Origin of the sequence: Pseudorhodoplanes sp. (assembly GCF_050250235.1) — a bacterium.
Lineage (GTDB): Bacteria > Pseudomonadota > Alphaproteobacteria > Rhizobiales > Xanthobacteraceae > Pseudorhodoplanes.
Genome location: NZ_JBFWPA010000010.1, coordinates 1 through 105,182 on the forward strand (window position 1 = coordinate 1; position 105,182 = coordinate 105,182).

Annotated in this window: 106 protein-coding genes and 1 pseudogene; 60 read left to right on the forward strand and 47 right to left on the reverse strand. The window is 64.3% G+C overall.

Features of this window, described 5'->3' with window-relative positions; translation table 11 throughout:
* The first annotated feature begins 183 nt into the window (after positions 1-183).
* The 8 genes from AB7F49_RS06805 (at position 184) to AB7F49_RS06840 (ending at position 8,855) form a co-directional block, all read left to right on the forward strand.
* A complete protein-coding gene (locus tag AB7F49_RS06805) occupies positions 184-1,026 on the forward strand; it encodes an ABC transporter ATP-binding protein (RefSeq protein ID WP_428521077.1) in 843 nt (280 codons plus the stop codon).
* Between the two features lie 143 nt (positions 1,027-1,169).
* Complete coding sequence (locus AB7F49_RS06810) at positions 1,170-2,405, forward strand: phenylacetate--CoA ligase family protein (RefSeq protein WP_428521078.1); 1,236 nt, start codon at positions 1,170-1,172, stop codon at positions 2,403-2,405.
* A 167-nt stretch (positions 2,406-2,572) separates the two neighbouring features.
* Positions 2,573-3,781 carry a glycolate oxidase subunit GlcE gene (gene glcE / locus AB7F49_RS06815; protein WP_428521079.1) on the forward strand — a complete coding sequence of 403 codons (1,209 nt, stop codon included), beginning with the start codon at positions 2,573-2,575 and terminating at the stop codon, positions 3,779-3,781.
* Positions 3,782-3,784: 3 nt separating this feature from the next.
* Positions 3,785-5,143 (forward strand): glycolate oxidase subunit GlcF, encoded by a 1,359-nt coding sequence (gene glcF / locus AB7F49_RS06820; protein ID WP_428521080.1) that lies wholly within the window; start codon positions 3,785-3,787, stop codon positions 5,141-5,143.
* A gap of 34 nt (positions 5,144-5,177) precedes the next feature.
* Positions 5,178-5,504, forward strand: coding sequence for a hypothetical protein (locus tag AB7F49_RS06825; RefSeq protein WP_428521081.1), 327 nt, complete (start codon positions 5,178-5,180; stop codon positions 5,502-5,504).
* A gap of 409 nt (positions 5,505-5,913) precedes the next feature.
* Positions 5,914-6,981: a hypothetical protein gene (locus tag AB7F49_RS06830; RefSeq protein WP_428521082.1), complete on the forward strand. Its 1,068-nt coding sequence runs from the start codon at positions 5,914-5,916 to the stop codon at positions 6,979-6,981.
* Positions 6,982-7,295: 314 nt separating this feature from the next.
* A complete protein-coding gene (locus AB7F49_RS06835) occupies positions 7,296-8,267 on the forward strand; it encodes a TorF family putative porin (RefSeq protein ID WP_428521083.1) in 972 nt (323 codons plus the stop codon).
* Positions 8,268-8,348: 81 nt separating this feature from the next.
* Entirely contained in the window at positions 8,349-8,855 is a 507-nt protein-coding gene (locus AB7F49_RS06840) for an HPP family protein (RefSeq protein ID WP_428521084.1), read from the forward strand.
* 49 nt (positions 8,856-8,904) lie between these two features.
* On the opposite strand, the gene AB7F49_RS06845 is transcribed toward AB7F49_RS06840, so the two are convergent.
* The gene (locus tag AB7F49_RS06845; RefSeq protein ID WP_428521085.1) at positions 8,905-10,650 is read right to left on the reverse strand and encodes an ABC transporter ATP-binding protein/permease; all 1,746 of its coding nucleotides are present in this window, start codon (positions 10,648-10,650) and stop codon (positions 8,905-8,907) included.
* Positions 10,651-10,904: 254 nt separating this feature from the next.
* Here AB7F49_RS06845 and AB7F49_RS06850 point away from each other — a divergent pair, with 254 nt between their 5' ends.
* From AB7F49_RS06850 to AB7F49_RS06870, 5 genes are all read left to right on the forward strand, one after another.
* A complete protein-coding gene (locus AB7F49_RS06850) occupies positions 10,905-12,026 on the forward strand; it encodes a TRAP transporter substrate-binding protein (protein ID WP_428521086.1) in 1,122 nt (373 codons plus the stop codon).
* A gap of 120 nt (positions 12,027-12,146) precedes the next feature.
* A complete protein-coding gene (locus tag AB7F49_RS06855) occupies positions 12,147-12,755 on the forward strand; it encodes a TRAP transporter small permease subunit (protein WP_428521087.1) in 609 nt (202 codons plus the stop codon).
* Between the two features lie 2 nt (positions 12,756-12,757).
* On the forward strand, positions 12,758-14,107 hold the full coding sequence (locus tag AB7F49_RS06860; RefSeq protein WP_428521088.1) for a TRAP transporter large permease: 1,350 nt from the start codon (positions 12,758-12,760) through the stop codon (positions 14,105-14,107).
* Between the two features lie 31 nt (positions 14,108-14,138).
* Positions 14,139-15,515, forward strand: a complete 1,377-nt coding sequence (locus AB7F49_RS06865) for an amidase (RefSeq protein ID WP_428521089.1) — start codon at positions 14,139-14,141, stop codon at positions 15,513-15,515.
* The gene (locus AB7F49_RS06870; protein WP_428521090.1) at positions 15,512-15,679 is read left to right on the forward strand and encodes a hypothetical protein; all 168 of its coding nucleotides are present in this window, start codon (positions 15,512-15,514) and stop codon (positions 15,677-15,679) included. The genes AB7F49_RS06865 and AB7F49_RS06870 overlap by 4 nt, the downstream gene beginning before the upstream one ends.
* Positions 15,680-15,699: 20 nt before the next feature.
* Here AB7F49_RS06870 and AB7F49_RS06875 read toward each other — a convergent pair whose 3' ends face one another.
* Positions 15,700-16,572: a dienelactone hydrolase family protein gene (locus AB7F49_RS06875; RefSeq protein WP_428521091.1), complete on the reverse strand. Its 873-nt coding sequence runs from the start codon at positions 16,570-16,572 to the stop codon at positions 15,700-15,702.
* Positions 16,573-16,777: 205 nt separating this feature from the next.
* Here AB7F49_RS06875 and AB7F49_RS06880 point away from each other — a divergent pair, with 205 nt between their 5' ends.
* Genes AB7F49_RS06880 through AB7F49_RS06895 form a run of 4 tightly spaced genes read left to right on the forward strand, consistent with a single transcriptional unit; the run spans position 16,778 to position 21,597 of the window.
* Positions 16,778-17,863 carry a TRAP transporter substrate-binding protein gene (locus tag AB7F49_RS06880; RefSeq protein ID WP_428521092.1) on the forward strand — a complete coding sequence of 362 codons (1,086 nt, stop codon included), beginning with the start codon at positions 16,778-16,780 and terminating at the stop codon, positions 17,861-17,863.
* Positions 17,864-18,367, forward strand: a complete 504-nt coding sequence (locus tag AB7F49_RS06885) for a TRAP transporter small permease subunit (protein WP_428521093.1) — start codon at positions 17,864-17,866, stop codon at positions 18,365-18,367. It abuts the gene before it with no gap.
* The gene (locus tag AB7F49_RS06890) at positions 18,367-19,692 is read left to right on the forward strand and encodes a TRAP transporter large permease (protein WP_428521094.1); all 1,326 of its coding nucleotides are present in this window, start codon (positions 18,367-18,369) and stop codon (positions 19,690-19,692) included. The genes AB7F49_RS06885 and AB7F49_RS06890 overlap by 1 nt, the downstream gene beginning before the upstream one ends.
* A gap of 54 nt (positions 19,693-19,746) precedes the next feature.
* Positions 19,747-21,597 carry an NAD(P)-binding protein gene (locus AB7F49_RS06895; protein ID WP_428521095.1) on the forward strand — a complete coding sequence of 617 codons (1,851 nt, stop codon included), beginning with the start codon at positions 19,747-19,749 and terminating at the stop codon, positions 21,595-21,597.
* Positions 21,598-21,637: 40 nt separating this feature from the next.
* Here the strand turns inward: AB7F49_RS06895 and AB7F49_RS06900 are convergent, their stop codons facing one another.
* Entirely contained in the window at positions 21,638-22,570 is a 933-nt protein-coding gene (locus AB7F49_RS06900; protein WP_428521096.1) for a metal ABC transporter substrate-binding protein, read from the reverse strand.
* A 109-nt stretch (positions 22,571-22,679) separates the two neighbouring features.
* On the opposite strand from AB7F49_RS06900, the gene AB7F49_RS06905 reads away from it, so the two are divergent.
* Positions 22,680-23,096, forward strand: coding sequence for an META domain-containing protein (locus tag AB7F49_RS06905; RefSeq protein ID WP_428521097.1), 417 nt, complete (start codon positions 22,680-22,682; stop codon positions 23,094-23,096).
* 85 nt (positions 23,097-23,181) lie between these two features.
* Here the strand turns inward: AB7F49_RS06905 and AB7F49_RS06910 are convergent, their stop codons facing one another.
* The 4 genes from AB7F49_RS06910 to groES all read right to left on the reverse strand — a co-directional run bounded on the left by AB7F49_RS06910 (position 23,182) and on the right by groES (position 26,547).
* On the reverse strand, positions 23,182-23,535 hold the full coding sequence (locus AB7F49_RS06910; protein WP_428521098.1) for a hypothetical protein: 354 nt from the start codon (positions 23,533-23,535) through the stop codon (positions 23,182-23,184).
* A complete protein-coding gene (locus AB7F49_RS06915; RefSeq protein WP_428521099.1) occupies positions 23,493-24,350 on the reverse strand; it encodes a hypothetical protein in 858 nt (285 codons plus the stop codon). The genes AB7F49_RS06910 and AB7F49_RS06915 overlap by 43 nt, the downstream gene beginning before the upstream one ends.
* A gap of 134 nt (positions 24,351-24,484) precedes the next feature.
* Positions 24,485-26,113 (reverse strand): chaperonin GroEL, encoded by a 1,629-nt coding sequence (groL, locus tag AB7F49_RS06920; RefSeq protein WP_428521100.1) that lies wholly within the window; start codon positions 26,111-26,113, stop codon positions 24,485-24,487.
* A 137-nt stretch (positions 26,114-26,250) separates the two neighbouring features.
* On the reverse strand, positions 26,251-26,547 hold the full coding sequence (groES, locus tag AB7F49_RS06925; RefSeq protein ID WP_428521101.1) for a co-chaperone GroES: 297 nt from the start codon (positions 26,545-26,547) through the stop codon (positions 26,251-26,253).
* A gap of 343 nt (positions 26,548-26,890) precedes the next feature.
* Between groES and AB7F49_RS06930 the strand changes: the two genes are divergently transcribed.
* Together AB7F49_RS06930 and AB7F49_RS06935 are read left to right on the forward strand one after the other, a co-directional pair.
* Positions 26,891-27,385 carry a hypothetical protein gene (locus AB7F49_RS06930; protein WP_428521102.1) on the forward strand — a complete coding sequence of 165 codons (495 nt, stop codon included), beginning with the start codon at positions 26,891-26,893 and terminating at the stop codon, positions 27,383-27,385.
* Positions 27,386-27,418: 33 nt separating this feature from the next.
* Positions 27,419-28,609 carry an MFS transporter gene (locus tag AB7F49_RS06935; RefSeq protein ID WP_428521103.1) on the forward strand — a complete coding sequence of 397 codons (1,191 nt, stop codon included), beginning with the start codon at positions 27,419-27,421 and terminating at the stop codon, positions 28,607-28,609.
* A 19-nt stretch (positions 28,610-28,628) separates the two neighbouring features.
* Here the strand turns inward: AB7F49_RS06935 and AB7F49_RS06940 are convergent, their stop codons facing one another.
* From AB7F49_RS06940 to AB7F49_RS06960, 5 genes are all read right to left on the reverse strand, one after another.
* Positions 28,629-30,848, reverse strand: a complete 2,220-nt coding sequence (locus tag AB7F49_RS06940; protein ID WP_428521104.1) for a xanthine dehydrogenase family protein molybdopterin-binding subunit — start codon at positions 30,846-30,848, stop codon at positions 28,629-28,631.
* Positions 30,849-30,856: 8 nt separating this feature from the next.
* Positions 30,857-31,873, reverse strand: coding sequence for an FAD binding domain-containing protein (locus AB7F49_RS06945; RefSeq protein WP_428521105.1), 1,017 nt, complete (start codon positions 31,871-31,873; stop codon positions 30,857-30,859).
* Positions 31,870-32,481: a (2Fe-2S)-binding protein gene (locus AB7F49_RS06950; RefSeq protein ID WP_428521106.1), complete on the reverse strand. Its 612-nt coding sequence runs from the start codon at positions 32,479-32,481 to the stop codon at positions 31,870-31,872. The genes AB7F49_RS06945 and AB7F49_RS06950 overlap by 4 nt, the downstream gene beginning before the upstream one ends.
* A 236-nt stretch (positions 32,482-32,717) precedes the next feature.
* Complete coding sequence (locus AB7F49_RS06955) at positions 32,718-34,466, reverse strand: adenylate/guanylate cyclase domain-containing protein (protein ID WP_428521107.1); 1,749 nt, start codon at positions 34,464-34,466, stop codon at positions 32,718-32,720.
* 158 nt (positions 34,467-34,624) lie between these two features.
* Positions 34,625-35,341 (reverse strand): protein phosphatase CheZ, encoded by a 717-nt coding sequence (locus tag AB7F49_RS06960; RefSeq protein ID WP_428521108.1) that lies wholly within the window; start codon positions 35,339-35,341, stop codon positions 34,625-34,627.
* A gap of 260 nt (positions 35,342-35,601) precedes the next feature.
* On the opposite strand from AB7F49_RS06960, the gene AB7F49_RS06965 reads away from it, so the two are divergent.
* On the forward strand, positions 35,602-36,345 hold the full coding sequence (locus AB7F49_RS06965) for a L,D-transpeptidase (protein WP_428521109.1): 744 nt from the start codon (positions 35,602-35,604) through the stop codon (positions 36,343-36,345).
* Between the two features lie 140 nt (positions 36,346-36,485).
* Here AB7F49_RS06965 and AB7F49_RS06970 read toward each other — a convergent pair whose 3' ends face one another.
* The 3 genes from AB7F49_RS06970 to AB7F49_RS06980 all read right to left on the reverse strand — a co-directional run bounded on the left by AB7F49_RS06970 (position 36,486) and on the right by AB7F49_RS06980 (position 39,292).
* Positions 36,486-37,271 carry a DUF2076 domain-containing protein gene (locus AB7F49_RS06970; RefSeq protein WP_428521110.1) on the reverse strand — a complete coding sequence of 262 codons (786 nt, stop codon included), beginning with the start codon at positions 37,269-37,271 and terminating at the stop codon, positions 36,486-36,488.
* Between the two features lie 70 nt (positions 37,272-37,341).
* Positions 37,342-38,184: a ChbG/HpnK family deacetylase gene (locus tag AB7F49_RS06975; RefSeq protein WP_428521111.1), complete on the reverse strand. Its 843-nt coding sequence runs from the start codon at positions 38,182-38,184 to the stop codon at positions 37,342-37,344.
* 4 nt (positions 38,185-38,188) lie between these two features.
* Entirely contained in the window at positions 38,189-39,292 is a 1,104-nt protein-coding gene (locus AB7F49_RS06980; RefSeq protein ID WP_428521112.1) for a glycosyltransferase family 2 protein, read from the reverse strand.
* Between AB7F49_RS06980 and AB7F49_RS06985 the strand changes: the two genes are divergently transcribed.
* The 3 genes from AB7F49_RS06985 to AB7F49_RS06995 are packed head-to-tail and all read left to right on the forward strand — an operon-like array spanning position 39,249 to position 42,661.
* A complete protein-coding gene (locus tag AB7F49_RS06985; protein ID WP_428521178.1) occupies positions 39,249-39,854 on the forward strand; it encodes a GtrA family protein in 606 nt (201 codons plus the stop codon). The genes AB7F49_RS06980 and AB7F49_RS06985 overlap by 44 nt on opposite strands.
* A gap of 3 nt (positions 39,855-39,857) precedes the next feature.
* Complete coding sequence (locus AB7F49_RS06990) at positions 39,858-41,597, forward strand: CocE/NonD family hydrolase (protein WP_428521113.1); 1,740 nt, start codon at positions 39,858-39,860, stop codon at positions 41,595-41,597.
* A gap of 59 nt (positions 41,598-41,656) precedes the next feature.
* On the forward strand, positions 41,657-42,661 hold the full coding sequence (locus tag AB7F49_RS06995; RefSeq protein ID WP_428521114.1) for an SDR family oxidoreductase: 1,005 nt from the start codon (positions 41,657-41,659) through the stop codon (positions 42,659-42,661).
* 1 nt (position 42,662) lies between these two features.
* Here the strand turns inward: AB7F49_RS06995 and AB7F49_RS07000 are convergent, their stop codons facing one another.
* Positions 42,663-43,721: a class I SAM-dependent methyltransferase gene (locus AB7F49_RS07000; protein ID WP_428521115.1), complete on the reverse strand. Its 1,059-nt coding sequence runs from the start codon at positions 43,719-43,721 to the stop codon at positions 42,663-42,665.
* 137 nt (positions 43,722-43,858) lie between these two features.
* Between AB7F49_RS07000 and AB7F49_RS07005 the strand changes: the two genes are divergently transcribed.
* The gene (locus tag AB7F49_RS07005) at positions 43,859-44,893 is read left to right on the forward strand and encodes a GlxA family transcriptional regulator (protein ID WP_428521116.1); all 1,035 of its coding nucleotides are present in this window, start codon (positions 43,859-43,861) and stop codon (positions 44,891-44,893) included.
* Between the two features lie 12 nt (positions 44,894-44,905).
* Here AB7F49_RS07005 and hisG read toward each other — a convergent pair whose 3' ends face one another.
* Entirely contained in the window at positions 44,906-45,883 is a 978-nt protein-coding gene (gene hisG, locus AB7F49_RS07010; RefSeq protein WP_428521117.1) for an ATP phosphoribosyltransferase, read from the reverse strand.
* Positions 45,880-47,043, reverse strand: a complete 1,164-nt coding sequence (locus tag AB7F49_RS07015; protein WP_428521118.1) for an ATP phosphoribosyltransferase regulatory subunit — start codon at positions 47,041-47,043, stop codon at positions 45,880-45,882. The genes hisG and AB7F49_RS07015 overlap by 4 nt, the downstream gene beginning before the upstream one ends.
* 178 nt (positions 47,044-47,221) lie before the next feature.
* Here AB7F49_RS07015 and AB7F49_RS07020 point away from each other — a divergent pair, with 178 nt between their 5' ends.
* The 4 genes from AB7F49_RS07020 (at position 47,222) to AB7F49_RS07035 (ending at position 49,317) form a co-directional block, all read left to right on the forward strand.
* Entirely contained in the window at positions 47,222-47,692 is a 471-nt protein-coding gene (locus tag AB7F49_RS07020) for a nuclear transport factor 2 family protein (RefSeq protein ID WP_428521119.1), read from the forward strand.
* Complete coding sequence (locus tag AB7F49_RS07025; protein ID WP_428521120.1) at positions 47,689-48,243, forward strand: nuclear transport factor 2 family protein; 555 nt, start codon at positions 47,689-47,691, stop codon at positions 48,241-48,243. The genes AB7F49_RS07020 and AB7F49_RS07025 overlap by 4 nt, the downstream gene beginning before the upstream one ends.
* A gap of 91 nt (positions 48,244-48,334) precedes the next feature.
* Positions 48,335-48,802 (forward strand): nuclear transport factor 2 family protein, encoded by a 468-nt coding sequence (locus tag AB7F49_RS07030; RefSeq protein ID WP_428521121.1) that lies wholly within the window; start codon positions 48,335-48,337, stop codon positions 48,800-48,802.
* A complete protein-coding gene (locus AB7F49_RS07035; RefSeq protein ID WP_428521122.1) occupies positions 48,799-49,317 on the forward strand; it encodes a nuclear transport factor 2 family protein in 519 nt (172 codons plus the stop codon). Before AB7F49_RS07030 ends, AB7F49_RS07035 begins: the two co-directional genes overlap by 4 nt.
* A 227-nt stretch (positions 49,318-49,544) precedes the next feature.
* Here AB7F49_RS07035 and hisS read toward each other — a convergent pair whose 3' ends face one another.
* Positions 49,545-51,146: a histidine--tRNA ligase gene (hisS, locus tag AB7F49_RS07040; protein WP_428521123.1), complete on the reverse strand. Its 1,602-nt coding sequence runs from the start codon at positions 51,144-51,146 to the stop codon at positions 49,545-49,547.
* A 319-nt stretch (positions 51,147-51,465) separates the two neighbouring features.
* On the opposite strand from hisS, the gene AB7F49_RS07045 reads away from it, so the two are divergent.
* The 3 genes from AB7F49_RS07045 to AB7F49_RS07055 all read left to right on the forward strand — a co-directional run bounded on the left by AB7F49_RS07045 (position 51,466) and on the right by AB7F49_RS07055 (position 55,386).
* A complete protein-coding gene (locus tag AB7F49_RS07045; RefSeq protein WP_428521179.1) occupies positions 51,466-52,815 on the forward strand; it encodes an aspartate aminotransferase family protein in 1,350 nt (449 codons plus the stop codon).
* A 227-nt stretch (positions 52,816-53,042) separates the two neighbouring features.
* On the forward strand, positions 53,043-54,443 hold the full coding sequence (locus AB7F49_RS07050; RefSeq protein ID WP_428521124.1) for an EAL domain-containing protein: 1,401 nt from the start codon (positions 53,043-53,045) through the stop codon (positions 54,441-54,443).
* An 85-nt stretch (positions 54,444-54,528) separates the two neighbouring features.
* A complete protein-coding gene (locus AB7F49_RS07055) occupies positions 54,529-55,386 on the forward strand; it encodes a TIGR01459 family HAD-type hydrolase (RefSeq protein WP_428521125.1) in 858 nt (285 codons plus the stop codon).
* Between the two features lie 18 nt (positions 55,387-55,404).
* On the opposite strand, the gene AB7F49_RS07060 is transcribed toward AB7F49_RS07055, so the two are convergent.
* On the reverse strand, positions 55,405-55,806 hold the full coding sequence (locus tag AB7F49_RS07060; protein ID WP_428521126.1) for a response regulator: 402 nt from the start codon (positions 55,804-55,806) through the stop codon (positions 55,405-55,407).
* A 229-nt stretch (positions 55,807-56,035) separates the two neighbouring features.
* Here AB7F49_RS07060 and AB7F49_RS07065 point away from each other — a divergent pair, with 229 nt between their 5' ends.
* The 12 genes from AB7F49_RS07065 (at position 56,036) to mutL (ending at position 70,093) form a co-directional block, all read left to right on the forward strand.
* Positions 56,036-56,503 (forward strand): MaoC family dehydratase, encoded by a 468-nt coding sequence (locus AB7F49_RS07065; RefSeq protein ID WP_428521127.1) that lies wholly within the window; start codon positions 56,036-56,038, stop codon positions 56,501-56,503.
* 63 nt (positions 56,504-56,566) lie between these two features.
* Positions 56,567-57,547 carry a bifunctional riboflavin kinase/FAD synthetase gene (locus AB7F49_RS07070; protein WP_428521128.1) on the forward strand — a complete coding sequence of 327 codons (981 nt, stop codon included), beginning with the start codon at positions 56,567-56,569 and terminating at the stop codon, positions 57,545-57,547.
* 134 nt (positions 57,548-57,681) lie between these two features.
* The gene (ileS, locus tag AB7F49_RS07075) at positions 57,682-60,705 is read left to right on the forward strand and encodes an isoleucine--tRNA ligase (protein ID WP_428521129.1); all 3,024 of its coding nucleotides are present in this window, start codon (positions 57,682-57,684) and stop codon (positions 60,703-60,705) included.
* Positions 60,706-60,878: 173 nt separating this feature from the next.
* The gene (locus AB7F49_RS07080) at positions 60,879-61,163 is read left to right on the forward strand and encodes a GIY-YIG nuclease family protein (protein ID WP_428521130.1); all 285 of its coding nucleotides are present in this window, start codon (positions 60,879-60,881) and stop codon (positions 61,161-61,163) included.
* Between the two features lie 225 nt (positions 61,164-61,388).
* Entirely contained in the window at positions 61,389-61,919 is a 531-nt protein-coding gene (gene lspA, locus AB7F49_RS07085; RefSeq protein ID WP_428521131.1) for a signal peptidase II, read from the forward strand.
* A 72-nt stretch (positions 61,920-61,991) separates the two neighbouring features.
* The gene (locus tag AB7F49_RS07090) at positions 61,992-62,705 is read left to right on the forward strand and encodes a hypothetical protein (RefSeq protein WP_428521132.1); all 714 of its coding nucleotides are present in this window, start codon (positions 61,992-61,994) and stop codon (positions 62,703-62,705) included.
* 278 nt (positions 62,706-62,983) lie between these two features.
* Positions 62,984-64,360: a M16 family metallopeptidase gene (locus tag AB7F49_RS07095; protein WP_428521133.1), complete on the forward strand. Its 1,377-nt coding sequence runs from the start codon at positions 62,984-62,986 to the stop codon at positions 64,358-64,360.
* Positions 64,357-65,700, forward strand: coding sequence for a M16 family metallopeptidase (locus AB7F49_RS07100; protein ID WP_428521134.1), 1,344 nt, complete (start codon positions 64,357-64,359; stop codon positions 65,698-65,700). Before AB7F49_RS07095 ends, AB7F49_RS07100 begins: the two co-directional genes overlap by 4 nt.
* 30 nt (positions 65,701-65,730) lie before the next feature.
* Positions 65,731-67,065 (forward strand): glucose-6-phosphate isomerase, encoded by a 1,335-nt coding sequence (locus AB7F49_RS07105; protein WP_428521135.1) that lies wholly within the window; start codon positions 65,731-65,733, stop codon positions 67,063-67,065.
* Between the two features lie 104 nt (positions 67,066-67,169).
* A complete protein-coding gene (locus tag AB7F49_RS07110) occupies positions 67,170-67,772 on the forward strand; it encodes a class I SAM-dependent DNA methyltransferase (RefSeq protein ID WP_428521136.1) in 603 nt (200 codons plus the stop codon).
* 15 nt (positions 67,773-67,787) lie between these two features.
* Positions 67,788-68,207 carry an alternative ribosome rescue aminoacyl-tRNA hydrolase ArfB gene (gene arfB, locus AB7F49_RS07115; protein ID WP_428521137.1) on the forward strand — a complete coding sequence of 140 codons (420 nt, stop codon included), beginning with the start codon at positions 67,788-67,790 and terminating at the stop codon, positions 68,205-68,207.
* A 50-nt stretch (positions 68,208-68,257) separates the two neighbouring features.
* Entirely contained in the window at positions 68,258-70,093 is a 1,836-nt protein-coding gene (gene mutL / locus AB7F49_RS07120; RefSeq protein ID WP_428521138.1) for a DNA mismatch repair endonuclease MutL, read from the forward strand.
* 123 nt (positions 70,094-70,216) lie between these two features.
* On the opposite strand, the gene rsmD is transcribed toward mutL, so the two are convergent.
* The gene (gene rsmD, locus AB7F49_RS07125; protein ID WP_428521180.1) at positions 70,217-70,768 is read right to left on the reverse strand and encodes a 16S rRNA (guanine(966)-N(2))-methyltransferase RsmD; all 552 of its coding nucleotides are present in this window, start codon (positions 70,766-70,768) and stop codon (positions 70,217-70,219) included.
* Positions 70,768-71,721, reverse strand: a pseudogene (locus AB7F49_RS07130) (pseudouridine synthase); the annotation flags it as partial. The gene rsmD and the pseudogene AB7F49_RS07130, both read right to left, overlap by 1 nt.
* A 95-nt stretch (positions 71,722-71,816) precedes the next feature.
* On the opposite strand from AB7F49_RS07130, the gene AB7F49_RS07135 reads away from it, so the two are divergent.
* Positions 71,817-72,245, forward strand: a complete 429-nt coding sequence (locus tag AB7F49_RS07135) for a nucleoside deaminase (protein ID WP_428521139.1) — start codon at positions 71,817-71,819, stop codon at positions 72,243-72,245.
* Positions 72,246-72,247: 2 nt separating this feature from the next.
* On the opposite strand, the gene AB7F49_RS07140 is transcribed toward AB7F49_RS07135, so the two are convergent.
* From AB7F49_RS07140 to purD, 6 genes are read right to left on the reverse strand one after another with little or no spacing between them, the layout of a single operon-like run.
* Positions 72,248-73,075, reverse strand: a complete 828-nt coding sequence (locus tag AB7F49_RS07140; RefSeq protein ID WP_428521140.1) for a patatin-like phospholipase family protein — start codon at positions 73,073-73,075, stop codon at positions 72,248-72,250.
* Positions 73,072-74,157, reverse strand: coding sequence for a phosphotransferase family protein (locus AB7F49_RS07145; RefSeq protein WP_428521141.1), 1,086 nt, complete (start codon positions 74,155-74,157; stop codon positions 73,072-73,074). The genes AB7F49_RS07140 and AB7F49_RS07145 overlap by 4 nt, the downstream gene beginning before the upstream one ends.
* A 14-nt stretch (positions 74,158-74,171) precedes the next feature.
* Positions 74,172-75,074: an alpha/beta fold hydrolase gene (locus tag AB7F49_RS07150; RefSeq protein WP_428521142.1), complete on the reverse strand. Its 903-nt coding sequence runs from the start codon at positions 75,072-75,074 to the stop codon at positions 74,172-74,174.
* A complete protein-coding gene (locus AB7F49_RS07155; protein WP_428521143.1) occupies positions 75,071-75,499 on the reverse strand; it encodes a type II toxin-antitoxin system VapC family toxin in 429 nt (142 codons plus the stop codon). Before AB7F49_RS07155 ends, AB7F49_RS07150 begins: the two co-directional genes overlap by 4 nt.
* Positions 75,496-75,756 (reverse strand): type II toxin-antitoxin system VapB family antitoxin, encoded by a 261-nt coding sequence (locus tag AB7F49_RS07160; RefSeq protein WP_428521144.1) that lies wholly within the window; start codon positions 75,754-75,756, stop codon positions 75,496-75,498. The genes AB7F49_RS07155 and AB7F49_RS07160 overlap by 4 nt, the downstream gene beginning before the upstream one ends.
* A gap of 59 nt (positions 75,757-75,815) precedes the next feature.
* A complete protein-coding gene (purD, locus tag AB7F49_RS07165; protein ID WP_428521181.1) occupies positions 75,816-77,093 on the reverse strand; it encodes a phosphoribosylamine--glycine ligase in 1,278 nt (425 codons plus the stop codon).
* A 73-nt stretch (positions 77,094-77,166) separates the two neighbouring features.
* Here purD and xseA point away from each other — a divergent pair, with 73 nt between their 5' ends.
* The gene (gene xseA / locus AB7F49_RS07170; RefSeq protein WP_428521145.1) at positions 77,167-78,576 is read left to right on the forward strand and encodes an exodeoxyribonuclease VII large subunit; all 1,410 of its coding nucleotides are present in this window, start codon (positions 77,167-77,169) and stop codon (positions 78,574-78,576) included.
* A gap of 18 nt (positions 78,577-78,594) precedes the next feature.
* On the opposite strand, the gene AB7F49_RS07175 is transcribed toward xseA, so the two are convergent.
* Complete coding sequence (locus AB7F49_RS07175) at positions 78,595-79,419, reverse strand: dienelactone hydrolase family protein (protein ID WP_428521146.1); 825 nt, start codon at positions 79,417-79,419, stop codon at positions 78,595-78,597.
* Positions 79,420-79,578: 159 nt separating this feature from the next.
* Here AB7F49_RS07175 and AB7F49_RS07180 point away from each other — a divergent pair, with 159 nt between their 5' ends.
* Complete coding sequence (locus tag AB7F49_RS07180; RefSeq protein WP_428521182.1) at positions 79,579-79,791, forward strand: DUF2093 domain-containing protein; 213 nt, start codon at positions 79,579-79,581, stop codon at positions 79,789-79,791.
* Here AB7F49_RS07180 and lpxK read toward each other — a convergent pair.
* The 6 genes from lpxK to AB7F49_RS07210 are packed head-to-tail and all read right to left on the reverse strand — an operon-like array spanning position 79,788 to position 85,228.
* Positions 79,788-80,792, reverse strand: a complete 1,005-nt coding sequence (gene lpxK / locus AB7F49_RS07185) for a tetraacyldisaccharide 4'-kinase (RefSeq protein ID WP_428521147.1) — start codon at positions 80,790-80,792, stop codon at positions 79,788-79,790. The genes AB7F49_RS07180 and lpxK overlap by 4 nt on opposite strands.
* Positions 80,785-82,089 carry a 3-deoxy-D-manno-octulosonic acid transferase gene (locus AB7F49_RS07190; RefSeq protein ID WP_428521148.1) on the reverse strand — a complete coding sequence of 435 codons (1,305 nt, stop codon included), beginning with the start codon at positions 82,087-82,089 and terminating at the stop codon, positions 80,785-80,787. Before AB7F49_RS07190 ends, lpxK begins: the two co-directional genes overlap by 8 nt.
* Positions 82,082-82,795: a lysophospholipid acyltransferase family protein gene (locus tag AB7F49_RS07195; RefSeq protein WP_428521149.1), complete on the reverse strand. Its 714-nt coding sequence runs from the start codon at positions 82,793-82,795 to the stop codon at positions 82,082-82,084. The genes AB7F49_RS07190 and AB7F49_RS07195 overlap by 8 nt, the downstream gene beginning before the upstream one ends.
* An 18-nt stretch (positions 82,796-82,813) precedes the next feature.
* On the reverse strand, positions 82,814-83,065 hold the full coding sequence (locus AB7F49_RS07200) for a DUF4170 domain-containing protein (RefSeq protein ID WP_428521150.1): 252 nt from the start codon (positions 83,063-83,065) through the stop codon (positions 82,814-82,816).
* A gap of 17 nt (positions 83,066-83,082) precedes the next feature.
* Positions 83,083-83,889 carry a 3'(2'),5'-bisphosphate nucleotidase CysQ gene (locus AB7F49_RS07205; RefSeq protein WP_428521151.1) on the reverse strand — a complete coding sequence of 269 codons (807 nt, stop codon included), beginning with the start codon at positions 83,887-83,889 and terminating at the stop codon, positions 83,083-83,085.
* A complete protein-coding gene (locus tag AB7F49_RS07210) occupies positions 83,876-85,228 on the reverse strand; it encodes a TldD/PmbA family protein (protein WP_428521152.1) in 1,353 nt (450 codons plus the stop codon). The genes AB7F49_RS07205 and AB7F49_RS07210 overlap by 14 nt, the downstream gene beginning before the upstream one ends.
* A gap of 221 nt (positions 85,229-85,449) precedes the next feature.
* On the opposite strand from AB7F49_RS07210, the gene AB7F49_RS07215 reads away from it, so the two are divergent.
* On the forward strand, positions 85,450-86,013 hold the full coding sequence (locus tag AB7F49_RS07215; protein ID WP_428521153.1) for a DUF6101 family protein: 564 nt from the start codon (positions 85,450-85,452) through the stop codon (positions 86,011-86,013).
* A 3-nt stretch (positions 86,014-86,016) separates the two neighbouring features.
* Here AB7F49_RS07215 and ubiA read toward each other — a convergent pair whose 3' ends face one another.
* Both ubiA and AB7F49_RS07225 read right to left on the reverse strand, forming a co-directional pair.
* Positions 86,017-86,943: a 4-hydroxybenzoate octaprenyltransferase gene (ubiA, locus tag AB7F49_RS07220; RefSeq protein WP_428521154.1), complete on the reverse strand. Its 927-nt coding sequence runs from the start codon at positions 86,941-86,943 to the stop codon at positions 86,017-86,019.
* Positions 86,940-87,638, reverse strand: a complete 699-nt coding sequence (locus AB7F49_RS07225) for a hypothetical protein (RefSeq protein ID WP_428521155.1) — start codon at positions 87,636-87,638, stop codon at positions 86,940-86,942. Before AB7F49_RS07225 ends, ubiA begins: the two co-directional genes overlap by 4 nt.
* 145 nt (positions 87,639-87,783) lie before the next feature.
* On the opposite strand from AB7F49_RS07225, the gene AB7F49_RS07230 reads away from it, so the two are divergent.
* Positions 87,784-88,527 carry a 16S rRNA (uracil(1498)-N(3))-methyltransferase gene (locus tag AB7F49_RS07230; protein ID WP_428521156.1) on the forward strand — a complete coding sequence of 248 codons (744 nt, stop codon included), beginning with the start codon at positions 87,784-87,786 and terminating at the stop codon, positions 88,525-88,527.
* On the opposite strand, the gene AB7F49_RS07235 is transcribed toward AB7F49_RS07230, so the two are convergent.
* The 3 genes from AB7F49_RS07235 to AB7F49_RS07245 are packed head-to-tail and all read right to left on the reverse strand — an operon-like array spanning position 88,500 to position 90,657.
* Entirely contained in the window at positions 88,500-89,714 is a 1,215-nt protein-coding gene (locus AB7F49_RS07235; protein WP_428521157.1) for an MFS transporter, read from the reverse strand. The genes AB7F49_RS07230 and AB7F49_RS07235 overlap by 28 nt on opposite strands.
* Complete coding sequence (locus tag AB7F49_RS07240; RefSeq protein ID WP_428521158.1) at positions 89,711-90,199, reverse strand: MaoC family dehydratase; 489 nt, start codon at positions 90,197-90,199, stop codon at positions 89,711-89,713. Before AB7F49_RS07240 ends, AB7F49_RS07235 begins: the two co-directional genes overlap by 4 nt.
* Positions 90,196-90,657 (reverse strand): MaoC family dehydratase, encoded by a 462-nt coding sequence (locus tag AB7F49_RS07245; protein ID WP_428521159.1) that lies wholly within the window; start codon positions 90,655-90,657, stop codon positions 90,196-90,198. Before AB7F49_RS07245 ends, AB7F49_RS07240 begins: the two co-directional genes overlap by 4 nt.
* 146 nt (positions 90,658-90,803) lie before the next feature.
* On the opposite strand from AB7F49_RS07245, the gene AB7F49_RS07250 reads away from it, so the two are divergent.
* Positions 90,804-91,094, forward strand: coding sequence for a DUF4282 domain-containing protein (locus tag AB7F49_RS07250; protein ID WP_428521160.1), 291 nt, complete (start codon positions 90,804-90,806; stop codon positions 91,092-91,094).
* A 3-nt stretch (positions 91,095-91,097) separates the two neighbouring features.
* On the opposite strand, the gene ychF is transcribed toward AB7F49_RS07250, so the two are convergent.
* The 4 genes from ychF to AB7F49_RS07270 all read right to left on the reverse strand — a co-directional run bounded on the left by ychF (position 91,098) and on the right by AB7F49_RS07270 (position 94,039).
* Positions 91,098-92,195 carry a redox-regulated ATPase YchF gene (gene ychF, locus AB7F49_RS07255; protein ID WP_428521161.1) on the reverse strand — a complete coding sequence of 366 codons (1,098 nt, stop codon included), beginning with the start codon at positions 92,193-92,195 and terminating at the stop codon, positions 91,098-91,100.
* A 50-nt stretch (positions 92,196-92,245) separates the two neighbouring features.
* Entirely contained in the window at positions 92,246-92,836 is a 591-nt protein-coding gene (gene pth, locus AB7F49_RS07260; RefSeq protein WP_428521162.1) for an aminoacyl-tRNA hydrolase, read from the reverse strand.
* Between the two features lie 48 nt (positions 92,837-92,884).
* On the reverse strand, positions 92,885-93,598 hold the full coding sequence (locus AB7F49_RS07265) for a 50S ribosomal protein L25/general stress protein Ctc (RefSeq protein ID WP_428521163.1): 714 nt from the start codon (positions 93,596-93,598) through the stop codon (positions 92,885-92,887).
* Positions 93,599-93,730: 132 nt separating this feature from the next.
* A complete protein-coding gene (locus AB7F49_RS07270) occupies positions 93,731-94,039 on the reverse strand; it encodes an accessory factor UbiK family protein (RefSeq protein ID WP_428521164.1) in 309 nt (102 codons plus the stop codon).
* A gap of 86 nt (positions 94,040-94,125) precedes the next feature.
* Between AB7F49_RS07270 and lgt the strand changes: the two genes are divergently transcribed.
* The 9 genes from lgt to AB7F49_RS07315 all read left to right on the forward strand — a co-directional run bounded on the left by lgt (position 94,126) and on the right by AB7F49_RS07315 (position 101,597).
* Complete coding sequence (gene lgt, locus AB7F49_RS07275) at positions 94,126-94,956, forward strand: prolipoprotein diacylglyceryl transferase (protein ID WP_428521165.1); 831 nt, start codon at positions 94,126-94,128, stop codon at positions 94,954-94,956.
* The gene (locus AB7F49_RS07280; RefSeq protein ID WP_428521166.1) at positions 94,953-96,056 is read left to right on the forward strand and encodes a class I SAM-dependent methyltransferase; all 1,104 of its coding nucleotides are present in this window, start codon (positions 94,953-94,955) and stop codon (positions 96,054-96,056) included. Before lgt ends, AB7F49_RS07280 begins: the two co-directional genes overlap by 4 nt.
* Positions 96,053-96,856: a peptidoglycan editing factor PgeF gene (pgeF, locus tag AB7F49_RS07285; RefSeq protein ID WP_428521167.1), complete on the forward strand. Its 804-nt coding sequence runs from the start codon at positions 96,053-96,055 to the stop codon at positions 96,854-96,856. The genes AB7F49_RS07280 and pgeF overlap by 4 nt, the downstream gene beginning before the upstream one ends.
* A gap of 66 nt (positions 96,857-96,922) precedes the next feature.
* Positions 96,923-97,486, forward strand: a complete 564-nt coding sequence (locus AB7F49_RS07290) for a hypothetical protein (RefSeq protein ID WP_428521168.1) — start codon at positions 96,923-96,925, stop codon at positions 97,484-97,486.
* Between the two features lie 128 nt (positions 97,487-97,614).
* Entirely contained in the window at positions 97,615-98,565 is a 951-nt protein-coding gene (locus AB7F49_RS07295) for a ribose-phosphate pyrophosphokinase (protein ID WP_428521169.1), read from the forward strand.
* A 309-nt stretch (positions 98,566-98,874) separates the two neighbouring features.
* Positions 98,875-99,381, forward strand: coding sequence for a YbjN domain-containing protein (locus AB7F49_RS07300; protein WP_428521170.1), 507 nt, complete (start codon positions 98,875-98,877; stop codon positions 99,379-99,381).
* 141 nt (positions 99,382-99,522) lie between these two features.
* Positions 99,523-100,356 (forward strand): pyrroline-5-carboxylate reductase, encoded by an 834-nt coding sequence (proC, locus tag AB7F49_RS07305; protein ID WP_428521171.1) that lies wholly within the window; start codon positions 99,523-99,525, stop codon positions 100,354-100,356.
* A 62-nt stretch (positions 100,357-100,418) separates the two neighbouring features.
* Positions 100,419-101,084: a TetR/AcrR family transcriptional regulator gene (locus AB7F49_RS07310; RefSeq protein WP_428521172.1), complete on the forward strand. Its 666-nt coding sequence runs from the start codon at positions 100,419-100,421 to the stop codon at positions 101,082-101,084.
* Between the two features lie 309 nt (positions 101,085-101,393).
* Positions 101,394-101,597 (forward strand): hypothetical protein, encoded by a 204-nt coding sequence (locus tag AB7F49_RS07315; protein WP_428521173.1) that lies wholly within the window; start codon positions 101,394-101,396, stop codon positions 101,595-101,597.
* A 154-nt stretch (positions 101,598-101,751) separates the two neighbouring features.
* On the opposite strand, the gene AB7F49_RS07320 is transcribed toward AB7F49_RS07315, so the two are convergent.
* The 3 genes from AB7F49_RS07320 to AB7F49_RS07330 form a co-directional block, all read right to left on the reverse strand.
* On the reverse strand, positions 101,752-103,137 hold the full coding sequence (locus tag AB7F49_RS07320) for an ATP-binding protein (RefSeq protein ID WP_428521174.1): 1,386 nt from the start codon (positions 103,135-103,137) through the stop codon (positions 101,752-101,754).
* A gap of 130 nt (positions 103,138-103,267) precedes the next feature.
* Complete coding sequence (locus AB7F49_RS07325) at positions 103,268-103,975, reverse strand: response regulator (RefSeq protein WP_428521175.1); 708 nt, start codon at positions 103,973-103,975, stop codon at positions 103,268-103,270.
* Between the two features lie 19 nt (positions 103,976-103,994).
* A complete protein-coding gene (locus tag AB7F49_RS07330) occupies positions 103,995-104,534 on the reverse strand; it encodes a MarR family winged helix-turn-helix transcriptional regulator (RefSeq protein WP_428521176.1) in 540 nt (179 codons plus the stop codon).
* A 228-nt stretch (positions 104,535-104,762) separates the two neighbouring features.
* Here AB7F49_RS07330 and AB7F49_RS07335 point away from each other — a divergent pair.
* On the forward strand, positions 104,763-105,182 hold a 420-nt coding region (locus AB7F49_RS07335; protein WP_428521177.1), incomplete at its 3' end, for an aminotransferase class IV.

Here is a 105,182-nt window from a genome sequence, read left to right on the forward strand (position 1 = left end):
CCACACTTTCACCCTCCCCCTTGTGGGGTGGGTCGACTGCTTGCGCGGAAGCGCAAGCTGTCGGGGTGGGGGTAGAAGTTTCACTCGTCGCTATCATCGCCACCCCGGCTCGCTTCGCTCGCCGACCCTCCCCACAAGGGGGAGGGTAAAGAGAAGTTGCAGGGGAGAGTGAAGAGGGCGCTCATGTCAGTCGCTACGGCCACGCAGCAAACTGCACCCGCCACGGAAAAAATCCTCTCCGTCAATAATATCGAGGTGCTGTACGACCACGTCATCCTGGTCCTGAAAGGTGTTTCGCTCGACGTCGACAGGGGCGGCATCGTGGCGCTGCTCGGCGCCAATGGTGCCGGCAAGACCACGACACTGAAGGCGATCTCCAATTTGCTGCATTCCGAGCGTGGCGAGGTCACCAAGGGCTCGATCATGTTCGACGGCGCCGAGGTGCAGAAGCTTTCGCCGAACGAACTGGTCCGCCGCGGCTGCATCCAGGTCATGGAAGGCCGCCATTGCTTCGGTCATCTCACCATCGAGGAAAATCTCCTGACCGGCGCCTTCACGCGCAAGGACGGGCGTGCCGCCATCGCACGCGACCTCGAACTGGTCTACGGCTATTTCAAGCGGCTGGGCGAGCGCCGCACCGCGATGGCGGGCTATACCTCGGGCGGCGAGCAGCAGATGTGTGCGATCGGCCGTGCGCTGATGTCGCGGCCCAAGATGATCCTGCTCGACGAGCCGTCGATGGGACTCGCGCCGCAGATCGTGGAGGAAATCTTCGAGATCGTGAGGGATCTGAATGCCAAGGAGAACGTGTCCTTCCTGCTGGCCGAGCAGAACACCAACATGGCGCTGAAATACGCGCGCTACGGCTACATTCTCGAAAACGGCCGCGTGGTGATGGACGGCGACGCCAAGTCGCTGGCCGAGAATGAGGACGTCAAGGAATTCTACCTCGGCATCGCCGAGGGCAAGCGCAAGTCGTTCCGCGAGGGCAAGCATTACAAGCGCCGCAAGCGATGGCTGGCGTAGCCTCTTCTCCCTCCCCCTTGCGGGGGAGGGTCGGGGAGGGGGGTAACTTCAATTTCAGGAGTGGTTTGTCGGGCTCACCCCCCTCCCGGCTCACTCCGTTCGCCGGCCTCCCCCGCAAGGGGGGAGGCGAACGGAGTATGCAGATGCAACCCGACCACTACGACTCACTCGAAACCCGCGATCCGGCCCAACGCGAGCGTGAGACATGCGCGCAACTCTCCGAACAGATCGCGCGCGCAAAGTCCGCCCCTGGCTGGGCGCGTCACCTCGACGGCATCGATCCGAAATTCGTGACCTCGCGTTCGGCGCTCGCCGAACTGCCGCTCCTTCGCAAATCCGATCTGCCGCGCCTGCAGGCCGAGACCCCGCCCTTCGGCGGCTTCAACGTCACGCCGCCCGGCAAGGCGAAGCGCCTCCTGATGTCGCCCGGTCCGATCTTCGAGCCGGAAGGTCATGAGAGCGATTTCGCCGGCGTCGGGCGCGCGATGTTCGCCGCCGGCTTTCGCCAGGGGCACATTGTCCTCAACTGCTTCTCGTATCACCTGACGCCTGGCGCCTGGATGTTCGAGTCCGCCGCGGAGGCGCTCGGCTGCGCCGTCATTCCTGGTGGCGTCGGGAATACCGAGCAGCAGGTCGAGGCGATCGCCCGGCTTCGCCCCGATGGCTACACCGGAACGCCCGACTTCCTGAAAATCCTGCTCGACACCGCGCAGGCTTCCGGGAAGGACGCCTCATCCATCAAGCGCGGGCTCGTTTCGGGCGCCGCGCTGCCGGCCTCGCTGCGGCAGGAACTCTCGGCGCGCGGGGTCGAGGTGCTGCAATGCTACGCCATCGCCGAGACCGGCGTGATCGCCTACGAGACGCCGGCCCGCGAAGTCCTGGTCGTGAACGAGAACATCATCCTGGAAATCGTGCGGCCCGGTACCGGCGACCCGGTGCCCGAAGGCGAGGTTGGCGAGATGGTCGTGACCTCGTTCAACCCGGATTACCCGATGATCCGGCTGGCCACCGGCGATCTCTCGGCCGTGCTGCCGGGCCGTTCGCCTTGCGGGCGCACCAATGTGCGGATCAAGGGCTGGATGGGGCGCGCCGACCAGACCACCAAGGTGAAGGGCATGTTCGTGCGGCCCGAGCAGATCGCCGAGCTCGCCAGGCGGCATCCGGAGCTTGCCCGCATGCGGCTCGTGGTCACGCGCGAGGCCGAGCAGGACGCCATGACCCTGCATGCCGAAAGCACGGGGGCTGCGGCCGGCCTTGCCGATGCGGTCGCAGCTAGCTTGCAAACGGTCACCAAGCTGAAGGGCGCGGTGAAGCTCGTGCCGCCGGGCAGCCTGCCGAATGATGGCAAGATCATTGCCGATGAGCGGCCGGTCTCCTAGATCGGAAAGGGCACTTGCAGATCAGCAAATGCGGTCTGTTCCCTTTCCCCTTCGGGGATAGGGTTAGGGTGAGGGGGCTCAGATGCTATTGAGTCGGTATAACCCCGCACCCGCGCGCCGGCGCGCGCGACGTCTCCCAAAGGGAGAGGTGAAGGAAGAGTGCTTTCGTGACTGACACCCTGAAACCGCGAGACGCAAAGGACGTCGAGGACGCCGTCGTCTGGGCGCTGGGCGAGGGCAAGACTCTGGAAGTTGCCGGTCAGGGGAGCAAGCGCGTCATCGGGCGCCCGAGCCAGTCGGACCTTACGCTCGATCTGTCGGTGCTTTCCGGCATCACGCTGTACGAGCCTGAAGAGCTGGTGCTGTCGGCCCGTGCAGGCACGCCGATTGCGGAGATCGAGCGGCTGGTCGCCGACAATGGTCAGGAGCTTGCTTTCGAGCCTGCGGATTACGGACCTCTGCTCGGTGGCGCCCTCGGCGGCGGCACGATCGGCGGGGTGCTCTCCACGAATCTGTCGGGGCCGCGCCGCATCAAGTCGGGCGCCGCGCGCGACCATTTTCTTGGTGTGAGCGCGGTGTCCGGGCGCGGCGAGACCTTCAGGTCCGGGGGGCGCGTGGTGAAGAACGTCACCGGATACGACCTCTGCAAGCTGATGGCGGGGTCCTGGGGCACGCTCGGCGCAATGACCGAGGTAACGATCAAGACGCTGCCGCGTGCCGAGACCGAGGCCACGATCCTGTTGACAGGTCTCGACGACCGGCGCGCCGCGCAGGCCATGGCCGATGCCATGGGGTCGTCCTGCGACGTGTCGGGGGCGGCGCATCTGCCGGCCATGGTCGCCGGATCAGTCGCGCCGTCAGGCGGCGGGAAGGCCGCGACGGTGTTCCGGCTGGAGGGCGTTGCACCGTCGGTGGCGCACCGCGCCACGGTTCTGGCCGGGCTTCTGAAGTCCAATGGGGTTCCGGAGCAATGCGAAGCCGAGACGTCGCGCGCGCTTTGGCGTGCGATCCGCAACGTGGCGCCGTTTGCGAACGACAACCGCCCGGTCTGGCGGGTTTCCACCGCGCCGATGCAGGGCCCCGTGATTGCCGGCGCGGCGGCCGCGGCAGGCGGAACCTGCTACTTCGACTGGGCGGGCGGCCTGCTGTGGATAGCGCTGCCGCCATCCGATGACGCCGGCAGTTCCGTGATCCGGCCGGCGGTCGCGGGTTGCGGCGGCCACGCGACGCTGATCCGAGCGCCGGCCGCCATCCGCGCGGCGGTCGCGGTTTTCGAGCCGCAGGATGCCGGCGTCGCCGCCTTGACGCGGCGGGTCAAGGACAGCTTCGATCCGAAAGGCATTTTTAATCCGGGCCGGATGTGGGCTGGAATCTAGGCCATGCAGACCCGCTTCTCGCTCGCCCAGCTCGCCGATCCCGCCACAGCGGAATCCAACAAGATCCTGCGCGCCTGCGTGCATTGCGGTTTCTGCACCGCGACCTGCCCGACCTATGTGCTGCTCGGCGACGAACTCGATTCCCCGCGCGGGCGCATCTACCTGATCAAGGACATGCTGGAGCAGGAGCGGCCGGCCACCGCCGATGTGGTCAAGCATGTCGACCGCTGCCTGTCCTGCCTTGCCTGCATGACCACCTGCCCGTCGGGAGTGCACTACATGCACCTCGTCGATCATGCCCGGGCCCATGTCGAGAAGACCTACCGGCGGCCGTGGCGCGACCGGCTCGTGCGATCATTGCTCGCGGCCGTACTACCTTATCCGTCGCGGCTGCGCGCGGCGCTGCGCGCCGCTCCGCTGGCGCGGCCCTTTGCCGGCCTGCTGTCGGCGATCGGATTCGAGCCGCTCGCTGCGATGCTGCGGCTCCCGCCCGGCTCGCTGTCGCCTCCGCTCCCGCAGCGCCGCATCCATCCAGCCGATGGTCCGCGCAAGGGGCGGGTTGCGCTGCTCCAGGGCTGCGCCAATCGTGTGCTCGGCGCCCACGTGAACGCGGCCACGATCCGGCTCCTGAACCGGCTCGGTATCGAGGTGGTCACGCCGGAAGGCGAGGCCTGTTGCGGGGCGCTGGTCCACCATATGGGGGGGGAGCATCAGGCGCTGGCGCAGGCGAGGACCAATATCGACGTCTGGACGCAGGAGGCAGACGGGGAGGGGCTCGACGCGATCGTGATCAATGTCTCCGGCTGCGGGACCAATGTGAAAGACTACGGTTTCATGCTGCGGACCGACCCGGCCTATGCTGGGAAGGCTGCGCGGGTCTCGGCGCTGACAAGGGACATCAGCGAATATCTTGCCACGTTGCCGTTTCCCGCCCCCACTCGAATGGCGGGGCTGACCGTGGCCTATCACGCGGCCTGCTCGCTGCAGCATGGTCAGAGAATCGTCCGTCAGCCGAAGGAGCTGCTGGCCCGGCACGGCTTCATCGTGATGGACATTCCCGAAGGTCATCTCTGCTGCGGATCGGCAGGAACCTACAATATCTTGCAGAGCGAGATTGCACAGACGCTGCGGGACCGTAAGATTGCAAACATCGCTCAACTGATTCCCGACGTGATCGCCGCAGGCAATATCGGATGCATCACGCAGATCGCATCGGGCACGGCGATACCGGTGGTTCACCCGGTCGAGTTGATCGATTGGGCCACGGGAGGCCCGAAGCCGGCGGAATTGTCCGGCGGCGCGCAAGCGATGCCGGTCAAGGGGGACCTGGTGGCGGCAGCGAAGATGTCAGCACCAGCCTAGCGGCAGCCTAGCGCAACCTTTTCGGAGAGAAGTCATGGCGAAGAAGGCGAAGAAGGGGAAAAAGGCCAAGAAGGCCAAGAAGGGCAAGAAAGCCAAGAAGATGAGCATGCCCAAGAAAAAGAAGGGCGCAAAGAAGAGCGCGCCGAAAAAGGCCAAGAAGGCAAAGAAAGCAAAGAAAGCGAAAGCGAAGAAGGCGGCACCGAAAAAGACGGCTGCGCCGAAGAAGGCCAGGGCAAAGAGGCCTGCGCGAAAGGCCATGACGCCGGCGCCGATGCCCGAACCGGAAGCCGCTCCTGCGCCTTCGAGCGACATGGGTGGCTATCGGCCTTTCAGCGACTCCAACGACAACAGCGGCACCTGAGTGCGAGCCCGTTCCTGAGATTGGAACGGCCCGGTTTGCGATTCAACCCGGGCCGTTCGCTCTTTTGGTTCCTTACGCCGGTTTCGCCAGCCGTCCATCAGATACGACAGGACGCCGAAACCGCACTGTCTAGAGAGTCGGTCCAGGCAAAATCGACCGAGCCATTCAGAGCGCTGCGGCGATCGGCATCGCTGCGCGAATGTGGCTCAGCTGCAAGCCGTGATGTCTCCTCTTGCCGGTCAAAGGAAGCGCGCGCCGCTCAGCATTGCGGTCCACTTCGCCATGTGAAATCCGTGTCTGTCGCAAATCGGGCCGCATTGCATCGCGGCCTCCGGCTGAATAGCATCGCCCATCGGCGCGGCGGCGATGCCCGCCCCAAAGCATTCACCAAAATCGGGAGGTTCGGGCGATGGCGTATAATATCCTCATTCTGGGCGCGGCCTATGGCTCGCTGCTCGCCTCCAAGATGCTGTTCGGCGGCAACCGGATCCATCACGTCTGCCTGCCCGCGGAAGCAGACCTGATCAATGCGGAAGGGTTCATCGTCCGGCTGCCGGTCAGGGGCCGCAAGGATCCGGTCATCCTCGATTCGAGGAAGCTGCCCGGCAAGGTGACCGCCGGCGGCGCGGCCGGCGTCAATCCGGCGGACTACGACCTCGTCGGACTTGCGATGCAGGAGCCGCAATACCGTTCGCCGGGCGTGCGCGAATTGCTCGATGCGGTGGCGAAGTCGCGCGTGCCCTGCATGTCAATCATGAACATGCCGCCGCTGCCTTACATGAAGCGCATCCCCGGGCTGAATGCCGACAGCCTGAAGCCGGCCTATACCGATCCGAGCGTGTGGGACAATTTCGATCCCGGCAAGCTCAGCTTGTGCAGCCCCGATCCGCAGGCGATCCGCCCGCCGGACGAGAAGGCGAATGTGCTGCAGGTGACGCTGCCGACCAATTTCAAGGTCGCGAAGTTCGACGACGACAAAGACACCGCGATCCTGCGCAAGCTGGAAAGCGAGATCGATTCGATCCGCTTCGATCCGGGCGACGGAACCAAGATCGAATTGCCGGTGAAGCTGCGGGTCTACGACTCGCTGTTCGTGCCGCTGGCCAAATGGGCGATGCTGCTTGCCGGCAATTACCGCTGCGTGACGACGGACGGCATGCGTACCGCGCAGGAGGCGGTGCACAGCGACATCGAAACCTCGCGCGCGGTCTATAATTTCGTGAACGACCTGGTGGTGAAGCTCGGAGCCAATCCGAACGACCTCGTGCCGTTCGAGAAATACGCCGCCGCGGCGCAAAGCCTGTCGCGTCCGGCCTCCGCAGCCCGCGCGCTGAACAACGGCGCCCAGTTCATCGAGCGCGCGGACAAGCTGGTGCAATTGATCGCCAAGCAGAAGGGGTTGAGCCTGCCCGCCATCGATGCGCAGGTGGCCCTCGTCGACCAGCGGCTGGAGGCGAATCGCAAAAAGGCTGCATGAGCCTGCACGCGATTGTCTGAAAAGCCTTCCATGAGCGCCGGGAAACCGCTGGTTTCCCGGCGTTTTTCGTGACTTTCGTGCAACAGCTTAATGGATTGTGACATTGGGTTGTGAATCGAGGGCTGTTTGGATCGAAAAAGCTCAAAAAGGCAGCAGATGCGCAAACTTTCGCATTGGCGGCAACCTTTGTTCCGTGCCGAATGATTGCAACTGCAAGGTCAGAAGCAGGGGGTGGCATTTCGGGGTCTGGCGTTCTGGTTGAGTAAGGTCGTCAAGCTTCAGTCACCGAAAGTGTCGAATTGAAGGGGCTAAAGATGAAGAAATCCGTTTTGCCGGCACTTGTTGCCGCCGCAGTCGTGATCGGCGCGCCGGCAATCGCCGCCGACCTCGCACCGGTCTACAAGGCGGCACCACCGCCGGTTGCCTATAATCCCTGGGATGTGGCCGTCGGTGGCGGCCTGATGACCGATTACAACTTCCGCGGTATCAGCCAGTCCGATCGGACCGCAGCGGTTACCGCCTACTTCGAAGGCCGGTTCAACCCGACCAAGGATATCCAGTGGTACGCGGGCGCCGTCGGTACGAGCGTCAAGCTTGCGACCGATCCAGCCGCTGAAATCGATCTCTATGGCGGCGTGCGCATGACCTGGGACAAGTGGACGCTCGATCTCGGCGCCATGTATTACCTGTATCCGGGTGAACGTCAGGTCGACGGCGTGTGGATCACTGCTCCCCCCGCCGGCAACACCACCCTGACCCAGACCGATTTCTGGGAAATCTACGGCAAGCTGACCTGGGCGCCGACCGACAACTGGACCTTTGGTGTCGCCGGTTATTATGCCGACAGCTGGTTGAACACGGGCGCGGACGGGACCTACGGTGCGTTGACCCTAAAGTATACCGGCACCGCGCTGCCGTCCGGCTGGAACTGGTACGTGTCCGGCGAACTGGGCCATTACTGGCTCGGCACCACCGATCTGCTCTTCACCACGACCAACGTGGTGGTCTACAGCGACCTGACCGGTACAACCGGCGCCGAGCTGCCGAGCTACACCACCTGGAACGCAGGTATCGGCTTCACCTACAAGGCGCTGACCCTCGATCTGCGCTACTACGACACCGACCTGAGCGAGGCGGAGTGCAACATCCTGACCGGCGACCCGAGCGCAGCCCTGACCGCTCCGGTCTTCGTCAACAACACGGCGACGGTTGGTGCATCGAACTGGTGCGGCCAAGCCTTCATCGGCAAGCTGACCTTCGACACAACGCTGTCCGCGATCAAGTAGGCACGCGTCAACTCTCCAGACTGCAGGAGCGGCGTCCCCCGGGGCGCCGCTCTTGATTTTTGCGGGTCCGCCCGGCAGACCATGCCGACTGGCATTGTCGTTGCAGTTTCAGACGCCATGCGGATTGACCGGCAATTCGGAATGATGGTGGCGGGCGCCGCCGGCGGCAGCCTCGCCATCGGCCTGATGTACGTGCTCTCCCTGCAAACCGAATTCCCGCTGGCGGCGATTCCGTTCGCTACCTCGATCGTGCTTGTGACCGGCAGCCCCGAAGCCCTGCCGGCGCGGCCACGCGCGCTGGTCGGAGGTCATGTCCTGTCGGCGGTTGTCGGCGTACTCGCGGTCAAGATTGCCGGTCCGCAGGCCTGGGTCGCGGCGCTCGCGGTCGGTCTTGCGATGCTGGCGATGCTGGCGACCGACAGCTTTCATCCACCTGCCGGCATCAATCCGCTGATCATCGTGATGAACAGCATGTCGTGGGGCTTTGTGCTGGTGCCGGTCGCGGCCGGTGCGCTGCTGTTGCTGGCCTATACGTTCCTGTGGACCAATATCGTGCGCCGCACCCGATGGCCGGAACGCTGGTGGTAGCGCCGCGTCATCTTCCGTGAGAATCGGACCGCAGTTTTCCGGAACGGCCTCATTCCGCGGCGGCGGTGCGTTTCACCTCGATCAGGCTGTGCGTGCCATCGGCGTCTGGCGCCAGGGTGACATGGCGGCCGTGCAGCCCGGTCAGCGTCGAACGATGGCCGATCGATACGATTGTCGTGCCTTTCAGCCGTTCATGCAGTAGCCCGTAAAGACTTGCCTCGGATGGCTCGTCCAGTGACGCGGTCGCCTCGTCCAGGAACAGATAGTCCGGGGCCTGCAGCAGCGCGCGGGCGACGCCAAGTCGTTGTTGCTCGCCGAGCGACAGAATGCGATTCCAGTGCGCTTGCTCATGCAGGCGTCCGATCAGTTCTGTCAGGCCGACCGCGCGCAGGGTCTCGGAAAGGGTGGCGTCGTCGAAGGCGTCGGCGGCCGGATAGGACATCGCGTTGGCGAGCGTGGTCTCGGGAAAATAAGGCCGCTGCGGCAGCACCATCACCCGTGCGCCGGAAGGGATCACGACGCGGCCCTTTCCGAACGGCCACAGTCCGGCCAGCGCCCGAAACAGCGTCGATTTTCCGGCGCCCGATGGGCCGCTCACCAGCACGTGCTCGCGCGGATGGAATTCCGCCGCTGCGGGAGTGACCAGCGGCTTGCCGTCCGGCCGGTCGACCGACAGCCCCTCAATGCGGATCGCGCGCGCATCCGGGTCCTGCCCAATGGCGATGCTCGATGCGGCCGCCAGCGCCTGCGCCTGGTCGAGCGCCCGATTGAAGCCCGTCAGGCGGTCGACCACGGCGGCCCATTCGGCGATGCTGCGGTAGAAGGTAACGAAGAAGGACAGCGATTCCTGCACGCTGCTGAAGGCGCTTGCGGTCTGGGTCAGGGTGCCGAGTGGCACCGCGCCGGAAAAATAGGCCGGGCTCACGATGATGTAGGGAAGAATGACGGCCGCCTGCGAATGGCTTTGCTGGACGAAAATGACCTTCTTTTGCCGCGACATCAATTCCATGAAGTTCTTCGCGACGCGGGTGAAGCGTTCGCCGAGTCCGCTCTTCTCGGCCTCCTCACCGCGCAGCAATGCGATCTGCTCGGCATGCTCGCGAACCCGGATCAGGTTGAACCGGAAGTCGGCCTCGTATCGCTGCTGGCGGAAGTTGATGGCCGCGAGCGGCCAGCCGATCCAATGCGCGAGCAGCGTACCAAGGACGGAATAGATCAGTGCGGCCCACACCAGGTAGCCGGGAATCGTGACCGGCGAGCCGAACACGGTGATCGGCGCCGATTCAGACAGGGCCCACAGTATCGCGAAGAATGACAAAAGCGTAACGATTGCGCCGAGCAGCCGGACCACGATGAACAGCGACTTTTCAATGAACTGGTTGATATCGTCGGCGATGCGCTGGTCCGGATTGTCTGCTGCATCGCCGAAGAGCTGCATGCGGTAATGCGCGGCATTCGAAAGCCAGCGGTCGACATAGACCCGCGTCATCCAGGTCCGCCACCGGATCTGGAGCCATTGGTTCAGGTAGAGTTGGTAGACCGCGAGCACCACAAAGATCGCGGCCAGGGCGCAGAAAATGGTGATTTCGGTGACGAATTGGTCCCAGTTCCGATCCTGCAAGGCATTGAAAAATCGGGCGTTCCACTGATTGATGAGGACGTTGACCGCGACGATCGACAATTCGATTCCGATCACGGCCGCCAGCAGGATCAGGCCGGCGCGCCGGTCCTCTGAGCGAAAATAAGGCAGCGACAGCCGGAACACCTCGCCGAACAGCCGGGCCAGTTCCTTCACACTTTCACCCCTCAAAAACCGTGCCCGACCAACACGGTCACGTTGCGACGAAAACAGGCGACGGAAAAGTCACGTTCCTAAGCGATGAGGTCCGGCCGCCAGCCGAATGAGGTGCGCGTATTCGGAAGGCTTGTGCAAACCGCGCAACCCGGCCAAACTAAGACAGACTCGCTGGAATATCATATACCCTCCAGTGGTTAGTCACGAAAACCGGCGTTCAAAGCCGGGCATAAACGGTCGCTAGGGAGGACCTCATGACCAAGAAAGTTGAAAAGACGTCGCGCCGCAAATTCCTGTTCGCCGCCGGCGCCGCGGGTACGGCACTGGTCGCGATGCCGCAAGTGTCGCGCGCCCAGACCTCGACGCTGAAGCTGCAGACATCATGGCCTGCCACCGACATCTTCACCGAGATGTGCCAGCAATATATCGATCGCGTGAATGCCATGGCGGGTGGCCGGCTGAAGATCGACCTTCTCCACGGCGGCGCCGTGGTGCATCCCTTCCAGGTGCTGGATGGCGTGCATGGCGGCCAGATCGATGCGGCCCATACGGTCACAGTGTACTGGTATGGCAAGCACAAGGCGGCCTCGCTGTTCGGCACCGGCCCGGTCTTCGGCTTCAACGCCAACGAAGGTCTCGGCTGGATCTACAACGGTGGCGGCAAGGAACTGTTCGAAGAACTGCAAACCAAGATCATGAAGCTCAACGTCAAGAGCTTCTTCGCGATGCCGATGCCGACCCAGCCGCTCGGCTGGTTCAAGAAGCCGGTCACCAATGCCAATGATCTGAAAGGTCTGAAATATCGTACCGTGGGCCTTGCCGCCGATCTGTTCCAGTCCATGGGCACATCGGTTGCACAGCTTCCCGGCGGCGAAATCGTTCCCGCCATGGAGCGCGGCGTGATCGACGCGTTCGAATTCAACAACCCGACCTCGGACCGGCGTTTCGGCTCGCAGAACGTGGCGAAGAACTACATGCTGGGCAGCCATCATCAGGCCACCGAGTATTTCGAGATCATGTTCAATCGGACCAAGTTCGACGCGCTTCCGAAGGAACAGCAAGCGATCCTGCAATATGCCGCCGAAGCGGCATCTTCCGCCAACGAGTGGAAGGCGATGGATCAGTATTCCCGCGACCTGCAGGAGCTCATTGACAAGGACAAGGTCAGCGTCATGCGTACGCCGCAGAGCGTATTCGACGCCCAGATCAAGGCCTGGGACGGGCTGATCGCAACGCTCGGCAACGATCCCTTCATGAAGAAGGTCATGGACTCCCAGAAGGCCTGGGTGCGCCGGGTCGTCTACTACAACATGCTCAACGCGACCGATTACAAGGGTGCCTTCAACCACCACTTCCCGGGCGTGTTGAAGTCCTGATCGGGCCAGTACCCGCGTTATGATTCCGGGCGGCACAAGTCTGTGCCGCCCGGATTATTCGGGCTTGCGAAAGCGCGACGGCAATCCCGATTTCATGCGGCAAGCGCGCACCGATCGACCATGAACCGATTTCTGTTCTTCATCGACTCTCTCAGCATGTGGGTTGGCAAGGCGTTCGGCTGGCTGATCCTGGTGCTGACGCTGGGAGTCAGCTACGAAGTTTTCGTGCGCTACGTGCTGCGCGCCCCGACCACCTGGGCCTTCGACATCAGCTATATCACGTATGGCGCCATGTTCCTGATGGCGGGTGCGTATACGCTGTCCCGCAACGGACATGTCCGCGCCGACGTGCTCTATCGCTTCTGGAAGCCGCGAACCCAGGCTTCGATGGATCTCCTGCTCTACATCATTTTCTTCCTTCCGGCCGTGGCGGCATGGATCTATGCGGGCTGGAACTATGCCGAGATGTCGATCCGCTTCCGTGAGGTCAGCATCTTCAGTCCGGCCGGCGTGCCGATTTTTCCCTTGAAGACCCTGGTGCCGGTCACCGGCGTGCTGCTGCTGCTGCAGGGCATTGCCGAAATCATTCGCTGCATCATCTGCATCCGGCTGGGCGCCTGGCCGCAGCGGCTGCATGACGTCGAAGAAACGGAAAGCCTGATACTGCAGGAGCAGCGCATCCACGCTTCCGAGCAGAATCCGGCCGCGGTGGATGCGAAGGGGAATTGATCATGACTGACCCTCAGGTCGGCATGTTGATGCTGGGGCTGTTCATCTTCATCATCATGTTGGGCTTCCCGATCGCTTTCACCCTGATCGCGATGGGAGTTGGCTTCGGATATTACGCCTATTTCACGCCCGGCCAGGATATCGTTCAGAACCGCGTCTTCACGCTGATGGTGCAGAAGACCTTTGAGGTCATGTCGAGCGATGTGCTGACGGCGGTCCCGTTATTTCTCTTCATGGGCTACGTCGTCGAGCGCGCCAACATCCTCGACCGGCTGTTCCACTCCCTGCAGATATCCATGAAGCACGTGCCGGGAGCGCTTGCCGTTGCGACGTTGCTGACATGCGCGATGTTTGCGACCGCGACCGGCATCGTCGGCGCGGTGGTCACTCTGATGGGCCTGCTGGCGTTTCCGGTGATGTTGCGTGCCGGTTATGACGTGAAGCTGTCGGCCGGTGTGGTATGCGCCGGCGGCTGTCTCGGCATCCTGATTCCGCCGAGCATTCTGCTCATCGTCTACGCCGCGACCGCGGGCGTATCCGCAGTCAAGCTGTATGCCGCAGCCTTTTTCCCAGGCTTCATGCTGGCGGGCCTCTATGTCTTCTACGTGATCGCGCGCGCGATGATCAATCCGGCATTGTGCCCGAAACTGCCGGCGGAAGAGACCGACGTGCCGCTGGGGAAGGTGCTCTGGGCGCTGGCGACATCGTTCCTGCCGCTGGCGCTGCTGATCGTATCGGTGCTTGGTGCGATTCTGCTCGGCCTGGCAACACCCTCGGAAGCGGCCGGCGCCGGGGCGCTGGCAAGCATCATTCTCGCCATGGCCTATGGCGCATTCAATTTCACGATGCTGCGGGACTCGGTCTATCTGACCGCACGGGCCACCGCGATGGTGTGCTATCTTTTCATTGGCTCATGGACGTTTTCCGCAGTGTTTGCCGTGCTGGGCGGACAGAAGGTCGTGGAGAATTTCTTCCTGGGGCTCGATCTGTCGTCGACCGGCTTCCTGCTGCTGACGCAGGCGATCATCTTCCTGCTCGGCTGGCCGCTGGAATGGACCGAAATCATCATCATCTTCGTTCCGATCTTCCTGCCGCTGCTGCCGCATTTCAACGTCGACCCGATTTTCTTCGGCATTCTGGTCGCGCTGAATACCCAAACGGCGTTCAATACGCCGCCGGTTGCGATGGCCGCCTTCTATCTGAAGGGCGTGGCGCCTCCCTGGGTCAAGCTGACCGATATCTTCAGCGGCTCGCTGCCGTTCGTCGCAATGGTGTTCATGACGATGGTCCTCGTCTATGTGTTCCCAGGGATCGCGCTGTGGCTCCCGGACTACCTCTACACCCCGCGATGACCCGCAAGCTCCGTTTCGAGGATCGCGTCGCATGAGCTTGTACGCACTCGGGCTGTGCGAGGCGGCTGATGACATCCGCCAGGGCCGCATCAGTTCAGCCGAACTGGTAGGTGCGTGCATCGACCGCGTGGCTGAGATCGATACCGAGGTGCAGGCCTGGGCGTTTCTCGACCGGGATCACGCGCTGGCGCAGGCGCGGGCGCTCGACGACCATCGCGCCCATGGCAGGCCGCTTGGTCCGCTGCATGGCGTCCCGATCGGCATCAAGGACATTTTCGACACCGGCGACATGCCGACTGAACTTGGTTCTCCGATATGGGCCGGACGAACGCCCCGCCGCGATGCTGCCGCCGTTGCAAGGCTCAGGGAGGCGGGCGCGGTGATCATGGGCAAGACCGTCACCACGGAATATGCGTATTTTCACGCCGGCAAGACCAGAAATCCACACGATCCGCAACGTACGCCCGGCGGCTCGTCCAGCGGATCGGCGGCGGCGGTCGCCGCGCTGATGGTGCCCGGCGCGATCGGATCGCAGACCAACGGGTCGGTCATCCGTCCGGCGGCGTTTTGCGGCGTGGTCGGGTTCAAGCCGACGCACGGACTGGTTTCGCGCAGCGGTGCGCTGGAATTGTCGCGCAGCTTCGATCATGTCGGTGTATTTGCGCGCAGTGTCGAGGATGCCGCTTTGCTCGCGGAAGTCATGGTGGGTTTCGATATCGAGGATCCCGACACGCGCCCCGTTGCCCGGCCACCCTTCGCAACGGTTGCGGCGAGCGAGCCACCGTTGCCGCCGCGATTCGCTTTTGTCCGGTCCCCGGTCTGGGATCAGGCGGAGCCGGTCATGCGTGACGCTTTCGCCGAACTGGTCGATGCGCTGGGCGAGAGCGTGGTCGAGGTCGAGCTCGGCGAGTCATTTGGCAAGGTCATCGACTTGCATCGCCTGGTCATGGAGGTGGAGATGGCGCACAATCTGCGCCGCGACTATGAATCGGGCGGCGAGCAGCTCAGCCCGCAATTGCGCCAGTTGATCGAGCGTGGCCGCGCCCATTCGGGCGTTGACTATTGCGCGGGACTTGCCGGAATGCGGACATTCAACGATGCACTGGATTTCGTGTTCGACGAATACGATGCGATTCTGACACCGTCCGCGCCGGGCGAGGCGCCGGCGATCGCGACCACCGGAAACCCGGCCTTTTGCACCACATGGACGTATCTCGGTACGCCGTCGATCTCGCTTCCACTCATGCGGTCGGAAGCGGGCCTGCCGCTCGGCGTTCAACTGGTCGCGCGGCGCGGCAATGATGCCCGCCTCTTGCGTACCGCGCGCTGGCTTGTCAGAACACTGGCTGGCGGAAAACCCCGCGCCAAGGCAGGGACCAGCTCGAAACGGAAGGGGCGCCAGCGATGACGAACATTGTCACAGGCCTGATCGGCATCGGTCTCTGGGTGGCTTTCATCGGCTTCATCCTGGTGTGGCTTAAGGCCTTGCCGCTGATCATCATCTGCTGCGTGGTCTTCGCGCTGCTGGTGCACGATTTCGTCCGGACCGTTCGCCACGGCTATTCCGGCTGATCATTCAGCCGCCACGGCAGTCAGGCCGGCGGCGGCGCGCCGAGCTTCTCCTTGAAGAACGCGATGGTGCGCTGCCAGGCCAGATCGGCGGCCGCCTTGTTGTAGCGCGCGGCGCCGGTGTCGTTGTTGAAGGCGTGCTGCGTGCCCGGATAGGTATGGATCACGTAGCTCTTGTTGTTGGCTTTGAGCGCCGCCTCGTAGTCGGCGATGCCGGCATTCACGCCGCCGTCGTTCTCGGCATAATGCAGCAGCAGCGCGGCCCTGATATTCGGCACCTGCGTCGCGGGCACCTGGCGGCCGTAATAGGCGACGCCGGCATCGAGTTCGGGACTTGCTGCTGCGAGACGGTTGACCATCAGTCCGCCGAAACAGAACCCGACCGCGCCGACCTTGCCGGTCGATAGCGGATATTTCTTCAGGAACTCCACCGCCGCGACCAGCGCGACCACGGCGTCGTCCTGGTTCAGCTTCGGGTGCAGGTTGCGCGCATCGTCCTCGTTCGGCGGCGTTCCGCCGACCAGCGAGAGCAGGTCGATCGCATAGGCAAGGAAGCCGTCCAGCGCGAGCCGGCGCGCGACATCCTCCAGATGCGGGTTGAGCCCGCGGTTTTCGTGAATGACCAGCACCGCAGGCCGCCTGGCGTTGCCCTTCAGGCGGGTGAGATAGCCACTGATCTTTCCTTTGGGCGACTCGAAGACGACACGTTCGGACACAAGGCGCGGGTCGTCCGAGGGCACAATGGCGGCCCTGGCGTAATCGTTCTGCAGCAGCGGCAGGACCGCTGCGGCTGCTGCGGTGGAACCCGCGAGCTGTGTCAGCTTGTCGAGAAAGCTGCGGCGATTCATTTCACCATGTGTAAAGCGGTCGTAGAGATCGATGATGCGCTGATCCATCGGCTTTTTTCCCCGGGCTACGGTGTTTCAACCCCGCAAACACCCTTGGCATCCGCGGAAATCCGATTGCGCGACGGTCAGTCGCACGCCTAATATTTGCTCAATTGACGGCCGTGAAATGCGGGTTGGCGGAAATGCTGCGTAATCGGGCTGGCCTGCTATTTGCTTAAAAATGACGCTTCAAAACGGATAGCGGGAGAGTGTCATGCGACGTCGGGATTTCACGAAAATTGCTCTGGCGGGGGCCGCTGCGACGGTGGCGGCGCCCGCGGTCGTACGCGCGCAGACCACCTTCAACTGGAAGATGACCAGCTTCTACGGGCCCAATGCGGCCTTCTACTCGACCGGGCCGGGCGGCGCGAAGGACCTCGCCAAGCGGATCGAGGACATGTCCAACGGGCGCATCAAGATCCAGTTCTACGGCGCCGGCGAACTTATTCCGGCGGCGGAAGGCTTCGATGCCGTCTCATCCGGCACCGTCGAGATGAACTATGCCAATTCCTATTTCTGGACCGGCAAGAGCTTCGCAGCGCAATATTTCACCGCGGTTCCCTTCGGGCTCAACTTCCAGGGCTATAATGGCTGGATGTTCGACGGCGGCGGCCTCCAGCTCTGGCGCGAGGTCTATGACCGCTTCAATCTCGTCCCGTTCGTGTGCGGCAATACCGGCGTGCAGATGACCGGCTGGTTCCGCAAGCCGATCGAGAAGCCCGAAGACCTGCAGGGTCTCAAGATGCGCATCCCCGGTCTCGCCGGGCGCGTCTACAAGGAACTCGGTGTCGACTCGCGCCTGATCGCGCCGGGCGAAATCTTCCCTTCGCTTGAACGCGGCGTGATCGACGCGGCGGAATTCGTCGGCCCCTATCTCGATCGCCAGCTCGGTCTGCAGAAGGTCGCGAAATATTACTACACCACCGGTTGGCACGAGATGGCGACCGCAAGTGAACTCACCATCAACAAGGCCAAATGGAATTCGCTGCCGCCGGACCTCAAGGCGATCGTCGAGAATGCCTGTCTGGCCTGCAACACCATCAGCGAGGCCTGGTGCCAGAAGAACAACGCCGAGGCGATGGAGGATCTGGTCAAGAACCAGGGCGTCATCGCGCAGCCGCTGCCGGATTCGGTCGTAAAGGCGCTCAAGGGTGCAACTGACAAGGTGCTGGCCGAGGCGGTCGCAAAAGATCCCGTCACCAAAAAGGTCCATGATTCCTATATGGCCTACAAGGTGAAGTACGACGCCTGGGCCGACCTCAGCGAGACCGTCTACCACACCAAGATACGGAAGGCCTGATTGCTCGCTGCCGAAAAGCTGGCCGGCGGGATCGACGTTTTCACCGATCTCGTCGGCCGCGCCACGTCGTGGCTTGCGCTCGCTATCGCGCTCGTAATGGGCGCGAATGTTCTGCTGCGCTATGCGTTCTCCATCGGATTCATCTGGGCGCAGGAGCTGGAATGGCACATCTTCGTGCCGATCTGCCTGTTCGGCATGTCCTATGCGCTGCTGCACAAGGAGCATGTGCGGGTTGACGTGCTGTTTCAGTATTTTTCTCCGCGCAACAAGCACGCCGTCGAGATTGTCTCGGCCTTCATTGCGATGGCATTTTGCCTGATCGTGATCTGGCTTTCGGTTCCGTATGTGTATCAGTCCTGGTCGATCGGCGAGGGCACCGCCAATCCCGGCGGTATCGACCATCGATACATCGTGAAATCGCTGATCCCGATCGGCTTTGCCATCATGTTCCTGCAATCGCTCTCGGAGGCGATCAAGAGCTACGCCGCGATGCGGAAGGCCTGATGCCGTACGTCGAAATCCTTGCCATCTGCATGCTGGCGTCGTTCTTCGTGCTGCTGATGGCCGGCATTCCGGTTGCGCTGACGCTTGCGACCACTGGACTTTTCTTCGGATATCTCGGCTTCGGCAGTCTGCTCTTCAATCTGCTGCCCGGACGCATTTTCGGGGTTGTGACCAATCAGACGCTGCTCGCCATCCCGCTTTTCGTCTTCATGGGGATGATGCTGGAGCGATCGAAGCTCGCCGAAGACCTGATGGACGTGATCGGCCATCTCGCAGGCTCGCTGCGCGGCGGGCTTGGCATCGGCATCGTGCTGGTCGGCGTGCTGCTCGGCGCCACCACCGGGATCGTCGGCGCGACCGTGGTGACGCTCGGCCTGCTCACGCTGCCCGGCATGATCCGGCGCGGTTACGATCCGGGGCTTGCCAGCGGCGTGATCTGCGCGTCCGGCACGCTCGGCCAGATCATTCCGCCGAGCCTGATCCTCATCCTGCTGGCGGACATCCTGAACCTTTCGGTCGGCACGCTGTTCGCGGCGGCGATGGTCCCCGGACTGATGCTCGCGGCCATCTACGTCATCTACATTCTCGTGCTGGGCATCGTGCGCCCCGACAGCGTGCCGGCGTTCTCCGAGGAAGAACGTGCATCGATCTCTCGCACCGAGTTGATGCAGAAGCTGTTCAAGGTGGTGGCACCGCCGGTCGGCCTCGTGGCCGCGGTATTGGGCTCGATCATTGCCGGGATCGCGGCGCCGTCGGAAGCCGCCTCCATGGGCGCGCTCGGCTCGATCGTGGTGGCGGCAATCGGCGGGCGGCTTTCCTGGAAAGTACTGCGGGAGACCGCGCAGGCTACCACCAAGATCACAGCGATGATGATGTTCATCCTGATCTGCGCGCAGGCGTTTGCGCTCTCCTTCCGCGGATTGCAGGGCGAGAAGATCGTTCACGACCTGTTTGCGTTCCTGCCGGGCGGCATCAATTCCGACATCTGGTTCCTGATGCTGATCATCTTCGTGCTCGGCTTCTTCATCGAATGGATCGAGATTTCCTACATCGCGGTGCCGCTGTTCCTGCCGGTCTTCCTGCAGGCCAATGTCGACATGGTGTGGCTCGCGATCCTGATCTGCGTGAACCTGCAGACCTCGTTCCTGACGCCGCCCTTCGGATGGGCGCTGTTCTTCCTGCGCGGGGTTGCGCCTCCCGAGGTGAGCACCGGCGACATCTACCGCGGTGTGCTTCCCTTTATCGCGATGCAGGCCGTCGCGTTGGTGCTGGTGTTCATGTACCCCGGTGTTGCGACCTGGCTACCCCGGGCAATCGGCTGGTGAACCTTCACAGAGGTGCTGTAGTCTCCGCGCGGCGATGAACGGAGTCCACGAGCGATGACGGAGATCACCCGTCGCGATTTTCTCGACGGATGTGCGCTTGCGGTCGCGGCCGGACTGACGCCGCTGGCGCAGCTTGCCAGCGCACAGCGCGCAGGAGACCCGCCCGAGCGGGCCGGGATGCGCGGGCATCATGCCGGCGCATTCGAGGCGGCGCATGCCATGCGCGATGGCGAGGTGCCGGATTTCACGGCCCGGCCGATCGAGGAGGACTACGATCTCGTCGTGGTCGGCGCGGGCATCAGCGGACTTGCTGCTGCGCATTTCTATCGCAAGGCGCAACCGGACGCACGTATCCTGATCCTCGACAATCACGACGATTTCGGCGGTCATGCCAAGCGCAACGCGTTCAACGTCGACGGCCGGCTGATCCTCGGCTATGGCGGCAGCGAATCGCTGCAATCGCCGAAAGCGCTGTGGAGTCCGGTCGCGACCGGTTTGCTGAAGGATATGGACGTTGATATTGCGAGTTTCGACAAGGCGTTCGAGCGCAATCTTTATCCCTCGCTTGGGCTGTCGCGCGGCGTATTCTTTCCCCGCGAATCCTTCGGCCGTGACGTTCTGGTCGGCGGCGATCCGACCCACACCGCTGCCGACGATCTTGGGCCGGGCCTGCTGAATGCCAGGCCGGTCGCGGACTTCATCGCAGGCTTTCCGCTCAGCGCCGCGGACAGAGCGAAGGTGCTTGCGCTCTACGACGCGAAGCGCGATCCGCTTGCCGGCAAGAGCCGCGTCGAAAAGGAAAATATCCTCCAGAAGACCAGCTACCGCGATTACCTGATCAAGCTTTGCGGCCTGAGCGAACAGGCCGCCAACTGCTTTCATGGCCGCTCGCTCGATTTCATGGCGCTCGCAAGCGACATGATTTCCGCCGGAAGCGCGCATGAGATGGGGTTGCCCGGCTTCGACGGGCTGGGCCTTCCGGACGACGACAATCCCGAGCGCGAGGAGCCCTATATCCACCATTTCCCGGACGGCAACGCGTCGCTCGCGCGGCTGCTTGTGCGGACGCTCATCCCGGGTATCGCGCCCGGCAAGACCATGGACGACGTCGTGCTCGCGCCGTTCCGCTACGATCGCCTTGACCTCGCCGAAAACCGGGTCCGGATCCGGCTGGAAGCGACCTGCGTCAACGTGAATGACCGCAAGGGCGGCGTCGATCTTGCCTATATGCGGTACGGCAATGTGCACCGCGTGAGCGCTCGTCGAGCGATTCTGGCCTGCTTCAACTCGGCGATTCCCTACATGATGCCCGGTCTGCCCGAAGAGCAACGCAATGCGCTGCTGCACAACGTCAAGGCGCCGCTGGTCTATACCAAGGTCCTGGTGCGAAACTGGCAGCCCTGGGTGAATCTCGGCGTGCACGAAATCTCCGGACCGATGTCGTTTCATTGCCGGCTCAAACTCGATTATCCGGTGAGCATCGGCGGCTATCACCATCCGCGTCGGCCCGCGGAACCGATCGGACTGCACCTCGTGCACGTCCCGAACGAGAGCAATTCCGGCATGGAGGCGCGCGACATGTTCCGCATCGGGCGCATGAAGCTTCTGGAGATGACCTTCGCCGATTTCGAGACGCCAATCCGCGACGAACTCGATCGCATGCTGGGCCCCGGAGGCTTTTCGAGCGCGCGCGACATCGCCGCGATCACCGTCAACCGCTGGGCGCATGGCTATGCCTATGGCGGCAATTCCCTGTTCGACCCCGTCGACATCGCCGATATCAAGGAGCGCGCGCGCAAGCCTCACGGCCGGGTCGCCATCGCCAATTCCGATGCCGGCTGGAGCGCCTATGCCCATACCGCCATCGACGAGGCAAGGCGCGCGGTGGATGAGGTTCTGCAGTAGGCCGCATCGCGCCCACCCCGCTGGCGCCGGGGTGATTGCGCTACTTTTCCTCGTAGGCCGATACCAGCGCGTTCACATTAGCGTCGAACAGCGAGATATAGTCGTCGGTGTTGGGCAACATGCCGATGCTGCCGGCGAGTTGCACCACCTTTGCACCGCTTCGCTGCGCCAGCATGTTGGAATGCCGCTCGGGCTGGTTGGCCTCGGCGAGGATGAAGCGTATTTTCTTGTCCTTGATCAGCTTCGTGAGTTGCCCAATGCGGCCAAGCTTCGGCGGCGCGCCGTCGCGCTCGGTGATGAAGTCGACGATGTTCAGGTTGAATCTTCGCGCGAAATAATCCCAGTCATCATGGAAGGCGATGAGCGGCTCGCCCTTGAGCGGTTCAAGCCGCGACGTCCATTCACCGAGCTTCTGATCGAGTCGCGACAGGAACGCCGTGCGATTCTGCTCGTAATAGCGCTTGTTGTCCGGATCGACCTCGGAGAATGTCTTGACGATCGCCGCGGTGATGGCGTCGGCGGTCTTCGGATCGAGCCAGAAATGCAGCGTAGCGGCGCCGCGCTGCGAGCGGCGGTTGCGGGCAGCGAAGCCCGCGCTCACGAGCGTTGGATCGGTGGCCGCGACCGCCGCGGAGGCGTCGACATGACCATTCTCGCCGCGCTCAATGCCGGTTCGGCCGTTTTTCTGCGCCGATCGCATCAGCAGCTTGTCGAACCAGCCGTCGATTGCGGGTCCCGCACGGACCACGACGCGGGCGCCTTTCAACACGGAGGTCTGCTGAAGCCGCGGCGCATAGCGTTCGGGCCGCTCGCCGGGAGGCACCAGGCTTGTCACGATCACGCGCTCGGCCCCCACCACCTTTGCGAGCACGCGCAGATCCCCCGTCGTCGTCACGACGCGCAAGCGGTCCTGCGCGGAGGCTGTGGATACGAATGCGATTATGGCCGCGAGGGCGAGAATCAGTCGTGTCATTTCATTGTCCGTCTGGGTGCGGCATTATAGGTTGTCTGCGCCCGCCAATCCACGCCTTGCCAAAATTTCATCTGAAGGCCGTCTGGCCGTTCTGTCGCCGGAGGTAAGCATGTCCGTCGCGCGCTTTCGTAGCCTCGCAGTAGCATTGACGTTGGCCGGCATGGCGAACCTCCCTCTGTGCGACGCCGCCACAGCCCGGCAGGCGTTTCCCTACGGGTCTGAATTGCGGCTCGAGGCGAAGCCGATGAGGGGCTCCAAACGCGTCCCCTGGCTGCAATTCGCCGAGAACGGCAAGGTGGAGATCGATTTGTGGTGCGCGACCGGGCAGGGCCACGCGGTCGTAGTGGATCGCACCATTACGATCGTTCCGACCGCGCTGCGCAACAACCAGTGCGCGCCGGAACAGCTTGAGGCAGACAAGGCGTTCCTGAGCAAGCTGATGCAGGTCACGGCGTGGCGGTGGGACGGCCACCTGCTGTTGCTCGAGGGCCCGGAAATGCTGCGCTGGCGCCCGGCATCCAATTGAGGCGCATTGCCACTCCTGGATCGCCCGGCGGGCGGCTTGCGGGATCGCCCTGCGGGCGGCTTGCGGCGTTTCTGAACCGTGGAAACTATTTCGTCCAGATTTCCTTGTCCGCGTCCCAGAAATCACCCTTCATTTCCCTGGCGAGCGCGGCCTGGAGATTCTCGCTCCCGGCCGGTTCGGACGCGTCCTCGCCACTATTGTTGGACGCAATCGACAGGCGCGGACCCGTCCCGTCGTCCTGAATTTCGCTCTCGCTCTGGCCAATCCGGATGACCAGCGTGTCCCTCGCGCCGGGCTTCTCGGCGCTGACCACGAACGGAATGCCGATCACTTCGGTCAGGCCAAGGCCCGGGATGGTGACGTCCGGCCGCTTCACGGTGACGGCAAGCTCGCCGGTTACGTCATCCCATTCGATGTCGCCGGGTTTGGCGGACAGCACCTTGGCCGCGGCCGTGGCGATCGCCTTGCCGAGTTTGTCGCGGTCGAGCTTTCCGGAGGCATCACGGAATCCCCCGGACGGAATGCGGATCGCGCGTCCGAGGTCGATGCCGCCGCTTGTCCATCCGGCACGAGCGACCCCGGCAGCGCCTTCGCCTTGGCGATCGTTTCGGCCGCGCGCTCCGGATCGACGTCGACCTGGACGTCGACCGTACCCCGCCGCAATGCCTCGCAGCTCGGCGCGATGCTGTATCCCTGGACCTTTACGTTTTCGGCACGCAATGCTTTCAAAAAGTCGATCAGTCCGGTACGCGCCACCCGAATCCCGAGGGTACCGGGTGTGACCTCGCGGAAATCCGCGGGCGTCTCGACGATGGCTTCTTCCACTGCCGTCTGTTCCTCAAATTCCTTGGCGCTCATGTCGGCAAGGTCATCCGAGGATGACTTCAGGATGCGGTCACCCAGCTTCACGGTGCCTTCGAAGCTGTAGCTGTTGCCGGTCGCCGAACGGACGAGGTCGACGGCCACCGGCAGCCTGCCTTCCTGGGTCTGGCCCGAGCCGATCAGCCGATTGCCCTGCGGCTTCAGCGTCACCACGAAACGGTCGCGCAGCGGCGAGCCGGGAGAGGGGGCGTGGCAAAGGTCGAGTTCGGCAGACACGACCTTGCCCCCCTGCCGCGTCTCCTTCAGGAAGGCATCGGTTTCGATATCGCCCAGCAATCCGTAGACACCGTTGAAATATCGGACGGTCGTCTGCGCGGCGGCGGAAGAGCCGCTGCAGGCCAACGCCAGAACCGCAACCGACAGCAAGCGCATCAATATCTCCCGCGAGCGCAAATCACTGAATGTTATCATGACGCGCAAGTGGGCGCAGAAAAAAGGCGCGGCTCGCGCCGCGCCTTGGTTTCGTGCGGAATCCGGTTCCGCAATCGGTCAGTCGCTGAGCGGGTTCAGAAGCCCATACCGCCGCCGCCGCCCGGCATCGGGGGCGCCGGCTCCTTCGGCAATTCGGCGACCATCGCCTCGGTGGTGATCAGCAGGCCCGCGACCGACGCCGCATCCTGCAGCGCCGTGCGCACCACCTTGACCGGATCGATGATGCCCTTCTCGACGAGGTCGACATAGTCCTCGTTCTGCGCATCGAAGCCGAAGGTCTCGGACTTGTTTTCCATGATCTTGCCGACCACGATGGAGCCTTCGACGCCGGCATTCTCGGCGATTTGACGGATCGGAGCTTCCAGCGCCTTCAGCACGATATTGATGCCGGCCTGGATATCCGAATTCTCGTTGTGAAGCTTGCCGATCGCCTTCTTGGCGCGAAGCAGCGCGGTGCCGCCGCCGGGCACAATGCCTTCCTCGACTGCCGCGCGCGTGGCGTTGAGCGCGTCTTCGACGCGATCCTTCTTCTCCTTCACCTCGATCTCGGTCGCACCGCCGACGCGGATGATCGCAACGCCGCCGGCGAGCTTGGCCAGCCGCTCCTGCAGCTTCTCCTTGTCGTAGTCGGAAGTGGTTTCCTCGATCTGCGCCTTGATCTGGGCGACGCGCGCCTCGATGTCGGCTTTCTTGCCGGCGCCTTTGACGATCGTGGTTTTCTCCTTCTCCATGATCACCTTCTTGGCGCGGCCCAGCATGTTGAGGGTCACGCTTTCCAGCTTCATGCCGAGATCGTCGGAGATCAGCTGGCCGCCGGTGAGGATCGCGATGTCTTCCAGCATCGCCTTGCGACGGTCGCCGAAGCCCGGAGCCTTCACCGCTGCAACCTTCAGGCCGCCACGAAGGCGGTTCACGACGAGGGTCGCGAGCGCTTCACCCTCGACATCCTCTGCGATGATGACCAGCGGACGGCCCGACTGCACCACCGATTCCAGCAGGGGCAGCATCGCCTGCAGGCCGGACAGCTTCTTCTCGTGGAGGAGAATATAGGCGTCCTCCAGTTCTGCGATCATCTTGTCGGCATTGGTGACGAAATAGGGCGACAGGTAACCGCGGTCGAACTGCATGCCCTCGACGATCTCGACCTCGGTGTCGAGCGCCTTGGCTTCCTCGACCGTGATCACGCCCTCGTTGCCGACCTTCTGCATGGCCTGCGCGATCATCTTGCCGATCGCCATATCACCATTGGACGATATGGTTCCGACCTGGGCGACCTCGGCGGAGGAGGCCACCGGCTTGGCGCGTTTCTCGATGTCCTTCACCACGGCGGCAACCGCGAGGTCGACACCACGCTTGAGGTCCATCGGGTTCATGCCGGCCGCGACCGATTTCGCGCCTTCGCGAATGATGGATTGGGCCAGCACGGTAGCCGTCGTGGTGCCGTCGCCCGCCCGGTCGTTGGTCTTGCTGGCAACTTCGCGCACCATCTGCGCGCCCATATTCTCGAACTTGTCCTCAAGCTCGATTTCCTTGGCCACCGTCACGCCGTCCTTGGTGATGCGCGGGGCGCCGAACGACTTGTCGAGTACGACGTTGCGGCCCTTCGGGCCGAGCGTCACCTTCACCGCGTTGGCGAGAATATCGACGCCGCGCAGCATGCGGTCGCGAGCGTCTGTGGAAAATTTTACGTCCTTGGCAGACATGTTGCTTGCTCCAGTCTGTGGATATCCGGAACCTCATCCTGAGGAGCGCCGGAGGCGCGTCTCGAAGGATAAAGGCCATGAATGGGCCTCGCCCTGCGGACGGCCGCTTCGCGGCCTCCTCAGGACGAGGGCCAAAATCAGCCGACCACACCCATGATGTCGGACTCCTTCATGATCAGGAGTTCCTCGCCTTCGAGCTTCACCTCGGTGCCCGACCACTTGCCGAACAGCACGCGGTCGCCGGCCTTCACGTCGATCGGGATGAGCTTGCCGCTCTCGTCACGTCCGCCGGGGCCGACGGCGATCACTTCGCCTTCCTGCGGCTTTTCCTTGGCGGTGTCAGGAATGATGATGCCGCCCTTGGTCTTTTCATCGGCCTGGATGCGGCGCACGACCACACGGTCATGCAGAGGGCGGAATTTGGTCTTTGCCATGTTTTCCTCGCGGGCGGTTGCGCTGCGGCGCTGAAAATTGCTGACTTTGCAGCTACTTGGCACTCGCCTGAAAAGAGTGCCAACGGCCAGCGTGATAGGAGGCGAAAGCCCCCGCTGTCAAGCGCCAAGGCAGCGGCAGTCTGGTCGCGGACACGCATGTCCAAAAACATGCGCTGCGGAGGTCGGTTAAGTCCGGGTTTACGCAAAGCGATCATCTTCGTATCAAGTCTGATAAGATGTTGCGGGGTCGTACGGCGAACCAAACGCTTGCGCCGGAGCGATCTTGACAGCACAGTGACAAAGCGAGGGGGGCCTGGTACCCCGCAAAAATCGAGGTCGAGCCATGTTGTCCGTACGGCTTCGCATGCCGATCCGGTCCGTTTCGGGGCTTGCTGCCGTGCTGGCAGTGGCAGCCTGCGCGGGTCAGGGAACATCACCGACAGCCACGACGCCGCTGGCGGCGGAGATTCCCCCGGCCATCAAGCCGCAGGAAATTACCGGCCGTTGGGGCCTCGCCGCCTTCCACAATCCGCAGGACCTCAAGCGCACCGAAGCCGCGGCCCGCAATGGTTGCCGGCAGCCCTACAATATCGGCATGGGGCCAAGCGGCGGCGTGATCATGCACATGCCCGACAAGGCACAGCCGGAGGAATTGCGGCTGAAGGGCGCGCCCGGCAACAAGACCTATATCGGCCCGGCCGGAGAGCCGGCCGGTGGCATGCAGGATCGGGAAATCACGTCGTTCGACGGCCGCACGATGACGGTGCGCTTCCTCGACCCGGAAGTCTCCGGCCGCTATGGTACGCAAGTCTACGTGCGGTGCGCGCCGCGGGCGTGAGCGTGAATCCGGGGGCCGCAGCTTCCGAACCATGTGACACTCCGTAAGCTCATTCTCGGTCCTTGGCGCGCCGTACTGGTCCTCGGCGTTACGCAGATTCTTGCCTGGGGCATCCTGTTCTATCCGCCGGTCCTGATGATGCCGTTGATCGCCGCCGAACGCGGCTGGTCGCTGTCCTTCGCGATGGCCGGGTTCTCGCTTGCGCTTTTGGTCGCCGGATTCGTCGCCCCGACAATCGGCGGTCTCATCGATCGCCATGGCGGCCACGTCGTGATGGCGGTCGGATCGCTGATCGGAGCCTGCGGCATCGCATTGCTGCCCTTTGCCGCGCATCCCGCTGCCTATCTTGCGGTATGGACTATTCTCGGGATCGCGATCGCCGGCAATCTCTACGACCCGGCCTTCGCTACACTCGGGCGCATTTTCGGCACGGCCGCGCGAAAGCCGATCACTTACCTTACGCTCGCCGGCGGTTTTGCGTCGACGGTCAGCTGGCCGGCGACCCAGGTCTCGCTCACCTTCACCGACTGGCGGGGAACTTACCTCTTCTTCGCAGCAATTCTGCTTCTCGTCGCGGCGCCCCTGCATGCCTTCGCGCTGCCGCGGACCAGAGCCGATCCGCCTCCTGCGGTCGAAGGCACTGTGACGATCGTGCCGGCCGTCGTGCCTGCGCGCGGGATGATCTTCTTTCTGGTCGCCGCAGCGTTTGCGACCTATGCCTTCATCCCGTCGGGGCTCGCCGCGCATCTGATCGCGATGTTCGGCCGCGCCGGGATTGATCCGGCCGTTGCTGTCACCATCGGCGCCCTGTTCGGCCCGTCGCAAGTGGCGGCCCGGGTCTGCGAACTGGCATTCGGCGGGCGCGCCCATCCGCTCAATCTCGCCCGGTTTTCGGTCGCGCTGATGCTTTCGGGTTTTGCGCTGCTCGCGCTGTTCGGCTTCACGCTGCCGGCGGCGATTGCGTTTGCGATCCTGTTCGGGGCGGCGAACGGTCTGCTCACCATCGCGCGGGGCGCGGTGCCGCTCGCGCTGTTCGGGGCCGATGGATATGGTCGCGTTCTGGGCCGGATCGCAAAGCCGTATCAGGTCACGCAGGCAATCGCGCCGCTTGCCCTCGCTTTCGTGGTCGAGCGTGGCGGCGACGCGCCAGCTTTGGCGGTGACTGCCGCATTCGGTGTGGTGTCATTGATCTGTCTCGCCGCGATCCGGCGGCCGAAATCCTGATCGCACCGGCGACAGCCGTTCACGCCTGCAATTTATCCAGTGTGATCGGCAATTCGCGCACGCGCCTGCCGGTCGCGTGATGGACCGCGTTGGCCACCGCTGCCGCAACGCCGACGATGCCGATCTCGCCCAGTCCCTTGAGGCCAAGCGGATTGCTGTCGTCTGGTTCGTCCACGAAGATGACCTTGATGTCGTGAATGTCGGCATGCACCGGCACGGCGTATTCGGCGAGGTTGGCGTTCATGATGCGGCCGATCCGGTGATCGACGTGGGTTTCCTCATGCAACGCCATGCCGATTCCCCAGACCACGCTGCCGAGGATCTGATTGCCTCCGGTCTTGGGGTTCAGGATGCGCCCCGCCGCAACCGCGCAGACGGCGCGGGTGACGCGTATGACGCCCAGTTGCTCGTCGATCTTGACCTCGACGAAATGCGCCGCGTGGGTGTTGTTCGCGCGGGAATGGTCGCCGCTCGGCTCGGTGGTTTTCTCCCGCTCGATGCGGTCCACCGCGCCCCGCCGCATCGCATCGGCGATCGACACGCTGCGCGCTGCGTCGCGCCTGCTGACCAGCTTGCCGTCGGCGAGCGTCACGTCGTCAGCCGCGGCATCTGCGAGCGGCGAGTTCGGCATCTGCTTGGCCATGCGCAGCAATTCATCGCGGATCGCGGAGGCGGTGGTCACGATGCCGTTCGACACCGAGGTCGCGATCCATGATCCGCCTTCGACCGGCGATTGCGGCAGGATGGAATCGCCGAGCTTGATGCTGATGTTCTCGATGGGCAGCCCGAGCATGTCGGCCGCGACCTGCGCCATGATGGTGTAGGTGCCGGTGCCGATGTCGGAGGTCGCGCACGCGACCTCGGCATGGCCGTTGGCGGTGAGCGCAATGCGCACCGTGATCGGAACCTGCAGCGCCTCCCAGATGCCGGTCGCCATGCCCCAGCCGACCAGATCGCTTCCGTCGCGCATCGCGCGCGGCTGCGGATTGCGCTTGCTCCAGCCGAACGCCTCGGCGCCCTGGCGGTAGCATTCACGCAGCGCCTTGCTGCCGAACGGCTTGTCCTCGTTCTGGTCGCGGTCCGAATAGCATCGCAGGCGAAGCTCCATCGGGTCGAGCTTGAGCTGGATCGCCAGCTCGTCCATCGCGGATTCGAGCGCGAAAAGCGCGGTGGTGGCGCTGGGCGCGCGCATGTCCGAGGAGGTCGGAAGATCAAGCCTGGCGAGACGGTGTGCGTACTTGGCATTGGGCGACTTGTAGAGCAGCCCGGACCAGCCGGTCTCCTGCCGGTGGAACTCCTCGTATTGCGAGGTGATGGTCACAGCGTCATGTGCAATCGCGTCCAGCGTTCCACCGGCAGTGGCGCCGATCGCGATCCTCTGGACCATCGCCGGCCGGTGGCCGAGTGCGTATGTCTGCGGACGCGTCAGGACGAGGCGCACCGAGCGCTGCAGTGCCTTCGCCGCCAGCACTGCGAGCACCACCTGGAATTGCGGACGCAGCCCCGAACCGAAGCCGCCGCCCATGAACGGCGACATCACGCGCACGTCCTCGGGCTTCATGTTGAAGACGCCGCACAGATATTTCTGGACGTTCTGCACCCCTTGCGTCTTGTCATACACCGTGAGCCTGCCGCCCGGCTCGAACAGGACCGTCGAGGCATAGAGCTCCATCGGGTTGTGATGCTCGATCGGCGTGTAATATTCCGCCTCATGGCGGATAGCGGCCGCGGCCAGCGCTTCGTCCGGCTTGCCCCGGGTTTTCGGCGGAGCCATGGGGCCTTCCTTCGTCTTGACCGGCTCTGCGCTGTCGCGCTCCCGAAAGATGTCCGTGACGAACTTTTCGGTGGCGTATTCGACTTTCACCAGTGACGCCGCATGGCGCGCGATCTCCGATGTTTCGGCCACGACCAGCGCGACCGGCTGGCCGTTGAACATAATCTTGCTGTCGTAGAGCGGCCGGTAGGGCGATCCGTCTTCCGGTGCCACGTCGTCCTTGTAGGCCGCATCCTGGTCCGCCATGGCCGGGCGATTTTCGTGCGTCAGCACGGCGAGTACGCCTTCGATCGCTTTTGCGGCGCTGTCATCGATGCGGGTGATGCGGCCCTTGGTGACCGTCGATGTGACCAGGCTCGCATGCGCCAGGCCGGGCGTATTGAACTCTGCGGCATATTTCGCAGCGCCGGTGACCTTGGCGATGCCGTCGACGCGGGATGTTGCTGTGCCGATATAGGGTGCCATGGCCATGCTCACGCGATCTTCTTGCTGGACTGTGACTGTGGGGTTCCGCGCGCCGCCTGCGACAGCGCGCGGATGATGGTGCGGCGCGCCAGCTCGATCTTGAAGGTGTTGCCGCCGAAGCCTTTCGCCTCGCGCAGCACGATATCGGCCGCTTGCGCGAACGTGGCCTCGTTTGCCGGCTTGCCGCGCAGCGCGGCTTCCGCCTCCGGCTTCCGCCACGGCTTGTGAGCGACGCCGCCGAGCGCGAACCGCGCCTCCCGAATGCTGCCGCCCTCCAGTTCGAGGCCGGCCGCGACGGAGACGAGCGCGAAAGCGTAGGACAACCGGTCGCGGATCTTCAGATAGGTATAGTTGGACGCGAATCCGCGCGCCGGGAGTTCGATCGCGGTTATCAGCTCATCGGCGGCGAGGTTGGTTTCACGCTGCGGCGTGTCGCCCGGCAGGCGGTGAAAGTCCAAGAGCGCAATTTTGCGTTCGCCACGCGGGCCGGCCACGTGGATGTCCGCCTCCAGCACAGCGAGCGCCACGCACATGTCCGACGGATGCACCGCGATACAGGCGTCGCTGGTTCCGAGGATCGCGTTCATGCGGTTGAGCCCGCCGATGGCCGAGCAGCCTGCGCCCGGGTCGCGTTTGTTGCAGGGCGTCGCGATGTCATAAAAATAGGCGCACCGTGTGCGCTGAAGCGGATTGCCGCCCACCGTGGCCATGTTGCGCAGCTGCTGCGATGCGCCGGCGAGCAGCGCGCTCGACAGCATCGGATAGCGCCGCTCCACCACCGGGTGATAGGAGAGGTCGGAGTTGCGCACCAGCGCGCCGATGCGCAAGCCGCCCTCTGCTGTTTCCTCGACCTTGTCGAGTGGAAGCCTCGTCACGTCGATCAGCTTTGTCGGCTTTTCAACGTCCATCTTCATCAGGTCGACAAGGTTGGTTCCGCCGGCAACGAATTTGGCGCCGGGGGCTGCGGCGATCTGCGCCACCGCATCGGCGACGTTTTTCGCGCGCGCATATTCGAAGCCGATCATGACTGCCCCATCGCCTGCTGGATGGCCGCAACAATGTTGGGATAGGCGCCGCAGCGGCAGATGTTGCCGCTCATCAATTCGCGAATCTGCTCGGGTGTCCTGGCCTTGCCTTCGGCGATCAGCCCGGCCGCCGAACAGATCTGGCCGGGTGTGCAATAACCGCACTGAAATGCATCGTGATCGATGAAGGCCTGCTGCAGGGGATGCAACGTGCCATCCTTGGCCAGACCCTCCACCGTGGTGATGCTGGTGCCGTCCTGCATGACCGCAAGCGTCAGGCACGAGACCACGCGGCGACCATCGATCAGGACGGTGCAGGCCCCGCATTGGCCCTGATCGCATCCCTTCTTCGATCCGGTCAGATCGAGTTGCTCGCGCAGGACATCAAGCAGCGTCGATCGCGGATCGAGGCTGAGCGCGTGGGAGGTCCCGTTGACGGTGAACTTCACGGGAACGCCGGATGAGGAGGCTTTTTCCGCCGCGGTCCGAGCCGGGGCCGCGCCGGGCGGCAGTGTGAGGGCGATCGGGACAGCTGCCCCGGATGCGACGACCTCGCGGCGGGTCGGATGATGGGCACGAGCCGTCGCCCGTGACGTGTCCTGTGGCATCGAGAACTCCAAGCGAGACAAGTGCTGCGGTCGATCAGACCCGGGATTCGCGGGCTGCCGCGCGTACAGTCAAAACGATGGAACTAGAATAGTTTCAGAGAAAAAAGACGAAACGCTTTTATTCGCGCAAATGTTTCTACGTTGCTGCAAATGTCTTCCCGTTGCTGCAAATACTCCGGGAATTCTCGCAAGAATATTGGGCAGCGGGTCCTCGGCAGGCCCTGACGCCCCGCCCGTCATTTGCGCAGTTCCGGCACCTCATTCAGCGCGTAGAACGCAACCGGCTCGAGCCGTCCTTTCACCGGCGCATGGTGCAGCGTTTCGCCTGGGAGCGCGATGCCTGCGGCCTGCGCCGCGGCCTGCGACAGGATCAGCGCGCAATTGTGGTCCTTGGTCAGTCCCTCGAGCCGCGCGGTCGTGTTTACCGTGTCACCGATGGCGGTAACGATCTGCGAACGCGGGGGACCCATCGCGCCAACGATGGCCTCGCCGAAATGGATGCCGATGCCGATCCGTAACGGCTCTTTCAGATCGGCCTTGAGCCGCGCATTCACCTTGTCGAGACGCAAAAGCATCTGCTGTGCGCCGCGCAGCGCCTGCATCGCGCTCGCCTTCGGATCGGCACTGTCGAGGCCGTAGATCGCCATCAATCCATCGCCGGTGAAGTTCGAATAGTGACCGCCGGTGCCTGCCAGCGCCTTGCTCATTTCGTCGAAGAACTGATTGAGGATGAACAGCACATCATACGGCATGCGAGCTTCGCCGAGGGTGGTGGAGCCGCGCAGGTCGATGAACACGACCGTGACCTGGCGCTCGCTGCCTTCCATGCCGGCACGCATGAGCCCATGCGCGGCGCTGGCATCGGCGGTCAGCAGCGGCACCACGGAAATGTCGGCCATCGGGCGGAGCTGGCAGGCGAGCCGCACGCCTTCCGAGGCGCCGATGCGCGACAATGCCGCGGCTTCCAGCCCGACCGGCTCCGGCAAGGTGGCAAGTCCGTTGACGACGCGGATGCGGCAGGTCGTGCATCGGGCGCGGCCGCCGCAGACCGAAGCGTGCGGCACGCCATTGGCACGCAGCGTTTCGAGCACGGTCGCGCCCGGGAGGATTCGCAAGCTGCGCCCGCTCACGTGATTGAGCCGGGGACGCCGATGGATACGGTGAAAAAAGCCGCGAATGAATCGCGCTGCGAATGGCAGGACAACGAGTCCCGCATAGCAGGCCAGCGAGATTTCGACGACACGCCAGCCCCGCGCGCCAACCTGGGCCGAGAAATTGGCTTCGCGGATCACGGTCTGGATGAAGTCGGGGTCCTGGGCCTCCCGCAGGATCTGGTTGCCGCCGGCGACGTAACCGGCAAGCGCAAGGGCTGGAATCAGGATGGCCATCGTACCGAATGCCGGCAGCCATTGCGCATACCATTGCCTGGTGCGCAGCCAGAAATGCAGGCCGATGCAGCCATGAATCCACACGGTCAGGACCGCGGCGAATTGCAGCGTCACCAGCCATGGCGCACCGAGCCATGGCGCGCTGAGCCAGTGCGCGGCAAGCACCGAAAGGTAGCTGTTTTCGGTCCCGAAGAACTGGTCGGACACCCTGGTCCCGACCACGTGAATGATAATCAGCGGCGGTATCGCGAGCCCGAGCACGAGCTGCGCGACTTCCCACATGGGCATGCGCAGATAGCGGCGGATATAGATCGACCACAACGCGTTGAGGACGTGAAACGCAAAGGCTGCGATGAGCAGCATCGTCCCCGCACCGGTCAACCAGAAGCCCATCAGCAGGTGAAACGCCTCCTCCGCCAGCGGCACGGAAACGATCAGGAAAATATGGCTGGTGAAATGGCAGAGCACGAATGTCATCAGCACAAGCCCGCTGATGAGGCGCGCATAGGAGCGAAACAGACGCCCCAGCCCGGCAAGGCGCGGGACGAGGGCGCCGTCTTGCGCCACGACGGGATCGGATAATGACGGAGCGGACATGCGTAAGGACGCCGGATCGGAAACAGGGGTCGTCTATACCACCCGCCGCGTCACTTGTGTTGACTTGTGGCAGGGACGCGCCGGATCGGGAGATTGCGTTGCGTGGCCGGCCATCGGCGGCAAGGTCGGCCGCTCGCAAAGGAAGGCGGGGCCGGTGGCTAATGGAACAGCTTGTCGATTTCTTCCTGGGTCGAATGCCCGCAATCGCCGTCGAGCTTCGGCCCGTTGAGCAGGCCATCAAGATTGCCGGCCGCAGATTGCGCGGCTTCCACATTGAAGCGTTCGATCACGCTCCAGATTTCCATCATGCGCGCGAGATGCTCCTCGACCAGCTTGAGCATGTCCGCGACCTTGGTGATGCGCTGCCCGGTAAGGTCGTGGAAGTTGCAGGCTTCGAAAATCGAGGTGACCTGGTCCTGGATGTCCTGCGCCAGCCCCTGCTCATGGCCGCCCTTCAGCAGGCCCGCGAGTGCATGCGCATTCTGGTCGATCTCCTCGGCAGCTTTCAGGATGCGATCGGTGGCGCCCGAGGTGTCGTCGAACACCGCCTCCAGCTCCTTGGTCACGCGGGCGACGCGCGCGGAATCGAAGCCCTGATCCTGAAGCGACACGATCTCGGAACGGGTCTGCTTGATGGCGCCGCCGATCACGTCGAGTTCGATCTTGAGCCGGCGCACTTCCTGCGAGGGGCCGTCGCCGCTCGCACGCGGCTCGCGGCCGCCCGGCATGCGCTGCTCCATGAGCGCGCGCAGGGCGCGCAGTTCGGCGATCACGTCGGATGGGAATATCGGTCCGTCGGGCGCGAGCGCGTCGTGCGGCTCGGGCTCGGCATGCATCGATTCCTCGATCCGGAAAATCTTGCGCTGCGCGGGCATGCTTGTCCCCCGCCGATATCGATAACAGGGCAGGGCTTAATGGGCGGTTTCATGTGCGGTCAGCAAAGCGTTAACCACGACGCTTCACTCAAAATAAACGCTAACTGCAGGTAAAGGCCGATCCATCGTGGTTAGCGCGGCGTTGTCGCGCGGCTGTTTACCATTCGCATCGATTTTTCCCGTGTAGTCGCTCGCATCTGCGGCGTCGCGTATTGGCGCCGATGTCGAAGTCCGATGTCGAACAAGTGCGAGTAGCGTCGATGAAGCGTTCTGGTCTTTTCCTTGCCGCAGCCTTGTCCGCTCTGGCCGGTGCTGCGCTCATTCCAACGCCGGTCCATGCGCAAGGTCAGCCGAATATGGGCGGCGGGTTCATCGAGTTTCTGTTCAGCGGCGGCCAGGCCGGCGCGCAGCCCCATTCCCGCCGGCAGCCGGCCTATCCCGGTGCCGCGGTGCAGGGCGATCGGGTGCCCGGATATTTTCAGCCCGGAATGTATCAGGATCCGAACGGCACACCGCCCCTGGTCTATCGCGGGCCGGATCAGGGCATGCAGCGCGCCTTCGATCCACGTTTCGCCAAGCAGGTCGTGCAATATTCCGGCAAGGAAAAGCCGGGCACAATCGTCGTCGATACGCCGCAGCGCTTCCTCTATCTGGTTCAGGATAACGGCACCGCGCTGCGTTATGGCATTGGCGTCGGACGTCCGGGCTTCACCTGGGCCGGCGTGAAGTCGGTCACGCGCAAGGCGGAATGGCCGGACTGGGTGCCCCCGAAGGAAATGCTCGCCCGCCGTCCGGAACTGCCGCGTCACATGGCTGGCGGCCCAGACAACCCCCTCGGCGCGCGCGCCCTCTATCTCGGTTCCTCGCTCTATCGCATCCACGGCTCCAATGAGCCCTGGACCATCGGCCAGGCGGTGTCTTCGGGCTGCATCCGCATGCGCAATGAGGATGTGACCGATCTCTATGAGCGCGTGAAAGTCGGCACCAGGGTTGTTGTGATCTGATCGCGAATGCGGCGATCAGCGGGCCGTGCCTTCGCCTGTCGTGAGGGCCCCCAGCCTGCGGACAGGCGTTGGCCGGCCCGGCCATCGGAAGGCCCGCCTGAAAGAGCGGGCCTTCTGCTTCGTGGGATGCGGCTTGCGTTTCAGAGGAAATCGGTATCGTAGTCCAGGTCGAAACCGTCTTCTTCCGGCAGCATGGCGCCTTCGTCGATCGGCTCGTGCGCGGGCTGATACGCATTCGCCCGTTCGCTCTCGCCGGACCGCCCGACGCTGTCGATGCCGGCCTGCTGCGCGAGATTGCCGTCGCCAGAGGCTGCATCGCCCCAGGGATTGGATGAAGCGCCGGAGGCCTCCTTGCCCGAAACGTCGCCGAGTCCTTGCGTTCCAAGTCCTTGCGCTTCGAGTCCCTGTGCTTTGGCCTGATCGCCGCCGAACGCGCCCTTCAACGAGTTCATCAGCATGGAGCCACCAATCACACCGACGGCTGCCGCTGCCGCTGTCCCGAGGAACGAGCCGCCGCCGCTGCGCGCGGGCTCGGCCGCTTGCGGGGAAGCGCCGCCCTGCGGCTGATAGGGATCACGCCCGCGCTGGAAACCCGGCGGCACGCCCATCGGCCGCTCGCCGCCGACAGGCGGGACCGAACTGCGCGTGTTGTTGCCGCCGAACAGCGTGTCGCGCATGGACTCGAGAAAGCCTCCGCTCTCCTGCTGCGGCGCGTCGACGGATTGCAGTTCGGTGATGCGTTCGTTGGCCTGACGCAACGCCTCTTCCTGCAAGAGCACGGTCTGCACCAGCGCGTAGGTCGCGTTCGGCGCCCTGCGCAGGCCGGCCTGTATGACCTGCTCGGCGTCCGGTTCGCGCGGGTTGCGTTCGAGAGTCGCAAGCCGTTCGAACAGATTTTCGACCAGTCTGCGTTCCTGCGGTGTCATGAAGTCCTCCTCCGGTCCCGCATCGGCGGGCGCGCAAGATGTAGGAAGCCGGCGGGCCGCCGGGGAGATGTCACGACAACGTGACGCGCTGCGCCTTTAGCAGGTCCGGGAACTCGTCGGACGCGAAGAAGGCGTATTCCCGCTCGCGCAAATTCGTGAGCGGGTCCAGCGCCTTGAGCGTGTCGTCGACGAATCCGGGATGGCACATGACGACACTCCCCGCCGGAAGTTCGTTCAGGAAGCCCGGGAAGAGTGCGGCAAAATCCGGATCGGAGCCGAAATCGTAGGCGCCGGCAAAAGCAGGGTTGACCGCGATGCCGGCTGCGGCCGCGCGCTTGCGAAAGCCCTTGCTCATCATGTCGAGCAGCATGCCCTTGCGATCGGAGACGCGCGCTGCCAGCGGTGTGACCCGCCCGCACTGCCGCATCCACGCGCCAGGCAGCATTTCGCGCATCACCGACAGCGCTGCGTCGCGGATCTGTGGAAAGATCTGCACGTGCTGATGGCCGTCCACATAGTCCGGCAGACATCCGAACAGCGTGGAGAATGCGGCGACCTGCGTCCGCAATTCATGAGCGACGCGGTCGCGGTCGAGACGCGCGACCAGCGCGCTGCCGAGCGTGGCCGGTAGCGTCAGGAAGGCATCGTTCCTCAGCGGGGAATACGCCTCGCTCAGCGGACGGAACGGCGCGGTGAGCGTGAAGTGCAGTCCGATCTGCAGATGCGGCGCGGCGCGTTTCAGTCCGGCAAGCGCCGCGGCTTCGGATGCCGTTAGGGACGGCGCCACCACCATTGCCGAGGTGGCATTCAGGCGTTTGCGGGCGACGAGATCGCGGATCGCTTCGCTTACGGCGGGCGAGATGCCGTAATCGTCCGCGCACAGGACGATGCGCCGCAGCGGTTGAGTCGACATTCGCTCAGGCGGCCGCGCCGGGCCGGCGATCCTGATCGGTTCGCTGGCTCGTTTCCTGGCTGGTTTCCTGGCTGGTTTCCTGGCTGGTTTCTTCGCCGGCTTCGCTGCGGGTCTGATGTTCGGCGACGAAATAGACCGGGCGCGCCTTCTGCTCCGACAGGATCTTGCCGACATATTCCCCGAGCACGCCGATCATGATGAGTTGCACGCCGCCCAGAACCATCAGTCCGACCACGACCGACGGATAGCCCGGCACCGATTTGCCGTAGACCAGTGTCTCGTACAGGATCGTCATTCCGAAGATCAGGGCGCCCGTCGCCATCACCACGCCGAGCAAGCTTGCTACCCGAAGCGGCGCGACCGAAAATGATGTCAATCCCTCGATCGACAGCCCGATCAGCGAACCGAAATTCCAGCTGGTGCGGCCATGAGCGCGCTCGGCCGGTTCGTAGTCGACGCGCAATTGCCGGAACCCGATCCAGCTCGCGAGTCCCTTGAAGAAACGGTTCCGCTCGGGCAATTGTCGCAGCGCGTTGGCCGCGCGTGGCGAGAGCAAGCGGAAGTCCCCGGCATCTTCCGGAATCTTGTAGCGCGAGCGGAAGTTGATCAGCGCGTAGAAGGTCTTCACGCCGGCCCGCCGCAGCATCGATTCCTGATCGCGATGCGCCTTGGCGGTATAGATCACGTCATAGCCGTCATCGAGCCAGTGCCCGACCAGCCGCTCGATCAGAGTGGGGGGATGCTGTCCGTCGCCGTCCATGAACAAGAGTGCGCCGTTGCGTGCGTGCTGCAGCCCCGCCATCAGTGCTGCTTCCTTGCCAAAATTGCGTGACAGCGACAGCGCCTGCACATCGAGACCGATGGCGGGCAGGGCGCTTGCGACGGCATAGGTATTGTCTCGCGAACCGTCGTCGACATAGACGACCTCGATCTTCAGGCCGCGCTTCTCGCGCAGGGATTGGGCGGTTTCGCACAGCCGCGCATGAAAGGCCGGCAGGTTGTCGGCCTCATTGAAGCAGGGCACCACGATCGACAGGCTTGGCGATTCCCCGCGCTTGCGCGAAGTGGCGGCTGCTGTATTCCGGTCTGGTCTGTCTCTTGTCGGCATGTCGCGCCTGTTCAGGCCTGCATGGCGGGTCCCGGCTTTATACCGCAAGCGGCCGGCCTTGCATGAGCTTTTGTTCAGAAAACGCCGTTCTTTCAGAAAGTTAACGCCGACAATGCCGGATTTTCAGAATGCCCGGAGCCTGCCGCGGCGCTTCATGGCGGCTTTGAGACGCCAGGCTCTGATGGTGAAGGCCATGAGCTTCGCCTCGATCGGTTTGGTGAATACGCTGGTCGACCTCGGCTTGTTCCTGCTGGCGCTCAAATACCTGACCACTTCGCTCGTGGTTGCCAACATTCTGGCCTGGTCCATCGCCGTGACCGGCTCCTACGTGATGAATTCCTTTATTACCTTCGCCGCCGAGTCCGGACGGCGTCTCACCGCGATGGCGTATCTGGCGTTCATCGCCTCTCAGGGAGTGGGGTTGATCGCGGCGACCACCACTCTGGTGCTGGCTGCGCTTGTGGTTCCGGTTCTCTATGCGAAACTGCTGGCGATCGGTGTGAGCTTCCTCGTCAATTTTTCGATTTCCCATTTGTTGGTGTTCCGCAAGCCAAAGGTCTGAGGCATGTCCATTGCAGGAACCGAACCCGGCGAGCGTCAGCTCAACGGCCCGCAAACCACCGGCCGCACCTATCGCAACCTCTCCGCGCCAGAGCATGCGATGGCCCGCGACAACAATATTGCGGTTCCGATGCGCGACGGCGTCACGCTGCTCGCCGACGTGCATCGGCCTGCCGAGCCCGGCCGCTACCCGGTGCTGATCGCGGCCTCGCCCTATCCGCGCCAGCTCCAGGATTTGGGTGCGCCGGCCGGTTTCATCGAGGCGGGCGCCAGCGATTTCTTCGTGCCGCGCGGCTACGTGCATCTGATCGTCAACCTGCGTGGCACCGGCGGCTCGGGTGGCACCTTTGGCCTGTTCGACGCGCAGGAACGGCGCGACATGCATGACCTCGTCGAATGGGCGGCGGCACAGCCCTGGTGCGATGGCAATGTCGGCATGATCGGCATCAGCTATTTCGCGATGACCCAGCTTGAAGCCGCTGTCGAACGGCCGCCGCATCTGAAGGCGATCTTCCCGGTCGCGGTCACGGCGGACCTGTATGAAGCGGTGAGCCACCACGGCCTGTTTTCGAGCTCGTTCATCACGCCGTTCGTGTCCGTGCTCGGGATGACATCGCAACTGTCCGACCGCTTCCTGCGCAGCGAACTGGTCGAGGCGGTGCGTACGGTCCTGCATGTGCCTGCGATCCACCGCAAGTTCGCCACCATGAATGGCGAAGCCTCGATCACCGCGCTCAGGCTTCTCATGAAGCTGCATCACGATCCGCATCCGTGGGACGATTACTGGCGCGCGGTCGCGGTGGAACGGCCGGTGCGCGATGCATGGTGGGAGGAGCGCAATCTGATGCCGCTGCTCCATCGGATCGAGATCCCGGTCTATCTCGGCTGCGACTGGCAGAATGTGCCCCTGCATCTGCCGTCGACCTTTCCGGCCTTCAACGCGCTGAAGAACAGCAATCATGTCCGCGTTGCGATGCTCGGGGATTTCGGCCTGACCTGGCCATGGGAAAGCCTGCATGTCGAGGCGCTGGCCTGGTACGACCATTGGCTGAAGGGCAAGGACACCGGAATTCTGGAAGGTCCCCGCATTCGCTATGTCCTGCCGGGGGCGACGGGATTTCACGCGGCCGATGCATGGCCTTTGCCCGGCGTGACCTATCGCGACTACGCGTTGCGCGCCGATGGCGGCCTCGCCGCCGACGAGGGCACAACCGGTACGCGGACGATGATGACGCTTGGTAGCGGTCTTAATCGTGCGCATCCGAGCGAGACCGATCCGCCGGCCATGCTGACATGGAACAGCGAACCGCTGGAACGAGATCTCGACATGACGGGTCCGGTCGAGCTTGCGCTGGACGCGACAGCGACCGCCATCGACACCGCCTTCATCGTGACGCTTCAGGATGTCGATCCGTCCGGGAATGCGACGGACATCACGGCCGGCTACCTGCGCGCCAGCCTGCGCGAAGTGGATGAGGCGGCGAGCAGGCCCGGCGCGCCGGTCTTGCCCTGCCGTAGCTTTGAAGCGGTGCCGGTCGGGCAGCTGGTTCGCTATCGCATTCCCATGGTAGACAATGCGCGACGCTTCAAGTCCGGACACTGCATCCGGCTTGTTCTCACCGGCGACGACCAGAACCCGGAAGCGCCGTCCATCATGGGTTTCCGCCATGCGTCGGCGGGAACAAGCTGTCTGTCCACGATCATGTCGTCGTCGCGCCTGCTGCTTCCGGTGCTCAACGGTTGAGGGGAACTTTGCTGGCCTCGCCTCCGTTGGTGCTCGACGTCTCACACGCGAGGACACCCATGGCAGACGCAGCGACCAAGGATCGCTTCGCGCTGGCCGCCGAAAAGACCGCGGCTGCCGAACGCGCAATCCAGGACAATATCGACCGCAAGGACAAATCGAAGCCGAAGCAGGACAACGAGCGCGGCGCCATGCAGGCCGGCGCGCGCCGCTATCCCGAACCACCGCTGCCGGCGCAGCATTTGAAAAAGCCGGGCAACGAGTCCGATCTCGAACTCGCGCCGATGTACGACGCGCCGCATTACAAGGGGTCGGACAAGCTGAAGGACAAGGTCGCGTTGATCACCGGCGGCGATTCCGGGATCGGCCGCGCCGTGGCCGTATTGTATGCGCGCGAAGGTGCCGACGTAGCGGTCGCCTATCTTTCCGAACACGCGGATGCACAAGAGACCAAACGGGCGGTAGAGAAGGAAGGCCGCCGCTGCATTGTCATTTCAGGCGATGTTGCCGATCCGGATTTCTGCAGGGAAGCGGTGAAGCGCACGGTGAAGGAACTCGGCGCGCTCGATATTCTGGTCAACAACGCGGCGTTCCAGGAACACGTGCAGGACTTCCTCGATCTCACGCCCGAGCATTTCGACCGCACCCTGAAGACCAATCTCTACGGCTATTTCCACATGGCGCAGGCGGCGGTGCCGCACATGAAGGAGGGCTCTTCGATCGTGATGACCGGCTCCGTCACCGGCCTTCTCGGCAACGACAAGCTGCTCGATTATTCGATGACCAAGGGCGGCATCCATGCCTTCGTGCGCTCGCTTGCAACGCATCTCGTCGGAAAAGGCATCCGCGTCAATGCGGTCGCGCCCGGTCCGGTCTGGACGCCGCTCAATCCGGCCGACCGCGACGCCAAGGGCGTATCGAAATTCGGTGCCGACACGCCCATGAAGCGGCCGGCGCAACCGGAAGAGATTGCGCCGGCCTTCGTGTTTCTCGCCGCCCCGAGCTGCTCGAGCTATATCACCGGCGAGATATTGCCGATCATCGGAGGCTATTCGGGGGGCTGAATTAAAGCCTCGCTTCGATCACCAGATTGAACGCCGTTTGCATCGCCGTCCGGACCTGGCCGAAGCCTGCCTGACGCAGCACGCCGTAAAGCTGCTTCGGTCCGGCCTGCGCGCCCAGCACATGCGTGCCGTTCTCGGAAATCGCATGCGCGCAGCACATGGTGGTTGAGGCGGCGTAATAGAGCCGGCCGACCGGATTGATGTTCTCCTCGACCTTGTCGCTGGCGAATGGCTCGATCAGCATCACAGTGCCGTCCGGCGCGAGTGAGGTCGCCGCGTGCCGCATCGCATCGTTCGGGTGGCCCATGTCATGGAGACTGTCGAAGAAGCAGATCAGGTCGTAGCCGTGCGCCGGATAGGTATCCGCCTTGGCGATCTTGAAGCTGACACGATCGGCGACACTGGCCTCCTGCGCGACCTGACGCGCCGCCGCGATCGAGCCCTCATGTGCGTCGAAGCCGAAAAACCGACTGTTCGGAAATGCCTTCGCCATCAGCGTGGTGGAGTGCCCATGCCCGCAACCGATATCGGCAACCGTGATGCCGGCCCTGAGCCTTTCGACCACGCCATCGAGCGCCGGCAGCCATTGCTGCACCAGGCTGCCGGCATAGGCATTGCGGAAGAACGCCGCGGACCCGCAAAACAGCCGGCCGTCATGCTCGCCCCAGCTTACGCCGCGGCCGGTCTTCATTGCGTCGAGCGACTTGTCCTCGTCCGCCCACATCGAGGCCACGCATTGCCAAGCATTCGGCAGATAGACCGGGCTCGTGTCGTCGGCGAGAATCGCAGCCTGTTCCGGCGTTAGCTCGTAGGTGCCGGATGCGACGTGATAATCCACATAGCCGCCCGCCACCTGCGCGTTCAGCCATTCGCGCACATAGCGCTCGGCGCAGCCGGACCGCTTCGCCACCTCGTGCGATGACAGCGGGCCCGCGCCGGCCATCGCTCTGTAAAGCCCGAGCTTGTCGCCGAGGCTGACCATCACCCCGCCATAGCCGGCCGACAGGTCGCCGAACAGGCGCCCGACGAGGGATTCGAGTTTCTGCTGATCGATATTCATGCCCGTTTTCCTTGAATTTGTCCGGCGCCCGCTGCGACGGAATTGCGCGGACTTCTGCCGCGCGGACAAACCGGTCGCGAGTGCGTAACCGGCCAGGACCGGTTCATTTGTGCCAGCGGGCGGTGTAAAGGGCCTGCATGCCGACAGAGCCCCGTCCGCTCCATGTCAGTCTTGTCGCCGTTCCTGAAGCGGCGATGTCGACGCTCGTCGGCATCTACGACGTGCTGAATGCGTTCGGGCTGCTGGCCAGGACCGATCCGGCAATTCCGGACACCCCGCCCTTCGCCGTCGATATCGTCGGCACCGCGCCGGGCGAGATATCGCTTGCCAGCGGTTTACCGTTGCGCGTCGGGCGAGCCGCCGCCGATATCGCGGCGACCGACATCGTGCTGGTGCCATCCGTCGTGCTCGGTCCGCAAGGCTGGAAGCAGGGCCGCTATCCCGATCTCGTCGACTTTGCCGCTCGCATGCACCGGCAGGGCGCAATCCTCTGCTCGGCCTGTTCCGGCATTTTCCTGCTTGCGGAGACCGGGCTGTTCGACGGCCATCGCGCCACCGTGCACTGGGGCTATGCGCGAGAGTTTGAGAAGACCTACCCGCTCATCCATTCGGAACCCGAGCGTGTACTGGTGGCGGCGGGCGAGCGCCAGAGCCTCATCAGCTCCGGCGCGTCCACAAGCTGGCACGACCTCGTACTATACCTGATCGTGCGCTTTGTCGGTGCGCCTGCGGCACAGGCCGCCGCGCGCTTCTTCGCGCTGCAATGGCATCAGGACGGACTTGCACCCTATATCGTGTTTGAAGGCCGCAAGGATCATGGCGACGCGGCTATTGCGGAAGCGCAGACCTGGCTTGCCTCGCACTTTTCCGTGGTGAGCCCGGTCGAGGAGATGGTCCGCCGCTCCGGCCTCGCGGAACGCACCTTCAAGCGGCGCTTCACCGATGTCACCGGGCTCTCCCCGATTGAATACGTGCAGCGCCTTCGGATCGAGGATGCCAAGCGCAGGCTGGAACGCACCGATGCGCCGGTCGACGAGATCGGCTGGCGCGCGGGTTACGAGGATGCGGCCTTCTTCCGCCGCCTGTTCAAGCGGTTGACCGGATTGTCGCCGGGCGCCTATCGCAAGCGTTTCCGGGTGCCGCAATTCGCCCGCGGCGGCGAGAACCAATAGTCTCGCGGCGCGCTACAGCTGCACCCCCGTCTTCAATCTCTCGAACAGCGGATTGTCCTGCGTGAAGACATAATCGATGTCCGAGACCGAAATCGCATCGGCGCCTTTTCCGCGCAGGAAATCGGCAAGCGCGAACACCTGATCCGGCGGGCAATGCAGCGTCAGCATGCCGGACGAGGTCGGGCCGCCGAACGGCGTGACGATGCCGAATGTCTCGCGGGCAACCGCAAGCAGCGCGTCGTCGCAGCCCTTGAAACGGGTGCGCATTTCGCGGAAGGCCTGGGCGCGGGCCTGGCTTGCGAGCCGGTCGAGAATCCGGCGGGCCGTGTCGAGCGTGCCATTCTTCCAGTCGGCGCCGCGGGCGGCGACCAGATTTGCCTGGGAGCGCAGCATCACGCCGTCTTCGATCACCTTCAGCGCGTTGGCCGTGAGCGTGTTGCCGGTGGTGGTGATGTCGACGATCAACTCGGCGGTGCCGGCGGCGGGCGCACCTTCGGTGGCGCCGAGGCTTTCGACGATCCGGTAGTCGCCGATGCCGTGCTGTCCGAAGAAGCCGCGGGTCAGGTTCACATACTTGGTTGCGACCCGCATCTTGCGGTTATGCTTGAGCCGGAACGCGGTCGCGACATCGTCGAGATCGGACATGCTGCGCACGTCGATCCACGCCTGCGGCACCGCCACCACCACATTGGCGTAGCCGAATCCGAGTCCCTCGAGCAGGATCACGCGCGCATCCGCATCCGGGATCATCTCGCGGACCAGATCCTCGCCGGTGACGCCAAGATGCGCCGCGCCCTGCGCGAGTTGCGCAGTGATCTCCGACGCCGACAGATAGGCGATCTCGACGCCATCCATTCCGGCGATGGTGCCGCGATAGTCGCGCGCTCCGCGCGGCTTGATGAGTTTCAGGCCTGCCCGCGCGAAATAGCCTTCCGCATTCTCCTGCAGCCGTCCCTTGGCCGGGACTGCGATGATCACGGGAGCCGTCATGATGCACCTCCCGCAATAGAATCGGAAAGCCGCTCGATCCAGACCGAGAATCCGACCGCGGGAATGGGCGAAGGCGATCCAAGCCGCGTCAGCAGATCGTCGTAGCGACCTCCCGCGACCAGCGGCTCGTCGCTGCCGCCGTCCCGCAATTCGAACACGAAACCGGTATAGTAATCCATGCCGCGTCCGAAGGCGCAGGAGAACGCCACGCGCCGCGCGTCGATATTGCGCTTGCGGAATTCCGCGCTGCGCGCTTCGAAATGATCGAGCGCGGCGTCGAGCGACAGCCCACCTTCCGCCGCGAGCCTTCGCATGGCGGTTGCGGCGTCGTCGAGCGTGCCGCTGATGTTGAGGAATCGAACTACGAGATCGTGGGTTTCGCGGGGCAGGGCGGCGGCGGCGCCAAGCGTCGATTGCTCCAGAAATCGATCGGCGATTTCGCCAACCGAACGGCCGCCGACCGCGCTGATGCCCGCAATCGACAGAAGGTCGGTGACCAGCGCACGGGCGGCCTTCGGGTCGGAGCCGGCGAGTGCTGCCAGCACGCCCTGATAATCCGCCTTGCCGTTGGGTGCGTGCAGCGTCAGGCGCTCCAGGTCCTGCGCTAGCGACGCCTTGCGGTTGAAGTCCTTGATCAGCCGCCGCTTCCAGGCCGGCGCCAGATCGAGCGCGGATACCAAAGCCGTGAACAGCGCGACATCCCCGGTCATGATCGAAGGCGCGTTGCGCCCGAAATGCGCGGTCGCCGCGAGCCCGAGCGCCAGCGTCTCGGCGTCAGCGGCGGCCTTGTCGGTGCGGCCGAACGATTCGATGCCTGCCTGCAAGAACTCGCCCGGGAGCGTGCCGCGATCGCGGAACACCGGCCCGAGATAGCAATAGCCCTGCGGCCGCCCGGCGGCCGGAGAGTGGAGATAGTCGCGCGACACGGGAATCGTGAAATCCGGGCGCAGGCACAGCTCCTCGCCGGCGCGGCCTGCGGTCAGGAACATGCGTGCGCGGATATCCTCGCCCGACAGGTCGAGAAAGGGCTCCGCCGGCTGAAGGATGGCCGGATGAGCCCGCGAATAGCCCGCAGCTTCATAGGTCGAAACCAGGTTTCGGGCCGAGACAAGGGTCTCCGCGTAGGGCTCGGGAACGGTCACGGTCGGCGGGTTGGTCATGGCCGCGGGCCTTTAGCACGGATGGTTTGAGGTTTCGACGACGGTCCGCCGCCGGGCTTAACGGCGGAATCGGCCCGACGGGGTTAAGGAATGGCAAGCGTCTCATACCGGAAAGTTCTGAGGCATCAGAAAAAATAAAGATGTGATGGCTATCCTGGCCGGCCAGGGACCAAAGCGCATGGCCGCAGTCGTCAGCCGCAGCATCGTGCAAGCCTTTTTCGAAGCCTACTCCGCGCGCGATGCCGCAGCGGTGGGCATGTTGCTGGCCGACGACGTGGAATGGACCATGGCCGGTCCGGTGGACGTGTTTCCCTTTTGCGGGGTTCGGCGTGGCCGGGACGCCGTGCTGGACTCTATCTTCCGGATCAAGCCCGGCATGCTCAGCGTCACGCGTACGGAGGTCGACCGGATTCTCATCGATGGCGAAAGCGCGGGTGCGTTCAGCCGGATCACCGCCGTGCACGCGAAATCCGGGCGCACCCTGTCCTATCACTGTGCCCATTTCCTTGTGTTCCGCGACAGCAGGCTCATCGCTTTCGAGGTGGTGACAGACACATTCGGCATCGCCGAGCAGGTGCTTGGGCATCGCATCGATGCATTCCGGACGCCGGAACAGCATGACAATGACGACACGCTGGTGATGCTGTGATCGCGGACACCGAAACGCTCGCGGTGGCGCGTCATGCCGCCGGCCGCGCTATTCCGGATTGGGTCGCAGATTTTTTCGAGGCCTATTTGGCACGCGATGCCGGGTGGCTGGAGCGCATCCTGCATGACGACATCGACTGGCTGCTCGCCGGGCCGGCCGATCAATTCGACCATTACGGCCGTCGCCGGGACAAGGAGAGCGTGATCGAACTGATCACGAAGATCATCCCCTGTTACTATTATCCGACCGGCTTCGTCTTCGAACACCTGATTGTGGAAGGCGATGCGGCCGCCGGGCAGGTCGCGGCGCATGGCCGTCTGCGCGCGCGCCAGCGTGACACCGGGCGCTCGCTCAATTTCCGCTTCGCGAACTTCCTGCGCTTCGAGAGCGGAAAGCTGGTATCGTTCCGCGGCATCCCGGACACCTTCGACGCAGTCGAGCAGATGGTCGGTCACGCCGTTGATGTGACGCGTGCAATCAAGACGTTGTCGGCATTCCCGGGCGACCTGGTGGCGGACGCCGAGGCGCTGCATCCGCGCGCGCCGGATTAACGAGGCGTTAACGGGTTGCCGAGGGGTGCGCCCGCTCCTCACCAAAAATAAGGAATTGCAATTCATTCTGCACGATCGTCCGGAGACGATCATGGGTGAAGCCGTAACCCCCGCCACCGTGCACGCCTTCTACCAGGCGCTGGCCTCGCGCGACCCGGTTCGGCTCGCGCCGTATCTCGCCGACGACGTGGAATGGCACATGGCCGGTCCGGTGGACCTGTTCGTGTTCTGTGGCTACCGGCGCGGCAAGGCGGCAGTCGTCGACTACATTGGACGGCTGGTGCCCTCGATGTTCTCGGTCAGGCGCTTCGAGCCGGCAGAAGTCGTGATCGACGGCGACACCGCGGCGCTCCTGAACAACGTCACTTCCGTGCAGAAGGGAACCGGGCGGATCCTGACCTATCAGACCGCAGTCTTCGTGGTGTTTCGCGACGGCAAGGTCGTATCGCTGAAGGGCGTGTCGGACACCTTCGACATGGCCGAGCAGGTGGTCGGTCATCGGATCGATCCGTATCGCGAGCCGCGTCTGGCCGCGCAACGGGACGTGATCGCGTTATGAGCGCCGTTGTCAGCGCCGCAGCATTCCCGGACCGGCTGCACGGCCGCGACGTGCCGCCATGGCTTGTCGCCTTCTATCGTGCCTATCTCAAGCGCGACGCCGGCCTGCTCGATGCGATCCTCGACGACAATGTCGAATGGCTGCTGGCGGGTCCGGCGGAGCAGTTCGATCTCTATGGCTGCCGGCAGGGCAAGGCGGCCGCGATCGAACTGGTCACCCGCATCATGCCGTGCTTCTTCCACATGACCGATTTCGAGATCGAGCATCTCGTGGTGCAGGGCGAGCGCGTCGCAGCCTACGGCCATGTGCGGGCGCGGCAGCGCGACACCGGCCGCTCACTGTGCTTCCGCGGCGCGCATTTCCTGCGCTTCCGCGATGGCAGGCTGGTGGCGTTCCGCAGCATCGCCGACACGTTCGACGTGGCCGAGCAGGTGGTCGGCCATCCGATCGACGTGAACCGGCGGATCGAGACGGCTTCGCTGGTGCCGGAAGAGGATGAATTGCTGAGCTTGTGACGCCGGTTGTTTCCGCTTACTCGGTGCGCTCCCTTTCCCCTGCGGGGAGGGTTCGGGAGGGGGGTAAGCTGCATAGTTATAAGTGCAGTTTACCCCCCTCCCGCCTGCCTTCGGCAGGCGACCTCCCCCGAGACAAGTCGGGCTTGCCCGACTTGTGTACGATTAGTTTAGAACGCAGCCGCGCGAGCGCGGCTGGGTGGGGGAGGTGATCCGAGCAAGTGGCGACGCTACGCCGTCCGCGTCCTGACCCCATGCCGCGCCAGGATCTCCTGCACGGTCTTGACGAGATCGTCGCGCGGCACCTTGCGCTGCGCGTCGGCCTGCTTCTGCAGATATTCGTCGCGGCCCTTTTCCAGTTTCGACAGTTGCGCGCCGGCAACGAGGTCCTTCACCACCACCCGTTCGCCCGCAGGATCGTTTTTTTCGTCCGAGCCCTGGATCACCACGCAGGGCGCGTTGCGCTTGTCGGAATATTTCATCTGCGGATTGAACTTTCCTGAACCGAGATACAACTCGGCGCGGATATTCGCTGCGCGAAGCTCCGCGACCATGCGCTGATAATCTGCGATTCGATCCTGGTCGAAAACCGTGACGACCACGGGGCCGAAACTTGGCTGTGCATCGCTCTTGTTCACAAGCGCGAGAGCGGCCGCGAGACGCGATACCCCGATCGAAAATCCGGTGGCCGGGACCGGCTCGCCGCGGAAGCGCGAGACCAGGCCGTCGTAACGCCCGCCGCCGCCGACCGAGCCGAAGCGCACCGGGCGACCCTTTTCGTCTTTCGTTTCGATGAGGAGTTCTACTTCGTAGACCGGGCCGGTGTAGTATTCGAGGCCACGGATTACCGAGGGTGCTATCGAAAGACGGCGAGTTCGATATCCAGCAGACGCAGCAATCGTTGAAATTTCTTCGAGTTCGTCCAAGCCTTGCTCGAATAGGCTTGAATTCGAAAACCATCCGCGGAATTTTTGGATGGTTGCTTCATTGGTTATTCCAAGTCCGCGGCCTGCGGTTGTTTCGACCGCAGTGCAATCGAGCCATGTCCACTCATCAAGAGACTTTTCGTTGGAGCTGACATCGGCTGTCGCAAGAAGGAAGGTCTCCAGCTCGTTGATTTGGTCGGTCGAGAGATTGGCACCTTTGGTGAAGTCACCTTTGCCCTCTTCGCCGCCGTCCCAACGACCTTTGCCGAGAAGCGCGCGGACGCCCACAATTCCAAGGCGATCAAGTTTGTCGATCGCACGCTGCACGATCAGACGTGTCCCTGTGTCCTGAACTCCGATAGCTTCGATGATGCCGTCAAGGACCTTTCTATTATTGACTCTCACCACATAGCTGCCGCGCGGGATGCCGAGCGCCTCCATTGTATCCGCCGCCATCATGCAAATTTCCGCATCGGCGGCCATCGATGCAGACCCCACCGTATCCGCATCGAACTGCATGAACTGGCGATACCGTCCCGGTCCCGGCTTCTCGTTGCGGAACACCCAGCCTTCGCGATAGCTGCGATAGGGCTTCGGCAGCGCGTCGAAATTCTCCGCAACATAGCGCGCGAGCGGCGCGGTCAGGTCGTAGCGCAGGCTCAGCCACTGCTCGTCGTCGTCCTGAAACGAGAACACGCCCTCGTTCGGGCGGTCCTGATCGGGCAGGAACTTGCCGAGCGCGTCGGTATATTCGATCGCGGGCGTCTCCACCGGGTCGAAGCCGTAGAGCTCGTAGACGGCGCGGATTTTCTCCAGCATCGCGCGGGTGGAGGCGATCTCGGACGGGGTCCGGTCCACGAGGCCGCGCGGCAGCCGCGCCTTCAGTTTGCTCGGTTTGTCGGTCATGAAGCGTCAACTTTGCAGATTACGGTCTGCGCGTATGCAGATTGCGATCTGAAACGATGCAGATGGTCCGCGGCTAGTAACAGCGGCAAGCCGATGCGGCAACCACGGTCGCTTTCCCTCCCCCCGCGAAGCGGTGGGGAGGGTCGGTTCGCGTCGCACAGCGAGGCGAACCGGGGTGGGGGGCTTCTCGTAGATTCGGCAAAAACGCCCCCCCACCCCCGACCCCTCCCCACCACTCGCTTCGCTCATGGGGGAGGGGAGAAGAGGCGCCGGCATGAAAAATGAGCTAAAGGAATCGCAATCCAAGAAAGGCCCCGCCATGAGCACCCAGTCCGCCCGCAAGCCCGCCGCCACCGCCGTCCCGAACGACCTCGAAGCGTTCTGGATGCCGTTCACCGCCAACCGCGCCTTCAAGAAGCGCCCGCGCATGGTGTCGCGCGCCAAGGACATGCATTACTTCACCCCGGAGGGGAAAGCCGTGCTCGACGGCGCCGCCGGGCTCTGGTGCACCAATGCCGGGCATAACCGCGAGCCGATCGTCGCCGCCATCCAGGCGCAGGCCGCGGAAATGGATTTCGCGCCGCCGTTCCAGTACGCGAATCCGAAATCGTTCGAACTGGCGAGCCGGATCGCGGCGATGGCGCCGGGCGACCTCGACCACGTGTTCTTCTGCAATTCGGGCTCGGAAGCGGTCGACACCGCGATGAAGATCGCGCTCGCCTACTGGAATGTGCGCGGTCAGGGCCAGCGCGCGCGCTTCATCGGGCGCGAGCGCGGCTATCACGGCGTCGGCTTCGGCGGCATGTCGGTCGGCGGCATCGGCAACAATCGCAAGGCGTTCGGCACGATGCTCGCGGGCGTCGATCATCTGCCGCACACCTATAACCGCGAACATCAGGCGTTCTCCAAGGGCGAGCCGGAATGGGGCGCGCATCTGGCGGATGAACTGGAGCGTCTGGTCGCTCTGAACGGCGACAACACCATCGCCGCGGTGTTCGTCGAGCCGATGGCGGGGTCGACCGCGGTGCTCCCGGCACCGAAGGGCTATCTGCAAAGACTGCGCGCGATCTGCGACAAGTATGGAATTCTGCTGGTGTTCGACGAGGTCATCACCGGCTTCGGCCGGCTCGGACACGCCTTCGCCGCCGAACGCTACGGCGTGGTGCCGGACATGATCACCTTCGCCAAGGGCGTGACCTCGGGTTCGGTGCCGATGGGCGGCGTGCTGGTGAGGAAGGGGATTCACGAGGCCTTCATGCACGGGCCCGAGCACGCGATCGAATTCTTCCACGGCTACACCTATTCCGCCCATCCGCTTGCGGTCGCGGCCGGTCTTGCCGCGCTCGATCTCTATCGCGACGAAGGCCTGTTCGAGCGCGCCAGGAAGATTGAGCCCACATGGTACGACGCCTGCATGTCGCTCAAGGGCCTGCCCAACGTGCTCGATATCCGCTGCGTCGGCATCACGGTCGGCATCGATCTGGCGTCGAAGCCGGACGGCGTGGGAAAACGCGGCTTCGAGGCAATGGACCGCGGCTTCCACGAGGAGGGGCTGATGCTGCGCGCTGTGGGGGATTCGCTCGCGATGTCGCCGCCGCTGATTGTGAGCGAAAGCCAGATTGGCGAAATTTTCGAGAAGGTAGCGCGCGCGATCAAGGCGGTGGCGTAACGTCATTGCCACGGTGACGCGGTCCGGGTTCCGGAGCCTGACGACAGGCTGGCGCTTGCACACACAAGGCAGGCGATCCGCATTGTTCCGCGGCGGAACCGGATACACCTGATCGATCCAGCAGATTTGTGCGCCCGGATTGCTTGCGCTTCGCGTGGCGCTCGTGGACATTATGGCCGGGGAGGGCGAATCGGCTCGGCGGCCGGATGCGCCCTGACAGGGCTTCCATGGCGCGGCTGACAGCCATCTTCATCGCAATCTGCGTGATCCTGATCGCAGCATCGATCGGCGCTATCGGCTATCTGGTATTTCGCCTGTCGGGCACCGAATCGGCGGTCATTGCGCTTGCCGTCATGACCGCGCTCGCGCTGTACAACACGGTCTCCGCAAGGCTGCGCGATCGGGACGATCTGGGTGAAAAGATCGCGGATCTGTCTCGCGGCACCGCCGATCTCGCTCGCCAGGTCGGCGAAATCGGGCGCAAGGTGAGTGCGCTCGAGACTCAGGAGGCGGCACGCCGTTCGCGGATGCCGAACGACGCGCTTGCAGCCGAGATCGGCGAGCTCGGCGCTCTGGTCAAGGAACTCGCCGAGGCCGTCGCCGCCCAGGACACCCGCTTTGAACAGTTCAGACAGACACCGGTAATTGCCGCGCCCGCGACCAGCCGCCCAGCGCCCCCGCCGCTTGCCGAGGCAAGGAGCGTCGCCCGCGCCGAACCGGCCAAGGCGAAGGAAGCGGAGCCGCAACCTTTAAGCGATTCCGCAAGCGACCTCGTTGCCACCGGCCCGCTGAAGGGCAAGACCGCTGAGGACATCACAGCTACGATCGCAGGCGCGATCGAAGGCGGACGCATCGATCTCTATCTGCAGCCGGTGGTGACCTTGCCGCAACGCAAGGTCCGCTATTACGAGGCGATGACCCGGCTGCGCACCGATGATGGCACGCTGATCCTGCCGAGCGATTTTCTGGTCCATGCCGAGAAGGCCGGGCTGATCGCCAAGATCGACAACATGCAGTTGTTCCGCTGCGTGCAGGTGCTGCGCAGATTGCTGCTCAAGAACCGCGAGATCGGATTGTTCTGCAATGTCTCGGTCGCGACACTGAACGACGCCGATATCTTCCGCCAGTTTTTCGACTTCTTGGAAGCCAACCGCGCGCTCAGTTCGTCCCTGATGCTGGAATTCACCCAGAGCGCACTGGTGAATATGGGTCCGATCGAGCAGGAGAGCCTGGCCGGCCTGATCGCACTCGGGTACCGGTTCTCCATGGATCACGTGACCGATCTGCGGATCGGCCCCCGCGATCTGTCCGAACTGGGTGTGCGGTTCGTCAAGGTGCCGGCACAGCTCCTGCTCAGCAAGGCCGGGTCCGCTGCCGACATCCATGCCGCCGACCTGTCCGACCTGCTCGGGCGGCATGGCATCAGCCTAATCGCCGAGCGCATCGAGACCGAGGCGGTGGTGGTGGACCTGCTGGATTACGACGTGCGCTTCGGTCAGGGCTTTCTGTTCTCGCCGCCACGCCCGGTGCGAGCCGACGCGCTGCATGGCGTGACGTCAGTGTCCGCCGTTGCCGATCGCCCGGCCGCCGAAGCGACACTTGGCGCCGCGGCGCGCGCCGCGATCTAGTCGCGAAAATCCGCTCCACGGGTGGGTGACGCGGCCGACACGGCGCGCTAAACCCTGCCGCTCTCCCAACCATCAGGCTGCTCCCTTGACCATCTTCACCGACCATTTCTCGGCGCTTGCGCCCGACTACGACGTGGTGCTCTCCGACGTCTGGGGCGTCGTGCATAACGGCGTCGCCGCCTTTCCCGAAGCCTGCGACGCGCTGACGCGCTTTCGCGAAGCCGGTGGCGTTGTGGTGCTGATCACCAACGCGCCGCGGCCGAATGGCGTGGTTGCGACGCAGGTTGCCCATTTCGGGGCGCCGCGCTCGATCTACGATGCGATCGTCAGTTCCGGCGACGTGACCCGTAACGAGATCGGCAACCGTCCCGGTCAATCGATCTTCCATATCGGCCCCAAGCGCGATCTGGCGATCTTCGAGGGGCTTGGTGTGACCTTCGCGCCGGTGGAGCGCGCGGATTACGTGGTCTGCTCCGGCTTGTTCAACGAGGAGACCGAAACACCGGACCATTATCGGGACCTGCTCGGACAGATGCTCTCGCGTGGTCTGTTCATGGTCTGCGGCAATCCCGATGTTGTGGTCGAGCGCGGCGAGCAGTTGCTCTATTGCGCCGGCGCGATCGCCGATCTTTACGCTCGCCTCGGCGGCGAGGTGCTGTATGCCGGCAAGCCCTATGCGCCGATCTATGATCTCGCGCTGAAGCTTGCGCAGGATGCGCGCGGCAGGCATGTCGCCCGCAAGCGTGTCCTCGCGATTGGCGATTCGGTGCGCACCGACTTCAAGGGCGCCGCTTCCTACGGGATCGACTGCCTGTTCGTCACCGCGGGAATTCACTCGGCGGAATTCGGCGGCCGCGATGATCCCGATCCGGATGCGGTCGAACGCGTGCTGATCGCGGCTGGCGGCAAGCCACGGGCGATCGCACGGAAGCTGAAATGGTGATGCGGGAACGACGCCGGACTACGCGGCGCAGGTCGGCTCATCGACAAAGATCGCGTCGATCTTGCTTTTCAGCGTTGCCGCGTTGAACGGCTTGACGATGTAATTGCTGACGCCGGCCATTTTCGCCGCAACCACATTCTCGGTTTTCGACTCGGCGGTGATCATGATGAATGGCACCTGGGCCAGCCGCGGGTCGGCGCGCATTTCCTTGAGCAGTTCGAAGCCGGTCATCGGCTCCATGTTCCAGTCGGAAATGACGAGCCCGTAGCTCCTTTCACTCAGCCGCTTCAATGCGGCGGTGCCGTCCGAGGCGTCATCGATATTGGAAAAGCCGACCTGCCGCAGCAGGTTGCGGATAATGCGGACCATCGTATTGTAGTCGTCGACGACCAGAACGGGCATCGATAGATCGACAGACATCGTCTCAAGCTCCGTCATCGCGGCCGACCAGCGCCAACCGCACCGGTGAGCATTCTGCCCAAGGTAGGCGGAGGGTACACCCGCCGCCTTGAACATCCGTTAAGCCCGCAATATTTGCGGGCGGCGCCACATTTGCCCAAACGCTTTGCTGAAGTGTCGAAAGGCTGATTGCATCCTTCGCACGCCTGCAGCAGTTTACGCTTGGTTAACCGAGCCGCCAAAGAGAGCGATGAACACAGCTCCCGCCAAAGCCGCCGTCGATCCGCGCATGGTTCGCACCCTGTGCTTCGAGGATCTGCATCTCGGCATGCGTGAGACGCTGATGAAATCGGTGATGGAAACCGACGTCGTCGGCTTTGCCAATGTGTCGGGCGACGAGAACCCGATTCACCTGTGCGACACCTATGCACAGGGCACCCGCTTCGGCCAGCGCATCGCGCACGGGCTCTATACCGCGAGCCTGATTTCGGCGGTGCTCGGCACGCGGCTCCCCGGAGCTGGCGCAGTGTACCGCTCGCAGACCCTCAACTTCCATGCGCCGGTCAAGATCGGCGATGTGGTCACCGTGATCGTCGAGGTGATCGAGCTGGTGCCGGAGGGACGCAAGGTACGGCTGCATTGCGAGGCGCTGGTCGATAACATGGTCGTGCTGGACGGTGAGGCGATCGTGTCGGTGCCGGCGCGGCCGAAATCGTAACGTCTTGACTTGATGCGGACTTGGGCCGACACGGGGCGGCCAGTCAGAACGCCGCCGATCCCCATGCTCAAATCCGAACCCAAGCCGTTTGTTGTCGCCCGCGACAGCGGGCCCGAAATCGCGAAGCTGCGCGGCGCCGTGGTCGCGATCGGCAATTTCGACGGCGTGCATCGCGGTCATCGTTCGGTGATCGACTTTGCCATGAAACGTGCGGCGGCGGCGGGCAAGCTGTCGGCCGTGCTGACGCTCGAGCCGCATCCGCGGAGCTATTTCAGGCCCGACGAGAAGCTGTTTCGCCTTACCGACGAGCGGCAGAAGCTGCGTCTCCTCGCCTCAACGGGGCTGGACGGTGCCGTGGTGCAGACCTTCAACGCAAGTCTGGCCGGCCTGCCGGCGGAGCAATTCGTCTCCGAAATCCTGGTCGGGCGGCTTGGTGTCAGCGGGGTGGCGATCGGCTTCGATTTCCATTTCGGGCAGGGCCGCGGTGGCTCGCCGGCGTTCCTGACCGAAGCGGGTGCGCGGTATGGCTTTCCGGTCGATGTTGCGCCGAAGCTGGAAGACGAGGGCCGTCCGGTGTCGTCGGGCACCATCCGCGCAGCGCTCGAAGCCGGCCGCGTGGTGGAGGCGGCGGAACTGCTCGGCTACCCCTGGTTCGCGACCGGCGAGGTGATCCATGGCGAAAAGCGCGGTCGCGGACTTGGTTTCCCCACGGCCAACCTGCGCCTCGATCCGTCCTGTGCGCTCAAGCACGGGATTTATGCCGTCAGGGTCGGCATCGGGGATGCCCGTTACGATGGAGTCGCGAGCTTCGGCCGGCGGCCGACCTTCGACAATGGAGCGCCGCTTCTGGAGGTGTTCCTGTTCGATTTTTCCGGCGATCTGTACGGCCAGACAATGGATGTCGCGCTGATCGGCTGGATCAGGCCGGAGGAGAAATTCGGCTCGATCGAGGCACTGATGGCGCAGATGAGCCTCGATTCGACGCGGGCGCGCGACGCGCTCGCCCGCAATCCGTTCGCCTTTCCACCGCTCGGCAAGATTTGACCACGCCCCCGGCGGATCGCTGCTTTTCGCGCTGCGATACGCCTGATACACAGCCCGGCACATGATTTGGCGCGCGATCGGACGCAAATCCGGTTTCCACTCTTGCTGATCGCGCGCTAGAGGCCAATCCTGACATGACGAATCCCGAACGCGACTATTCCGAGACCCTGTTCCTGCCGCGCACGGAATTTCCGATGCGCGCCGGCCTGCCCGAGCGCGAGCCCGTTCTGCTCAAGCGCTGGAAGGACGAACACCTGTACGGCAAGCTGCGTGAGGCAGCGAAGGGCAGGGCGAAATTCATCCTGCATGACGGGCCGCCCTACGCCAACGGCAACATCCATATCGGCACCGCGCTCAACAAGATCCTGAAGGACGTGGTGACCCGCAGCCAGCAGATGCTCGGCTTCGATTCGAACTACGTGCCTGGCTGGGACTGCCACGGCCTGCCGATCGAGTGGAAGGTTGAGGAAGAGAACTATCGCTCGCAGAACAGGCTGAAGCCCAATCTCTCCGATCCGGCGGCCATGATCGCGTTTCGGCAGGAATGCCGGGCCTATGCTGAGCACTGGCTGAATGTGCAGCGTCAGGAGTTCATGCGGCTCGGTGTCGAGGGCGACTGGGACCACCCCTACACCACGATGAGCTTCGCGGCGGAAGCACAGATCGCGCGCGAGATCATGAAGTTCGCGCAAAACGGCACGCTGTATCGGGGAAGCAAGCCGGTGATGTGGAGTGTGGTGGAAAAGACCGCGCTCGCCGAGGCCGAGGTCGAGTACGAGGATTACACGAGCGACACGGTGTGGGTGAAGTTTCCGGTGCGGTTCGCGCGCGGCAGGCGGCATGCGGCGCTCGAGAAAAAATACAAGGGCGCATCGGTGGTGATCTGGACCACCACGCCCTGGACGCTGCCGGGCAACCGCGCCATCAGCTATTCGCCGAAGGTCGCCTACGGTCTATACAAGGTCACCGACGCCGCACCCGACAATTGGGCCAGGTTCGGCGACCTGTTGATCCTTTCCGAAAATCTTGCAGGCGATGTGTTCAAGCAGGCGCGCGTCACCGCCTACGACAAGGTCGCCGACGTTCCGGCGCAAGACCTTGCCGATCTCGGCTGTGCGCATCCGCTGCGGTCGCTCGGCTACGACTTCACCGTGCCGCTCCTCTCCGGCGATCATGTCACCGACGATACCGGTACCGGCTTCGTGCACACGGCACCCGGACATGGCCGCGAGGATTTCGAGGTCTGGACCGCCAGCGCGCGCGAACTGGAGGCGGACAATATCAACACCGCGATCCCCTATACCGTCGACGAGAACGGCGCCTTCACTGCTCATGCGCCGGGTTTCACCGGCAAGCGTGTCATCAACGACAAGGGCGAGAAGGGCGACGCCAACGACGCCGTGATCAAGGCACTGGTCGAGGCCGGCACCCTCATCGCGCGCGGCCGGCTGAAGCATCAATATCCGCATTCGTGGCGCTCGAAGAGGCCGGTGATCTATCGCAATACGCCGCAATGGTTCATCGCGATGGACAAGGATATCGCGGACGCTCCGGGCCAGCCCGGAGCTATGAATATCGCGGGGAAGGGCGACACGCTCCGCGCCCGCGCGATGGAGGCCATCGCCGTCACGCAATGGATACCGGCCGCGGGCCAGAACCGCATCACCGGCATGATCGAGAGCAAGCCGGACTGGGTGATCTCGCGCCAGCGCGCCTGGGGCGTCCCGATCGCGGTGTTCGTCAAGGAGAAGGCCGACGGCTCGGTCGAGATCCTGAACGATCCCGCCGTGAACGAGCGCATCGCTGACGCCTTCGAGCAGGAAGGGGCGGACGCGTGGTATGCGGAAGGCGCTGCGGCGCGCTTCCTCGGCGATCGCGCCAAGGAGGGCTGGCAGAAGGTCGACGACATTCTCGACGTGTGGTTCGATTCCGGATCGACCCATGCCTTCGTGCTGGAAGACGAAAAGAATTTCCCGCAATTCGCCGGCATCCGCCGCAAGGTTCACGGCGGCGAGGATCAGGTGATGTATCTTGAAGGCTCGGACCAGCATCGCGGCTGGTTCCAGTCCTCGCTGCTGGAAAGCTGCGGCACCCGCGGAATTGCGCCGTTCGACATGGTGCTGACCCACGGCTTCACCATGGACGAGCACGGCCGCAAGATGTCGAAATCGCTCGGCAACACGATCGAGCCGCAAAAGGTGATCGCACAATCGGGTGCCGATATCCTTCGGCTGTGGGTCTGCGCCGCCGACTATGCCGACGATCAGCGCATCGGTCCGGAAATCCTGAAGACCAATGTCGAGACCTATCGCAAGCTGCGCAACACGATCCGCTGGATGCTGGGCTCGCTCGCGCATTTCAGCGACGAGGATCGCGTCGCGGTTGAAAAAATGCCGGAGCTGGAGCGGCTGATGCTGCACCGGCTGGCCGAACTCGACGGTGCGGTGAAGGAGGCCTACCGCGCCTTCGACTACAAGCGCATCTTCGCGATGCTGAATGCCTTCATGACGTCCGACCTGTCGGCATTCTATTTCGACATCCGCAAGGATGCGCTCTATTGCGATCCGATCTCGTCGCAAAAACGCAAGGCGGCGCTGACCGTGATCGACCACCTGTTCCGCTGCACGGTGACCTGGCTCGCGCCGATGCTGTGCTTCACCGCGGAGGAGGCGTGGCTGTCGCGCTACGGTGACGACGCGGCGTCGGTCCATCTGCAGCTTTTCCCGGACGTGCCGACGGAATGGCGCGACGACAGGCTTGCGGAGAAATGGCGCAAGATCCGTAGTGTGCGACGCGTGGTTACCGGCGCGCTCGAACTGGAACGCGCGGGCAAGCGCATCGGCTCGTCGCTCGAAGCGGCTCCCATTGTCTATGTGTCGGACCTCGATCTGTTCAACGCCATCGTCGATGCCGATCTCGCCGAAATCTGCATCACCTCGAACGCGACACTTGCCGAAGGCGAGGGGCCGACGGAGGCGTTCCGGCTCGATGACGTGCGTGGCGTCTCTGTTGTTCCCGCACGCGCACACGGCAAGAAATGCGCGCGGTCGTGGAAGATCACCGAAAGCGTCGGCGAGGACCCGCAATATCCCGACGTGACACCGCGCGACGCGCAGGCTTTGCGTGAATGGGATACGCTGCGCAAGGCCGCGGAGTAGCTCGTCGCGCGCTAGCAATTGGCGGTCGTCCCCGCGCAAGCGGGGACCCATACGCCGTGATCTCGCCGAATTGCGACCCTTTTGAATTTGAACGTGGCAAAAGCCACGCTACCCTCACACGTCGGTGGTTATGGGTCCCCGCCTGCGCGGGGACGACTGTGTTGTGTGCTTCGATGCCCTACCATGTCTATATTCTTGCGAGCCGCCGATACGGTACGCTTTATATCGGCATCACCAACAATTTGCAGAAACGTCTTGAACAGCATCGCCTCGGGGTCGGCTCGCAGTTCGTGCGCGAATACAAGGTGCATCGTCTGGTTCACGTCGAGACCTTCGACGATCCCGAATACGCAATCCAGCGCGAGAAGCGGCTGAAGAAGTGGAAGCGCGACTGGAAGATCAGATTGATCGAAGAGCACAATCCGGACTGGGCAGATCGCACCCATCTGCTGACTTAACTTTTTTGGTCGTCCTCGCGCAGGCGGGGACTCATACGCCGTGAACTCTCGATTCGATCGTCAAGTCACAAGCCCTAACTGAAAGATTGGTGGCTATCGGTCCCCGCCTGAGCGGGGACGACCGCTTGTTGAAGTTGCTTCCCAGAACCCAGATTGCGCAACCGGCCAAGTTGCAAACTTGCCACCCCGCGGCTATGCCTCCCGCCTTCGCGGGGACGACTGCCAGTGTTATCCGGACAAAGGATCTCCTCCTATCTCACCGGCCCGTTCACCCGCGATGGCGTGGCCGCTGCGCTTCTCACCGCGCTCGCCGATCAGGCGCTGAAGCTCTGGCTGCTCTACAGCTTCGAACTCGGCAAACTCGGCCGGGTGGTGATCCTGCCGTTTTTCGACCTGGTGCTGGTCTGGAACCGGGGCATCAGCTACGGCTGGTTGTCGCAGGACACCGCATTCGGGATGTGGATGCTGCTCGGTTTCAAGGCGATCGTCGTGATCGTGCTCTGGGCCTGGCTGTCTAAGGCCGAGAACCGCCTGACCGCGGTTTCGCTCGGCCTGATCATTGGCGGGGCCGTCGGAAACGCCATCGACCGGGTGGCCCACGGCGCCGTGGTGGATTTCGCCCTCCTGCACATCACCACCGAGACCTGGGCCTTTAACTGGTACGTCTTTAATCTGGCGGATGTGGCCATCGTTGCCGGGGTGGCCGGTTTGCTGTATGAAACCTTGCTGGGCGGCCGCGCCGCAAAAGCGCCCTGATTTTTCGAGAGTTTCGGCTCGGGGACGAAGAGGGTTCGGGGCTGACGGGGGTCCATCTTGCGGGGACACGTTTTGCGAACTGCGATCGAAGTCTTCGACATCGGCCTGGCCAGGTGGCGCCGGGGCCTTGTGGCCCTGCTTGCAGCCATCGCGCTGGCAGGGGCCGTATCCGTCTCCGTTCCGTCGGCTGCCATTGCCGACGATGAGGAGGACGAAGAGAGCATCGAGACGAAATTCTTCAAGGCGTTGTTCGGCATCAACGACAAGGACAACATCAATTATCGCGAGCGCCCGCCGCTGGTCGTGCCGCCGAATCTGGGGCGTCTGCCTGCACCCGAGGCCAACGCGGTGGTGAATACCCCGTCCTGGCCGAAGGATCCGGAGCTCGTTGAGCGCAAGAAGCGGGCGCAGGCCCGGAAGAACCAGCCGCGGCGCAGTTCCGAGGAGGACGACCGCCCGCTCAGCCCGGCCGAGCTTGAGGTCGGTCGCAAGGCAGGTGCCGGCAGGATTGCGATGCCGACCGGTCCGCAGGACGCCGAATCGGACGGTCAGCGCCCGCTGCGTTCGGATGAACTGGGCTACAAGGGCGGGCTGCTCAACAGCCTGTTCAAGGACAAGAGCAAGCCGGAAGTCGCGACTTTCTCCGGCGAGCCCACGCGCAGCGAGCTGACCCAGCCGCCGGCCGGTTACCGGACGCCATCGTCAAGCCATCCTTACGGCCTTACGCCGCGGAAGGAGCAGGCAAAGCCTTTCGACTACATTAACAAGCGCGGCACCGGCGACTAGCGATCCGCCGACAGGATCGGTGGCCCGATTGTGGCAGGCACCGTGATGCCGCAAGCATTCGGGCTCCCGGATGCCCGATTCAAGCGCTCTGTCTGTGCCGTACGCTTTGGAATGCCCGAGGCACGATGCCTTTCCGTTCGGAAGGACGGGGGCCAGCGTGTCCGAAAATTAATCGTTTGCGCACCTGGAGCCACTTTCCATTTTCCCTGGGTCAGCCCAGATTGATCCAAAGACTGGCCGTGCGCCGCGTCGGTGTGCGGGTCCTCGTGAGAATGTTCATGGTCAGCCGACATCGCAGGTCCGTTGTTTCGTTCGCGGCCGCCGCCGCAATGCTTGTCCTTCCGGCCATCTCGGCCCGAGCCTCATCCGGTCCCGAGATTTCCCATTTCAAGCTCGCCAATGGCATGGAAGTCGTGGTCATTCCCGATCGCCGTACTCCGGTGGTGACCCACATGGTCTGGTACCGGGTCGGTGCCGCGGACGAGCCGCCGGGCAAGTCCGGCATAGCCCACTTTCTCGAACATCTGATGTTCAAGGGTACCGAAAAGAATCCGGCGGGCCGATTTTCGAAAGTGCTTGCGACCATCGGCGGGCAGGAAAACGCATTCACCTCGAGCGACTATACCGGCTATTTCCAGCGCGTGACCCGCGACCGGCTGCGAATGTTGATGGAGTTCGAAGCCGACCGCATGACCGGGCTCAAGCTCACCGACGAGGCGGTGCTGCCCGAGCGCAATGTGGTGCTCGAAGAACAGAACAGCCGCGTCGCCAATTCTCCGTCCGCGAAGCTTGGCGAAGAAGTGCAGGCCGCGCTCTTCCTCAACCATCCCTATGGCCGGCCGGTGATCGGCTGGCGCCATGAGATCGAAAAGCTCGACCGCAAGGACGCGCTTGATTTCTACAACCGCTTTTACACCCCCAACAACGCAATCCTGGTCGTGGCCGGCGACGTCGCCGCCGATGAGGTGAAGGCGCTTGCGGAGGAGACCTACGGCAAGGTCGCTCCGCGCGCCGAGATCGGTCCGCGCAAACGGCCGCAAGAGCCGGAGCAGCGTTCGGTCCGCACCGTGACTTTCGCCGATCCGCGCGTGACATTGCCCAGCCTGCAACGCAGCTATCTCGTGCCGTCGGCTGCAACCGCCAAGACCGGCGAATCCGAAGCCCTCGAAGTGCTGTCGCAGATCCTCGGCAGCGGCACCAACAGCCGCCTTTATGCGAAGCTCGTGATCGAGAAGCCGATGGCGACCTCGATCGGCGCCTGGTACCAGAGTTCTGCCCTCGATCAGACCAGGTTCGGCGTCTACGGCACCCCGCGCACGGGCATCACGCTCAAGGATCTGGAAGACGGGATCGACTCCGTGATCGCCGAGATCGCCGAGAAGGGCGTAACCAACGACGAACTGGAGCGCGCCAAGATCAAGCTCGTGGCCGACGTGGTCTATGCGCAGGACAGCCAGGCGACCATGGCGCGCTGGTATGGCGGGGCGCTCACCACCGGTCTCACCGTCGAACATCTGAAAACCTGGCCGGACCGCGTGCAGAAGGTCACATCGGATCAGGTGCGTGACGCCGCCAAGACATGGCTTGACAAGCGCCGGTCGGTGACCGGCTATCTCGTCAAGGAGCACGCCAAGCCGCAGGAGCGCCGTTCATGATCCGCTACCATCGCATCTTTGGTCTTGCTTCGGCGGCTCTCGCCGCCGCGCTGCTGATGGCGCCTTCCGCTCAGGCGATGACCAAGATCGAACGGGTGGTCAGCCCGGGCGGCATCGAGGCCTGGCTCGTGCGCGAGCCGTCGGTTCCGCTGATCGCGCTGGAATTCTCCTTCAAGGGCGGCGCCAACCAGGACCCGGCCGGGAGGCCGGGTGTGGCCTATATGACGGCTGCCGCGCTTGACGAAGGCGCGGGCGATCTGGACTCCAAGGCGTTCCAGGCGCGCGCCGAACGCAACGCGGTCGAGATGTCGTTTCGTGCCAGTCGCGACGAGGTGCGCGGTTCGCTCAAGGTGCTGAGCAACCGGCGCGACGAAGGCTTCGAATTGCTGCGGCTGGCGCTGAACGCGCCGCGCTTCGACCCGGAACCGATCGAGCGCATCCGCGCGCAGATGTTGACTGCGCTGAAGCGTGAAACCACAAGCCCGAACGTCATCGGTTCGCGGCTGTGGTGGAGCGCGGCGTTCCCGAACCATCCCTACAGCCTGCCGACCAATGGCACGCTCGAGTCGGTACCGGCGATCACGCGCGACGATATCACCGGTTATGTCGGACGGGTGCTGGCGCGCGACAACCTGAAAGTCGGGGTGGTGGGCGATATCGACGCCGAAAGCCTCGGCAAGCTGCTCGACCAGGTATTCGGATCGCTGCCTGCAAAAGCGGATCTTCGCGACGTCCCGAAGATTCGGCCTGACGTGCTCGGCAAGCGGCTTGAAGTTCAGCTCGACGTGCCGCAGACCGTGGTCGCGTTCGGCGGGCTCGGCATTGCCCGCAAGGATCCGGATTTCATCCCTGCCTTCATCGTCAACCACATTCTGGGCGGCGGCTCGTTCTCGTCGCGGCTCTACAGCGAGGTTCGCGAGAAGCGCGGGCTCGCCTATTCGGTCTATTCCTATCTGCTGCCGCTCGACGCCGCCTCGCTGTTCATGGGCGGCACCCAGACCCGCGCCGACAAGGCCGACGAGGCCGTCGGACTGATCGAGAAGGAGATCAAGCGGCTGGCCGAGGATGGGCCGACCTTCGATGAGCTGGAGCGGTCGAAATCCTATATTCAGGGTTCCTATGCGCTGAACTTCGACACCTCGACGAAGATTGCGTCGCAGCTCGTGCAGCTTCAGGTCGATGACCTCGGCATCGATTATTGGGAACGGCGCAATGGCCTGATCGATGCCGTCACCCTCGCGGACGTGAAGCGTGTCGCCAACCGCCTGCTCAATGGCGGGGTGCTGTTCACCTTGGTCGGGCGCACACAGCCTGCCACAACCGCAAAGCAGGGCGGCTGATTTTGCTCCCCGCCCGCGACCGAAGGCGCTATGGCTGACGCCATGGCGCTCTCCCAGTCGATTGACCTCGTCCGTGCGGCGGCGATCGGTCCGCAAGGCCTTTCAGACTCTGCCCTGAACCGGGCGCTTTCCCGCAGCGAGACCGCGCTGGAAGCCCTGCGCGCCCTTCATGCCGATGGCGGGCTGCGGCTCCTGCATCTGCCGGCCGAGCGCGACGACATCGCCGCCGTGCAGGCCGCGGCGAGGGGCCTGACGGCGGGGGCAACCGACATCGTGTTCCTGGGCACCGGCGGATCGAGCCTCGGCGGCCAGACGCTGGCCCAGCTTGCAGGCTATTCCGTGCCGGGCATCGGCGCGCTGCGCCCGGGGCCGCGCATCCATTTCATGGACAATCTCGATCCGGTGAGCTTCGGCGCGCTCTTGAAAGCGCTTCCGCTTGCCACCTCGCGGTTCGTGTCGATTTCCAAGTCGGGTGGCACCGGCGAGACCCTGATGCAGACCGCCGCCGCGCTCGCGGCCTGCAAGGAGGCTGGACTGCAGGAGAGTATCGCAGGACTGTTCTTCGGTCTCAGCGAACCGGCCAAGCCCGGCAAGCGCAACGGCCTGCGCGATCTGCTGGAACCCGAGGGCGTCTCCTTCCTCGATCACGATACCGGTGTCGGTGGCCGGTTCTCCGCGCTGACCAATGTCGGCCTCCTGCCGGCGGCGATCCTCGGCCTTGATATCGTGGCGCTGCGCGAGGGGGCCGCCGCGGCGCTCGCGCCTGTGCTCGCCGGCAAGCCTGCCGCCGAGGTGCCGTCGGCGCTCGGTGCGGCGCTGTCGGTCGCGCTTGCCGAGGATCACGGCAAGACCATTTCTGCCGTCATGGCCTATGCCGACCGGCTGGAGAAATTCGTCAAGTGGTACGTCCAGCTCTGGGCCGAAAGCCTCGGCAAGGACGGCAAGGGCACGACCCCGGTCGGCGCGCTCGGCCCGGTCGATCAGCACAGCCAGTTGCAGTTGTTCATCGCAGGTCCCCGCGACAAGCTGTTCACGGTGATCACCACCGGCGTGGAGGGAAAGGGACCGGCGATCGATCCCGAACTGGCGACGCGCGCGGGCGAGCCGGATTTCGGCGGAAAAACCATCGGCGATCTGGTCGGTGCACAGGGCCGCGCCACCGCCGAGACTTTGGCCAAGAACGGACTGCCGGTGCGCACCATCCATCTCGAAACCATCGACGAGAGGTCCTTGGGCGAACTGATGATGCATTTCATGCTGGAGACCATCATTGCCGCGCATCTGCTCGGTGTCGACGCGTTCGATCAGCCGGCCGTGGAAGAGGGCAAGGTGCTGGCGAAGCAATATCTGACGGGGAAGACGTAAAGTCTTGACGTGCCCGCGAAGGCGGGAACCCATATTCCAGAGCGTTGATTATTGGCCCTGGCTTGCGCGGGGGCGACGCCGTAGTTGAGGCACGATGAAATGCCATGCCCTCCGACGCCGACGCCATCATCAAGCTCTACCGGCGCCATGCGCAGGCCTATGACCGGCTGCGCGGGCGCGAGCTGTTCGAGAAACCCTGGCTCGAAGCGTTTGCCGCGCTGCTGCCGGCCGGCGGCAGCATACTCGACATCGGCTGCGGCATGGGCGAACCGATCGCGCGCGATCTGATCGGACGCGGATTTCCCGTCACCGGCATCGATTCATCTCCCGCGTTGATCGCGATGGGCCGTGAGCGCTTTCCGCAACAGGAATGGATGGTCGCAGACATGCGCACGCTCTCGCTGACGCGCATCTTCGACGGCCTGATCGCCTGGGACAGCTTCTTTCATCTCACGCCGGACGATCAGCGGAAAATGTTCTCGGTGTTTCGCGAGCATGCCGCGCCACGCGCTTCGCTGATGTTCACCAGCGGGCCGGCGCACGGCGAAGCGATCGGCGAATGCGAAGGCGAGCCGCTGTATCATGCGAGCCTCGATCCGGAGGAATACCGCGCGCTGCTCCATGCGCACGGCTTTCGCGTCGTGCGGCATGTGGCGGACGATCCCGCCTGCAACGGCCACACCGTCTGGCTGGCGCAGCGGGAGTAACGCTATACTGCGACCATGATCCGCGTCACCGACACCATCAGCATTCACGAGGACGAGATCGAGGAAAGCTTCGTGCGCTCTTCCGGTCCCGGCGGGCAGAACGTCAACAAGCTGTCGACGGCCGTGCAACTGCGCTTCGACGTGCGCGGCTCGCCGTCGCTGCCGAATGATGTCGCGATCCGGCTGATGAAGCTTGCCGGCAAGCGCCTCACCAAGGACGGCGTGATCGTCATCATCGCGCAGACCGCGCGAACCCAGGAGCGCAACCGCGCCGAGGCGCGCGAGCGGCTGGTCGACCTGATCCGCGAGGCGTCGGTGAAGCCGGTGCCGCGGCGGGCTACCAAGCCGACCAAGGCGTCCAGGACGAAGCGGCTGGAAGGCAAGAAAATCCGAAGCGATATCAAGGGGATGCGCGGCAAGATACGAGACGATTGACCACCCCCTCCGACTCAGCCGGGCGAGCGAATCCTGCTATCACCTCAGCCATGCCCGTCCGCCAGCTTGCCGCGACCATTGTCAACCGCATCGCCGCCGGCGAAGTGGTGGAGCGGCCTGCCAGCGCGGTGAAGGAACTCATTGAGAATGCGCTCGATGCCGGTGCGCGGAAAATAGAGATCGTCACCGATGGCGGCGGCCGGCGCCTGATCCGCGTCACCGATGACGGCATCGGCATGTCCCGCGACGACCTCGAACTCGCGGTCGAGCGCCACGCCACTTCCAAGCTCACCGATGACGACGACCTGATGGCCATCGCGACGCTGGGCTTTCGCGGCGAGGCATTGCCGTCGATCGGCGCGGTGTCGAAACTCTCGGTGACCACGCGGCATTCAAGCGAGCCGCATGGCTGGACGCTCACGGTCGAGGCCGGTGCCAAGTCGCAGACCGCACCCGCGGCGCTGACGGCCGGCACCCGCGTCGAGGTGCGCGACCTGTTCTACGCCACCCCCGCACGGCTGAAATTCATGAAGAGCGAGCGCGCCGAGGGCGAAGCGGTGCGGGAGGTGGTGCGCAGGCTGGCGATGAGCCGGCCCGATGTTGCCTTCACGCTGGCGGGCGAGGGGCGGGCGCATGTGACATGGCCTGCGGCACTGCCTGGCCTGGCCGGGCGCTTGTTGCGGCTCGGCGATATCCTCGGTGCCGATTTTCGCGCCAACGCAGCCGAGGTGAAAGCCGGGCGCGAGGGGCTGCATGTCGAGGGCTTCGCGGCATTGCCGACCTACACCCGCGCCAATTCGCTGGGCCAATACCTGTTCGTCAATGACCGGCCGGTGCGCGACAAGCTTCTGGTCGGCGCGGTGCATGGTGCCTACGCCGATTACCTGCCGCGCGGCCGCTATCCGGCGGTGGCGCTGTTCGTCACCATCGATCCGCACGAGGTCGATGTGAATGTGCACCCGGCCAAGACCGAGGTGCGGTTCCGCGATCCGGGACTGGTGCGCAGCCTGATCTTCGGGAGCTTGCGCGATGCGCTGATGCGCGAGGGCGGACGTGCGGCCTCGACCGGAGGCGATGCCACCGTCGCGGCGTTTCGTGCTGCGTCCATGCCACCGCGAGCGGGGTGGGACTGGCAGCGCTCGCCGGCCGCCCCCTGGCCGGCACAATCTTCTCCGTCCGCAGGTGATGCTTCGCATGGTAGTGCCGCGGCCGGCTTTGCCGAAGCCGCGCAGGCGGTGTTCGATGTCGGCTCTGCCGGCGCCAGCGCGCGGGTCGAGACACTGGCGCCGTCGCCGGACGCGCTCGACAAGCCGCTCGGCGCCGCCCGCGCACAGGTGCACGACAACTACATCGTGTCGCAGACTCGCGACGGCCTCGTCATCGTCGATCAGCATGCCGCGCACGAGCGGCTGGTCTATGAGCGGCTGAAGGCCGCGGTCGAACGCGACGGCGTGGCGCGGCAGATCCTGCTGATCCCCGAGATCGTCGAGATGGACGAGACCGATGTCGAGCGGCTGGTGTCGCGCGCGGACGAACTCGCCACATATGGCCTGGTGCTCGAAAGCTTCGGTCCCGGCGCGGTGGCGGTGCGCGAAACGCCGTCGCTGCTCGGCGAAATCGATGCCGGCGCGCTGGTGCGCGATCTCGCCGAACACATGGCGGAATGGGATGACGGGCTGCCACTCGAACGCCGCCTGTTGCATGTCGCGGCCACCATGGCGTGCCATGGCTCGGTGCGGTCGGGACGCCGGCTGAAGGGCGAAGAGATGAACGCGCTGCTCCGCGAGATGGAGGTCACGCCCAATTCCGGGCAATGCAATCACGGCCGCCCGACCTATGTGGAGCTGAAACTGAGCGATATCGAGCGGTTGTTCGGGCGGAGGTGAACGAGAACTTTCAGCCGGTCGTCCCCGCGAAGGCGGGCACCCATACTCATGGTCTATCGATAGGGCGCGGCGTAGGGGTCCCGGGTCTCCCTCGCTTCGCTTGGTCGCCCGGGACGACAAACATTAGTCCAGCCGCAAAAACACAATCTCCGTATCGTCGTAATCGCGCCGCTCGATTTCCTCAAAACCCTCCGGCGCGACGAACGCCCCCTTCGTTTCCTCGACCACGATCAGCGCATCCTTCGCCAACCATCCGCCGGCGCGGGCCGAAACCAGCGCCTTCTCCGCCAGTCCCTTGCCGTAAGGGGGATCGAGAAACACCAGCGAGAACGGCTCGTTCGGATGAACGTCCCCAAGCTTCGTCGCATCGCGCCGGAAGATGCGGCTGATGCCGGCGGTGCCGAGCGTCTCCACATTCTCGCGGATCAGCGCGCGCGCTTCCGCCCCGTCATCCAAGAACAGCGCGGAAGCCGCGCCGCGCGACAGCGCTTCGAGGCCCAGCGCCCCGGTGCCGGCAAACAGATCGAGCACCCGCGCGCCGCTCACCGGATCGCCATAGGCATGCATGAGAATGTTGAAGATGGATTCGCGGGTGCGGTCCGAGGTCGGCCGGATGGCTTGCGACTTCGGGCCGGTCAGCGAGCGCCCGCGGAAAGTGCCGCCCACGATGCGCATCATCGCTTCCGTTTTGGCGCACGGTTGCCGCTGCGGTCGCGTTTGGTGCGGCCGGTGGCCGGGCGGTCCGACGGCTTGAAGCGCTCGCGCAGCTTTTGCGCCTTGGTCTTTTTCGCCTTGGAGGCCCCGGCCTCTGGCTTCTCGGATTTGCCGCGGTCTTTCCGCTCGACCGGTTCGTCTTCCGGTTCTTCGGCCATCGTGATCGGGCCGGTAAAGTCTGCTTCGGCTTGCGTCGCGATGCGCTCGCCGAGCTGTTCGCGCAGATGCCGCGTGCGCACCTCTTCCACCGCGCCTTCGGGCAGGTCGCCGAGCTGGAACGGTCCGAAGGAGACGCGGATCAGCCGGTTCACCTTAAGGCCGAGATGCTCCAGCACGTTGCGGACTTCGCGGTTCTTGCCTTCACGGATCGCAAAGGTGAGCCAGACATTGGCGCCCTGGACGCGATCGACCGTGGCCTCGATCGCGCCATATCGCACGCCGTCGACGGTGACGCCCTTGCGCAGCGCGTCGAGCTGCGGCTGCAGGATCGATCCGTGTGCGCGCACGCGGTAGCGCCGCAGCCAGGCGGTGGCCGGCAATTCGAGGACGCGCGCGAGTCCGCCATCGTTGGTGAGCAGCAGCAGCCCCTCGGTATTGAGATCGAGCCGGCCGACGCTGACCACGCGCGGCATGGTTTTCGGCAGCTTCTCGAAAATCGTCGGCCGCTTCTCGGGGTCGGCATGGGTGGTCACGAGGCCGCGCGGCTTGTGATAGAGAAACAGCCGTGTGCGCTCGCGCTTGGGCATGGGCTTGCCGTCGACCGCGATGGTGTCGCTTGTGGTGACGTTCAGCGCCGGCGAGGCAATGGTTGCCCCGTTCACCGACACACGCCCCTCGGCGATCCAGGCTTCGGCCTGGCGCCGCGAGCACAGCCCGGCGCGCGCCATCACCTTGGCGATCCTGTCGCCCGCGGGCGTCGATGCTGTGTTCTGGGCCATGGGCGGCTTTATGCCGGGCATTGGCGTGCGAATAAAGCGTCCATATAAGTCCGCGGATGCCGAAAAGCTTCATGGATCAGGCGCTCGATCTTGCCCGCTCGGCGGCTGCGGACGGCGAGGTGCCGGTCGGCTGCGTGGTGGTGCGGGACGGCGAGGTGATTGCCGGCGCGGGCAACCGCACGCTGACCGATCGCGATCCGACCGGCCATGCCGAGATGGTGGCGATCCGGCAGGCGGCGCGGGTGCTCGGCACCGAGCGGCTGACCGATTGCGACCTCTATGTCACGCTCGAGCCCTGCGCGATGTGCGCGGGCGCGATTTCCTTCGCGCGCATCCGGCGGCTCTATTATGGCGCGCCCGATCCGAAAGGCGGCGCCGTGGATAACGGTGTGCGGTTCTTTGCCTCGCCCAGCTGCCATCATCGTCCGGACGTCTATGCCGGGATCGGGGAAAGCGAGGCGAGCGCGATGCTGAAGCGTTTTTTCAGGGAACGGCGCTAGGCTCAGCGCGAAAGCAGCGGTTCGAGTTTTCGGCGCAATTCCACCTTGACCGGCTCGGAGGCGCGCAGGATCGCGCTGGCCCGCAGGAAATCCAGGGCGCGGAAGATGCCGACATTCGGTCGCAGCACGATGTCGGGCGCACCGTGCTTCAGCTTCTCGTCGATGATGGTCTGCGCCATGACAAGGACCGTGGCCAGGTAGCATTCAAGCGAATCCGGCATGTCGGTGCGGTCGGTGGCAGGCGGGCCCGCGATGTCGACTGCGATCACGATATCGGCCAGGCCGCGGACGCGATCGAAGGGCAGGGGATTGGTGGCGCCACCATCCACCATCACGCGGCCCTCGAACACGACCGGGCGGCTGACGCCGGGGATCGCCATCGATGCGGCGATCGCGGCCCGCAAAGGCCCCGATGAGATCGCCGCTTCGCGGCGCCCGTAGAGGTCGGACGCGATCACCGTGAGCGGGATTTGCAGAGCGCCGAAATCATCCGGCACGCGATCGGGGAGAAACTGTGCGCAGAATTTCTCCGCATCGATCAGCGCTGCGCTGCGCAGGCCGGACGCGATCAGCGAGCCGATGCTGCCGCCGGCGCGTGCGGCCAGGAGCTTGCCGAACAGGCTGCCGCGGTCGCGTGCCAGCGTGGTGACGTGGGTACGAATCTCCCTGCCGGTCATCCCCGCGGCATAGGGCGCACCGATCAGGGCGCCGATCGAGGTCCCCGCAATCGCAACCGGGCGAATGCCCATCTCGTCAAGCGTCTCCATTACCGAAATGTGCGCCAGCCCGCGTGCGCCGCCGCCACCGAGCGCCAGCGCCACTGTTTTCACCGGGCACCCGCCTGTTGCGCGAAGCGCCAGGCGGTCGCGGCGAGCGGACGGATCATCTCCGCCTTGGCGGGCGCATGGTCGCTGGTCGCGGTGCCGTCGCGCACCCGGCCGATGATGCCCTGAAGGATCGCGGCGATGCGGAAGAAGTTATAGGCGAGATAGGCCGGCAGATGCGGGCGCGGATCGAGCCCGGTGCGGGCAACGTAAAGATCCACATAGTCGGAGAGCGACGGCAAGCCGAGCGATTGCAGATCGAGGCCGAGGAGCGACCCGGTGCCGGCGCGGCTTTCCGAATGCGGCATGTGCCACTGCATCAGATGATAGCTGAAATCGGCGAGCGGATCGCCGAGCGTGGACAATTCCCAGTCCAGCACCGCGATGATCTCGGGTCGGTCATGCGCGACGACGGCGTTGTCGAGGCGATAGTCGCCATGGACGATCCGCACAGCCTGCTGCGGCGGGACGTTTTGCGGCAGCCATGCGATCAGGCGATCCATGTCCGCGATGCCTTCGGTCTCGGACGCGCGATATTGCTTCGACCAGCGGTCGATTTGCCGCGCAACATAACCTTCGCCGCGGCCGAAATCGGCGAGCCCGATCGCTGCGGGATCAAACGCATGCAGCCGGGCGAGTGCCGCATTCATGGAATCGTAGACCGCTGTGCGCTCGGGCGAGTTCGAGCCCGGCATGTCCGGGTCCCAGAACACGCGGCCATCAGAGAAGCCCATGACATAGAAAGCGGTGCCGGCCACGCTTTCGTCGGCGCAATAGACGAACGGCTCAGGCACCGGGAAGCCTTGCCGCCACAGCGCCGAGATGATGCGGAATTCCCGGTCCACGGCGTGCGCCGAGGGCAGCAGCTTGCCGGGCGGCTTGCGCCGCAGCACGTAGCGCCGCTGCGGTGTCTCGAGCAGATAGGTCGGGTTCGACTGGCCACCGCGGAACTGCCGGATCGTCAGCGGGCCGGAGAAGCCCGTGACCTGCTCCCGCAAACAGGCGGACAGCCTGTCGGCGTCGATTGCGAGCGCCGGCACCACCTCCTTGGTTCCCGAAAAAGCCTGTTGCCGGTCGATGACAGACATCGGCGCTGCTGGGGTCAGGGGCGGAAGAATTCGAGCAAGGCGCGGGCGGTCGCGTCCGGGTTTTCTTCGGCAAGGAAATGTCCCGAATCGATTGCCTTGCCGGTCGTATCCTTGGCCCAGTCCTTCCAGATCGCCAGCGGCGAATTCTGGCTCGGGATGCCGGCCGCGCCCCACAGCGCAAGCAGCGGCGCCGAAATCTTGTTGCGTGCGGCGTGATCGAATTCGTCGTGGCCGAGATCGGTGGTTTCTCCGGCGCGATAATCCTCGCAGGTGGCGTGGATGCGCAGCGGGTCGGAGAAGAAGGCGCGATAATGGGCGAGCGCGCGCGGGTCGAAGGCGGACAGGTCCTTCGCCTTGGTCCAGCTCGCCATCTTGTAGTCGAGATAGTCGACCGGCGCCTTCTCGATCAGCATTTCGGGCATCGGATATTTCTGTGCGAGAAATTGCCAGTGCCAGACCTTCATGGCGAGGCTGTGATCCATCCGGTTCCACATTTCGTAGGTCGGGATGATGTCGAGCACCGCAAGCTTGATCAGGCGGCCCGGATGGTCGAGGGCGAGCCGGTAGGATACGCGGCCGCCGCGGTCATGGCCGACGAGATAGAAGCGGGCGTAGCCGAGCTTCTCCATCAGCTCGACCATCACCTTCGCCATCGACCGCTTGTCGTAGGGCGCATGACCCTTGCCGGAGCGCGGCGCGACCGACCAGCCATAGCCTGGCAGGTCCGGCAGTATCAGGCAGAACTTTTCGGCCAGCGCCGGCGCCACCTTGTGCCACATCACGTTGGTCTGGGCGTAGCCGTGGAGGAGCAGAAGCGGCGGACCGTCGCCGTCGGAAGACCGCGCGAAGATGCGGCCGACCTGAGTGTCAATCCAGTGCGATTCGTATCCGGGGAACAGGTCGGCGAGGTCGGTCATGGCGTGTCGGTTCTCGCGGCTTTCGGTTCAGGACGCCATGCCGGGACGATGTCGGTATGGATGAAGTCGTCGCCCTTGAAAAGGAGAGGCAGGTTTCGACTTCGCGCGAGTGCATAGGAAAAGCAGTCGCCTAAATTCAACCGCGCGCGGTGTCGCCCTTTGCCGTAAAGGTCGAATGCCGATACGCTACCTTCAGCGAGCGAGGAATCGATAGCAACGATCTCGATACGAAATTCCTGAAACAAGGCTCCGACTTTGCTTGCTGCTGTAATCCTCGAACGGCCCGTCAATGCCATGACGGTCTCGACGTACGTGACAGCCGAACATTGCGTGCCTTCGGACTGGTCCAGCATATCGATAAATGTTTCGCGCTCGTTTTCTTCGGCAACGATCGCAAACAAGGCTGAGGTATCTACGACGATCACTTGGGGAGACCGTGCTCGTCGTAGCCGATGATTTCGTCCGCCGAGCGCGGGTCGTCGACCGGCAGGGAATCGAAATAGGCGAGCAGCTCGGCCAGCTTCTTGCGGTCGATCCGGCCCTTCCTTTTTTCCTTTGGTCCAAGGCGCTGCAGTCGCTCTTCGACAGCGCGCTCGATGGCATCCGTGATGCTCTCGCCGGTCCGCTCGGCGAGTTCCCGGATTTTCGCTTCCGCTTCGGGCTTCTTGATGAAAACGCCCATCTGGCCGGCCTCGGTATATACTCGATTGTGAAGAGTATATACCGCCCGCCGAGTTACGCCTAGTTCTGTTCGCGCTCGATGGCCCGCCGTCCTATATCCCGCCGGCAGAAGCCGTCCGGCCATCTGATCCGGTCGACCGCCGCGTAGGCCTGCCGCTGCGCCTCGGCGACGCTGCGGCCGATGGCGCAGACATTCAGCACCCGGCCGCCATTGGCGAGAATGCGCCCACCGTCCCCCTTGGTGCCAGCGTGGAATATCTGCACGCCCTCGACCGAGGCGGCATCGTCGAGGCCTTCGATTACCGAGCCTTTCTTGTAATCGCCCGGATAGCCCTCGGCGGCCATCACGACGGTCAGCGCTGCGTCGTCGTACCAGCGCAGATCGAACGATTTCAGCACGCCATCGCGCGCCGCCATCAACGCAGGGACGAGGTCCGACATCAGGCGCAGCATCAGCACCTGGGTTTCGGGATCGCCGAAGCGCACATTGTATTCGATCAGTTTGGGGCCGTCTCTCGTGATCATCAGTCCTGCGAACAGCACGCCCTTGTAGGACGTGCCCATCGAGGTCATGGCGCGCAAGGTTGGCTCGATGATCTCCGTCATCGTCCGCTTCGTCATGTCGGGCGTCATGACCGGTGCAGGCGAATACGCGCCCATGCCACCGGTGTTGGGTCCCTGATCGCCGTCGAAGGCGCGCTTGTGATCCTGCGCGGAGGCAAGCGGGATCGCAGTGATGCCGTCGCAGAGCGCGAAGAACGAGGCTTCCTCTCCCTGCAGAAACTCCTCGATCACGACTTCCGCGCCGGCGGCGCCGAGACCGCCCTCGAACATCATGTCGATTGCGGCTTCGGCCTGCGCGACCGTCTCTGCAACCACCACGCCCTTGCCGGCGGCGAGACCGTCCGCCTTCACCACGATCGGCGCGCCCATTTTTCGAATGTATTCCTTCGCTGGCGCCGCGGCGGCGAACCGTCCATAGGCCGCGGTCGGGATGTTGTTGGCGCGGCAGATGTCCTTGGTGAAGCCCTTCGAGCCTTCGAGTTGTGCGGCGGCTTTGGTCGGGCCGAACGCCTTGATCCCGGCGGCCTCGAGATCGTCGATGATGCCGGCGCAAAGCGGCGCTTCCGGCCCAACCACCACAAGCCCGATATCCTTGTCATTGCAGAAGGCGATCACCGCGTCATGGTCGGCCGGGTCCAGCGCCACGCATTCGGCCTCCTGCGCGATTCCGGCATTGCCCGGCGCGCAATACAGCCGCTCCACCAGCGGGCTCGCCGCCATCTTCCAGGCCAGCGCGTGTTCGCGTCCGCCGGAGCCGAGCAGAAGGATGTTCATTCGTCGCGAAACGCCCTTATTTTCGAGCCGTTTGTGTAGCATGACGGCGCCAACCGCAAGCGAATCGCCGGACATGACAGATACTGCCCGCATCAACGTTGTGGAATTGACCGTCTCCGAGGTGTCGCAGGCGCTCAAGCGCACGGTCGAGGACAATTTCAGCCATGTGCGGGTGCGCGGCGAGATTTCCGGCTATCGCGGCCCGCATTCCTCCGGCCATGTCTATTTCGCGATCAAGGACGAGGGTGCCCGGCTCGATGCGGTGATCTGGAAGATGACGTTCAACCGCCTGCGGTTCAAGCCGGAGGAGGGGCTGGAGGTCGTGGTCACCGGGCGCATCACCACCTATCCGGGCCGCTCGAATTATCAGATCGTGATCGAGACGCTGGAGCCCGCGGGCGCCGGCGCACTGATGATGCTGCTCGAGGAGCGCAAGAAGAAGCTCGCGGCAGAAGGCCTGTTCGACGAGGCGCGCAAGCAATTGCTGCCGTTCCTGCCGACCGTTGTCGGCGTGGTAACCTCGCCGACCGGCGCCGTGATCCGCGACATCCTGCACCGGCTGTCCGACCGGTTCCCGCGGCAGGTGCTGGTCTGGCCGGTGCGGGTGCAGGGCGATGGCGCCGCTGAGGAGATCGCGGCGGCAATCGAGGGCTTCAACGCGCTGCCGGAAGATGGCGACATTCCCCGACCCGATATTCTCATCGTGGCGCGCGGCGGTGGATCGCTGGAGGACCTCTGGTGCTTCAACGAGGAAATCGTGGTGCGCACCGCGGCGGCGAGCATGATCCCGCTGATCTCCGCGGTCGGTCACGAGACCGACATCACGCTGATCGATTTCGCCTCCGACCGGCGCGCGCCGACCCCGACGGCGGCGGCCGAAATGGCCGTGCCGGTGCGTTCCGAATTGCTAATGCGGATTGCGACCCAGGGGCGCCGCGTCACCGCCTGCTGGCTGCGCGGACAGGAGGCGAGGCGTGCCGAATTGCGAGCAGCCACCCGCGCGCTGCCGTCGCTCGACAACCTGCTCGCGGTCCCGCGCCAGCGTCTCGATACCGCGGGGGAGCGCCTGCCGCGCGCGCTGCGGGCCAATGCGCATGTCCACCATCGGCAATTCGAACGGATCGCCGGCCGGCTGTCGCCTCAGCTCCTGAGCGTGCGTCTGGTCCGTTGCAGGGAATGGATCGCGTCACTCGGCCAGCGTGGGGTGCTGTCGCGCAAAGTCTATCTCGAGCGCAGGCGCAGCCGCATCGAATCCGCCGAGAAGCTGCTCAACGCCTTTTCCTATCGCGCCGTGCTGAGCCGCGGTTTTGCGCTGATCCGCGATGGCAAGGGCTTTCCCCTCCACGCGGCCTCCTCGGTCACACCCGGCATGTCCCTCGACATCGAATTCGCGGATGGTCGGGTCGGAGCGGTGGCGGACAAGGAATCGCGCGGCAGATCGAAGACTCGCGGCGGACCCTCCGGGCAGGGCAGTCTGTTCTGAGCTTCAGACCGCGACGGGTCAGCGTGAAAGCCATTGCGGGACGCGCTTCAGCGCATCCGCGCGCGCCTCTGCATTGGTGCCAACGGTGACGCGACCGGGAGCGTCCGGCGCAAACGCAACCTTGCGCCGGTACTTGACCGGTACATTGTCATGGTCGAACGCGTGATGCGCGCCCCTGTACTTGACAATGACAACTTGGGCCGACCGCCCGCGTGCGTTGCGGACCATGTCCTCGCAATGCTTTGCCGGTGTCCAGTTGTCGAGCGCGCCGATCAGAATCAGTGTTGGAACACGGCTGCTCCAGGCGGTATCGCCAAGCCGCCGGCAACCCGGATAAAGCGCGACCGCGGACCGGAAGTCGGGGCGATCATCGTCGGGCTCCAGACTCGGGCGCGCCGCCGACAGCGCCGCGATTCCACCATTGCCCCAGCCCAGCAGACTGATGCGGTCCTTGCGGACGAAATCCTGCCGCTGCAGCCAGTCGCGCGCGGCTCGTGCATCGGCGACCCGCTCCCGGTCAGGCCGGATTTTCTTGGCTTTGATGCTGCATTGTTGCGCGATCCCGCGGGACGCATGGCTGTCCGGAAACAGCACCACGAAACCCGCTCCGGAAAGGCGTTGCCCCCAATCCTCGTTGGCGATGCGCACCCGCCCTGTGCGCCCGCGCAAGCCGTCGCAATCATGAAGGGCGATGATCGCGGGAAACGGTCCGACCCCCTCGGGCCGGTAGACCACCGCCTGCAGCGGTTTGTCGTCGGTCGGGATGTCGACCGCCGCCGGTGTACCGGCCTGCGCGGAACCGGCGAGGCTCAGCAGGATCGCGAGGAGGACGAGTTTTTGCATACCGGGGCCTCCGGTGGTGCCGGATATCATTCGACAAGCGCATCATGGCGCGAAACCGGCAGGGAGTCCCTTTGACCTTCGTCTCCTTGCCATTATGTTGAAACCGCTGCGAGGGCTTCGGCATTCCCGGCGGACTGGAATAAGGGAGAATTTCACGTGCTGAACCGCTTCGACCGCCCCCCGCCCATGGCCGGCGAGGCCGAGGTTCGGTTTCTGGATGGCGATTTCCGCATCGTTCGCCCCGGCGCGTTCGTTCGATGTGCGGTCACCAATGTTCCGATCCCGCTTGAAGAACTGAAGTATTGGAGTGTGGACCTGCAGGAAGCCTATGCCTCGCCGCAGGCGGTCCTGCAGCGGCTGTCGGCCCGCTAGCGGCCCGCGATCGGCTTGCTCACCAATTTGCGGAGCAGGTCGGGCTCCTCAAGGATCAGCGTCACCGGGATAACTTTCGCGACCGCAGCGAGCCTGCCCCGTGCACCGTCCTGCCCAAACAGCCGGACGGCATCCTTCTCGGTGGTCACCGGAACCAGCTTCTGGGATTCGCAGCGCGCGAGAATGCGGGCTGCCTCATCCTCCGAATAGGGATGGTGATCGGAAAAGCTCTCCTCGATCGTCGCTTCGATCCCGGCCGACGCAAGCGTCATGAAGAACTTCTCCGGGTCGCCGATGCCGGCAAAGGCCAGCGCCTTTCGCCGACCGATCGCCTTCGCGGCATCACGCGCCGGTTCGAGCTGCGCGCGCAACAGCGGCCGCCGGTAGGTGCGCGCCAGTTCGGAGACCGGGCCGGCGGCGGCGCCCTTGCCGATCAGGAGGATCGCATGCGCCTGTGCGAACTGCATCGCGAGCGGCGCACGCAGGGGACCGGCCGGGAATACGCGAGCATTGCCGAAGCCACGGCGTGCATCCACGACCGCGATGGACAGATCCTTGTGCAGCGACGGATTTTGCAATCCGTCGTCCATCACGATCACGGTCGCGCCGGCCGCCCGCGCCATCTCCGCTCCGGCAGGGCGATCACGCGAGACGATGGTCGGGTGGTGACGCGCGAGCAGCAGCGGCTCGTCGCCGACATCCGCCGCGCGGTGCGACGCCGGATCGACGCGAATGGGGCCCGCAAGCCGGCCGCCATACCCGCGCGTCAGGAAGAACGGCCTGTCTCCGCCAGCGGCAAGAATTGCGCCGATTGCAATCGCCGATGGCGTCTTGCCGGTGCCACCGAGCGTGAAGTTGCCGACGCAGATTACCGGAACATCGGACCTCCACCCGGCATGGCGCATGCGCCAGCCCGAGATGGCCCCATAGATCCATGCGAGCGGGGACAGCAGCCATGCGGCAATTCCGGGCTTCCTCCACCAGAAATCCGGCTCACGCATCGGAGGCCTGGTGAGAGAGCCGCAACTGCATAAGATAGGGTTCGAGTTCGGCGAAGGTGCGTTCGAGTGCGCCGCCCAGCCGCTCGACGGTCCGGAAAGCCGCGTCGCCGGCCGCCTTGCGCGCCGCCGGGTCCTTCATCAGATCGGATACCCGCATCGCGAGATGCCCGATATTTTCGACTTCCTCCGCGCCCCGCGCGGCGTCGAGTGCGGCGTAGATGTCGTGGAAATTCCAGACATTCGGGCCATGCAGGATCGGCTTGCCGAGTTTGGCGGCCTCGATCGGGTTCTGGCCGCCATGTTCCACGATCGAGCCGCCCATGAACACGACATGGGCCAGCCGGTAGAACAATCCAAGCTCTCCCATCGTATCGGCAATGTAGATGTCGGTTCGCACATCGGGGGTGACGCCGCGCGAACGCAGCATCGCGCGCGAACCGGACGCGACGGCGCGATTGAGGATGTCCGGACCGCGCTCGGGATGGCGCGGCGCAATGATCGTCAGCAGACGCGGTCTTCCCTTGCGAGCGCGGCGATGGGCTTCGATGACCGCATCATCCTCGCCCGGATGGGTGGAGGCCGCGACCAGGACCTGCCGGTCAGCGGCGGCTCGCTGCATTTCAGCGAGCTTGATCTCGTCGGCCGGCGGCGCGGGTACGTCAAGCTTGAGGTTGCCGGTGATCTGCACCGACGGCATCCCGAGCTGAGCGAACCTTTCCGCATCGAGCGCGGATTGCGCGAGGCACAGATCGAACTTCCCGAGCAGCGCCTTTGCGGTGCGCCGGAGCGAATGCCAGCCCTTGAAGGATTGCTCCGACATGCGGCCGTTGATCAGTACCAGCGGGATACGGCGTCGCGCCGCCGCGAGGATCAGGTTCGGCCACAAATCCTGTTCGATAAACAGCCCGAGATCAGGTCGCCAGTGATGCAGAAAACGGGTGACGAAGCGCGGCGCGTCGAGCGGGATGAACTGATGGATCACGTCTTCCGGCAGCCGGTCCTTCACCACCTTGGCCGAGGTGACCGTGCCGGAGGTGACCAGCAGATTCACGTCCTGCATCCGCAATTGTTCGATTAGCGGAAACACCGAGGTGATCTCGCCGACGCTGGCGCCGTGCAGCCAGACCAGCGGTCCGGCCGGCCGATCGAGGCCCGGCTCGCCATGCCGCTCCGCGAGTCGCTCCTTGATTTCCTTGCCACGGCGCAACCGCCGCTTCAGCCACAGATTGGCAAGGGGCTCGGCGGCCGACATTGCGCGTCGGTAGGCGCGCAATGTCATCGGCAGCCGCTCAGCCACGCGCTCCACTCGCAATCTTGCCATCCGCGATGGCATAGGCCCGCTCCGTGGCGGCATTGAGCGCGGTCTCGAGCGACTGCCGCGCGGCTTCAAGCTCGGCATCGCTCGCGTCCGCATCAACGCGAACGGGATCGCCGACCACCCCAGCGATCAGGCTGAAGGGCAGGTTGACCGCGGAACGGTCCCAGTTGTCGAGCACCTTGCGGCGGCTCGAGGCGAGCGCAACCGGATAGATCGGGCGCCCGGAATCGCGCGCCAAACGGATGATTCCGGGGCCTGCGACCCGCGATACTTTCGGCACGTCCGCCGTCAATGCCACGTTATATCCCTCGGCAAGCGCTTCCAGCATCTGGAAATAGGCGCTGACGCCGCCCTTGCGGTGGAACCCGCTGCCATGATCGCCCGAGCCGCGGATTGTCTCAATACCCAACCATTCCGCGGCCACCGCATTCATCTCGCCGTCACGATGACGCGAAATCAGCGTCTTTCCCTTATAGCCCTCCCGCTTGATGAAGGGAGCCATGAAATGCTGGCCGTGCCACATCGCGACGATGACCGGAAGGTCAGCTCCGGCGCGCTCGTAGATGTCGCCCGGCACCGTTACCGTCCGGCTCGTCAAATTCACGAAGCGCAGATATTCGGCGGCGAGAATGCCGATGGTCTTCTGAACCCAGCGCGCGCGCGCGAGACGCCGTGACGACAGCATGCCGGGTTCTGCCGAGCTTCAGCGCGCGGCCTGGGCGGGCATCTCGGGGTCGAGCAGCCGGTGCAGATGCACGATGAAATAGCGCATCTGTGCATTGTCCACGGTCTGCTGCGCCTTGGCCCGCCACGCCGCATAGGCGGTCGCATAATTCGGATAGATGCCGACGATATCGACCTTGCTGAGATCCTTGAATTCCGTGTCATCAAGGCGCGCGAGTTCGCCGCCAAGCACGAGATGAAGAAGCTGCTTTTGGGAGGCCTGATCGGACATGATGGTCTTCCTGAGGGTCAGGCGAATTCCTTGCGGCGCTTGCGCATGAGGTCAAGCATTGCTGCATGCCTGTCGCGTCCGGCCGCGAGAATCGCGCCGTGGACCGGGTCATGCAAGTTGTAGACCAGCGCCTCTCCCGCGAAATTCGTGATCGCGCCGCCCGCTTCGTGCACCAAAAGATCGGCGGCCGCAAGGTCCCAGTCGGACGCGTTTACGGCCGCGAGTGCGGCGTCGATGCGTCCTTCCGCGACGCGCGTCATGCGCAATGCGAGCGAATGAATTTTCGGCTCGTGGATCGTTGCGGGGTCGATCGCGGTGAGGCGTTCCAGCATGTTCTTGGGCCCGGCAATGCGTGCGCCGGCAAGCGCGGTGCCCGATGAGACCTCGATCGGCACTCCGTTGCGGGCTGCACCTTCGCCTGATGCGGCGAGATAGAGATCGTCGTCCACCGGAACATAGATGGCGGCTGCCACCGGGCGGCCTTTCTCCACGACCGCCGCGACGATCGACCAGTCCGGCCGTCCCGCGAGGTACGAGCGCGTGCCGTCGATCGGATCGACGATGAACAGACGCTCCGAGGACAGGCGCGCGCGATCGTCCTTTGTCTCCTCCGACAGCCAGCCATAGCCCGCGCGTGACAGGCGTTCCCGCAGAAAGTCATCGACAGCGATATCGGCTTCGGAAACCGGTGAATCGTGACCCTTGGTCCAGCTTTTGATCGTGCCGCGGAAATATTTCAGTGCGATCTGGCCGCCCAGCCGCAAGGCGTCGCCGAGTTCCTCGGCGAGCATCGCGTTCTCGCTGCGCGGCTTACTGGCCGGCAAGTGTGAGGCCCTCCACCCGCAAGGTTGGCGCATTGGTGCCGTACTTGAACGCAAGGTCGTTGGCGGGCGTGAGAGTGCGGAACATGTCGAGCAGGTGTCCCGCGATTGTCACCTCGCTCACCGGGTAGGTCAGTTCCCCGTTCTCGATCCAGAAACCGGCTGCGCCGCGGCTGTAATCGCCGGTCACGAGATTGGTGCCCATTCCGATCAGGTCGGTGACGTAGAAGCCGTTGCCGGTTTCGGCGATGAGTTGCTGCGGGGTCAATGTGCCGGCCTCGAGATAGAGGTTGGTCGGCGTCGGCGAGGGCGGCGACGACACGCCACGCGAAGCATGTCCGGTGGTCGCCATTCCGAGCTCGCGCGCGGTCGCGCTGTCGAGCAGCCAGGAGATCAACACGCCGTCATCGACGAGGTTCATGCGGCCAACCGCGACGCCCTCGCCGTCAAAGGGTTGCGAGCGCAATCCGCGCCGCCGCAGGGGGTCGTCGACGATGCGGATGCCCGGCGCGAACAGCCGTTCGCCGAGCCGGTCCTTCAGGAAACTCGCCTTGCGCGCGACCGATGCTCCATTGGCCGCGCTCGCGAGATGACCGATCAGCGGGCCCGACAGGCGCGTGTCGAAAATCACGGGCAATGCCTGCGTCTTCACCTTGCGCGGATTGAGCCGGCGCACCGCGCGTTCACCCGCTCTGCGGCCGATCGCTTCCGGTGCCTCCAGATCGACGCCGTGCAATGCCGAGGAATGATCGTAGTCGCGTTCCATGCCGGTGCCTTCGCCGGCGATCGCCATCATCGAAAGACCCTGGCGCGACGTCAGGTAAGCACCGTGAAATCCGCCGCTGGTGACGAGCACCATGCCGCTGATGCCAACTCCGGACGAGGCCCCGCCCGACTTGGTAACTCCCGCAACGGCAAGCGCGGCCTCCTCGGCCACGCGCGCGCGGCGCTCCAGCTCCGAGACGTCCGGCATGTCCGGATCAAGCAGGTCGAGATCGGCGTGGCCCTTCGACAGTCTCTCTGGGTCGGCAAGCCCGGCAAAGTGATCCTCTGGCGCGGCGCGCGCCATGGCGACCGCGCGCTCCACGAGCGCGGACGTATCCGTGCGCGCGATGTCGTTGGTCGACACCACAGCCTGCCTGCGACCGACGAAAACCCGAAGTCCGACATCATCGCTTTCCGACCGCTCGGATTCTTCCACCGCGCCCTCGCGGACGTCCACATTCGCCGAGATTGAACGGACGGCGATCGCGTCGGCGGCATCCGCTCCGGCTTTACGCGCGGCGTGGACCAGCCCTTCGGCCAGATTAGTGAGGGCGGATTGATCGAGGAGGGACTGCATGAGCGGGTTGGATTTAGGGCGCGCGCCCGGCTCTGACAAGGACAAGGTTAGCGGAACGGGCGCAAACCCCGAGGCGAAGGCAAGGACTCGTCAATCATGCGAATCGAGGAGACCGCCGAAACGCCTGATTAACCGAGCTTTTTAAGCGCTTTCCGACAGCATTGTGGCAAGGTCTGCGCATAACGGACGAAAAAGTCCGGGGGAGCAATTCGAGGCGTCAAATGGAAGCCGGCGGGGCCTTGCCTGCCGGGTCGGGCCGCACATTGCGGCTCGACCCTTTCGCTTTGCCAGTCCGATTTCCGGCACGCGATGCCGGGGCGGACGGCCAGATGCGGCAGGTCGAACTCGACCGCGATCGCGTGGTGCTGCGGCGCGCGGTGCACGGGATGCGGATGAAAATCCGGCTGGCGGTCGATGCCTTTGTTGGCATCACGCTGGTACCGGCCGGGGATGGCCCCGCCGCTTCCATCACTCTCGACCATGCCGATCCGGGCCTGTCGGTTCCGTTGCTCGATCATGCGCCGCTGGACGAAGCCATCGTGATGTGGCGTGCCTGGGGCCGCGTCCTCGGACTGTCGCTGTGGCAGCGCGACGAGGCCGGCGACGTCCGGCAGGTCAGTGCGGGCCGCCGCGCGTTGCAGGGCGGGAAAGAGACCGGCCGCCGCCGCCGCCGTTCGGTCATCCGCAAACGGCGGCCCTCGATCCTGATGCGGCGCAAGCCCGGCCGGCATATCGGGCTTGCCGCGGTTCATCGCGGCGAGCGCGAGATCATCGCGCGCAATTGACGGTTATCTGAAAAAGGCGTCGAGGATCATCCCGCCAAACAGGATCAGGCCGGCATCGCGGTTGGACTTGAACAAGCGCAGGCAAAGGGCCGGGTCGGCCATATCGAGCCGCCAAGTCTGCCATGCGAGTTGCATGGCAAAGGCGGCAAGGCCGAGCGCAAAGATCCAGCCGCCGCCGGCGAGCCAGCCGGCCATCGCGATCAGCACGACGGCCGCTGCAAAGAACGTCGCCAGCATCGGCCTGGTGCGTTCACCGAACAGGATGGCGGTCGACTTGATGCCGATAAGCGCGTCGTCTTCGCGATCCTGATGCGCATAGATCGTGTCATAGGCGATGACCCAGGCGATCGAGCCGGCATAGAGCACGAAGGCTGCGGGATCGAGCCGGCCGAACACCGCAGGCCAGCCCATCAGCGCACCCCACGAGAAGGCAAGGCCCAGGCCAATCTGCGGCCAGTGCGTCACGCGCTTCAGAAACGGATAGATCGCAACGGTGGCAAGCGACAGGATGCCGACGAGAATCGTGAAGGGGTTGAACTGCAGGAGTACCAGCAGTCCGATCAGCGCCTGCGCGACCAGGAATGCGAAGGCCTGCTTCACCGTCACCTGCCCTGCGGGGATTGGCCGCGAACGCGTACGCTCGACTTTCGCGTCGAGGTCGCGATCGGCGATGTCGTTCCAGGTGCAGCCGGCGCCGCGCATGGCGAATGCGCCGATGAAAAACAGCAGGCAATGCCATGGATCAGGATAAGGCCGTCCGGCGGCAATCGCCGCAAGGCCGGCCGACCACCAGCACGGGATCAGCAGCAGCCACGAACCGATCGGCCGGTCGAGCCGTGCGAGTCGCAGATAGGGCTTGAGCCAGGACGGTGCCGCCGTATCGACCCAGTTTCCGGTCGAGTCGGCGACGCGCCCGGCGGTCCCGCTCATCGCGTGAGAGGATTGCCGGTGAGGGTGTCGAAGGTACTGCCCCGCCTGGCGGCAGGCGCATCGGACGACAGCGACGGAATGCGGGAGGTGCCCAGCGCATCGCTCAGGCTCGGGGCGCGCTTGGCGGGTGCGGCGGCCGTGTCGCAAACCTTGGTCCGAATCTCGATGATCTTTGCGTAATTGCCCCGGCGCGCCTTCATGGCGTCCGGCGGAATGCGGCATTCGGTGCCGTGGTCTTCAAAATACTTGATCAGTTTGGCTTCCGACGCCGCCAGATTGCGGAACGCCTGGCACACCACCGGCTGTTGCTTGGTCTTGGCGGCGGCCTGGATCGCCTTGCCCTTTGCCTCGGTGTCGGCGAGCAGCGGCGTGATCTCGCCCATGCAATTTCGGCCGGGTGCCGCACCACCGGAAAAGGAACCGATACCAGCCGGCGCTGCGCCCGGAGGGGCCAGTCCGGGAGAGGCCGGCGAGGCCCATCCGCCGGACGGCGCGGGAGCGGCCTGCGGCGAGGGCGCGCCCCAGCCGGATGCCGGGGGGCCAGCCGGAGCGCTTGCGGGTGCGCCAGGCGCGGCCCAGCCCGACGTCGGCGGTGCGGACTGGGCGAGCCGCGTCCGGGTCTCGTCCGCGAGCGACGGCGCTGCTGCCACGGCGGTGAATGTCAGCGCGGCGGACAGGCTTGCAAACAGCCTCATTTCCGTTTCTCCCGGCCTCACGGCCTGCAGGGCCGCCCTTTCGATCAAGCAAACTAGGCGACACCGCGGCAAAATGCGATTCAGTCCATAATAGAGCGCTTGCCGGTTCCGAGAAAGCGGCGGCTCCCAAATCCGGCCTGAAACCATGCCCCGCTATGATTTCCGAACACCGCGCCTGTTTGTCGCGCCAGCCCTCGATCCGGATACGACAATCCCGCTCGACCGCGCCCAGGGCAATTATTTGACCAACGTTCTGCGGCTCGATTCCGGCGACGCGGTCCTCGTATTCAACGGGCGCGACGGCGAATGGCTGGCTCGTTTGCAGCGCGAAGGGCGCAAGTCCGTTGCACTTGCCGTGGTCGAGGCGACGCGGCAACAGCATGAACCTTGCGATCTGCATTATCTGTTCGCTCCGCTCAAACATGCGCGGCTCGATTACATGGTGCAGAAGGCGGTGGAGTTGGGCGTCTCGCGACTGCAACCTGTGACCACACGTCACACCCAGGCTGCGCGGGTGAATGTCGAGCGCATGCGCGCCAATGCGATCGAGGCGGCGGAGCAATGCGGCATCCTCACCATCGCCGAGACTGGCGATCCGCTGCCGCTGGAAAAGGCGCTCGACCGGCTTTCAGAGGAGCGCGTCCTGATCTTTTGTGACGAGGAGGCCGACCTGCGCGATCCGGTGAGGGGGCTGTCAGATATTGCGCGCGGTGCGCCGCTCGCGGTCCTGATCGGACCGGAGGGCGGCTTCGCCGACGATGAAAGATCGTTGCTGCTGAAGCATCCTGGCGTGGTCCGGCTGGCGCTCGGGCCGCGGATCCTGCGTGCCGACACAGCGGCGGTCGCGGCCCTGACGCTGGTTCAGGCGGTGGTGGGCGACTGGAGCTGAGCGAAGGAATGGCGCAACGCGAAGGCGAGCGGCAGCGTCAGGAGCACCATTGCGGCGACAACCAGGACGCTTCCGTTCAGACCGATGCGGTCGCCGATGAAGCCATACAGGATCGGCGCAATCGCCCCGGCGCCGATGGTGCCGGTATAGAACCGCCCGAAGGCGCGAGCGCGCGTGTCCGGGGCGACCAAGGCAGGCACCGAACCGTAGAGTACCGAAGAGGTGCCATTCAGCGCGATGCCAAGCACCGGCAGCACCACGAGCGTCGCCTCCAGCGGCAGCGGCAGGATCGCGACGATCAGCAGCAGGGTGAGGATTTCGGTCAGGAATACCGTGTTGATGATGCCGATGCGCGCTCCGATGAAGGCGCAGATGAGCTTGCCGGCCGCGCCGCCCGCGAACACGAGGGTCAGGGCTATTCCGATCGTCGGCAGGTTCGCGCCCTTGGCTGTGAGGATGAAGGGCAGGAACGTCAGGAACCCCATGCGCGTGGCCGAGTCGATCACGCCAATCGAAAGCAGGGTCGGGAACGCGTAGCGCGGCACCGCGGGTGGCAATGGTGTTCGCCGATCCTCGTCCTGCCTTGCCGGTGCGATCGCCGGGGCGAAGCGCGGCGTCAGCATCAGGATCAGGATCGCCGCGGCAAAGCCTGCGGCGCCAAGCATGATCACGGTCGGCCGCCAGGGCATGATCGTCATCATCAGTGCCGCGAGCGCGGGCACCGTCATCTTGCCGATGTCGCCGGCGAAATTGTAGCCGCCAAGTGCTTTCAGGGAGCGTGGTCCGCAAAATGCGCGTGCGACCAGCGCCGATGCGATCGGGTGCTGGGTGCTGGCGCCGAGGCCGCCCACCAGCAGCGCCAGCAGCAGCATGCCGAACCCGCCGCTCAACCCGGCGAGACAATAACCAAACCCGGTGAGCGCGGTCCCTGCTGCAAGGATGCGGGCGGCGCCGTAGCGCTCGGACAAGCGCCCGGCAGGGATTTGCAGACCGGCCATGGTGCCGGCGAACAGACCGCGCAGGACTCCGACGGCAGCGTAGGTCAGGCCGAATTCCGCCTGCCAGACCGGCAGCATCACGTAGATCAGGTCGGTATAGCCGTCATGAAGGGCATGGGCACCGGAGGCAACCGACATCGCGCGGCGCTCGTCGCGCGGCGCGGTGCCTCGATCGGCAACCGCGCTCATGGCGGCGAGGAATCGCGCCGCTCGACGAAGGTTGCGGTCTCGAACGACATCACGCGCACGCCATCCTGATTGTGGCCGAGGGCCAGCATGTTGACGATGCCGCGATCCGGTCTCGACTGAGAAATCCGAATGTCGATGATTTCGACCGCATAGGAGACGGTGTCGCCGACAAAGACCGGCCTGAACCAGCGCAGTTCGCGGAAGCCGGGCGATGGCCCGACCTGCGGAATTCGCTCGCCCCGCGCGCGCATCGCCTCGGCCTCGCGTTTGCGATAATCCACGAGCTTGCGCATCCACATCGAAGCGGTATGCCAGCCGGACGCGATCAGCCCGCCGTAAAGCGAGCGCAGCCCTTCCTCCTCATCGACGTGAAAGGCCTGGGGATCGAATTGCCGGGCGAAAATCTTGATGTCTGCCGCGGTGAAGAGGTGCGCGCCGAGTTCGACACGGTCGCCGACGCGGATTTCCTCGTAGAAGCGCATCATTCTTGCGCTCCGGGATCGCGGCGCCCGAACATCGCCGGGGTCACCATGGTCATGACGCCTTCGCCATGGGCGTTGAACATTTCGTACCGAAAACGGACGATCCCCATGTCCGGCCGGCTTTTCGAGGCGCGCGCCTCGAGAATGGTCACGCGCAAGGTCAGGCGATCCCCCGGCCGGATCGGGCGCTGCCACTGAACTTCCTCCACGCCGCCCGCGCCCATCGAAGTCGAGTCCAGCAAGAAACCGTCGCAGATCATGCGCATCATGATCCCGCAGCCATGCCAGCCCGATGCCCCAAGACCGCCCAGCAGGGATTTTTGTGCCGCCGCTTCGTCGAGATGCATGGGCTGCGGATCATATTGCACGGAGAACGCGATGATCTCCTCGCGCGTCACCAGGCGCGGCCCGTACTCGGCCGTGTGGCCAGGTTTGAAGTCTTCAAAATAGAGCTTGGCCACGGGCAACCATACCAGCGCTGGGGACACAATGGGGTAGCGGCCAGGACGCGGATCGTCAACGATTGCCCGCTCCGGTCGATTGACCGCAGTGCATGGCTGGGTGCAGCCTCGCGCACGGCGCCGGATTTCAACTTTGAGAGCGTGCCATGATCGATTTTGCGGAATTGCTGCAATGGGACCGCTTCATCACGCCGTCCATCATTCGCGTATTCTATTGGCTTTGCCTTGCGCTGACCGCGCTGTCGGGGCTGTCACTGATCCTGACGGCGCTCGGCATGATGGCGATCAATGTCGTCGCGGGGCTGCTGCTGCTGATCGCGGCGATGCTGTTCATCCTCGCCGGGATCATCTTCGTACGAATTCTCTGCGAGCTCGTGATGGTCGTGTTTCGCATCAATGAGCATCTCGCCGCGCTTCGCGAGCGCGAACGGATATGACCGTCAGGTCGCGAACCGAAAATGCATCACGTCGCCATCGGTGACGACATAATCCTTGCCTTCAAGCCTGAGCTTGCCGGCGTCACGCGCGCCGGCTTCGCCCGACAGCGCGATATAATCGTCATAGGCGATGGTCTCGGAGCGGATGAAACCGCGCTCGAAATCGGTGTGGATCACGCCCGCCGCCTGCGGCGCCCTGGTGCCGCGCGGAATGGTCCAGGCCCGCGCCTCTTTCGGGCCGACGGTGAAATAGGTCACAAGATCGAGCAGCGCATAGCCGGCGCGGATCAGCCGGTCGAGACCGGCCTCCTTCAAGCCGACGGCATCGAGATATTCGACGCGCTCTTCCTTCGACAGCACGGCGATCTCGGATTCGATCTTTGCCGAAATCACCACCGCGACCGCGCCTTCCGCCTTAGCGCGGGCTTCGACCCTCGCAGAATATTCATTGCCTGTCGCGGCGGCGCCCTCCTCGACATTGCAGACATAGAGAACCGGCTTTGCGGTGAGCAACCCGAGCATGGCGAACGTCTTTTCCTCTTCCGGCTTGCGCTGGATCAGCCGCGCAGGCTTGCCTTCCCGCAGCAGGACGAGCGCGCGCCGGACCAGGTCGAGGGTTTCCTTGGCTTCGCGGTCATTGCCGCGCGCCTTCTTTTCCAGCGCATCGACCCGCCGTTCGAGCGAGTCGAGATCGGCGAGCATCAACTCGGTCTCGATGGTCTCGATGTCGGCGACCGGATCGATCTTGCCCTCGACATGGGTGATGTCTGAGTCCTCGAAGCAGCGCACCACATGCGCGATCGCGTCGACTTCGCGGATATTGGCGAGAAACTGGTTGCCGAGGCCTTCTCCCTTCGACGCGCCGCGAACCAGGCCGGCAATATCGACGAAGGTCAGCCGCGTCGGCACGATTTTTTCGGACTTGCCCAGCACGGCGAGCCGCTCGAGTCGAGGGTCCGGCACCGCAACCTCGCCGACATTCGGCTCGATCGTGCAGAACGGATAATTCGCCGCCTGGGCGGCCGCGGTTTCGGTCAGCGCGTTGAAGAGCGTCGACTTGCCGACATTCGGCAATCCGACGATGCCGCATTTGAAGCCCATGGCAATATCCAGTCTGTCCAGTTTGTGCCGTTCGAATTGCTGTTCGAGGGCTATGTGTCATCGAAGCCTTTCGCGTCGAGCGCCAGATGCACCTTGTTCTGCAAACTCGCGTCCTCGCCGCGCGCCAGCAGCGGTGCGTGCTCCGCCATCGCCTCGATCAGCGTCTCAACCCAGCCTGAGCGCTCCGCCCTTGAGAAAGCCGACAGCACGTAGGAATGCACGATATTCTTGTCGCCGGGATGCCCGATGCCGATGCGTACCCGCTTGTAGTCATTGCCGACATGCGCGGTGATCGAGCGCAGCCCGTTGTGACCGGCAACGCCGCCGCCGCGCTTGATCCGGACCTTGCCGGGCGCGAGGTCGAGTTCGTCGTGCACGACGGCGATGTCGTCGAGACCGATCTTGTAGAAGTTCGCGGCTTCGCCGACTGCGCGGCCCGACTCGTTCATGAAGGTGCCGGGCAGCAGCAGCAGAGTCTTGATGCCGCCGAGCGTTCCCTCGGTCGAGACGCCCTGGAAGCGACGACGCCACGGCGCAAAGCCGTGGCGCCTGGCAATCGCGTCCACCACCATGAAGCCGATATTGTGCCGGTCACCCGCGTGGCGGGCGCCAGGATTGCCGAGCCCGACCAGAAGAAACATGGCGGTGATGGCGGGGCCGGGTGCCCCGCCGCCTCGTTGATGCCGACCTTACTTCTTGTCAGCCGGTTTCTTTTCGGCCGCCTTCTTGTCGCCACCCGCGGCGGCGGCAGCGGCACCGGCGGCCGGAGCCGCGCCGGCTGCAGGCGTTGCTGCGGCGGTCGCGGCCGCGTCGGCGGCGGCCTTCAACTCGTCGGCATAGCCTGAGGGCGGCACGATGGTCACGAGCGTGATGTCCTCGCGCCCGATCGGCTTCACGCCCTCGGGCAGGTTCACGTCGCTCAGATGCTTCGAGTTGTTGATCTCAAGGCCGGCCACATCGACCTCGATCGATTGCGGGATGCGATCGGGCGGGCAGCGCAGCGGAATGGAGTGGGTCACGATGTTCACCGCGCCACCACGCTTCACGCCGGGCGATTGCTCGGTGTTGACGACATGCACCGGTACGTTGACGCGGATCAGCGCGCCCTCCGCGAGCCGCATGAAATCGACATGGATCGGGAAATCCTTCACCGGATCGAGCTGGTAGTCGCGCGGGATCACGCGATGCTTCTTGCCGTCGATCTCGACGTCATACAGCGTGGTCAGAAAGTGGCCCGCATAGATTTTCGTGCGGATATCGGCGTGGTCGACGGCGATCGCGAGCGGGGGCTCGTTGGCTCCGTAGATCACGGCCGGGGTACGGCCCTCGCGACGAACGGCCCGGGCGGCCCCCTTGCCGGCCTGCGGGCGCAACGTCGCCTTGATTTCCTTGACGGCGGTCATGCGCTTAAGTCCTTGTCATGATGTGATGAAAACGGCCACGGCAAGCCTCCAGGGGTGCGGGGGCCGCGGTCGCGCGGGCTTATAGCGGCGGATCGCCGGAATAGCAAGATTTGGGCCCAGAGCGCCCCTGCCTCAGCCGTCGAGGCGCATGTCGCCGATGTCGGGCTGGTCGTCCCTGGCAGCGGGGGGCGCGATGCCGGCCTTTGTCTCAAGGACGGCGATACGGGCCTTCAATGCTTCGTTTTCCTCACGGGCCAACCGCGCCATATCCTTGACCGCCTCGAATTCCTCGCGCTTGACGAGGTCGAGGTCGCGCAGCCAGCGCTCCGCCTGGGTCTTGAACAGCGTGTCGAATTCCCGCCGGACGCCCTGCGCCACCCCGGCCGCGTCGTTCATCAGCCGTGCGATTTCGTCAAAGAACCGGCCCGATGTCTGGGTCATGCTGTGCTCCTTCCGAACCCGCCTTGATGTGATATGGCGTAGCGGCCCCGGCCCCGCAAGCGCGCCGGTCAGACGACGGGAACATCATGCCGCTATCGGCCCTGCCTTTTCCGAACTTTGATCCGGTTCTGATCAGCATCGGGCCGCTTGCGATCCGCTGGTATGCGCTGGCCTATATCTTCGGGATATTGCTCGGATGGCTCTATGCGCGCATGCTCATCCGCAATGATGCGTTGTGGGGCGGCCGGGCGCCGCTGACCGTCACCGACTTCGATGATTTCATCGTCTGGATCACGCTGGGCATCATCCTGGGTGGCCGCCTTGGTTATGTGCTGTTCTACAATCCGGCTCATTTTGCCGCCCATCCGCTGGAGATTTTCCAGGTCTGGGGTGGCGGCATGTCGTTTCACGGCGGCTTTGCGGGGTGCGTTGCCGCGGTATTTCTGTTTGCGCGCAGCCGCAACCTGTCGATCCTCTCGCTCGGTGATCTGACCTGTGCCGCCGGACCGATCGGCCTGTTTCTTGGCCGCATAGCGAATTTCATCAACGGCGAATTGTGGGGACGGCCGACCGATGTGCCCTGGGCATTCGTGTTCCCCGAAGCCGGACCTTTGCCGCGCCATCCGAGCCAGCTCTACGAAGCGGCTTTGGAAGGGCTCGCTCTCTTCGTCATATTGTTCATTGCGGTGCGCATGGGCGCCCTGAAGCGTCCCGGACTGGTCGTCGGCCTGTTCGCGATCTTCTACGCGCTCGGACGCTCGTTCTGCGAATTTTTCCGGGAGCCCGACCCGCAACTCGGCTTCCTCTGGGGTGGTCTGACCATGGGCATGCTGCTGTCGATTCCGCTGTTTCTTGCGGGCGCCGGTTTCGTATGGAACGCGATGCGGCGTCCGGTTCTCGGGAGCCAGGCCGCATGAGCGAGCCGTCTCCGCTCGAAAAGGAGATCCGGCGGCTGATCGCGGTCGGCGGGCCGATGCCGATCGCGCGCTACATGACGCTGTGTCTCACCCATCCGCAATATGGCTATTACGTCACCCGCGATCCGTTCGGAGCCGGCGGCGACTTCACCACCGCGCCCGAGGTCAGTCAGATTTTCGGCGAGCTCCTCGGCCTGTGGGCGTTGTCGGTGTGGCGCATGCTGGAAGAGCCGCCGTCGGTCAGACTGATCGAACTCGGCCCCGGCCGCGGCACGATGATGCGCGATGCGCTGCGCGCTTCGAAAGTGCTGCCGAAATTCCGTTCGGCCCTGTCGGTGCATCTGGTCGAGATCAGCCCGACGCTGGAGCAGTTGCAGCGCAGCAGTCTGAGCGACGCGGACCTGCCCCTGTCCTGGCACCGCAGCCTGATGGATGTACCCGAGGACGGGCCGGCGATTATTCTCGCCAACGAGTATGTGGATGCGCTGCCCGTGCATCAGGTCGTCAAGCAGAGCGACGGCTGGCACGAGCGGGTGATCGGGCTCAACGCAAACGGCGATTTTGCGCTCGGACTGGCGCCGGATCCGCTCCCCCAATTCGATCGCTTCATGCCGAAGAAGATCAAGGATGCACCGAATGGTGCGATATTCGAGTGGCGTAACGATCTCCACGCTTTCGATATTGCGCGCCGGGTACGTACGGATGGCGCGGCTTTGATCATCGATTACGGGCACGCGGAAAGCGATCTGGGGGAGACGCTTCAGTCGGTCAACGAGCACGCCTTTGCCGACCCCTTGTCGGCGCCCGGGTTGGCGGACATCACCGCGCATGTCGACTTCTCCATCTTCGGCGAGGCGGCGCAGGCCATCGGCGCCGCGGTGCAAGGGCCGGTGACCCAGGGCAACTTTCTCCGCGAGCTTGGCATCGAGGCGCGGGCCGAGGCGCTGCGGCGGGGCGCGACTCCCGAACAGGCCGCCAATATCACCGCCGCCGTGGTCCGGCTGACCGAAAGCGGCCGCACCGGCATGGGTGATCTGTTCAAGGTTCTCGCTATCTGCGACCCCAAGCTCGGTCCCCTGCCAGGGCTTGTGCCGGCATGAAGGTTCACGCTGCGACCTTGTCCGAACTGGACGGCATTCGCCACGCGTTCTTTACCCGCGATGGCGGAGTGTCCGGAGGCATCTATGCGAGCCTCAATAGCGGGGTTGGCTCCGGCGACGATGCGGCGCATGTGGCGGAGAATCGTGCCCGCATGGCGCGGGATCTCAACGTCGATCCGGCGCGGCTCATCACTGCGTTTCAGATTCACTCTCCGAACGTGGTCGTCGCGGAGCGGCCCTGGACAGTCGCGACGCGTCCGCGGGCCGACGCGATCGTGACCAGAACGCCGGGGCTTGCCATCGGGGTCAGCACCGCCGATTGTGGCCCGCTGCTGTTCGCGGATGCTGCGGCGCGCGTGATCGGGGCCGCGCATGCGGGCTGGCGCGGCGCCTTTTCGGGCGTGATCGAGGGCACGATCGCCGCCATGGAGAAACTTGGCGCCGACCGAAGCCGCATGACCGTTGCGCTTGGACCGCTGATCCGGAAGCAGAATTACGAGGTGAGCCAGAACTTCGTCGACGAGTTCTTGCGCGCCGAGCGGGATCACGCGCGCTTCTTCTCGCCGGCCGCACGCGACGGGCACGCCATGTTCGATCTGCCTGGCTTCATCGCGTGGCGTCTCCAACGCAGTGGCATCGGCCGCTTCGAGGACATCGGGCTGTGCACCTATGCCGACCCGGACCGCTTCTACAGCTACCGGCGCTCGGTGCATCGCAAGGAGCCGGATTATGGGCGGCATGTGAATGCGATCGTGCTGACCGACGAGGTTCCGGCATCGTCGGCTGGACCCAGTGGATGATTCCGGCTACGGAATCTCGACCGGGTGAGCGGGGCCGCAAGAGCCCCGATAGCCGACGGGGGTGTCATGAGTTCTCTGACGGCGCGGATCGCTGGCGTCCTTGCGCTCGCATTGTGGGCGGCCGGCTGCACCACGACCGGCGGATTGCCCGCCGGGCAGCGAACCACCGTTGCGTTCGACCGGATTGACGGCCTGCCGCCCGACAAGTTCGAGCGCTATGTGCGCAAGCTGAACGACGAGGCCGAGGCTCGGCAGGTTCCGGTGGTGACGCGGGAGGGATTCGCGCCGTATCGCATCAAGGGCTATGTCTCGATCTGGACGCAGAAGCGGCAGGCTACCCTGTCGTGGGTCTGGGAGGTCTTCGATTCCAGCGGGGAGCGTGTGCTTCGGATCGGCGGCGATGAACCGGCGGGCAAAGCCGGCCGTGATGCCTGGCAGGCTGTGAACGACACGGTGCTGGCGCGCGCCGCGCAGAGCGGAATGGAGCAGTTGTCGGTCTATTTCCGCGGCCCGGACCGGCCGGCCCCCGCTGTGGCGTCCGTTCCGCCCCCGGCAACGCCCGCGGCCGCTCCTGACCTGGCCCCCCTGCCACCCGACGGCCGGGTGGCGTCCGCCGCGGCTTTGCGCTGACCTTCGGAAATCCCTTTGGGAGAACAATTTCCGCCAACTTGCAGAACCGGAGCACGGCTTGTATCAGTCCGGCGCGCCAAGGCCACCACGCGTCAGAGGCCGCGCTCAAAGGATCAGCGAGGAGAGGGATGGCGAAAAACGGAGCGATCAAGCTCGTCGCCGGCAATTCCAATCCTGCGCTTGCGGCCGAGATCTGCAATTACCTGAAATTGCCCATGACCAAGGCGGTGGTGCGCCGCTTTGCCGACATGGAAATCTTCGTGGAAATCCAGGAGAACGTGCGCGGAGCGGACGTCTTCGTGGTCCAGAGCACGTCCTTCCCGGCCAACGATCACCTGATGGAGCTTTTGATCATCATCGACGCGCTGCGCCGCTCCTCGGCGCGCCGGATCACGGCGGTGGTGCCCTATTTCGGCTATGCTCGTCAGGATCGCAAACCCGGTCCCCGCACCCCGATCTCGGCGAAGCTCGTCGCCAACCTGATCACGCATGCCGGCGCCGACCGAGTCATGACGCTCGACCTGCATGCCGGGCAGATCCAGGGATTCTTCGATATTCCGACCGACAACCTGTTCGCCTCGCCGGTAATGGTGCGCGACATCAAGGAACGTTTCGATCTCGCCAACCTGATGGTGGTGTCGCCCGACGTCGGCGGTGTGGTGCGTGCGCGCGGTCTTGCCAAGCGCATCAACGCGCCGCTGGCCATCATCGACAAGCGGCGCGAGCGGGCCGGCGAATCCGAGGTGATGAATGTGATCGGCGAGGTCGCCGGCCACACCTGCATTCTGGTCGACGACATCGTGGATTCGGGCGGCACGCTGGTGAATGCCGCGGACGCCTTGCTCGGGCAGGGCGCGACCGAGGTCTATGCCTATATCACCCACGGTGTTCTCTCGGGCGGCGCCGTGGCGCGGGTCACATCCTCGCGGCTGAAGGAACTGGTCATCACCGACTCGATCCAGCCGGCCAAGGCCGTGAAGGATGCCACGAATATCCGCGTGCTTCCGATCGCGCAGCTGATCGGTGAAGCTATCGGCCGCACCGCCCACGAGGAATCGGTGTCGAGTCTTTTCGACTGATCCGTCTCGCGGATCCGCATCTTGCCTGTGCATTGAGTCAAACTGACGCATCGCGGATTGTGGACATTCGTGCCGCGCGCGTTGCCCCGATTCAAAAAATCAACGACGAGACTCTCGCGGTCAATTCCGGGCTTGGTCGCGCGGAATCGGTGCGGCTATAGTCGAAGTGCCAGGTGATTCGGCAATCGGAAGTCAATCGCGCGGTTCGGAATCGAGCTGGGCGGAAACATGGTGTGCCGGGGCAAATCGTCCCGTGCCGGGTCTTCGTTGCTGCGCGTGCGTGGATGAAGCAAAGGGCCTCGCAGGCGAATGAAAATTGCATTGAGCGGCATCGAACAGACCACCCACGGCAATCCTCTCGATGTCGTGGAGCGCGTCGCTTCTGTGAACGACTGGACCTTCGAGCGCGCCGGCGACGACGAGGTCAACATTCTGATCAAGGGCCGCTGCAGCGACTATCAGGTTTCCTTCACCTGGATGGGCGAGCTTGAAGCGCTGCACCTGGCCTGCGCATTCGACATGAAGGTTGCCGAGCGGCGGCGCATGGAAGTTCAGCAACTGATCGCGCATATGAACGAGCAGATGTGGATCGGACATTTCGATCTGTGGCCCGAGGACGGGCTCGTGATGTTCCGGCATGCACTGGTACTTACCGGCGGGATCGAGGCGACGGACGATCAATGCAAGGCCGTGCTCGGTACCGCGATCGATACCTGCGAGCGCTATTTCCCCGCCTTCCAGTTCGTGCTGTGGGCCGGCAAATCCGCCCGCGAGGCGCTCGATGCCGCGATGTTCGAGACCTCGGGCGAGGCCTGATTGCGTCGGCGCTTTTCTGCTCGGCTCATTCCCGCACCCGGGTCTGCGCTTCGCGCAGCCCGAGTGTAAACTCCCGCGGGATTCCAGCGTAAGATTGCACTGGGTCCCCGTCTTCGCGGGGACGAGCGGACTGAAAAAGCCATGACACAATCCGACAAACTCCGGCTCGACGATATCGGCCTGCTTGCCCTGGTCGGCGCGGGCAAGATGGGCGGCGCGATGCTGGAAGGCTGGCTCGCGCTCGGGCTCGATCCGCATAATGTCATGGTAATCGAGCCGCAGCCCTCGGAGCAGATCGTCGCGCTGTCGATGAAGGGCGTTGCGCTCAATCCTCCCGCCGGCGCGATTTCGAATATCGGTACGATCGTCCTTGCGGTAAAGCCGCAGGTTGCCGCCGAACTGCTGCCGCAGGTCGCCGCCCTGGCCGGGACGAACACCCTGGTGCTCTCGATCATGGCAGGCAAGACGCTCACCTTCCTGCAGAACGGGCTGCCGAACCTGGCCATCGTGCGCGCCATGCCCAATACACCGGCAGCGATCGGGCGCGGAATCACCGTGGCGGTGCCAAATTCCGCCGTCACCGCCGAACAGAAGCAGCGCGCCCATGCTCTGCTTGCGGCATCGGGGGCCATCGAGTGGGTCGCCGACGAACGGCTGATGGATGCCGTGACCGCAGTGTCGGGTTCCGGTCCGGCCTATGTGTTCCTGCTCGCCGAGACGCTGGCGCGCGCTGGCGTGGCGGCTGGGCTGCCGGAAGATCTGGCCGTCCGGCTGGCACGCGAGACCGTTGCGGGCGCCGGCGAATTGCTGCATCGCTCGCCGCTCGACCCCGCAATCCTGCGCCAGAACGTGACCTCCCCGGCCGGGACGACAGCGGCCGCTCTCGATGTGCTGATGGGTGCGGACGGCCTCGACCCGCTCATGCGCCAGGCGGTTGCGGCCGCAACGCGGCGGTCAAAGGAACTCGCCGGCTGAAGGCCATGGAAGTGCCGCGATCCGGCACCTACATTCGAGGTGTGTCAACGGGAGCCCCCGCCATGCCTAACGGCGCGAATCGCCAGACCGTCATCGACGCCCTCCTGACCCTGCTCGCCAACCAGCCCCTCGAGCGCATTGATCTGGCCGACATCGCGAAGGCAGCAGGCGTGTCACTTGCCGATCTGCGCGGCGAGTTCTCGTCTGTGGTCGCGATCCTCGCCGCGCATATGAAGGACATCGACCGCAAGGTGCTCGCCGCCGATATTTCCGACATGGGCGAAGAACCTCCGCGCGAGAAGCTGTTCGACATCCTCATGCGCCGCCTCGACGCCCACGCCGCGCACAAGGCCGCGATCCGTTCGCTGATGCGGTCCACTCTGCGAAACCCGCCGCTGGCACTCGTGATGAACGGGCTCGCCGCGCGCTCCATGGCCTGGATGATGAGCGCGGCGGGCATCTCCGCCGCCGGTCCGAGGGGCGTGCTGCGCGCACAGGCGCTGACCCTGATGTATGTTCGCGTGCTCTCGGTATGGGCGCATGACGACGATCCGGGCCTGGCGCGAACCATGGCCGCACTCGATCGCGAGCTTGCGCGGGGCGAACGCTGGTCCGGCATGCTCGACACCATGCTGGCGATCCCCGAACGCCTGCAGGCGGGCCGATGGCGCGCCAGGCGGCGGCGCGATCCGGATTCAAAGTCCGACGACGAGATCGTGGCGGCATAGCGGTCGACGCGATGCTCGGCGCTGTGGGCGGCGTGCATTTGCGCGCCTCCTGTCTCGCGTTGCTGCTTCGCAGTTTCGGATCGCCACATTTTCTTAAGCCTCCTCCCGCTACTTGCAGCAATCGTACATCCCGCATCCCCGGCGGTGGGCGTGCAAATCAAGGAGCAGAAATGTCGGTTTTTTCCAAAATTGTTCCAGCGCTGTTCGTAGCGGCGCTGCTGGTCGCTCCGGCGGCTGCGGCGCCGGTCGGACCAAACACCATGGCATTGCCGGACGATGCGCAGCTGATTCAGGTTCGCGGTGGCGGCCATGGTCACGGCGGACACGGCGGTGGCGGTCGTCACGGCGGTAATCGTCATCATGGCAAAAATCACGGTCATCATGGAGGAGGGCGCAACGGCCATCACGGCGGGCGTCACCATGGCGGGCGTCATCACGGTCACGGTGGCTGGAATCATGGCGGTCATTGGCATGGCCGCGCGGGCTGGGTCGCCGGCCGCACTTACTACGTAGCCCCTCCCGGCTGGCGCCAGTATGGCGCGCGTCCGGCGAACTGGCTGGCGCTCGGCTGCGTCGTGGTCAACGGCTTCTGGTTCTGCCCGTAACGCTGCAACGGCGACACGAAATGGCAAGCCCCGGCCGCCCGCGCGCCGGGGCCTTTCCATGCCTACACCGGCACGCGCACGGTGGCGCGCAGTCCGCCGAGCGGTGAATCGCCCAGCATGACGTCGCCGCCATGGGAGCGGGCGATGTCGCGCGCAATCGCGAGACCCAAGCCGGTGCCGCCCTGGTCCTGGTTGCGCGCATCGTCGAGCCGCAGGAACGGTTTGAAAACTTCCTCGCGCTGCGCGGCCGGAATCCCCGGACCGTCGTCGTCGATGGTGATGGTGAGCCAGCGATGATCGCGATGTCCGGTGATGGCGATCGTATGGGCATAGCGCGCGGCGTTGGTCACGAGATTGCCGAGACAGCGCTTGAAGGCCGCGGTCTTGACCGTGACGATCGGCTGACCGCTAAACTCGACGCTCGCCTTGTGGCCGGTACGCACGGCGTCGTCCTTGAGTTCCTGAAGAAACGACGCCATGTCGGTCGGGGATGCCTGCTCCCCCATGTCGCCGCGCGCGAAAGCGAGGTACGCCTCCAGCATGCGCTGCATCTCGTCGACGTCCTTCTTCAGGGCGTCGATTTCCGGCCCCTTGCCGAGCATCGCCAGTTCCAGCTTGAAGCGGGTGAGAATGGTGCGCAGGTCGTGCGAGACGCCCGCGAGCATGGTGGTGCGCTGCTCGATCGCGCGTTCGACGCGCAGCTTCATCTCGATGAAGGCGACCGCTGCACGCCGCACCTCGCGCGCGCCGCGCGGGCGGAAATTCGGAATGTCGCGGCCCTTGCCGAAGGCCTCCGCCGCGTCGGCCAGCCGCAGGATCGGCCGTATCTGATTGCGCAGGAAGATGATGGCGACGGTGAGCAAGACCAGCGAGGTGCCGACCATCCACAACAGGAAGATTTCGGAATTCGAGGCATAGGCGGCGCTGCGCGGCGCCAGGATGCGCATCACCGCATTGTCGAGCTGGATGCGAATCTCGACGAGCGCGGATTTCCCGACGGTGTCGATCCAGAACGGGCGCTTGATCTTGCGCAACTCCACCGACAGCGCCTGGTCGAGCAGCGAGAAGAACGGCTTCGGTCCGGGCGGCGGCATTTCGGTCGCCGGCAGGAAATCCACGACCAGCCCGAGCCGCTCCTGCGCGATCCGCCGGATCTGCACATTCTGCGCGTCCTGCGGATAGCCGCGATAGACGTCGATCAGGGCGGCAATGTCGGAAACCACCGCCGATGACAGCTTCTGCGTCACCGAATTCCAGTGCCGCTCCATGAACACGAAGGCGACGACCGATTGCAGGATTACCATCGGCGCGATGATGATGAGCAGTGCACGGGCATAGAGCCCGGTTGGCATGAAGCGCTTGAAGGTCTTGCCCAGCCGGTCCCATGCCAAATTCACCCGATAGGCGGCGGATCGGATGGTCTGCAGGCCGACATCGAGACTGGTCATGGCAGTCTCTCCGGTACCCGCTCATTCCCGCGAAAGCGGGAATCCAGTCTTCTTGACTCTGGGTCCCCGCTTTCGCGGGGACGAGCGGATGTGGTTGCGACATGCCCGGTGCGTTGCATGCCAGCGTTCTCTACGGCGAAACCACGAGCCGATACCCGATACCGCGTACGGTCTGCACGAATAGCGGATTGGCGGGGTCGCGCTCGATCTTGCGGCGCAACCGGTTCACCTGCACGTCGACGGCGCGTTCGTTCGCGGCCGGATCGCTGCCGGCAAGCGAAAGCCGCGGCACCGTCTCTCCCGGCGTTGCCGCCAGCACCCTTAGCATGTCGCGTTCGCGGTCGGTGAGACGGACGATGTCCTCGCCACGCCTCAATTCGCCGCGTGCGATGTGAAACATGAACTCGCCGAAGCGCACGGATTCAACCGGCGCGAGCGCGGCGGGCTGCGCGCGCTTCAGGATGTTGCCGATGCGCAGCGAGAGTTCTCTCGGTTCGAAAGGTTTCGCGACATAGTCGTCGGCGCCGATCTGCAGCCCCTCGATCCGCATCGCGCTCTCGTCGCGGGCGGTGAGCATGAGGATCGGAACGCTGGAGGTCGATCGCAGCGACTTGGCGAGGTCGAATCCGCTCTCGCCGGGCATCATCACGTCGAGGATGAGCAGGTCGAAATGAAGGCCGTTGAGCTTGGCGCGCGCCTCGGCTGCGTTGTCGGCGGTGGTGACGCGATAGCCCTCGGCGGCCAGAAATCGCGACAGCAGGTCGCGGATGCGCCGGTCGTCGTCGACGATCAGCAGATGCGGAGCGTCATCGGCCGGACCAAGGGGAGCCGTGCTCAAGACCTGCATCGATCCGACCTCAAGTTTTGCCCTGCCGCAGGCGATCGGCGCGCGTGATGAGTTGCAGAACATGATCGCGCTCGCGATTGTCGATCATCGCGATCAGGAAGCTGCGCGCCTCTTCATGGGCGCCCGGGCCGATATCCGCGAGTGCGCGCGCGATCCGTTCGGTCTGCAGGCCGGCGAGTTTCATCGCCAGCGCTTCGCCTTTCGGAGTGGCATAAAGAAGGCGCTGCCTCCGGTCGCTTTCTCCTTCCTTTTGCAGCACATAGCCCTGATCCACGAGTTGCTTCAGCACGCGGCCGAGCGACTGTTTGGTGATGTTGAGAATATCGAGCAGGTCCGCGACCTTGATGCCCGGATGCCGGGTGACGAAATGCAGGACACGGTGATGGGCGCGACCGAAGCCGAATTTGGCAAGCGCGTCGTCGGCATCGCCCACGAAATCGCGATAGGCGAAGAACAGAAGCTCGATCAGGTCCCAGACCGGCTCGCCATCGGACCTTGCCGTGTCGGGGTCGGGCGTGCCGAGGCGGTCGCGAAGTGAGGTCACGGGCATGAGCGGGATCGATGTTATTAGGTCAGCACTATTGACATATTTACGGAAGATTGTTACCGAAAGAGCGACTGTTACGAAATATCCTGCCCGATCGGCCGCGCACGGTTCCAACGCGCTGTGCGCGCCGGATGGGTCGGACAATAATGGGAATGGACGTGTCAGGCAAAAAAGCCCGATGCAAGCAGGTCCGATGATTCCCCGCGCCGCGCTTCGCCAAGGAGGAAGCCGATGTCCGTGCCCTTCGATCAATTGCCCGGGATGATCTGGTTCGACGGCAATCTCGTCCCCGGCCCCGAGGCGAAGATCCACGTCCTTACGCACGGCCTGCATTATGCAAGCTGCGTGTTCGAGGGCGAGCGCGCTTACGGCGGCCAGATATTCAAGACGACCGAGCATTCGGAGCGGCTGAAGAAGTCGGCCAATATTCTGGATTTCGAGATTCCGTACACGGTCGCCGAGATCGACGCGGCCAAGCAACTCGTGATCGACAGGAACGGCATGCCGGATTCCTATGTGCGTCCGCTCGCCTGGCGCGGCTCCGAGCAGCTTGGCGTGTCGGCCCAGAGCAACGCCATTCATCTCGCGAGCGCGGCCTGGCAATGGCCGAGCTATTTCGATCCCGAGCAGCGGCTGATGGGCATCAAGCTC

Excerpts from the sequence above, each read along its gene's own strand:
- AB7F49_RS07200 (WP_428521150.1), bottom strand. The coding sequence starts at position 83,065 with ATGTCCGATCAGGCCTCCCAAAAGCAGCTTCTTCATCTCGTGCTTGGC.
- AB7F49_RS06870 (WP_428521090.1), top strand. The coding sequence starts at position 15,512 with ATGACGAACATTGTCACAGGCCTGATCGGCATCGGTCTCTGGGTGGCT.
- AB7F49_RS06805 (WP_428521077.1), top strand. The coding sequence starts at position 184 with ATGTCAGTCGCTACGGCCACGCAGCAAACTGCACCCGCCACGGAAAAA.
- AB7F49_RS07300 (WP_428521170.1), top strand. The coding sequence starts at position 98,875 with ATGAAAATTGCATTGAGCGGCATCGAACAGACCACCCACGGCAATCCT.
- arfB (WP_428521137.1), top strand. The coding sequence starts at position 67,788 with ATGATCCGCGTCACCGACACCATCAGCATTCACGAGGACGAGATCGAG.
- AB7F49_RS07265 (WP_428521163.1), bottom strand. The coding sequence starts at position 93,598 with ATGACCGCCGTCAAGGAAATCAAGGCGACGTTGCGCCCGCAGGCCGGC.
- AB7F49_RS07020 (WP_428521119.1), top strand. The coding sequence starts at position 47,222 with ATGGCCGCAGTCGTCAGCCGCAGCATCGTGCAAGCCTTTTTCGAAGCC.
- AB7F49_RS06905 (WP_428521097.1), top strand. The coding sequence starts at position 22,680 with ATGTCCGTCGCGCGCTTTCGTAGCCTCGCAGTAGCATTGACGTTGGCC.
- AB7F49_RS06895 (WP_428521095.1), top strand. The coding sequence starts at position 19,747 with ATGACGGAGATCACCCGTCGCGATTTTCTCGACGGATGTGCGCTTGCG.
- AB7F49_RS06830 (WP_428521082.1), top strand. The coding sequence starts at position 5,914 with ATGGCGTATAATATCCTCATTCTGGGCGCGGCCTATGGCTCGCTGCTC.
- AB7F49_RS07175 (WP_428521146.1), bottom strand. The coding sequence starts at position 79,419 with ATGCAAAAACTCGTCCTCCTCGCGATCCTGCTGAGCCTCGCCGGTTCC.
- AB7F49_RS07015 (WP_428521118.1), bottom strand. The coding sequence starts at position 47,043 with ATGACCAACCCGCCGACCGTGACCGTTCCCGAGCCCTACGCGGAGACC.
- AB7F49_RS06950 (WP_428521106.1), bottom strand. The coding sequence starts at position 32,481 with ATGCCACAGGACACGTCACGGGCGACGGCTCGTGCCCATCATCCGACC.
- lpxK (WP_428521147.1), bottom strand. The coding sequence starts at position 80,792 with ATGCGTGAGCCGGATTTCTGGTGGAGGAAGCCCGGAATTGCCGCATGG.
- AB7F49_RS06975 (WP_428521111.1), bottom strand. The coding sequence starts at position 38,184 with ATGTCGACTCAACCGCTGCGGCGCATCGTCCTGTGCGCGGACGATTAC.
- AB7F49_RS07080 (WP_428521130.1), top strand. The coding sequence starts at position 60,879 with ATGCCCTACCATGTCTATATTCTTGCGAGCCGCCGATACGGTACGCTT.
- AB7F49_RS07240 (WP_428521158.1), bottom strand. The coding sequence starts at position 90,199 with ATGATGCGCTTCTACGAGGAAATCCGCGTCGGCGACCGTGTCGAACTC.
- rsmD (WP_428521180.1), bottom strand. The coding sequence starts at position 70,768 with ATGCGCATCGTGGGCGGCACTTTCCGCGGGCGCTCGCTGACCGGCCCG.
- AB7F49_RS06970 (WP_428521110.1), bottom strand. The coding sequence starts at position 37,271 with ATGACACCGCAGGAACGCAGACTGGTCGAAAATCTGTTCGAACGGCTT.
- AB7F49_RS07070 (WP_428521128.1), top strand. The coding sequence starts at position 56,567 with ATGCTCAAATCCGAACCCAAGCCGTTTGTTGTCGCCCGCGACAGCGGG.
- AB7F49_RS06990 (WP_428521113.1), top strand. The coding sequence starts at position 39,858 with ATGTCCATTGCAGGAACCGAACCCGGCGAGCGTCAGCTCAACGGCCCG.
- groL (WP_428521100.1), bottom strand. The coding sequence starts at position 26,113 with ATGTCTGCCAAGGACGTAAAATTTTCCACAGACGCTCGCGACCGCATG.
- AB7F49_RS06900 (WP_428521096.1), bottom strand. The coding sequence starts at position 22,570 with ATGACACGACTGATTCTCGCCCTCGCGGCCATAATCGCATTCGTATCC.
- proC (WP_428521171.1), top strand. The coding sequence starts at position 99,523 with ATGACACAATCCGACAAACTCCGGCTCGACGATATCGGCCTGCTTGCC.
- AB7F49_RS07000 (WP_428521115.1), bottom strand. The coding sequence starts at position 43,721 with ATGAATATCGATCAGCAGAAACTCGAATCCCTCGTCGGGCGCCTGTTC.
- AB7F49_RS07310 (WP_428521172.1), top strand. The coding sequence starts at position 100,419 with ATGCCTAACGGCGCGAATCGCCAGACCGTCATCGACGCCCTCCTGACC.
- AB7F49_RS07330 (WP_428521176.1), bottom strand. The coding sequence starts at position 104,534 with ATGCCCGTGACCTCACTTCGCGACCGCCTCGGCACGCCCGACCCCGAC.
- AB7F49_RS06930 (WP_428521102.1), top strand. The coding sequence starts at position 26,891 with ATGTTGTCCGTACGGCTTCGCATGCCGATCCGGTCCGTTTCGGGGCTT.
- AB7F49_RS07295 (WP_428521169.1), top strand. The coding sequence starts at position 97,615 with ATGGCGAAAAACGGAGCGATCAAGCTCGTCGCCGGCAATTCCAATCCT.
- AB7F49_RS07065 (WP_428521127.1), top strand. The coding sequence starts at position 56,036 with ATGAACACAGCTCCCGCCAAAGCCGCCGTCGATCCGCGCATGGTTCGC.
- mutL (WP_428521138.1), top strand. The coding sequence starts at position 68,258 with ATGCCCGTCCGCCAGCTTGCCGCGACCATTGTCAACCGCATCGCCGCC.
- AB7F49_RS06955 (WP_428521107.1), bottom strand. The coding sequence starts at position 34,466 with ATGTCCGCTCCGTCATTATCCGATCCCGTCGTGGCGCAAGACGGCGCC.
- AB7F49_RS07150 (WP_428521142.1), bottom strand. The coding sequence starts at position 75,074 with ATGACCGACCTCGCCGACCTGTTCCCCGGATACGAATCGCACTGGATT.
- ubiA (WP_428521154.1), bottom strand. The coding sequence starts at position 86,943 with ATGAGCGGGACCGCCGGGCGCGTCGCCGACTCGACCGGAAACTGGGTC.
- AB7F49_RS07145 (WP_428521141.1), bottom strand. The coding sequence starts at position 74,157 with ATGTCTGTCATCGACCGGCAACAGGCTTTTTCGGGAACCAAGGAGGTG.
- AB7F49_RS07135 (WP_428521139.1), top strand. The coding sequence starts at position 71,817 with ATGGATCAGGCGCTCGATCTTGCCCGCTCGGCGGCTGCGGACGGCGAG.
- ileS (WP_428521129.1), top strand. The coding sequence starts at position 57,682 with ATGACGAATCCCGAACGCGACTATTCCGAGACCCTGTTCCTGCCGCGC.
- AB7F49_RS06865 (WP_428521089.1), top strand. The coding sequence starts at position 14,139 with ATGAGCTTGTACGCACTCGGGCTGTGCGAGGCGGCTGATGACATCCGC.
- hisG (WP_428521117.1), bottom strand. The coding sequence starts at position 45,883 with ATGACGGCTCCCGTGATCATCGCAGTCCCGGCCAAGGGACGGCTGCAG.
- AB7F49_RS07160 (WP_428521144.1), bottom strand. The coding sequence starts at position 75,756 with ATGGGCGTTTTCATCAAGAAGCCCGAAGCGGAAGCGAAAATCCGGGAA.
- lgt (WP_428521165.1), top strand. The coding sequence starts at position 94,126 with ATGCCGCTATCGGCCCTGCCTTTTCCGAACTTTGATCCGGTTCTGATC.
- AB7F49_RS07110 (WP_428521136.1), top strand. The coding sequence starts at position 67,170 with ATGCCCTCCGACGCCGACGCCATCATCAAGCTCTACCGGCGCCATGCG.
- hisS (WP_428521123.1), bottom strand. The coding sequence starts at position 51,146 with ATGACCGACAAACCGAGCAAACTGAAGGCGCGGCTGCCGCGCGGCCTC.
- ychF (WP_428521161.1), bottom strand. The coding sequence starts at position 92,195 with ATGGGCTTCAAATGCGGCATCGTCGGATTGCCGAATGTCGGCAAGTCG.
- AB7F49_RS06945 (WP_428521105.1), bottom strand. The coding sequence starts at position 31,873 with ATGATCGGCTTCGAATATGCGCGCGCGAAAAACGTCGCCGATGCGGTG.
- AB7F49_RS07195 (WP_428521149.1), bottom strand. The coding sequence starts at position 82,795 with ATGCTGTCGTCACGGCGTCTCGCGCGCGCGCGCTGGGTTCAGAAGACC.
- AB7F49_RS06850 (WP_428521086.1), top strand. The coding sequence starts at position 10,905 with ATGACCAAGAAAGTTGAAAAGACGTCGCGCCGCAAATTCCTGTTCGCC.
- AB7F49_RS07290 (WP_428521168.1), top strand. The coding sequence starts at position 96,923 with ATGAGTTCTCTGACGGCGCGGATCGCTGGCGTCCTTGCGCTCGCATTG.
- AB7F49_RS07250 (WP_428521160.1), top strand. The coding sequence starts at position 90,804 with ATGATCGATTTTGCGGAATTGCTGCAATGGGACCGCTTCATCACGCCG.
- AB7F49_RS07100 (WP_428521134.1), top strand. The coding sequence starts at position 64,357 with ATGATCCGCTACCATCGCATCTTTGGTCTTGCTTCGGCGGCTCTCGCC.
- AB7F49_RS07280 (WP_428521166.1), top strand. The coding sequence starts at position 94,953 with ATGAGCGAGCCGTCTCCGCTCGAAAAGGAGATCCGGCGGCTGATCGCG.
- AB7F49_RS06855 (WP_428521087.1), top strand. The coding sequence starts at position 12,147 with ATGAACCGATTTCTGTTCTTCATCGACTCTCTCAGCATGTGGGTTGGC.
- AB7F49_RS07005 (WP_428521116.1), top strand. The coding sequence starts at position 43,859 with ATGCCGACAGAGCCCCGTCCGCTCCATGTCAGTCTTGTCGCCGTTCCT.
- AB7F49_RS06825 (WP_428521081.1), top strand. The coding sequence starts at position 5,178 with ATGGCGAAGAAGGCGAAGAAGGGGAAAAAGGCCAAGAAGGCCAAGAAG.
- AB7F49_RS07105 (WP_428521135.1), top strand. The coding sequence starts at position 65,731 with ATGGCTGACGCCATGGCGCTCTCCCAGTCGATTGACCTCGTCCGTGCG.
- glcF (WP_428521080.1), top strand. The coding sequence starts at position 3,785 with ATGCAGACCCGCTTCTCGCTCGCCCAGCTCGCCGATCCCGCCACAGCG.
- xseA (WP_428521145.1), top strand. The coding sequence starts at position 77,167 with ATGACAGATACTGCCCGCATCAACGTTGTGGAATTGACCGTCTCCGAG.
- AB7F49_RS06875 (WP_428521091.1), bottom strand. The coding sequence starts at position 16,572 with ATGGATCAGCGCATCATCGATCTCTACGACCGCTTTACACATGGTGAA.
- pth (WP_428521162.1), bottom strand. The coding sequence starts at position 92,836 with ATGTTTCTTCTGGTCGGGCTCGGCAATCCTGGCGCCCGCCACGCGGGT.
- AB7F49_RS07210 (WP_428521152.1), bottom strand. The coding sequence starts at position 85,228 with ATGCAGTCCCTCCTCGATCAATCCGCCCTCACTAATCTGGCCGAAGGG.
- AB7F49_RS07270 (WP_428521164.1), bottom strand. The coding sequence starts at position 94,039 with ATGACCCAGACATCGGGCCGGTTCTTTGACGAAATCGCACGGCTGATG.
- AB7F49_RS07060 (WP_428521126.1), bottom strand. The coding sequence starts at position 55,806 with ATGTCTGTCGATCTATCGATGCCCGTTCTGGTCGTCGACGACTACAAT.
- AB7F49_RS07230 (WP_428521156.1), top strand. The coding sequence starts at position 87,784 with ATGCCCCGCTATGATTTCCGAACACCGCGCCTGTTTGTCGCGCCAGCC.
- AB7F49_RS06960 (WP_428521108.1), bottom strand. The coding sequence starts at position 35,341 with ATGCCCGCGCAGCGCAAGATTTTCCGGATCGAGGAATCGATGCATGCC.
- AB7F49_RS07215 (WP_428521153.1), top strand. The coding sequence starts at position 85,450 with ATGGAAGCCGGCGGGGCCTTGCCTGCCGGGTCGGGCCGCACATTGCGG.
- AB7F49_RS06860 (WP_428521088.1), top strand. The coding sequence starts at position 12,758 with ATGACTGACCCTCAGGTCGGCATGTTGATGCTGGGGCTGTTCATCTTC.
- AB7F49_RS06810 (WP_428521078.1), top strand. The coding sequence starts at position 1,170 with ATGCAACCCGACCACTACGACTCACTCGAAACCCGCGATCCGGCCCAA.
- AB7F49_RS07050 (WP_428521124.1), top strand. The coding sequence starts at position 53,043 with ATGGCGCGGCTGACAGCCATCTTCATCGCAATCTGCGTGATCCTGATC.
- purD (WP_428521181.1), bottom strand. The coding sequence starts at position 77,093 with ATGAACATCCTTCTGCTCGGCTCCGGCGGACGCGAACACGCGCTGGCC.
- AB7F49_RS06890 (WP_428521094.1), top strand. The coding sequence starts at position 18,367 with ATGCCGTACGTCGAAATCCTTGCCATCTGCATGCTGGCGTCGTTCTTC.
- AB7F49_RS06880 (WP_428521092.1), top strand. The coding sequence starts at position 16,778 with ATGCGACGTCGGGATTTCACGAAAATTGCTCTGGCGGGGGCCGCTGCG.
- AB7F49_RS06995 (WP_428521114.1), top strand. The coding sequence starts at position 41,657 with ATGGCAGACGCAGCGACCAAGGATCGCTTCGCGCTGGCCGCCGAAAAG.
- AB7F49_RS07045 (WP_428521179.1), top strand. The coding sequence starts at position 51,466 with ATGAGCACCCAGTCCGCCCGCAAGCCCGCCGCCACCGCCGTCCCGAAC.
- AB7F49_RS06915 (WP_428521099.1), bottom strand. The coding sequence starts at position 24,350 with ATGCGCTTGCTGTCGGTTGCGGTTCTGGCGTTGGCCTGCAGCGGCTCT.
- AB7F49_RS07225 (WP_428521155.1), bottom strand. The coding sequence starts at position 87,638 with ATGAGGCTGTTTGCAAGCCTGTCCGCCGCGCTGACATTCACCGCCGTG.
- AB7F49_RS07315 (WP_428521173.1), top strand. The coding sequence starts at position 101,394 with ATGGTCACGGCGGACACGGCGGTGGCGGTCGTCACGGCGGTAATCGTC.
- AB7F49_RS07095 (WP_428521133.1), top strand. The coding sequence starts at position 62,984 with ATGGTCAGCCGACATCGCAGGTCCGTTGTTTCGTTCGCGGCCGCCGCC.
- AB7F49_RS06835 (WP_428521083.1), top strand. The coding sequence starts at position 7,296 with ATGAAGAAATCCGTTTTGCCGGCACTTGTTGCCGCCGCAGTCGTGATC.
- AB7F49_RS06980 (WP_428521112.1), bottom strand. The coding sequence starts at position 39,292 with ATGCCGACAAGAGACAGACCAGACCGGAATACAGCAGCCGCCACTTCG.
- AB7F49_RS07035 (WP_428521122.1), top strand. The coding sequence starts at position 48,799 with ATGAGCGCCGTTGTCAGCGCCGCAGCATTCCCGGACCGGCTGCACGGC.
- pgeF (WP_428521167.1), top strand. The coding sequence starts at position 96,053 with ATGAAGGTTCACGCTGCGACCTTGTCCGAACTGGACGGCATTCGCCAC.
- AB7F49_RS07320 (WP_428521174.1), bottom strand. The coding sequence starts at position 103,137 with ATGACCAGTCTCGATGTCGGCCTGCAGACCATCCGATCCGCCGCCTAT.
- AB7F49_RS07030 (WP_428521121.1), top strand. The coding sequence starts at position 48,335 with ATGGGTGAAGCCGTAACCCCCGCCACCGTGCACGCCTTCTACCAGGCG.
- AB7F49_RS06965 (WP_428521109.1), top strand. The coding sequence starts at position 35,602 with ATGAAGCGTTCTGGTCTTTTCCTTGCCGCAGCCTTGTCCGCTCTGGCC.
- AB7F49_RS07235 (WP_428521157.1), bottom strand. The coding sequence starts at position 89,714 with ATGAGCGCGGTTGCCGATCGAGGCACCGCGCCGCGCGACGAGCGCCGC.
- AB7F49_RS06940 (WP_428521104.1), bottom strand. The coding sequence starts at position 30,848 with ATGGCACCCTATATCGGCACAGCAACATCCCGCGTCGACGGCATCGCC.
- AB7F49_RS06840 (WP_428521084.1), top strand. The coding sequence starts at position 8,349 with ATGCCGACTGGCATTGTCGTTGCAGTTTCAGACGCCATGCGGATTGAC.
- groES (WP_428521101.1), bottom strand. The coding sequence starts at position 26,547 with ATGGCAAAGACCAAATTCCGCCCTCTGCATGACCGTGTGGTCGTGCGC.